General features: G+C 64.4%; 96 protein-coding genes, 1 tRNA gene and 1 riboswitch (1 of these 98 cut by a window edge). Of the genes, 37 read left to right on the top strand and 60 right to left on the bottom strand.

Going from position 1 to position 114967, the window contains the following annotated elements; translation table 11 throughout:
• Positions 1 to 696: the 5' portion of a putative peptidoglycan glycosyltransferase FtsW gene (locus ACGYLC_RS10665; protein WP_394399931.1), read on the bottom strand. The gene continues 471 nt to the left of window position 1, outside the view; the window shows 696 of its 1167 coding nt (coding positions 1–696); the start codon lies at positions 694 to 696; its stop codon lies off the left edge, out of view.
• A 174-nt stretch (positions 697 to 870) separates the two neighbouring features.
• On the bottom strand, positions 871 to 1398 hold the full coding sequence (locus ACGYLC_RS10660) for a peroxiredoxin-like family protein (RefSeq protein WP_394422931.1): 528 nt from the start codon (positions 1396 to 1398) through the stop codon (positions 871 to 873).
• Positions 1399 to 1509: 111 nt separating this feature from the next.
• Here ACGYLC_RS10660 and ACGYLC_RS10655 point away from each other — a divergent pair, with 111 nt between their 5' ends.
• Positions 1510 to 2685 (top strand): NAD(P)/FAD-dependent oxidoreductase, encoded by a 1176-nt coding sequence (locus ACGYLC_RS10655; RefSeq protein WP_394422930.1) that lies wholly within the window; start codon positions 1510 to 1512, stop codon positions 2683 to 2685.
• An 8-nt stretch (positions 2686 to 2693) separates the two neighbouring features.
• Here ACGYLC_RS10655 and murD read toward each other — a convergent pair whose 3' ends face one another.
• Positions 2694 to 4094, bottom strand: a complete 1401-nt coding sequence (gene murD, locus ACGYLC_RS10650; protein WP_394422929.1) for a UDP-N-acetylmuramoyl-L-alanine--D-glutamate ligase — start codon at positions 4092 to 4094, stop codon at positions 2694 to 2696.
• A 74-nt stretch (positions 4095 to 4168) separates the two neighbouring features.
• On the opposite strand from murD, the gene ACGYLC_RS10645 reads away from it, so the two are divergent.
• The gene (locus ACGYLC_RS10645) at positions 4169 to 5095 is read left to right on the top strand and encodes a glutaminase (RefSeq protein WP_067261778.1); all 927 of its coding nucleotides are present in this window, start codon (positions 4169 to 4171) and stop codon (positions 5093 to 5095) included.
• Position 5096: 1 nt separating this feature from the next.
• On the opposite strand, the gene ACGYLC_RS10640 is transcribed toward ACGYLC_RS10645, so the two are convergent.
• From ACGYLC_RS10640 to mraZ, 8 genes are read right to left on the bottom strand one after another with little or no spacing between them, the layout of a single operon-like run.
• Positions 5097 to 5453, bottom strand: a complete 357-nt coding sequence (locus ACGYLC_RS10640; protein ID WP_394422928.1) for a hypothetical protein — start codon at positions 5451 to 5453, stop codon at positions 5097 to 5099.
• A 1-nt stretch (position 5454) separates the two neighbouring features.
• Entirely contained in the window at positions 5455 to 6537 is a 1083-nt protein-coding gene (mraY, locus tag ACGYLC_RS10635; protein ID WP_394399941.1) for a phospho-N-acetylmuramoyl-pentapeptide-transferase, read from the bottom strand.
• A 39-nt stretch (positions 6538 to 6576) separates the two neighbouring features.
• Positions 6577 to 8010 (bottom strand): UDP-N-acetylmuramoyl-tripeptide--D-alanyl-D-alanine ligase, encoded by a 1434-nt coding sequence (gene murF, locus ACGYLC_RS10630; protein WP_394422927.1) that lies wholly within the window; start codon positions 8008 to 8010, stop codon positions 6577 to 6579.
• Positions 8007 to 9488, bottom strand: a complete 1482-nt coding sequence (locus tag ACGYLC_RS10625; protein WP_394422926.1) for a UDP-N-acetylmuramoyl-L-alanyl-D-glutamate--2,6-diaminopimelate ligase — start codon at positions 9486 to 9488, stop codon at positions 8007 to 8009. The genes murF and ACGYLC_RS10625 overlap by 4 nt, the downstream gene beginning before the upstream one ends.
• A 12-nt stretch (positions 9489 to 9500) precedes the next feature.
• A complete protein-coding gene (locus ACGYLC_RS10620) occupies positions 9501 to 11288 on the bottom strand; it encodes a peptidoglycan D,D-transpeptidase FtsI family protein (protein ID WP_394399947.1) in 1788 nt (595 codons plus the stop codon).
• Positions 11285 to 11671 carry a cell division protein FtsL gene (locus ACGYLC_RS10615; RefSeq protein WP_394399949.1) on the bottom strand — a complete coding sequence of 129 codons (387 nt, stop codon included), beginning with the start codon at positions 11669 to 11671 and terminating at the stop codon, positions 11285 to 11287. The genes ACGYLC_RS10620 and ACGYLC_RS10615 overlap by 4 nt, the downstream gene beginning before the upstream one ends.
• A gap of 3 nt (positions 11672 to 11674) precedes the next feature.
• The gene (rsmH, locus tag ACGYLC_RS10610) at positions 11675 to 12658 is read right to left on the bottom strand and encodes a 16S rRNA (cytosine(1402)-N(4))-methyltransferase RsmH (RefSeq protein WP_394422925.1); all 984 of its coding nucleotides are present in this window, start codon (positions 12656 to 12658) and stop codon (positions 11675 to 11677) included.
• Between the two features lie 4 nt (positions 12659 to 12662).
• Positions 12663 to 13154 carry a division/cell wall cluster transcriptional repressor MraZ gene (mraZ, locus tag ACGYLC_RS10605; RefSeq protein ID WP_394399953.1) on the bottom strand — a complete coding sequence of 164 codons (492 nt, stop codon included), beginning with the start codon at positions 13152 to 13154 and terminating at the stop codon, positions 12663 to 12665.
• Between the two features lie 777 nt (positions 13155 to 13931).
• Between mraZ and ACGYLC_RS10600 the strand changes: the two genes are divergently transcribed.
• A complete protein-coding gene (locus ACGYLC_RS10600) occupies positions 13932 to 14699 on the top strand; it encodes a hypothetical protein (protein WP_394422924.1) in 768 nt (255 codons plus the stop codon).
• Positions 14700 to 14717: 18 nt separating this feature from the next.
• On the opposite strand, the gene ACGYLC_RS10595 is transcribed toward ACGYLC_RS10600, so the two are convergent.
• Positions 14718 to 15782: an Mrp/NBP35 family ATP-binding protein gene (locus ACGYLC_RS10595; RefSeq protein WP_394422923.1), complete on the bottom strand. Its 1065-nt coding sequence runs from the start codon at positions 15780 to 15782 to the stop codon at positions 14718 to 14720.
• Between the two features lie 607 nt (positions 15783 to 16389).
• Between ACGYLC_RS10595 and ACGYLC_RS10590 the strand changes: the two genes are divergently transcribed.
• Positions 16390 to 16593, top strand: coding sequence for a DUF1127 domain-containing protein (locus ACGYLC_RS10590; RefSeq protein ID WP_271693367.1), 204 nt, complete (start codon positions 16390 to 16392; stop codon positions 16591 to 16593).
• A 236-nt stretch (positions 16594 to 16829) separates the two neighbouring features.
• Here the strand turns inward: ACGYLC_RS10590 and ACGYLC_RS10585 are convergent, their stop codons facing one another.
• Entirely contained in the window at positions 16830 to 19247 is a 2418-nt protein-coding gene (locus ACGYLC_RS10585) for an ATP-dependent helicase (protein ID WP_394422922.1), read from the bottom strand.
• A gap of 194 nt (positions 19248 to 19441) precedes the next feature.
• Between ACGYLC_RS10585 and ACGYLC_RS10580 the strand changes: the two genes are divergently transcribed.
• The 5 genes from ACGYLC_RS10580 (at position 19442) to ACGYLC_RS10560 (ending at position 25989) form a co-directional block, all read left to right on the top strand.
• Complete coding sequence (locus ACGYLC_RS10580; protein ID WP_394422921.1) at positions 19442 to 20215, top strand: hypothetical protein; 774 nt, start codon at positions 19442 to 19444, stop codon at positions 20213 to 20215.
• Positions 20216 to 20312: 97 nt separating this feature from the next.
• Positions 20313 to 21461, top strand: coding sequence for an alpha-hydroxy acid oxidase (locus tag ACGYLC_RS10575; protein WP_394422920.1), 1149 nt, complete (start codon positions 20313 to 20315; stop codon positions 21459 to 21461).
• Between the two features lie 101 nt (positions 21462 to 21562).
• A complete protein-coding gene (locus tag ACGYLC_RS10570; protein ID WP_394422919.1) occupies positions 21563 to 25003 on the top strand; it encodes a pyruvate carboxylase in 3441 nt (1146 codons plus the stop codon).
• Positions 25004 to 25052: 49 nt separating this feature from the next.
• Positions 25053 to 25427, top strand: coding sequence for a VOC family protein (locus tag ACGYLC_RS10565; RefSeq protein WP_394422918.1), 375 nt, complete (start codon positions 25053 to 25055; stop codon positions 25425 to 25427).
• A 79-nt stretch (positions 25428 to 25506) separates the two neighbouring features.
• A complete protein-coding gene (locus tag ACGYLC_RS10560; protein ID WP_394422917.1) occupies positions 25507 to 25989 on the top strand; it encodes a DUF2244 domain-containing protein in 483 nt (160 codons plus the stop codon).
• 55 nt (positions 25990 to 26044) lie between these two features.
• On the opposite strand, the gene ACGYLC_RS10555 is transcribed toward ACGYLC_RS10560, so the two are convergent.
• Positions 26045 to 26503 (bottom strand): GatB/YqeY domain-containing protein, encoded by a 459-nt coding sequence (locus ACGYLC_RS10555; RefSeq protein ID WP_067262660.1) that lies wholly within the window; start codon positions 26501 to 26503, stop codon positions 26045 to 26047.
• A gap of 194 nt (positions 26504 to 26697) precedes the next feature.
• Here ACGYLC_RS10555 and carA point away from each other — a divergent pair, with 194 nt between their 5' ends.
• Together carA and ACGYLC_RS10545 are read left to right on the top strand one after the other, a co-directional pair.
• Entirely contained in the window at positions 26698 to 27858 is a 1161-nt protein-coding gene (gene carA / locus ACGYLC_RS10550) for a glutamine-hydrolyzing carbamoyl-phosphate synthase small subunit (RefSeq protein WP_394422916.1), read from the top strand.
• Positions 27859 to 27951: 93 nt separating this feature from the next.
• Entirely contained in the window at positions 27952 to 29895 is a 1944-nt protein-coding gene (locus ACGYLC_RS10545) for a glycosyltransferase (RefSeq protein WP_394422915.1), read from the top strand.
• On the opposite strand, the gene ACGYLC_RS10540 is transcribed toward ACGYLC_RS10545, so the two are convergent.
• Positions 29846 to 30499 (bottom strand): GntR family transcriptional regulator, encoded by a 654-nt coding sequence (locus ACGYLC_RS10540; protein WP_394399975.1) that lies wholly within the window; start codon positions 30497 to 30499, stop codon positions 29846 to 29848. The genes ACGYLC_RS10545 and ACGYLC_RS10540 overlap by 50 nt on opposite strands.
• A gap of 101 nt (positions 30500 to 30600) precedes the next feature.
• Here ACGYLC_RS10540 and ACGYLC_RS10535 point away from each other — a divergent pair, with 101 nt between their 5' ends.
• Positions 30601 to 31248, top strand: coding sequence for a pyrimidine 5'-nucleotidase (locus tag ACGYLC_RS10535; protein WP_394400400.1), 648 nt, complete (start codon positions 30601 to 30603; stop codon positions 31246 to 31248).
• Positions 31248 to 32447, top strand: coding sequence for a UbiH/UbiF family hydroxylase (locus ACGYLC_RS10530; protein ID WP_394422914.1), 1200 nt, complete (start codon positions 31248 to 31250; stop codon positions 32445 to 32447). Before ACGYLC_RS10535 ends, ACGYLC_RS10530 begins: the two co-directional genes overlap by 1 nt.
• A gap of 18 nt (positions 32448 to 32465) precedes the next feature.
• On the opposite strand, the gene ACGYLC_RS10525 is transcribed toward ACGYLC_RS10530, so the two are convergent.
• The 3 genes from ACGYLC_RS10525 to ACGYLC_RS10515 form a co-directional block, all read right to left on the bottom strand.
• A complete protein-coding gene (locus ACGYLC_RS10525; RefSeq protein ID WP_394422913.1) occupies positions 32466 to 33590 on the bottom strand; it encodes an aminotransferase class V-fold PLP-dependent enzyme in 1125 nt (374 codons plus the stop codon).
• Between the two features lie 62 nt (positions 33591 to 33652).
• Positions 33653 to 34108 carry an Lrp/AsnC family transcriptional regulator gene (locus ACGYLC_RS10520; protein ID WP_394399981.1) on the bottom strand — a complete coding sequence of 152 codons (456 nt, stop codon included), beginning with the start codon at positions 34106 to 34108 and terminating at the stop codon, positions 33653 to 33655.
• Entirely contained in the window at positions 34105 to 34560 is a 456-nt protein-coding gene (locus tag ACGYLC_RS10515) for an Lrp/AsnC family transcriptional regulator (RefSeq protein ID WP_394399983.1), read from the bottom strand. Before ACGYLC_RS10515 ends, ACGYLC_RS10520 begins: the two co-directional genes overlap by 4 nt.
• Positions 34561 to 34694: 134 nt before the next feature.
• On the opposite strand from ACGYLC_RS10515, the gene ilvC reads away from it, so the two are divergent.
• A complete protein-coding gene (ilvC, locus tag ACGYLC_RS10510) occupies positions 34695 to 35717 on the top strand; it encodes a ketol-acid reductoisomerase (protein WP_394399985.1) in 1023 nt (340 codons plus the stop codon).
• A 77-nt stretch (positions 35718 to 35794) separates the two neighbouring features.
• Positions 35795 to 36715: a DMT family transporter gene (locus ACGYLC_RS10505; RefSeq protein WP_394422912.1), complete on the top strand. Its 921-nt coding sequence runs from the start codon at positions 35795 to 35797 to the stop codon at positions 36713 to 36715.
• 6 nt (positions 36716 to 36721) lie between these two features.
• Here the strand turns inward: ACGYLC_RS10505 and glmM are convergent, their stop codons facing one another.
• From glmM to ACGYLC_RS10460, 9 genes are all read right to left on the bottom strand, one after another.
• The gene (gene glmM, locus ACGYLC_RS10500) at positions 36722 to 38068 is read right to left on the bottom strand and encodes a phosphoglucosamine mutase (RefSeq protein ID WP_394422911.1); all 1347 of its coding nucleotides are present in this window, start codon (positions 38066 to 38068) and stop codon (positions 36722 to 36724) included.
• Entirely contained in the window at positions 38065 to 39078 is a 1014-nt protein-coding gene (gene folP, locus ACGYLC_RS10495; protein ID WP_394422910.1) for a dihydropteroate synthase, read from the bottom strand. Before folP ends, glmM begins: the two co-directional genes overlap by 4 nt.
• Entirely contained in the window at positions 39078 to 40004 is a 927-nt protein-coding gene (locus ACGYLC_RS10490; RefSeq protein WP_394422909.1) for a dihydroneopterin aldolase, read from the bottom strand. Before ACGYLC_RS10490 ends, folP begins: the two co-directional genes overlap by 1 nt.
• Positions 40005 to 40110: 106 nt before the next feature.
• Positions 40111 to 40752, bottom strand: coding sequence for a cell wall hydrolase (locus ACGYLC_RS10485; RefSeq protein ID WP_394422908.1), 642 nt, complete (start codon positions 40750 to 40752; stop codon positions 40111 to 40113).
• 129 nt (positions 40753 to 40881) lie between these two features.
• Complete coding sequence (locus tag ACGYLC_RS10480; RefSeq protein ID WP_394399997.1) at positions 40882 to 43419, bottom strand: putative PEP-binding protein; 2538 nt, start codon at positions 43417 to 43419, stop codon at positions 40882 to 40884.
• Positions 43420 to 43493: 74 nt separating this feature from the next.
• Complete coding sequence (gene glyS / locus ACGYLC_RS10475; RefSeq protein ID WP_394422907.1) at positions 43494 to 45581, bottom strand: glycine--tRNA ligase subunit beta; 2088 nt, start codon at positions 45579 to 45581, stop codon at positions 43494 to 43496.
• Between the two features lie 92 nt (positions 45582 to 45673).
• Positions 45674 to 46489, bottom strand: a complete 816-nt coding sequence (locus ACGYLC_RS10470) for a DUF1206 domain-containing protein (protein ID WP_394422906.1) — start codon at positions 46487 to 46489, stop codon at positions 45674 to 45676.
• Between the two features lie 81 nt (positions 46490 to 46570).
• A complete protein-coding gene (locus ACGYLC_RS10465; protein ID WP_394400003.1) occupies positions 46571 to 47086 on the bottom strand; it encodes a DUF6446 family protein in 516 nt (171 codons plus the stop codon).
• On the bottom strand, positions 47083 to 48030 hold the full coding sequence (locus ACGYLC_RS10460) for a glycine--tRNA ligase subunit alpha (RefSeq protein ID WP_394422905.1): 948 nt from the start codon (positions 48028 to 48030) through the stop codon (positions 47083 to 47085). Before ACGYLC_RS10460 ends, ACGYLC_RS10465 begins: the two co-directional genes overlap by 4 nt.
• Before the next feature lie 155 nt (positions 48031 to 48185).
• Here ACGYLC_RS10460 and ACGYLC_RS10455 point away from each other — a divergent pair, with 155 nt between their 5' ends.
• Positions 48186 to 50036, top strand: a complete 1851-nt coding sequence (locus ACGYLC_RS10455) for a serine protease (RefSeq protein WP_394422904.1) — start codon at positions 48186 to 48188, stop codon at positions 50034 to 50036.
• A gap of 66 nt (positions 50037 to 50102) precedes the next feature.
• Here the strand turns inward: ACGYLC_RS10455 and ACGYLC_RS10450 are convergent, their stop codons facing one another.
• The 6 genes from ACGYLC_RS10450 to ACGYLC_RS10425 all read right to left on the bottom strand — a co-directional run bounded on the left by ACGYLC_RS10450 (position 50103) and on the right by ACGYLC_RS10425 (position 56175).
• A complete protein-coding gene (locus ACGYLC_RS10450; protein WP_394400009.1) occupies positions 50103 to 51551 on the bottom strand; it encodes a TrkH family potassium uptake protein in 1449 nt (482 codons plus the stop codon).
• An 81-nt stretch (positions 51552 to 51632) separates the two neighbouring features.
• The gene (locus ACGYLC_RS10445) at positions 51633 to 51881 is read right to left on the bottom strand and encodes a hypothetical protein (protein ID WP_394400011.1); all 249 of its coding nucleotides are present in this window, start codon (positions 51879 to 51881) and stop codon (positions 51633 to 51635) included.
• A 216-nt stretch (positions 51882 to 52097) separates the two neighbouring features.
• The gene (gene folE2 / locus ACGYLC_RS10440) at positions 52098 to 53189 is read right to left on the bottom strand and encodes a GTP cyclohydrolase FolE2 (protein WP_271693344.1); all 1092 of its coding nucleotides are present in this window, start codon (positions 53187 to 53189) and stop codon (positions 52098 to 52100) included.
• Between the two features lie 77 nt (positions 53190 to 53266).
• The gene (gene metZ, locus ACGYLC_RS10435) at positions 53267 to 54457 is read right to left on the bottom strand and encodes an O-succinylhomoserine sulfhydrylase (RefSeq protein WP_394422903.1); all 1191 of its coding nucleotides are present in this window, start codon (positions 54455 to 54457) and stop codon (positions 53267 to 53269) included.
• Positions 54458 to 54521: 64 nt separating this feature from the next.
• A riboswitch (SAM riboswitch) is annotated at positions 54522 to 54598 on the bottom strand.
• 58 nt (positions 54599 to 54656) lie between these two features.
• Positions 54657 to 55262: an inner membrane-spanning protein YciB gene (locus ACGYLC_RS10430; RefSeq protein WP_394422902.1), complete on the bottom strand. Its 606-nt coding sequence runs from the start codon at positions 55260 to 55262 to the stop codon at positions 54657 to 54659.
• A gap of 10 nt (positions 55263 to 55272) precedes the next feature.
• On the bottom strand, positions 55273 to 56175 hold the full coding sequence (locus tag ACGYLC_RS10425) for a DMT family transporter (protein WP_271687782.1): 903 nt from the start codon (positions 56173 to 56175) through the stop codon (positions 55273 to 55275).
• A 63-nt stretch (positions 56176 to 56238) separates the two neighbouring features.
• Between ACGYLC_RS10425 and ACGYLC_RS10420 the strand changes: the two genes are divergently transcribed.
• The gene (locus ACGYLC_RS10420; protein WP_394400018.1) at positions 56239 to 56724 is read left to right on the top strand and encodes an MgtC/SapB family protein; all 486 of its coding nucleotides are present in this window, start codon (positions 56239 to 56241) and stop codon (positions 56722 to 56724) included.
• 33 nt (positions 56725 to 56757) lie between these two features.
• On the opposite strand, the gene ftsY is transcribed toward ACGYLC_RS10420, so the two are convergent.
• Positions 56758 to 58113, bottom strand: a complete 1356-nt coding sequence (gene ftsY, locus ACGYLC_RS10415; RefSeq protein ID WP_394422901.1) for a signal recognition particle-docking protein FtsY — start codon at positions 58111 to 58113, stop codon at positions 56758 to 56760.
• Between the two features lie 95 nt (positions 58114 to 58208).
• Complete coding sequence (locus ACGYLC_RS10410; protein ID WP_394422900.1) at positions 58209 to 59921, bottom strand: NAD(P)H-dependent oxidoreductase subunit E; 1713 nt, start codon at positions 59919 to 59921, stop codon at positions 58209 to 58211.
• Between the two features lie 159 nt (positions 59922 to 60080).
• Here ACGYLC_RS10410 and ACGYLC_RS10405 point away from each other — a divergent pair, with 159 nt between their 5' ends.
• Both ACGYLC_RS10405 and ACGYLC_RS10400 read left to right on the top strand, forming a co-directional pair.
• Positions 60081 to 61082, top strand: a complete 1002-nt coding sequence (locus tag ACGYLC_RS10405; protein ID WP_394422899.1) for an alkane 1-monooxygenase — start codon at positions 60081 to 60083, stop codon at positions 61080 to 61082.
• A 41-nt stretch (positions 61083 to 61123) separates the two neighbouring features.
• Positions 61124 to 61513 (top strand): hypothetical protein, encoded by a 390-nt coding sequence (locus ACGYLC_RS10400; RefSeq protein WP_394422898.1) that lies wholly within the window; start codon positions 61124 to 61126, stop codon positions 61511 to 61513.
• A 6-nt stretch (positions 61514 to 61519) separates the two neighbouring features.
• Here ACGYLC_RS10400 and xseA read toward each other — a convergent pair whose 3' ends face one another.
• On the bottom strand, positions 61520 to 63082 hold the full coding sequence (gene xseA / locus ACGYLC_RS10395) for an exodeoxyribonuclease VII large subunit (protein ID WP_394422897.1): 1563 nt from the start codon (positions 63080 to 63082) through the stop codon (positions 61520 to 61522).
• Positions 63083 to 63152: 70 nt separating this feature from the next.
• On the opposite strand from xseA, the gene purD reads away from it, so the two are divergent.
• Entirely contained in the window at positions 63153 to 64418 is a 1266-nt protein-coding gene (gene purD, locus ACGYLC_RS10390; RefSeq protein ID WP_394422896.1) for a phosphoribosylamine--glycine ligase, read from the top strand.
• 34 nt (positions 64419 to 64452) lie between these two features.
• On the opposite strand, the gene ACGYLC_RS10385 is transcribed toward purD, so the two are convergent.
• Together ACGYLC_RS10385 and ACGYLC_RS10380 are read right to left on the bottom strand one after the other, a co-directional pair.
• Positions 64453 to 65148 carry an FG-GAP repeat domain-containing protein gene (locus tag ACGYLC_RS10385; protein WP_394422895.1) on the bottom strand — a complete coding sequence of 232 codons (696 nt, stop codon included), beginning with the start codon at positions 65146 to 65148 and terminating at the stop codon, positions 64453 to 64455.
• Entirely contained in the window at positions 65148 to 65471 is a 324-nt protein-coding gene (locus tag ACGYLC_RS10380) for a 2Fe-2S iron-sulfur cluster-binding protein (RefSeq protein ID WP_067266186.1), read from the bottom strand. The genes ACGYLC_RS10385 and ACGYLC_RS10380 overlap by 1 nt, the downstream gene beginning before the upstream one ends.
• A gap of 164 nt (positions 65472 to 65635) precedes the next feature.
• Here ACGYLC_RS10380 and ACGYLC_RS10375 point away from each other — a divergent pair, with 164 nt between their 5' ends.
• Positions 65636 to 66187, top strand: a complete 552-nt coding sequence (locus ACGYLC_RS10375) for a peptidoglycan-binding domain-containing protein (RefSeq protein ID WP_394422894.1) — start codon at positions 65636 to 65638, stop codon at positions 66185 to 66187.
• A 54-nt stretch (positions 66188 to 66241) separates the two neighbouring features.
• Here the strand turns inward: ACGYLC_RS10375 and ACGYLC_RS10370 are convergent, their stop codons facing one another.
• The 6 genes from ACGYLC_RS10370 to rpiA form a co-directional block, all read right to left on the bottom strand.
• Complete coding sequence (locus ACGYLC_RS10370) at positions 66242 to 67675, bottom strand: Do family serine endopeptidase (RefSeq protein WP_394423026.1); 1434 nt, start codon at positions 67673 to 67675, stop codon at positions 66242 to 66244.
• A gap of 235 nt (positions 67676 to 67910) precedes the next feature.
• A complete protein-coding gene (locus tag ACGYLC_RS10365) occupies positions 67911 to 68105 on the bottom strand; it encodes a DUF2065 domain-containing protein (protein WP_394422893.1) in 195 nt (64 codons plus the stop codon).
• Entirely contained in the window at positions 68102 to 69169 is a 1068-nt protein-coding gene (gene hflC / locus ACGYLC_RS10360) for a protease modulator HflC (RefSeq protein WP_394422892.1), read from the bottom strand. Before hflC ends, ACGYLC_RS10365 begins: the two co-directional genes overlap by 4 nt.
• Positions 69169 to 70383, bottom strand: coding sequence for an FtsH protease activity modulator HflK (gene hflK / locus ACGYLC_RS10355; RefSeq protein ID WP_394422891.1), 1215 nt, complete (start codon positions 70381 to 70383; stop codon positions 69169 to 69171). Before hflK ends, hflC begins: the two co-directional genes overlap by 1 nt.
• Positions 70384 to 70451: 68 nt before the next feature.
• Positions 70452 to 71831: a glutathione-disulfide reductase gene (gene gorA / locus ACGYLC_RS10350; protein ID WP_394422890.1), complete on the bottom strand. Its 1380-nt coding sequence runs from the start codon at positions 71829 to 71831 to the stop codon at positions 70452 to 70454.
• A gap of 117 nt (positions 71832 to 71948) precedes the next feature.
• Positions 71949 to 72737 (bottom strand): ribose-5-phosphate isomerase RpiA, encoded by a 789-nt coding sequence (rpiA, locus tag ACGYLC_RS10345; protein ID WP_394400044.1) that lies wholly within the window; start codon positions 72735 to 72737, stop codon positions 71949 to 71951.
• Between the two features lie 253 nt (positions 72738 to 72990).
• Between rpiA and ACGYLC_RS10340 the strand changes: the two genes are divergently transcribed.
• Both ACGYLC_RS10340 and ACGYLC_RS10335 read left to right on the top strand, forming a co-directional pair.
• Positions 72991 to 74364: an L-serine ammonia-lyase gene (locus tag ACGYLC_RS10340; RefSeq protein ID WP_394422889.1), complete on the top strand. Its 1374-nt coding sequence runs from the start codon at positions 72991 to 72993 to the stop codon at positions 74362 to 74364.
• Positions 74365 to 74458: 94 nt separating this feature from the next.
• Positions 74459 to 75370, top strand: coding sequence for a pirin family protein (locus tag ACGYLC_RS10335; protein ID WP_394400048.1), 912 nt, complete (start codon positions 74459 to 74461; stop codon positions 75368 to 75370).
• Between the two features lie 19 nt (positions 75371 to 75389).
• Here ACGYLC_RS10335 and ACGYLC_RS10330 read toward each other — a convergent pair whose 3' ends face one another.
• Positions 75390 to 75974 (bottom strand): TetR/AcrR family transcriptional regulator, encoded by a 585-nt coding sequence (locus ACGYLC_RS10330; protein WP_394422888.1) that lies wholly within the window; start codon positions 75972 to 75974, stop codon positions 75390 to 75392.
• Positions 75975 to 76049: 75 nt separating this feature from the next.
• Between ACGYLC_RS10330 and ACGYLC_RS10325 the strand changes: the two genes are divergently transcribed.
• The 8 genes from ACGYLC_RS10325 (at position 76050) to ACGYLC_RS10290 (ending at position 84819) form a co-directional block, all read left to right on the top strand.
• The gene (locus ACGYLC_RS10325; protein ID WP_394422887.1) at positions 76050 to 76418 is read left to right on the top strand and encodes a hypothetical protein; all 369 of its coding nucleotides are present in this window, start codon (positions 76050 to 76052) and stop codon (positions 76416 to 76418) included.
• Between the two features lie 116 nt (positions 76419 to 76534).
• On the top strand, positions 76535 to 77821 hold the full coding sequence (locus tag ACGYLC_RS10320; RefSeq protein WP_394422886.1) for a homoserine dehydrogenase: 1287 nt from the start codon (positions 76535 to 76537) through the stop codon (positions 77819 to 77821).
• A gap of 310 nt (positions 77822 to 78131) precedes the next feature.
• Positions 78132 to 79094, top strand: coding sequence for a class II fructose-bisphosphatase (gene glpX, locus ACGYLC_RS10315; RefSeq protein ID WP_394400056.1), 963 nt, complete (start codon positions 78132 to 78134; stop codon positions 79092 to 79094).
• A gap of 52 nt (positions 79095 to 79146) precedes the next feature.
• Positions 79147 to 80886 (top strand): single-stranded-DNA-specific exonuclease RecJ, encoded by a 1740-nt coding sequence (gene recJ, locus ACGYLC_RS10310; protein WP_394422885.1) that lies wholly within the window; start codon positions 79147 to 79149, stop codon positions 80884 to 80886.
• 116 nt (positions 80887 to 81002) lie between these two features.
• A tRNA-Glu gene (locus tag ACGYLC_RS10305) sits at positions 81003 to 81077 on the top strand.
• A 626-nt stretch (positions 81078 to 81703) separates the two neighbouring features.
• Positions 81704 to 82420: a sugar transferase gene (locus ACGYLC_RS10300; protein WP_394423025.1), complete on the top strand. Its 717-nt coding sequence runs from the start codon at positions 81704 to 81706 to the stop codon at positions 82418 to 82420.
• Between the two features lie 71 nt (positions 82421 to 82491).
• Positions 82492 to 83403, top strand: a complete 912-nt coding sequence (locus ACGYLC_RS10295) for a CpsD/CapB family tyrosine-protein kinase (protein WP_394422884.1) — start codon at positions 82492 to 82494, stop codon at positions 83401 to 83403.
• A 114-nt stretch (positions 83404 to 83517) separates the two neighbouring features.
• Positions 83518 to 84819: a GumC family protein gene (locus tag ACGYLC_RS10290; RefSeq protein WP_394422883.1), complete on the top strand. Its 1302-nt coding sequence runs from the start codon at positions 83518 to 83520 to the stop codon at positions 84817 to 84819.
• A gap of 5 nt (positions 84820 to 84824) precedes the next feature.
• Here ACGYLC_RS10290 and ACGYLC_RS10285 read toward each other — a convergent pair whose 3' ends face one another.
• Positions 84825 to 86135: an oligosaccharide flippase family protein gene (locus ACGYLC_RS10285; protein ID WP_394423024.1), complete on the bottom strand. Its 1311-nt coding sequence runs from the start codon at positions 86133 to 86135 to the stop codon at positions 84825 to 84827.
• Between the two features lie 159 nt (positions 86136 to 86294).
• Between ACGYLC_RS10285 and ACGYLC_RS10280 the strand changes: the two genes are divergently transcribed.
• Positions 86295 to 87500: a glycosyltransferase gene (locus tag ACGYLC_RS10280; RefSeq protein WP_394422882.1), complete on the top strand. Its 1206-nt coding sequence runs from the start codon at positions 86295 to 86297 to the stop codon at positions 87498 to 87500.
• Here the strand turns inward: ACGYLC_RS10280 and ACGYLC_RS10275 are convergent.
• From ACGYLC_RS10275 to ACGYLC_RS10240, 8 genes are all read right to left on the bottom strand, one after another.
• On the bottom strand, positions 87497 to 88351 hold the full coding sequence (locus ACGYLC_RS10275; protein WP_394422881.1) for a glycosyltransferase family 2 protein: 855 nt from the start codon (positions 88349 to 88351) through the stop codon (positions 87497 to 87499). The two genes, ACGYLC_RS10280 and ACGYLC_RS10275, sit on opposite strands and share 4 nt — an antisense overlap.
• Positions 88342 to 90921 carry a hypothetical protein gene (locus tag ACGYLC_RS10270; RefSeq protein WP_394422880.1) on the bottom strand — a complete coding sequence of 860 codons (2580 nt, stop codon included), beginning with the start codon at positions 90919 to 90921 and terminating at the stop codon, positions 88342 to 88344. Before ACGYLC_RS10270 ends, ACGYLC_RS10275 begins: the two co-directional genes overlap by 10 nt.
• On the bottom strand, positions 90918 to 91862 hold the full coding sequence (locus ACGYLC_RS10265) for a hypothetical protein (protein ID WP_394422879.1): 945 nt from the start codon (positions 91860 to 91862) through the stop codon (positions 90918 to 90920). Before ACGYLC_RS10265 ends, ACGYLC_RS10270 begins: the two co-directional genes overlap by 4 nt.
• Positions 91863 to 91866: 4 nt before the next feature.
• A complete protein-coding gene (locus ACGYLC_RS10260) occupies positions 91867 to 92568 on the bottom strand; it encodes a 4'-phosphopantetheinyl transferase (protein ID WP_394422878.1) in 702 nt (233 codons plus the stop codon).
• Entirely contained in the window at positions 92549 to 97132 is a 4584-nt protein-coding gene (locus tag ACGYLC_RS10255) for a MupA/Atu3671 family FMN-dependent luciferase-like monooxygenase (protein WP_394422877.1), read from the bottom strand. Before ACGYLC_RS10255 ends, ACGYLC_RS10260 begins: the two co-directional genes overlap by 20 nt.
• A complete protein-coding gene (locus tag ACGYLC_RS10250) occupies positions 97132 to 98142 on the bottom strand; it encodes a glycosyltransferase family 2 protein (RefSeq protein ID WP_394422876.1) in 1011 nt (336 codons plus the stop codon). Before ACGYLC_RS10250 ends, ACGYLC_RS10255 begins: the two co-directional genes overlap by 1 nt.
• Positions 98139 to 104576, bottom strand: a complete 6438-nt coding sequence (locus ACGYLC_RS10245; protein ID WP_394422875.1) for a type I polyketide synthase — start codon at positions 104574 to 104576, stop codon at positions 98139 to 98141. Before ACGYLC_RS10245 ends, ACGYLC_RS10250 begins: the two co-directional genes overlap by 4 nt.
• A 169-nt stretch (positions 104577 to 104745) precedes the next feature.
• Positions 104746 to 106239 carry a hypothetical protein gene (locus ACGYLC_RS10240; protein WP_394422874.1) on the bottom strand — a complete coding sequence of 498 codons (1494 nt, stop codon included), beginning with the start codon at positions 106237 to 106239 and terminating at the stop codon, positions 104746 to 104748.
• 150 nt (positions 106240 to 106389) lie between these two features.
• Between ACGYLC_RS10240 and ACGYLC_RS10235 the strand changes: the two genes are divergently transcribed.
• Positions 106390 to 107136: a WecB/TagA/CpsF family glycosyltransferase gene (locus ACGYLC_RS10235; protein WP_394422873.1), complete on the top strand. Its 747-nt coding sequence runs from the start codon at positions 106390 to 106392 to the stop codon at positions 107134 to 107136.
• A 2-nt stretch (positions 107137 to 107138) separates the two neighbouring features.
• On the opposite strand, the gene ACGYLC_RS10230 is transcribed toward ACGYLC_RS10235, so the two are convergent.
• From ACGYLC_RS10230 to ACGYLC_RS10215, 4 genes are read right to left on the bottom strand one after another with little or no spacing between them, the layout of a single operon-like run.
• Positions 107139 to 108071 carry a glycosyltransferase gene (locus ACGYLC_RS10230; RefSeq protein WP_394422872.1) on the bottom strand — a complete coding sequence of 311 codons (933 nt, stop codon included), beginning with the start codon at positions 108069 to 108071 and terminating at the stop codon, positions 107139 to 107141.
• Positions 108068 to 109165 (bottom strand): glycosyltransferase family 2 protein, encoded by a 1098-nt coding sequence (locus ACGYLC_RS10225; protein ID WP_394422871.1) that lies wholly within the window; start codon positions 109163 to 109165, stop codon positions 108068 to 108070. The genes ACGYLC_RS10230 and ACGYLC_RS10225 overlap by 4 nt, the downstream gene beginning before the upstream one ends.
• Before the next feature lie 38 nt (positions 109166 to 109203).
• On the bottom strand, positions 109204 to 110229 hold the full coding sequence (locus ACGYLC_RS10220) for a diguanylate cyclase domain-containing protein (protein ID WP_394422870.1): 1026 nt from the start codon (positions 110227 to 110229) through the stop codon (positions 109204 to 109206).
• A complete protein-coding gene (locus tag ACGYLC_RS10215) occupies positions 110226 to 110810 on the bottom strand; it encodes a heme NO-binding domain-containing protein (RefSeq protein ID WP_394400090.1) in 585 nt (194 codons plus the stop codon). The genes ACGYLC_RS10220 and ACGYLC_RS10215 overlap by 4 nt, the downstream gene beginning before the upstream one ends.
• Positions 110811 to 111002: 192 nt before the next feature.
• Here ACGYLC_RS10215 and ACGYLC_RS10210 point away from each other — a divergent pair, with 192 nt between their 5' ends.
• Genes ACGYLC_RS10210 through ACGYLC_RS10200 form a run of 3 tightly spaced genes read left to right on the top strand, consistent with a single transcriptional unit; the run spans position 111003 to position 112360 of the window.
• Entirely contained in the window at positions 111003 to 111149 is a 147-nt protein-coding gene (locus ACGYLC_RS10210; RefSeq protein WP_394422869.1) for a hypothetical protein, read from the top strand.
• A 42-nt stretch (positions 111150 to 111191) separates the two neighbouring features.
• Positions 111192 to 111839: a DUF998 domain-containing protein gene (locus tag ACGYLC_RS10205; RefSeq protein WP_394422868.1), complete on the top strand. Its 648-nt coding sequence runs from the start codon at positions 111192 to 111194 to the stop codon at positions 111837 to 111839.
• Positions 111839 to 112360, top strand: a complete 522-nt coding sequence (locus ACGYLC_RS10200; RefSeq protein WP_394422867.1) for a DUF421 domain-containing protein — start codon at positions 111839 to 111841, stop codon at positions 112358 to 112360. Before ACGYLC_RS10205 ends, ACGYLC_RS10200 begins: the two co-directional genes overlap by 1 nt.
• A gap of 7 nt (positions 112361 to 112367) precedes the next feature.
• On the opposite strand, the gene ACGYLC_RS10195 is transcribed toward ACGYLC_RS10200, so the two are convergent.
• Together ACGYLC_RS10195 and ACGYLC_RS10190 are read right to left on the bottom strand one after the other, a co-directional pair.
• On the bottom strand, positions 112368 to 113063 hold the full coding sequence (locus tag ACGYLC_RS10195; RefSeq protein ID WP_394422866.1) for an HAD family hydrolase: 696 nt from the start codon (positions 113061 to 113063) through the stop codon (positions 112368 to 112370).
• Positions 113054 to 113338 carry a DUF3572 domain-containing protein gene (locus tag ACGYLC_RS10190; protein ID WP_271687853.1) on the bottom strand — a complete coding sequence of 95 codons (285 nt, stop codon included), beginning with the start codon at positions 113336 to 113338 and terminating at the stop codon, positions 113054 to 113056. The genes ACGYLC_RS10195 and ACGYLC_RS10190 overlap by 10 nt, the downstream gene beginning before the upstream one ends.
• Positions 113339 to 113436: 98 nt before the next feature.
• On the opposite strand from ACGYLC_RS10190, the gene ACGYLC_RS10185 reads away from it, so the two are divergent.
• Positions 113437 to 114828 carry a diguanylate cyclase gene (locus ACGYLC_RS10185; RefSeq protein ID WP_394422865.1) on the top strand — a complete coding sequence of 464 codons (1392 nt, stop codon included), beginning with the start codon at positions 113437 to 113439 and terminating at the stop codon, positions 114826 to 114828.
• Positions 114829 to 114967 lie beyond the last annotated feature (139 nt).

Genomic DNA, 114967 nt, shown 5'->3' with positions numbered 1-114967 from the left:
GCTGAGAAAGCCGTCGATCCGCCGGGCGAAATGTTCGGAATTGGAGTAGGCGAAGGTGCCCGCCAGAACGACGAGCCCCGCCATGCCGACCAGCAGCACCATCGGCGCGCCGGCCACGAAATACATCACGCCCCAGCCGAAAAGCACCAGACAGGCCTGCCCGAAGTCGGGCTGCATCGCCAGCATCAACACGATGGAGATACAAAGCGCGAAGGACCAGGTTTTGCCCGGAGGGCCGTTGATCTCGGTCGCGGCGGCCATCATCCATGCGGCGGCGACCATGAAACCGGGCTTCAGGAATTCAGAAGGCTGGAACGAAGCGAAGCCCAGCGAATACCAGCGCGTCGCCCCCTTGCCAAAATCGGTGCCGAAGAATGGCAATAGCGCCAGCGCCACGAAGGCCATCACAAAGCCCAGCACAGCCAGACGCCGCACCAGCACCGGGGACATCATCGAGGTCAGCAGCATCGCGATCAGCGCCAATCCGCCGAAGAATGCCTGCCGCTGCACATAGTGGAAAGCGTCAAAGCCGTTTTTCGCGGCCAAGGGCGGGGAAGCGGCCAGCCCCAAAAGCATGCCGACGGCAAAGAGGATCAACACGCAGGACAAGCCCCAACGGTCGACCGTGCGCCACCATTTTGGAAGGATCGGTTCACCATCCCGCACCGGGACCGCGCCATAGACCATCTCTGTCATGGGTATCTGCCTTAACTGCCTCAACGGCCCCTTTGCGGGGTCTCATCCGGGAAGAATAGCCCGAATTGTCATATGAAGCTAGTGCATTTCACCCCGCTAAGGCGGGCGGGGTCTGCGGGGCTTTGCCAAGCCCCGCTGCCGGGCGATCACCGCGCCCTTTCAGGTCGCACGCAATCAGGCGGCCTTATGGGTGCCGCGCACCGGGTAGCCCTTGTCGCGGATGAATTTGAGGCCGTTCAGCAGACCTTCCAACTCGGGCCGCGCGAAAGGCGCGTTCGAAATGTCGATGATCTGCACCTTGCCGTCACCGTTGATGACGAAGGTCGCTGGTTCGGCAAAGGGCCGGTCGGTCTCCTGCGGGCTGCGCGGGTCAGAGATGTAGAGCCCCAGTTCCGCCATCTGGTCGAGGCTCAGGTCATAGCCGATGGGCAGGGTCAGGCTGTCTTCCTCGGCCATGGCCTTGGCCTTCTCCTCGGGGTCGCCGGAGACGGCGATCACGTCGACGCCGATCTCATGGAACTGGCATTGCAGCTTTTCCAATTGCGCGAGGTATTTTTTGCAGATCGGGCAGTGCAGGCCGCGGTAGACCACCACCAATTGCCAATCCCGCCCCTCTTGCGGCTGGCCCAAGGTCAGCGTGCCGCCGCCGAGCTTGGCCACGTCCATCTTCGGAAAATCCTGTTCTGCGGTCAGTTTGGTCATTCTCTGCTCCTTTCGTCAGTTGCGTTGCACCCCAGCTATGGCGCCTTGGCAAAGCGGCAACCGGTCTCACGTCTTCTTGACCGGGGCCGCGCATTGAGGCAGAGCGCGCCCATGCAAGTCGATACAGCCATTATCGGAGCCGGTGCCGCGGGCATGATGTGCGCCGCCCATGCGGGCGGGCGGGTGCTGGTGGTGGACCATGCCAAAGCCCCGGGCGAGAAAATCCGCATCTCGGGCGGCGGGCGCTGCAACTTCACCAATATGTATTGTGAGCCGCAAGCTTTCCTCAGCCAAAACCCACATTTCGCCAAATCCGCTTTGGCCCGCTACACGCAGTGGGATTTCATCGAGTTGGTCGACCGTCACGGCATCGCTTGGCATGAGAAAACCCTCGGCCAGCTTTTCTGCGACACCAGCGCGAAAGAGATCATCGCAATGCTGCGCCGGTTGATGCAGGACGCCGGGGTCGATCTACAACTGAAAAGCAGCGCCAGCAATTTCGCGAAGGTCGATGGGCAGTTCAGCTTCGACCTGCAAACCCCTGATAGGTCGGTGAAAGTCACGGCCCGCAACCTCGTGATCGCCACCGGGGGCAAGTCGATACCCAAGATGGGCGCGACCGGGATCGCCTATGAGATCGCGCGCCAATTCGGGCTGAGCGTCACCGATACGCGGGCCGGGCTGGTGCCCTTTACTTTTGCCGAAAGCCGCTTTGCCCCTCTGGCTGGGGTGGCCACCCCGGCGCGGGTCACGGCCGGAGAGATCGCGTTTAACGAAGCACTGCTCTTTACCCATCGCGGCCTCTCTGGCCCTGCCGTCTTGCAGGCGTCCTCCTACTGGCGCGAGGGGGAGCCGATCACCGTGAACCTCGCCCCCGAAGGCACCCTTCTGGACGCGCTTCGCGACCAGCGGCAACGCGCGGGGCGGCGGAACTTCACCACCGTTCTCGCGCAGCACCTGCCCGCGCGGCTGGTGGAGCATTTGGGGCAGGCGTTCGACCTGTCGGGCAATCTGGCAGATTGGTCCGACGCGCGGCTTTCCGCATTCATTCAAGGGATCGAGAACTGGCAGCTTCACCCCGGCGGCACCGAAGGCTATCGCACGGCAGAGGTCACTTTGGGCGGGGTCGATACCGAGGGCCTATCCTCCAAGACCATGGCCGCGAAAAAGGTGCCGGGGCTTTATTTCATCGGCGAGGCCGTGGATGTGACCGGTTGGCTCGGCGGCTATAACTTTCAGTGGGCGTGGTCTTCGGGCATGGCGGCGGCACGGGCGATTGCGGGCTAGGCACCGCCCTACTCCGCCAGCACCTTCTGCACCTGCGCCACGAAATCCTCGCCGCGGCGCTCGAAACTGTCGTATTGATCGAAACTCGCCGCCGCCGGGGCCAGCAGGACGACATCGCCCTCTTCTGCCTCTGCCGCCGCCCGCGCCACGGCCTGCTCCATCGTGCCGCAGACTTCGGTCTCTGCCGTGAGTTGCATGGCGAAATGCGCCGCTTCGCGCCCGATCACATAGGCTTTGCGGACCGATCCTTGCGCCTCTGCCAGCCCCTTCAGGCCGCCCTCTTTCTCAAGCCCGCCGCAGATCCAGCGGATATTCTTGAACGCCGCCAGCGCCTTGGCCGCGCTGTCGACATTGGTGGCCTTGCTGTCATTGACATAGCGCACGCCATGCGCCTCGGCCACAGTCTGGCTGCGATGGGGCAGACCGCCGAAACTGTGGAACGCCGCCTCGATCACCCGTGGGGCGAGGCCGAGTGCCCGGCAGGCGGCATAGGCGGCGCAGGCGTTCTGGTGGTTATGCGCGCCCGGCAGCCCTTGAATGCCGCGCAGGTCGATCGCGCCGACCTGTTTGCCGCGCCGATATTCGCTCAAGAACCCTTTGCGGGCAAAGACATGCCAGCCGGGGCCGGTGAGCTTGCTCTCGGCGCTGATGCGGATCACACGGTCGTCGCTCGGCCCCTCGCTGAGTTGCCCGGCAAGGAAGCGGCCCTCGGCCTCATCCACGCCGATCACCGCGCGGTCCGGCCCGCCCTCGGCAAAGAGGCGGCGCTTCGCGGCATAGTAGCCTCCCATCCCCGCATGGCGGTCCAGATGGTCGGGGCTGAGATTGGTGAAGACCGCCACATCCGGCGTCAGCGCGCGCGCCAGTTCGGTCTGGTAGCTGCTAAGCTCCAGCACCACGACCTCCCCGTCCACGGCGGGATCAAGGTCAAGCACCCCGCGCCCGATGTTGCCCGCCAATTGGCAAGGCCGCCCGACATGCTCAAGGATGTGGTGAATCAGCGCCGACGTGGTCGATTTCCCATTCGACCCGGTCACCGCCACCACCCGCGGGGCCACGTCGTAGTGATCCCATGCCAGCGTGGCGAAGCTTTGGAAAAAGAGGCCGATGTCATTGTCCACCGGCACCCCTGCGGAAAGCGCCGCCGCCACCACCGGGTTCGGCGCGGGGTAGAGATGCGGGATGCCGGGGCTGACGATCAGCCGGGCGATCTTGTCCAAGGCACCGGGGGCGTTGAGATCGACACAGGCGAAGCCTTCCCGCTCGGCCCGCGCCCGTGCGGCGGGGTTGTCGTCCCAGCAGCTGACCTTGGCCCCGCCCGCTTGCAACGCGCGCGCCGCACTCAGGCCCGAGCGGCCCAATCCCAGCACCGCCACGCGTGCGCCTTCCAAGCCCTGTACTGGAATCATCTGCAATCCCCTGCTACCCGTTGACCCCAGAATGGGGGCATGATGCGCCCATCACAAGCCAGAGGCCGCCGAAGATGTCCAGCCCCGCCAAACCTGACCTTGACGATGTGTTGCCGCGCCTCAATGCCATGATGCGCGAGGATGACCACTGGGGTGACGTGGCGGCCTATATCCCGCAACTGGCCAAGGTGGACCCGGCGCAATTCGGCATCGCCGTGGTGACGGCGGATGGCAAATGTCATGTGGCGGGCGATACGCAGGTGCCCTTTTCGGTCCAGTCCATCACCAAGGTCTTCACATTGGCCATCGCCCTTGGCCGCTCGGGTGACCAACTGTGGCACCGCGTGGGGCGGGAGCCTTCGGGCCGGGCCTTCAACTCCATCGTGCAGTTGGAGCAGGAACAGGGCCGCCCGCGCAATCCCTTCATCAACGCGGGTGCGATTGTCACCACGGATGAAGTCTTGGGCAACCGCGAGCCGCGCGAGGCGCTGGCCGAGATCCTGCGCTTCGTGCGCGAAGCGGCGGGGACGGACGACATCCACATCAATGACACTGTCGCCGCGTCAGAGACCGATTTCGGCCACCGCAACTTTGCGCTGGCGCATTTTCTGGCGAGCTACGGGAACCTCATCAACGCGCCGGAACGGACGCTTGGCACCTATTTTCACCACTGCGCGATGGAGATGACGGTGGAGCAGCTTGCCATGGCGGGCCGTTTCTTGATCGAAGCCCCCGATGTGCCGCGACTGGTGGCCCCCAGCCGCATCCGACGGCTCAACGCGCTGATGCTGACCTGCGGGCATTACGATGGCTCAGGCGATTTCGCCTATCGCGTGGGCCTGCCGGGCAAATCCGGTGTGGGCGGCGGCATTCTCGCCATCGTGCCGGGGCGGGCCAGCATCGCGGTATGGTCCCCGGGGCTCAACCGCTATGGCAACAGCCAAAAGGGCACCGAAGCACTGGCCCTTTTGGCGCGTCATATGGATTGGTCGATCTTCTAGATTACTTTGCGACTAAGCCGTTCAGTACGCTGATTACTGTAAAAGTGCTTGCAAGAGATGCAACAACAACCGCGCCCTCCATGCTGTATTTAACTATCGCGTTTCTCTCGGTATCCTGATGAATGTGACTAACTGCTGAAGTAACCGTTCCCAAAAAATGCCAAAGACTAAAGAAACCAAGCGCGGAAATACCGAACCAGCCCAATACATATGAGGTAGGGTCAATATCCCAGCCATTCGTTGCTGTGTGTGCGTGTGCGGCCAAAACTGTAGTTGCAGCAAGCGCGTTCGACTTAAGAATGGAGTCAGCAAAAAAATCGACTACTTCAGTCAAAGTAGTTTTGTCGGGGTCTTTCAATTTAGCGCACCTTCAGCGTCGCCAGCCCCAGCAAGGCAAGGATCAGCGAGATGATCCAGAAGCGGATCACGATCTGGGGCTCGGCCCAGCCCTTTTTCTCGTAGTGGTGGTGGATCGGCGCCATCAGGAAGACCCGCTTGCCGGTGCGTTTGAAGTAGAGCACCTGTACGATGACCGAGAGCGCCTCCACCACGAAGAGCCCGCCGACCACCGCCAGCACCAATTCGTGCTTGGTGGCCACTGCGATGGCGCCCAACGCCCCGCCAAGCGCCAGCGAGCCGGTATCGCCCATGAAGACGGCAGCGGGCGGCGCGTTGTACCACAGGAACCCGAGGCCGCCACCGAAGAGACCGGCGGTGAAGATCAGGATCTCGCCCGTGCCCGGAACGTAATGCACGTCGAGATATTCGGTGAAGTCGACGCGGCCCACGGCGTAAGCGATGACGCCAAGCGCACCGGCGGCGATCATCACCGGCATGATGGCGAGGCCATCGAGCCCGTCAGTCAGGTTCACCGCATTGGCCGAGCCGACGATCACGATGATGGCGAAGGGCACGAAGAGCACCCCGAGGTTGATCAGCGTGTCTTTGAACACCGGCAGCGCCAGTTGGTACTGCAACTCTGCCGGATGGTATTGCGCTGCCCAAAAGCCCGCGATGCCCGCAATCAGAAAGCCCAGCAAAAGCCGCAGCTTACCCGGCACGCCATCGGTGTTTTGCTTGCTGACCTTGGCGTGGTCGTCGGCATAGCCGATGGCGGCGAAACTCATGGTGACGAATAGCACCAGCCAGACGAAAGGATTATCGAGCCGCGCCCAAAGCAGGGTCGAGGTCAGCAAAGCCCCCACGATCAGCAGCCCGCCCATGGTGGGTGTGCCCGCCTTGGCGAAATGCCCCTCTGGGCCGTCATCGCGGATCGGCTGGCCCTTGCCCTGCCGCTTGCGTAGCACTTCGATCAGCGGTTTGCCGAAGATAAAGCCGAACACCAATGCCGTCAGAAATGCCCCGCCCGCGCGGAAGGTGATATAGCGAAACAGGTTAAAGAAATCGCCGCCATCCGACAGCAGCGTCAACCAATAGAGCATATATCGCGTCCTAACTCATCATGTGGGGTGAATCGCCGATCAGGCGGTCGGGACCGGATGGCCCATTTTGCGGATGGCGTCAACAATACCGCCCAGCTTCATCGAAAGCGACCCTTTGATCAGCACGACATCGCCGGAATCGAGCCTTGCGCGGAGTCCTTGCAACATCTCTTCGGCGGTTTCCGTCCAATCGCCGCGCTGATGTTCGGGCAGATTGTCGTAAAAGGCTTTCATCAGCGGGCCGACGCAATGCACCACGTCGAGCGCGCGGGTGGCATCGAGTTCGGCGAGACCCGCGTGCAGCGCCACGGCCTCGGGGCCGAGTTCTTTCATATCGCCGACAAAGGCGATCCGCCGCCCTTTGCTGACGCGCCCGATGTCATGGGTCACTTCCGAGGCGGCCAATACCTCAAGCGCCGCGGCCATGGAGGTTGGGTTCGCGTTATAGCTGTCGTCGATCAATTCCAACGCCAGGTAGGTGTCCACGGGATCGAGCTGGATACGCTCGCGCACCCCGCGCCCGGCATAGGGCGACCAGCGGCCCAGCGATTGCACGGCCAGCGCCCGATCCGCGCCAAGCGCCTCGGCCACAGCCAGCGCGCCAAGCGCGTTCATCGCGAAATGCCGCCCCGGCGTGGCGATCTTGAAGATCAGCGGCGCGCCTTCGACCTCGGCCTGAGCGACGGTGGCATCGCCCTGAACCTTGACCTCGCCCAGCTTGTAGTGATGGCCCGCTCGACCAAAGGTCGTCTCGCGCAGGCCGCGCTCCAGCGCTTTATCCAAGACAATATCACTGTGCTCGTGGTCGGCGTTGATCACCGCCACGCCGCCCGGCTCCATCCCGTCGAAGATGCTGGCCTTTTCCACTGCGATGGCGGCGACATCCTTGAACGCTTCGAGGTGGACGGCGGCGACATTCGTGACCATCGCGGCGTCGGGGCGCGCCTGTCGGGCAAGGGGGGCAATCTCTCCGGGGTGGTTCATGCCGATCTCGATCACCGCGTAATCGGTATCGCGCGGCATCCGTGCTAGTGTCAGCGGCACGCCCCAATGGTTGTTGTAGCTGTCGACGCTGGCATGGGCCTTTCCCTGATCGCCAAAGATCGCCAGCAGCATTTCCTTGGTCGAGGTCTTGCCGACGCTGCCGGTCACCGCTGCCACCTTGGCCTGCGGGCCAAGCCGCGCGCGCCCTGCCCGGCCAAGCGCTTCGAGCGCCTGCTGCACGTCCTTTACGATCAGCAGCGGCGCATCCTTGGCCACGCCCTCGGGGATATGGGTCACGAGCGCAGCAGCGGCCCTTTTGTCGAGCGCTTGCGCCACGAATTCATGCCCGTCCCGCGCGGCCTTGAGTGCGACGAAGAGATCACCGGGCTGCAGGGTCCGCGTGTCGATCGAGATACCATCGCAAGCCCAATCGCCCTGCGCGCGGCCCCCCGTGGCCTCTGCCGCTTCGCTCGCTGTCCAAAGGCTCATGCCAGTCTCCCGTCCAGTGCCGCCACGGCCACGCTGGCCTGTTCCACATCGTCGAAAGGCAGCACGTCCTCGCCTACGGTCTGCCCGGTCTCATGCCCCTTGCCCGCGATCAGCAGCGCGTCGCCCGGCTCCAGCGCATCCACCCCACGCAGGATGGCTTCGGCCCGGTCGCCGACTTCCCAAGCCTCGGGCGCGCCGCCCAGCACGGCGGCCCGGATGCTCGCGGGGTCTTCGCTGCGCGGGTTGTCGTCGGTCACGATGACCATATCCGCATTCTCTGCCGCCGCCTGCCCCATCAAGGGCCGTTTGGCGCGGTCCCGATCACCGCCCGCGCCAACGATGGTGACGAGCCGCCCCATGACATGCGGGCGCATGGCGGCGAGGGCCGTGGCCACCGCATCGGGCGTATGGGCGTAATCGACGAAAACCGCCGCGCCATTGTCGCGGGTGGCGGCAAGCTGCATCCGGCCCCGCACAGTGGTGAGATGCGGCAGCGTGTCAAAAACCTCCTGCGGGTCGGCGCCGCAGGCGATGACCAGCCCTGCGGCCAGCAAGACGTTATCGCCCTGAAAACCGCCGATCAGGTTGAGCCGCTTTTGATAGGTCTTACCGCGCCAGCTAAAGCGCAGGTCTTGGCCCGTGGCATCGAACCGCTGGCCTTGCAGATGCAGATCGCCCCCGTCGCGGCCCACTGTGATCACTTCACAGCCCCGCGCGCGGGCGATGGCCGCGATGTCGACGCCTTTTTCATCGTCGATATTGACCACCGCCGTGCCGTCTTCGGGCAGGACACGGGCGAAAAGCGCGGCTTTGGCGGCGAAATAGGCCTCGAATGTCTCGTGATAGTCCAGATGGTCTTGGGTGAAGTTGGTAAAGCCCGCCGCCTTGAGCGTCACCCCATCCAGTCGCCGCTGGTCGAGCCCGTGGCTCGACGCTTCCATCGCGGCATGGGTGATGCCATTCGCCGCCGCTTCGGCCAGCGTGCGGTGCAGCGTGATCGGCTCGGGCGTGGTATGGGCCAAGGGGGCGGCCCATGCGCCCTCCACCCCGGTGGTGCCGAGGTTCACGGCAGGCAATCCCATCTCTACCCAAATCTGACGCACGAAGGTCGAGACGGAAGTTTTGCCATTGGTGCCCGTGACCGCGATCATCGTGGCGGGCTGGCCGCCGAACCATAGCGCCGCCGTGCGCGCCAGCGCCTCGCGTGGGAGGTCAGAGACCACCAGCGCGGCATCCGAGCCCGCCAGTTCCTCGGCGGCGAGTTTGGCGCCCGCCGCATCGGTCAGCACCGCCGCCGCGCCCATGCGCAGGGCGTATTGAATGAATGCCGCCCCATGCACGCGGCTGCCGGGCAGAGCCGCAAAGAGCGTGCCCTCGCGCACCTCGCGGCTGTCGACCGCGATGCCGGTGATCATGGGGTTGGCCCCCGCCCGCGCGGTCAGCCCGAGAGAGGAAAGGGGTACGGCCCGGTCGGTCATAGGAATGTCTTTTCAGTTGCTGCTGGTCAGCGTTAGCACAGCGTCGTTCATCGGTTCAACAGCGGGGCGCAGCCCCAGCAGAGGCGCGATGCGGCGCACCATCTCGGCGGCCACGGGCACGGCGGTCCACCCGGCCGTGCGGCGCGGTTTCGGGCCCGAGGTCTCGACCGGTTCGTCCAGCGTGACGATCAGCACATATTTCGGATCGTTGATTGGGAAGATACTGGCAAAAGTGTTGATCACCTTATCGTCGTAATAGCCGCCCGTGGGCTTGGGCTTGTCGGCGGTGCCGGTCTTGCCCGCGATCTGATAGCCCGGCACCTCGGCAAAGCTGGCCGTGCCATCGGTCACCACCTTGCGCAGCATCATCCGCGCCTGCGCGGCGGTCTCTTCGGACATGACCCGGGCGCCGAGTTGCGGGGCGGATTGCTTCAGCAGCGTGGGCTTTACCGCGCGCCCGCCATTGGCGATGGCGGCATAGCCCGCGGCAAGGTGCATCGGCGTGCTGGATAGCCCGTGGCCGTAGGAGATCGTCACGCTCGACAATTCGGTCCAACGGCTTGGCAAGAGCGGCTTGCCGCCCGAGGCTTCGACGATCTCAAAGGGGGTGGGCTCAAAGAAACCGAGGCTTTTCAGGAACTCCTGCTGCCGTTCGATACCGATTTCCAGCGCCATGCGGCCCGTGCCCCGGTTCGAGGAATGCACGATGATGTCGGCAACGCTCAGCTTGCCGTAGTTCTTGTTGCGGAATTCACCGATGCGGAAGCCGCCAACCTTCATCGGGCCGGAGGTGTCGATGATCGTGTCGGCGTTGAACAACCCCAGTTCCACCGCCTGTGCAGCGGCGAAAATCTTGAAAGTCGAGCCCAGTTCATAGACCCCCTGCACCGCACGGTTGAACAGCGGGCTGTCGGAGGCATCGCCTTGGGTCAAGGGCCGGGGCCGGTTGTTGGGGTCGAAGTCCGGCAGGGAGGCGACCGAGATCACCTCGCCCGTGTGCACGTCCATCAGAATGCTTGTGGCGCCCTTGGCGTTCATCAGCTTCATGCCGCCATAAAGCACCCGCTCCGCCGCGGCCTGCACGGTAAGGTCGAGCGACAGTTCCAAGGGTTTGTTGCCATTGGCCGGGTCGCGCAGGTAGTCGTCGAAATATTTCTCGGCCCCTGCCACGCCGATCACCTCGGCGGCATGGACACCTTCCTTGCCATAGCTCGCCCCGCCCAGCACATGGGCCGCAAGCGCGCCATTGGGGTAAAGACGCATGTCGCGCGGCGCGAACAAAAGCCCCGGATCGCCAATGTCATGCACCGCCTGCATCTGTTCGGGGCTTATTTTCTTCTTGATCCACAGGAACTTGCGCTTGCCTGTGAAATCCTTGATCAGACGCTCTTCTTTCAGGTCAGGAAAGATTTTGACCAGCTTTTTCGCGGCCATCTCAGGGTCGATCATGTGCCGCGGCTGCGCATAGAGCGCGTGGGTCTCGAAATTGGTGGCCAGCAGGTTGCCGTTCCGGTCCGTGATATCCGCACGCGAGGCCGAGATCACGGCCCCCGGCGCATGGCCGCGCGGCTCGGAAGGCTCGGACATCGCCAGCAGCCCCATCCGCCCGCCAATCACGGTGAAGGCACAGAGAAAGCAAACCCCCAGCACCAGAAGCCGCCCCTCGGCGCGCATCCGCGCCTTGTCGCGCATCTGCTCGTGGCGGATGCGCTTGTTCTCACGTTCGATCGCGTCGGGGTTCTCCCCTTTCTCGCGGGCGTCGAGGATACGGGCCAGCGGGCGCAGCGGGGTGCGGATCATTCGAAGTCCTCCTCGGACTCATCCGCGCCGGTGAGCGCGTCGTAATTCATCGTCGAGACTTCCACAGGATCGGTGATCGGCAGCAGCTCGGAGGGCGGCTGCGGATAGGCGACCTGATCGACCTGACCGAACTGGCCGGGATGCAGGGGCAGCAGGCCCAGACGGTCAAAGTTCAGATCGGCCAGATCGCGCAGCCGGTCCGGGCGGTTCTGGAAGGCCCATTCGGCGCGCAGCACAGCCAGACGGGCATGGGTGGCGCGGATATTGGCATGCAGCCTGTCGGCATCGCTCAGTGCCTGCTGGGTCGCGTAATTCTCGCGGTAGGCCCAGAAGGCCAATCCAACCACGGCAATGGTGGTGAGGATATACATCACCGTGCGCATCACTCAGATCCCCCTGACCATCGGCATGCCGATGGTTTTCGCGTCAATCTCACCACTGGGCGCATCGGTGCGCGTGGCCACCCGCAGCTTGGCCGACCGGCTGCGCGGGTTCTCTTCCAATTCCTGCGCATCGGGGCCGATCGCCTTGCGGGATTTCAGCGTGAACTGCGGCGGCGCCTGCTCAAGCGCGGGAGCGAAACGGTTGGCATTGCCCCCGGCCCCGGCCCGCGCGGTGAGGAAGCGTTTGACCATCCGGTCCTCGACCGAATGGAAGGTCACCACCGCCAGTTTCCCGCCCGGCTTCAACGCCCGTTCAGCGGCCATAAGCCCCTGAAAAAGTTCGCCATATTCATTGTTCACCGCAATTCGCAGCGCTTGGAAACTGCGGGTTGCCGGGTGGCTCTGGCCGGGCTTGGCGCGCGGCAGGCAGCCTTCGACCAATTTCGCCAATTCCAGCGTGGTGGTGATCGGCGCCTCTTCGCGGGCGCGGACAATCGCCTTGGCGATCCGGCGCGAGGCGCGCTCTTCACCGTATTGAAAGAGGATATTGGCGATCACCTCTTCCTCGGCCTCATTGACCAGATCGGCAGCCGAGGGGCCATCTTGGCTCATCCGCATGTCGAGCGGGCCATCTTTCATGAAGGAAAAGCCACGCTCCGCCTGATCGAGTTGCATGGAGGAGACACCGAGGTCCAGCACCACACCATCGAGGTCTTGGGCATATTCATCCATGCGCGAGAAGACGCCCTGCTGCATGGTGATCCGATCGCCGTAGCCCCCGGCCCATGCCGCCGCCATTTCAAAGGCCAGCGGATCGCGGTCGACGGCCACCACACGCGCGGCACCGGCCTCTAGCAAGCCACGGGTGTAGCCGCCCGCGCCAAAGGTGCCATCGAGCCAGACCCCTTCCACGGGCGCCACGGCAGATAGGATCGGGCGCAGCAGAACGGGGGTGTGAGGGGCAGATGGATCAGAGGCAGCAACCATTCCCTCAGATCTCCATATCACCATCGAGGAACGAGAGCGGATCGACATCGTCGGGCAGTTCCTGCTGCCAGGCCTCTTCCTCGGTCTCGTAGGTTTCGGGCTTCCAGATCTGGAAGGTGTCACCGGCGGCGATAAAGAACGCCTCGCCATTGAGTTCGATCTTGTTGCGCAGCTTGGCGGGCAACACCAAACGACCAGTCTCATCTACCGTGGTCGGGAAAGACTGGCCGTGGAACAGACGCTGAAGCGCCTTGCGCTGCATGGAGCCGCGCGGCATGCGGTCGATCTTGGCGTCGACCTCTTCGATGGCTTCCATGGTGTAGCATTCAAGGTAGTTGCGGCGCTGATCGCCATAGACGATGACCAGCTCGGGATTGTCGCCGTTCTTCCAGTTCGGGTCGCCCGCCTCCAACACACGCCGAAAAGAGGCTGGGATAGACACCCGCCCCTTCGTATCGACCTTGTGGTGGCTTTCGCCTCTGAACCTGCGGCTCACTTGTTGTCCCTGCCTCTTGCGCCTTTGCGCTTAAACTCGTTATTCGCCTCGCTCCCCTGCCTTGGAAATGGAAACGGCGGGTTGATCTGCTGCCACTGATCAACCCGCCGCCCACGTCCCGCAGCTTGGCGGGGGAAGTCCGACTGCGCGCGCCACCTGGGGGGATGTCTGCTCGCTCGCGCGCCGGATCTCTTTGGTCTGATGAAAGCGAGGTGCCTGTATGAAACCTGCTAGGTTTTGATTTATTTTGGGGTCGTTTGCTGCCCCGTGTCCCGTTCTCATCCGATGCATTAGGGATGCCATGGGAATTGATGGGCGTCTACATTTTTTTTGGATTTCCGCCCAATATTTTGTTTTGCACAGGCTGTGAGAACAACATCTGGTATAACTTTCTCGGCGGAAAATGGCTCAATTTGAGTTCTATCCGCCTCCCAACACTATATCTTGTTAACGAATTGCGACCTGCACAATATCCCACAGTTTCCCACTAAAATTTGCTCACATAGTTATCCACAGGACGTGTTCGTTGCCTGTTCCGCCGATTGCGCGAAGTGCTCCCCATTTGCGCCCCATTTCCCATAGCTGCGAATCGGCCAAGACCCCCAAGAGAGCAAGGGGCGCCCATGATTTCCCAGACTTCCCATGCATTCCCGCGACTTTTCCCATGCCCTCCCAGCGGCCCATGCTTTCCCAGAGGCTGGAACCCTTCTGTCAGCGATATCTTGTCCTTTCGGGCCACGCAGGCCATGTATTGGCGCGAAACGGAGGGAGTGCATCATGATCCAAGCCACGGCTCTATTTACCCACGCGCTGAACATGCTGTTTCACGCGCCTTCAACCACGCTGCGGGTGATCCTGCCCGCGGTGCTTTGGGTAATGGGCGCCGCTGCAGCGGCGGGCCTGCTGGCGGGGGATGCGCTAGGGGCGATGGATCAGGTGATCGAGAACGCCGCCCCGCCGCCTGCGGGTCAACTTCTGATCCTGATCGCCTGCGGGCTGACCGGCATCCTTGGCTATGCGCTGATGGCCATCCTTTGGCACCGCTATGTCCTGCTGGATCATGACGAGGATGACCTACGTCCGGGCCTGGGGCTGTTCTGGGCCTATGTCTGGCGGGCCATCGTTTTGGGCTTCGTGCAGTTTCTCGCGGCCCTTCCCATCGGCCTTGCCATGCTGCTCTTGGGCGGGCTGACCGGGTCGAGCCCGGCGGCGCTGATGTTGATTGGATTGGTGGCGGGGGTGGCTTTCCTTTGGCTGGCGCTGCGGCTTAGCCTCGTGCTGCCCGCCGCCGCTTTGGGCCACGTCATGTCGGTGCGCGACAGCTGGCGCGCGACCGAGCCTTTGGCCGGCACGCTTTGGGCGCTGGCCGTCTTGCTGGCGGTGGTGAACACACTGCTCGGCGTGATCGCCAGCATGTTGCTGCCTGCCGACCCCGGCCTGCGGCTGATGCTGGATTCCCTGCTCTATCTTATAGAGGGGCTGGTTTTTGTCTCGATGCTGACAACGCTTTATGGCCACCTGATCGAAGGGCGCGAGCTGGGCTAACCGCCCGCGCCGCCCCCGTCAGGCCATGCCACCGTCGACCAAGCCCTTCGCGAGCCGGGCATAGGCATCGGCCATCGGCCCCTCGCCCGCGGCGACCGGCGTGCCGCTGTCCCCGGCCAAACGGGTATCGAGATCAATCGGCAGACTGCCCAAAAGCGGCACACCCATCTTCTCGGCCTCCGCCGCCACACCACCATGGCCGAAGATCTCATGCTGCGAACCGCAGTCCGGGCAGACGAACATCGACATGTTTTCGATCAGGCCCAGCACCGGGGTCTTCAAGGTGGCGAACATGTCGAGCGCCTTGCGCGCGTCGATCAGCGCCACGTCCTGCGGCGTGCTGACCACGATGGCGCCCGAAAGCTCGGACTTGGTGCAGAGCGTCAGTTGCACGTCCCCGGTCCCGGGCGGCAAGTCGACGAGGAGCACGTCAAGCTCGCCCCATTCCACCTGCCCCAGCATCTGCTGCAGCGCGCCCATCAGCATCGGCCCGCGCCAGACCACGGCCTTGCCCTCTTCCAGCATGAAGCCGATCGACATCAGGGTCACGCCATGGGCTTGCAGGGGGATGATCGTCTTGCCGTCAGGACTGGCGGGGCGCTTGTTGACCCCCATCATGCGCGGCTGGCTGGGGCCGTAGATATCGGCGTCGAGCAGCCCCACCTTGCGGCCCGCGCGCGCCAGCGCCACGGCGAGGTTGGAACTAACGGTGGATTTACCCACACCGCCCTTGCCCGAGCCGATGGCCAGGATGCGCTTCACGCCCGAGGGTTTCATCGGCCCCTCTTGCGGCTTGGGATGCCCGCCGATCTTGAGACTGGGCGCTTTCGGTGCGGGGCCATGCGCGGTCAGCGCGACCGACACACCACCCACCCCCGGCAGATCGCGGACCACCTGCTCTGCCGCGTCGCGCAAGGGCGCCATTTGGCGTGCGACATCGGCATTGGGCGCTTCGATGACGAATCGCACCTTATCGCCTTCGACCACCAGCGCGCGGACCAGATCATGGGAAAGCAGGCTTTTGCCATCGGGCAGTTGCACCCGCGCCAGCGCCGCTTCGACTTCTGCTTTGGTCACAGACATGCGCAAATTCTCCTCTATTAGGGCTTCTGAAATGGCAGGTTCTGCGCCAAGCGCAAGGGGACGGCCCTTTTTGCATAGGGAACAGGCGCAATGCCCAAGGATTACGCAGGGGTACCATGTTTTTGCCGCATAGCAGCATTGCAAAAAGAAATATTGTGCACCCGCAGCAATTAGCGCTAACTTAGGGTCATAGGCAGGGCCAAGCGCCCCGCTTTCGGAAAGACCAGACACATTCCTCCTCCTCCCGAATGTGTCTGATTTTACCAAGACTTGGATGCATCCACTCCTCCTCCCGGATGCAGCCGAGTTTGGAAAGACCAGACGCCTCCATCCTCCTCCCGGATGTGTCTGTTATTGGCGGCGACATCTACCTCCTCCCAGATGTCGTCGCCCCTTTCCCCTCCCCTTATATGACAGTTTTATGACCCTTCGCCATCTTGCCGCGCGGGCAAAACCGTTTTTTAACAACAAGTTGCGCCACTCATAACCTATGCGCTTTCTGCATAGCGGCATTGACTTTATGCCCGTTGTGCAAATGCAGAAAGGGCGTAAATAGCGGGCAACGAGATGATCAACAGATGAAAAAAGAGGCGCCGAAATGGCTTACATGAACACAACGACCGCAAACACAACTTCCGTCTTCGCCCGTATCGGCGGCGCATTCGAAGCACTGGCAACCCGCTACAAACAGCACCGTCTGTACCGTGAAACTTTCGACGGTCTGAGCGCGTTGAGCAACCGTGAGCTGGCCGACCTTGGTCTGAGCCGTTCCGAACTGCGCCGTGTGGCATGGGAATCTTCCCGCGGCTAAGCAGAGATAGAGATCGGACGCCAGAACCCCTCCCTGTTCTGTCGTCTGAAAGCCGGGGTGCGCGTCACCTTCCTCCTCCCTGAATGAGGCGGACCCCGCAAGGAGACCCGAAGCCGACCCTCCCTCGACACTTCGGGCCGACATAGAAACGGCGGCACCTTCCTCCCAAGGTGTCGTCGTTTTTGTTTGTAAGGCCTTGTTAGGCAGGCTTTTGACAACCCACCGCAGGATTTAATTTAGAACGGTACGTCTTTCCCGCCGGTCAAGAACCGCGAGACGACCTTCTTGGTCCCGGCTTTTTCGAAAGCGACTTCCATCTTGTCGCCTTCGATGCCGATCACTTCGCCATAGCCGAATTTATCGTGAAAAACGCGCTCACCCATCTCAAAGGCGGCGACCGCTTGCATGTCGATCGTGACATTGCGGCTTTCGCGCGGCTGGCTGGTGCCCCGCGCCCCACTGCGCGATTGCAGGCGTTTCCAACCCGGTGAATTATAGACATTTGCGCTTGCCGCACGGTCATGCAGGTCCGATTGCGGCATGGCCGCGCCAAAGCCACCGCCGTAAAGCCCCGGCGGGGTCAGCACATCCACATGTTCTTCGGGCAGTTCATCAATGAAACGCGACGGCATCGCATTTTGCCATTGGCCAAAGACCCGGCGATTGGCGGCGAAAGAGATCGTGCAAATCCGCTCTGCCCGGGTGATGCCGACATAGGCCAGCCGCCGCTCCTCTTCGAGCCCTTTCAGCCCGCTTTCATCCATCGAACGCTGCGAAGGGAACAGCCCATCTTCCCAGCCCGGCAGGAAAACCATGGGGAATTCCAATCCCTTGGCCGCGTGCAGCGTCATGATCGAGACCTTCTCGCCATCGCCCTCCTGCTCATTATCCATGATCAGGCTAACATGTTCGAGGAAGCCCTGCAGATTTTCGAAGCCTTCTAAGGCTTTGACCAGCTCCTTGAGGTTTTCCAGCCGCCCCGGCGCCTCGGGCGTTTTGTCATTCTGCCACATGCCGGTGTAGCCGCTTTCGTCGAGAATCATCTCGGCCAGTTCGACATGGGACACCTCGGGCGGGCCGTAATCCACCCGAAGCGGCGCGACGCCATCGTCAAGCACCGCGTCGTCTTCGCTGATTTCGATCCGCGGACCTTGCAGCATGGACGACCAACGGTCGATCCCGTCGATCAAAAGCCGCAGTTGCGCCGCCCCTTTGCCGCTGATCCCGCCATGCGCCAAAAGGATTCGCGCGCCTTCGACGAGGTTCACCCCGTGATCCCGCGCCGTGCGCTGAATTTTCTGCTGTGCCTTTTCGCCCAGACCGCGCTTGGGCGTGTTCACGATCCGCTCGAACGCCAGATCATCGTCAGGGCTGGTAACCACGCGGAAATAGGCCATCGCGTCGCGGATTTCCAAACGCTCGTAGAACCGCGGGCCGCCGATCACCTTATAAGGCAGGCCAATGGTCAAAAACCGGTCTTCAAAGGCGCGCATCTGGTGGCTTGCGCGGACCAGAATCGCCATATCGTCAAGCGAAAAAGGGTCGAGCCCCCTTGTGCCGCGCTGCGCGGATTCGATCTCATCCCCGATCCAGCGCGCCTCTTCCTCGCCATCCCAATGGCCGATCAGACGGACCTTTTCGCCCTCGGTCTCTTCGGTCCAGAGGGTCTTGCCCAAGCGCCCCTCGTTGCCCGCGATCACGCCCGAGGCAGCGGCGAGGATATGCGGGGTCGAGCGGTAATTCTGCTCTAGCTTGACCACATGGGCGCCGGGGAAATCCGTTTCAAACCGCAGGATGTTGCCCACTTCAGCCCCGCGCCAGCCATAGATCGACTGGTCATCGTCCCCCACGCAGCAGATGTTCTTATGCCCCTGCGCCAAGAGCCGCAGCCACAGGTATTGGGCCACGTTGGTATCCTGATATTCGTCGACGAGGATATATTTGAACCAGCGCTGATACTGCGCGAGCACATCCGGGTGCGCTTGAAAAATCGTCACCATATGCAGCAGCAGATCGCCGAAATCGGTCGCGTTCAGTTCGATCAGACGGCGTTGATATTGCGCGTAGATTTCCGGCCCGCGATGATTGTACGCCCCGGCATCCGCGCTCGGAATCTTGTCCGGGGTCAGTGCGCGGTTCTTCCAGCCGTCGATGATCCCCGCCAGCATCCGCGCGGGCCAGCGCTTGTCGTCGATCCCTTCGGCGGCGACCAATTGTTTGAGCAGGCGCAGCTGGTCATCCGTATCGAGAATCGTGAAATTGCTTTTCAGCCCCACCAATTCCGCATGCCGCCGCAGCAGCTTGACGCAGATCGCGTGGAAGGTGCCGAGCCATGGCATCCCCTCGACCTGCTGGCCGAGCATCTGGCCCACGCGTGTCTTCATCTCGCGCGCGGCCTTATTGGTGAAGGTGACCGCCAAAACCTCATGCGGGCGCGCGCGCCCGGTGTTGAGCAGATGCACGATTCGCGCCGTCAACGCCCGCGTTTTGCCGGTGCCCGCCCCGGCAAGCATCAGCACGGGGCCATCCAACGTCTCTACCGCGGCCCGTTGGGCGGGGTTCAACCCCTCTAGATAGGGCTGCGGACGCGCGGCCATGGCGCGGGCGGAGAGAGAGGCGCCCTCAAAGGCGTCCATTTCGTCAAAATCACTCATGCCCGCAATCTAGCGCGTCCGGGATACGAGATAAAGAGACGTTCCTCAAATGTTCCTTCGAAAGATATTCAAGTCCCGATTTGGCACGGCTGCGGGCAAAACCGGCTGAATTTAAAATGCGTGGGAAATCTTTACCCGTTGATAAGGCTTTGGCGGCAATGTGCTGCCATAACGATAAACGAGAGGAACCGCTCATGTTCAGAAACGATGATACTTCGGTACTGCGCCGAGAGATTGACCGGTTCAAGCTGCCGATGTTCATTGCCGAATTGAACGCGGACAGCGGGCATTTCGAACTTTTGGCCCTCAACACCGCCCATGAGGCGCATAGCGGCATGGTGATGAGCGAGGTGATAAACCGCCCCCTGCACAGTTTCATGCCCCATGAGGAGGCCGAGGCGGTCAATGAACGCTATGCGCGCTGCGTCTCGAATGTGGGGCAAATCCGCTATCGCGAGATGCTGCATATGCCGCGCGGGCCGCTGATTTGGGATACCACGCTGCATCATGTGCAATCTTACCGCGGCCTCGACCGGGTGGTGGGCAGCGCCATCGTTGTAGAGCGGGTGCAGCGGGACAACCGCGATACCCTCGCTTTTGAGGATGTGCGCTATTTCGCGGCGACATCTTCGTTCAAACTCGAACAAATCTCGACGGTGCTGGATGCCGCCGAAAAGGGGCTGATCGATCCGGCGAAGCTCACCGGGTCGGCGGGGATGCTGGCCGGGCTCTGCCGCGCCATCGACAGCACCATGCAAGAGCTACGCTCGATCGCGCAGGAACGGCTGGACGCCGAGGCCAATCCGACCGTTCACCTGATCGACATGGAAGGCACCGCCGCCAGCGAAGGCGACGAAATCGAAGCAGCCATCGCGGCGCTTGTGGATATGGCGGACAACCTACCCACACCGCCGGGCCGCAAGGTAAGCGAGGCCGCACCCCTCGCCCGCTCGGCGTTCCGTCAGTAGGGCTCCGGCGCCCGACCAAGACGGCAGCACTCTCAACCTATTTCCGACGCAGCCGCACCATCTGGACAAACCGCAACCCTTTGGCGCAAATGCCGCCATGGACCTACATGCAACCTACCCCGCCCTTTCGGACCTTCGCAGCCGCGCGCAGTCGCGCCTGCCTAAATTCGTTTGGGAATACCTTGATTCCGCCACCGGGACGGAGGCCACAAAACACCGCAACCGCGCGGCCCTAGACCGCGTCGGGCTGATGCCTTCGGTGTTGCACGGCGAATTCACCCCTGACCTCAGCGTCGATCTGATGGGACAAAGGCTTCCCCTGCCCTTCGGCATGTCCCCCTTGGGCATGTCCGGCCTGATCTGGCCCGATGCCGAAGCCCATCTTGCCCGCGCGGCGGATCGCGCCGGCATCCCCTTTGGCCTGTCCACCGTGGCCGCGACCTGCCCGGAAGATGTCGCACCCCATTTGGGCGCGCATGGTTGGTTCCAACTCTACCCGCCGCGTGACCCGGAAATTCGAACCGATATGCTGGCGCGGGCCAAGGCTGCGGGTTTCTCCACTTTGGTCCTGACCGTCGACGTTCCGGTCGCCTCGCGCCGTGAGCGGCAGACCCGTTCTGGCCTGACCAGCCCGCCCAAACTGACCCCACGGCTGATGGCGCAGGTCGCGATGCGCCCAGCTTGGGCGATGGGCATGGCGCGCCGGGGTCTGCCGCATATGAAAATGCTCGACAAATACACCGAAGGCACGGCCACCGCGAACCTGCCGCCCACCGCGCATGTGGGCTATCTGCTGCGCACCGCGCCCGATTGGGATTATCTGCATTGGCTGCGCGAACATTGGGAAGGGCCGCTGGTGATCAAGGGCGTGCTGCGCCCCGAAGACGCCACGAAGATGGAAAAGGCCGGGGCCGATGCGATCTGGGTCTCGAACCACGCAGGCCGCCAGTTCGACGCGGCCCCCGCCAGCGCCGAGGCGCTGCCCGCCATTCGCGCCGCCACGAGATTGCCCGTCATCTTTGACAGCGGCGTTGAATCGGGTCTCGACATTCTGCGCGCCTTCGCGCTCGGCGCGGATTTCGTCATGCTGGGCCGGGCCTTCCACTTTGCCCTCGCCGCCCTTGGGCCGCGCGGGGTCGATCACCTGATCGATGTGCTTGCCCGTGACTTGACCGCCAATATGGGACAGTTGGGCGCGCGGAACCTGCGCGACCTCCCCGCCCCCTTTGATCTCTCGCCGCTCTGATCGGAAAGCTTTCAGAAATGTGTCAAAGACGGTCACAGCCCTCTTGCGCTGCACCGCAGCATCCCTAAGCTGCCTTTAAAACCAGCAGGGGAGACCAGCCAGTGACCGATTTCAAAAAAATCCTGATCGCGAACCGTGGTGAGATCGCGATCCGCATCATGCGCGCCGCCAATGAGATGGGCAAGAAAACGGTTGCGGTCTACGCCGAAGAGGACAAGCTGGGGCTGCACCGTTTCAAAGCGGATGAGGCCTATCGCATCGGTGAGGGGCTCGGCCCCGTCGCGGCCTATCTCAGCATCGACGAGATGATCCGCGTGGCCAAGGCGGCGGGCGCCGATGCCATCCACCCGGGCTATGGCCTGCTGTCGGAAAACCCGGAATTCGTCGATGCCTGTGAGAAAAACGGCATCACCTTCATCGGCCCGCGGGCCGAGACGATGCGCGCCTTGGGGGACAAAGCCTCAGCCCGCCGCGTCGCCATGGCGGCGGGTGTGCCGGTCATCCCCGCCACCGAAGTGCTGGGCGAAGACATGGACGCGATCCGCGCCGAAGCAGCCGAGGTCGGCTACCCCCTGATGCTCAAAGCCTCTTGGGGTGGCGGCGGGCGCGGAATGCGGCCGATCATGTCCGAAAAGGAACTGGAAGAGAAAGTCCGCGAAGGGCGCCGCGAGGCCGAAGCCGCTTTCGGCAATGGCGAAGGCTATCTGGAGAAGATGATCCTGCGCGCCCGCCATGTCGAAGTGCAGATCCTCGGTGACAAACAGGGCGACATTTACCACCTGTATGAACGCGACTGCTCGGTCCAGCGCCGCAATCAAAAGGTGGTTGAGCGCGCCCCCGCCCCCTATCTGAGCGAGGAGCAACGCGCCGAAATCTGTGAGCTTGGCCGCCGCATCTGCGCCCATGTGAATTACGAATGCGCGGGCACCGTCGAGTTCCTGATGGATATGGAAACCGGCAATTTCTACTTCATCGAGGTGAACCCCCGCGTGCAGGTCGAACATACCGTCACCGAAGAGGTCACGGGCATCGACATCGTCCGCGCCCAGATCCTCATCGCCGAGGGCAAGCCACTGGCCGAGGCGACGGGCAAGGCACGACAAGAGGACATCACCCTCACCGGCCACGCGCTGCAAACCCGCGTCACCACCGAAGACCCGCAGAACAATTTCATCCCCGACTATGGCCGCATCACCGCCTACCGCTCGGCCACCGGCATGGGCATCCGGCTCGATGGCGGCACGGCCTATGCGGGCGGGGTCATCACGCGCTATTACGACAGCCTGCTGACCAAGGTGACGGCCAAGGCGCCGACGCCCGAGATGGCCATCGCCCGCATGGACCGCGCCCTGCGCGAGTTCCGGGTGCGCGGGGTCAGCACCAACATCGCCTTCGTCGAGAACCTGCTGAAACACCCGACGTTTCTGAACAACGAATACACCACCAAATTCATCGACGAGACGCCCGAACTGTTCCAGTTCGAGCAGCGCCGCGACCGCGCGACCAAGGTGCTGACCTATATCGCCGACATCACCGTAAACGGCCATCCAGAGACCAAGGGCCACGCCCTGCCCGCCGCCCATGTGCGTGACCCGAAGCCGCCCGTGCTGCGCGGCGAGCCGCAGATGGGCACTCGTAACCTCTTGGAACAAAAGGGCCCCGAGGCGGTGGCCGAGTGGATGGGCCAGCAGCGCCAACTGCTTATCACCGACACCACCATGCGCGATGCGCATCAATCGCTCTTGGCCACGCGGATGCGCAGCCTCGATATGATCAAGGTGGCCCCCGCCTATGCCGCCAATCTGCCGCAGCTTTTCTCGGTCGAATGCTGGGGCGGGGCGACTTTTGACGTGGCCTATCGCTTCTTGCAGGAATGCCCGTGGCAGCGCCTGCGCGACCTGCGCGCGGCCCTGCCCAATGTGATGACCCAGATGCTGCTGCGCGCCTCTAACGGGGTGGGCTATACCAACTACCCCGACAATGTGGTGCAAAAATTCGTGGCCACGGCGGCCAATACCGGCGTCGACGTGTTCCGCGTGTTCGACAGTCTCAACTGGGTTGAGAACATGCGCGTGGCGATGGATGCGGTCGTAGAATCCGGCAAGATTTGCGAGGGCACGATCTGCTACACGGGCGACATCTTTGACCCGGACCGTGCGAAGTACGACCTTCAGTATTACGTCAATATGGGCAAGGATCTGAAAGCCGCCGGCGCGCATGTGCTGGGGCTGAAAGACATGGCAGGCCTGTTGAAACCGGCCCAGGCCCGCGCACTGGTCAAGGCGTTGAAATCCGAGGTCGGTCTGCCGATCCATTTCCACACCCATGACACGGCGGGCAGTGCCACGGCCACCATCCTCGCGGCCTCTGAGGCGGGCGTCGATGCGGTCGACTGCGCGATGGATGCGCTTTCGGGCAACACCTCTCAGGCGACGCTCGGCACCGTGGTTTCGGCCCTGCAACATACCGACCGCGACACCGGGATCGACATGAAGGCCGTGCGCGAAATCTCGGATTACTGGGAGGAAGTGCGCGGCCATTATGCGGCCTTTGAGACCGGGATGCAGGCGCCCTCCTCCGAGGTTTACCTGCACGAAATGCCCGGCGGCCAGTTCACGAACCTCAAGGCGCAGGCCGCCTCCATGGGGCTGGAAGACCGCTGGCCCGAGGTGGCGCGCACCTATGCGGATGTGAACCAGATGTTCGGCGATATCGTAAAGGTCACGCCTTCGTCCAAAGTGGTGGGCGACATGGCGTTGATGATGGTCTCCCAAGGGCTGACCCGGGCGCAGGTCGAAGACCCGAATGTCGATGTCTCCTTCCCCGACAGCGTGATCGACATGATGCGCGGCAACCTCGGCCAGCCGCCGAATGGCTTCCCGGCGGGCATTGTCAAGAAGGTGCTGAAAGGCGAGACGCCGAACACCGAACGCCCCGGCAAACATCTGGCCCCTGTCGATCTTGAGGCCGTGCGCAAGGAACTGTCCGAGCAGTTGGACGGCATGCAGATCGACGACGAAGACCTCTGCGGCTACCTGATGTATCCCAAGGTTTTCCTCGACTACATGGGCCGCCACCGCGTCTATGGCCCGGTGCGCACCCTGCCCACGCATACCTTCTTTTATGGCATGGAACCGGGGGCAGAAATTTCGGCCGAGATCGACCCCGGCAAAACCTTGGAAATCCGTCTTCAGGCCGAATCTGAGGCCGGAGAGGATGGCGAGGTGAAGGTCTTCTTTGAACTCAACGGCCAGCCGCGAATGATCCGCGTGGCGAACCGGCTGGTCAAGGATGCCACCGTGCAGCGCCCCAAGGCCGAGGCAGGCAATCCCGATCACATCGGCGCGCCGATGCCGGGGGTCGTGGCTTCCGTCGGGGTGAAAGCGGGGCAGCAGGTCAAGGCGGGCGACCTGATCTTGACCATCGAAGCGATGAAGATGGAGACGGGCCTCCACGCGGAACGCGATGCGGTGGTAAAGGCCGTGCATGTGCAGGCCGGTGGCCAGATCGATGCGAAAGACCTGCTCGTCGAGTTAGAGTAAATCACCCCCTGGCGCGGCCCCCTGCCGCGCCCCCACAAGGAGCGAGCCGATGCACCTTTCTGCGATAACCCTGATCGTCCCCGACTATGACGCCGGCATCGCCTTTTACTGCGGCGTCATGGGGTTCGAACTGACCGAGGACGTCGACCAAGGCCGCAAACGCTGGGTCCGCGTCACCCCGCCCGGCGCCGAGACGGGGTTCGTCCTGGCCCGGGCGGACGGAGAGGCGCAGCGCGCCGCCATCGGCAATCAGGGTGCGGGCCGTGTTTGGTTGTTCTTGAAGGTTAAGGATTTCGCGGCGGAATTTGATCGGCTGACCGCTGCGGGCGTGACCTTCGAAGAAGAACCGCGTCATGAGCCCTATGGCAAAGTGGCCGTTTTTCGCGACCCTTTCGGAAACCGCTGGGATTTGCTGGGCGGTTGACCCCTCCCGCGGCTCCGCGCCGCATTGCCATTACCCGGCCGGCCGCTATCTTGGCTCTTGACTGAGCCTGAGCGATCCCATGCCCTACGAATGGACAACCCCGCCCCGTGCCAACCCGCAGCAGATGCGCCTTTGGCCGCATCAATCCCTGCCCGCGCGCGGCTTTGCGGCCTTCATGCTGGCCAGCTTTACGCTGGCGATGATTCCGCTTTTCGCCATGCTCGGCACCGCCCTGCTTTGGGGGCTGCTGCCCTTCGTGCTTTTGGCTTTGGGGGCGGTCTATTGGGCTTTGCAGCACAATCACCGCACCCGCCAGATCGAAGAGGTGCTGACCCTCGACGACACCACGGCGCGGCTGGTGCACACCACCGCCAAGGGCGAGGTCAAGGATTGGGACTGTAACCGCTACTGGACCCAGGTGAAGAAGTACGACGATGACGGCCCCGTGCCGCATTACGTCACCCTACGCGGCGAGGGCCGCGAGGTTGAGATCGGTGCCTTTCTCAGCGAAGAAGAGCGCATCGCGCTCTACGACGATCTGGCGCGTCACCTGCGGAACTGAAAAGGGCCAGACCTTGCGGCCCAGCCCTCTGTTTTTTTTTCAACTCAATCGCGGCTCAGCTCAAGCGGTCTTTGATGACCGGGCCCACCGCGCCGAAATCCATCTGGCCGGTATACCGCTCTTTCAACAGCCCCATGACCTTGCCCATGTCGCGGATCGAGGTCGCGCCGACATCGGCCACGGCCTTGTCCACGGCGGCGGCGGTTTCGGTGACGCTGAGCTGCCTTGGCAGGAACTCTTCGATCACCTCGACCTCCTCGCGCTCGCGCTCCGCCAAGTCCAGCCGCCCGCCCTCTTCATAGGCGCGCGCCGATTCCTGACGCTGTTTGGCCATTTTGCTGAGGATGCCCAACACCTCGGCATCCGACACGCCCTCATCCTTGCCATTGGCCCGGGCGGCGATGTCCTTGTCCTTGATCGCGGCATTGATCAGCCGCAGCGTCGAAAGCCGGTCCGCCGCCTTGTCTTTCATGGCCTGTTTCAAAGCATCCGAGATGCGCATCCGCAATGACATGGTGGTTTCCTGTGTTTCGCTAAATCCAAGGGTCGCAGCTTACCTGCTCTCTCCGCGCGGAGCAATGGGGGGCGACCATAGGTAACCCCCTGTTCTGAAACGATATCTCATTTCCCTCCCCCTATTGACCCCGCGCCCGCGCGGGATTAGGTTGCCACCCGTTTACCCGCCCCTTTCTGCCCGGAGACTGCCCCATGTCCGCGCCCGCTCGCCCACGCCCAACCGCCTGCCTTGCCCTTGCGGATGGATCGATTTTCTACGGCATGGGGTTTGGCGCGACCGGCCAGACCGTGGCGGAGTTGTGCTTCAACACCGCGATGACCGGCTACCAAGAGATCATGACCGACCCGTCCTATGCGGGCCAGATCGTGACCTTCACCTTCCCGCATATCGGCAATGTCGGCACCAACCCCGAAGATGATGAGACGGGCGATCCGGTCACCGCGGGCATGGTCGTCAAATGGATGCCCACCACGCCCAGCAGCTGGCGCAACATTCAGCCGCTGTCGGATTGGCTGGCGTCGCGCGGGCGCATCGCCATCGGCGGTGTCGACACCCGCCGCCTGACCCGCGCGATCCGCCAGCAAGGCGCGCCGCACGCCGCCCTCGCCCATGACCCGGATGGAAACTTCGACATCGAAGCGCTGGTCGCCGCCGCGCGCGATTTTGCCGGGCTCGAAGGGATGGATCTGGCCAAGGACGTGACCTGCGCCCAGACCTATCGCTGGAACGAGATGCGGTGGGCATGGCCCGACGGCTACGCGCCCCAGACCGAAGCCAAGCACAAGGTGGTCGCCGTGGACTATGGCGCGAAACGCAACATCCTGCGCTGCCTCGCCTCTGCGGGCTGCGATGTCACCGTGCTGCCCGCCACTGCGACCTATGAAGACATCATGGCCCATGAGCCCGATGGCGTCTTCCTCTCCAACGGTCCGGGCGATCCGGCGGCGACGGGCGCCTATGCCGTGCCGATGATCCGCGAGGTTCTGGACAAAACCGATCTGCCCGTCTTTGGCATTTGCCTTGGCCACCAGATGCTTGCACTGGCGCTTGGTGCGACCACGGTCAAGATGAGCCACGGCCACCACGGCGCCAACCATCCGGTCAAGGATTACGACACCGGCAAGGTCGAGATCACCTCGATGAACCACGGTTTCGCGGTCGACGGCCAGTCCCTGCCCGAGGGCGTGCGCGAGACGCATGTCTCGCTCTTTGACGGGTCGAACTGTGGCATCCGCGTCGATGGCCGCCCGATCTGGTCGGTCCAGCACCACCCCGAAGCCAGCCCCGGCCCGCAAGACAGCTATTACCTGTTCGAGCGGTTCAGCGAGGCGATGGCCGAGCGCAGCGCGTAAAATTTTCTACATGCACTGATTGCACAGGCGACTTTTAACACTCGATTAACGGTCGCCTGCCAGTCTCATTCCGGAACCTCGACGGGGCACGGAATGAGCAACCTTCGCCTGAAACTCTCAGCGCCGCGGATGGCCACCGCGCCCGCCCGCCGGATGCGGTTGGGCGAGCATTTGATCGCCGCAGGGGTCATTGGCCCGCGCGATCTGCTGCACGGGCTTGACCTGCAGCGCCGCATAGACGCCCCTCTGGGCGAAGTTTTGGCCACCGAAGGCTTGATCGCCCCCGATGACATCGTCAAAGCGCTCGCCCGCCAACATGGCGCCCAGCCGGTCGACCTCGACCGCAGCCCCTGCGATCATCGGCTTGCCGCTCGGATACCCGCGCATTTGTGCCTGCAATTCGAGGCCGTGCCATGGCTGGAACTGGGGGACCGGCTTTTCGTGGCCAGCGGTCGCCCCGCTGAATTCACTCAGCTTTGCGATGCCTTGGGGCAGCGGGGGAAGACTCTGGTACTGGTCGTCGCCGATGCCAGACAGGTACGAACCCAGATCGGCAGGCTCTATGCTGCCGAACTGGCGGAACGTGCCGTCACCCGCGTGGCGGATGCGGAAAGCTGTCGAAACTGGGGGCTACGCAGCCTCAAGCGGCGGTTTGCCTTGCGGGGTGTTTTGCTGTCGCTCCTCGGCCTGTTGGTGCTTTTCCCCTCCGCGGTCCTTGCCATTGCGCTCCTCTGGGGCGCGCTTACCCTGCTGCTGACCAGCGGGCTCAAGGCCACGGCCCTGTGGGCCGCTCTCGCCCGGCCCAAGCCCCCCCGGTCACCGCCGCATTTGCAAGAGAGTAAGCGATTCCGCCTGCCCCAAGTCTCGGTCCTCGTGCCCCTGCTGCATGAGGAAGAGATCGCGCAGGCGCTGATCGCGCGGCTTTCGCGGCTCACCTACCCGAAATCGCTGTTGGAGGTGGTTCTGGTCCTCGAAGCGAGTGACAAACTCACCCGTGCGACCATCGCCCGCACCCCCCTGCCGCCATGGATCAGCGTGATCGAAGTGCCCGACGCCGGGGCGCTCAAGACCAAACCCCGCGCGCTGAACTACGCGCTTGATTTCTGCCGCGGCAGCATCATCGGCGTTTGGGATGCCGAGGACGCGCCGGAGCCGGACCAGATCGAACAGATTGTCACCCGCTTTCACAACGCACCCGAAAATGTCTCTTGTTTGCAGGGGGTTCTGGATTTCTACAACAGCCGCGGCAATTGGATGGCCCGCTGCTTTTCGATCGAATATGCGACGTGGTGGCGGGTGATCCTACCAGGCGTGGCCCGGCTGGGGCTGGTTGTCCCGCTGGGCGGCACCACGTTGTTTTTCCGGCGCGACATCCTCGAACGGCTCGGCGCTTGGGACGCCCATAACGTGACCGAGGATGCCGATCTGGGTCTCCGGCTGGCGCGGCGCGGCTATGTGACCGAACTGATGCGCACCACCACCTATGAAGAGGCCAATTGTCGCCCGTGGCCTTGGGTGCGGCAACGATCCCGATGGCTGAAGGGCTACCTCATCACTTGGGCGGTCCATATGCAAAGGCCGCGTGCCCTGCTGAATGACCTCGGGCTGCGGCGGTTCATCGGCGTGCAGGCGATCTTTCTCGCCACGGTCTCGCAATTCGCCCTCGCGCCCCTTCTCTGGTCGCTGTGGCTGAGTTTTTTCGGGCTGTACCACCCGGTTACGCACTGGCTTGCCCCGCCAGTCCTGAGAGTGATCTTCGCCCTCTTCATTCTATCGGAATTACTGAACTTCTGCGCCGCCACCATCGCGGTCTCAGGCCGGGGTCAGCGGCATTTGCTGCCTTGGGTCATCACCTGCCCGCTCTATTTTGCATTGGGAGCCTTGGCCGCCGCCAAAGCGCTGTTTGAGCTCTATCGCAGCCCACATTTCTGGGACAAAACCGCCCATGGCCACACTCTGCCGCGCTATGTGAGACCGCGCAGGAAGATCAAAAATCATCCTCGCGCCGGACCGCTTCCTGCTTCAAGCGGGTCATGAAGGCGACGGAGATATGCGTGCGCAGCGCCTCATCCGCGCCATCCTCATCGCGGGCTTCGATCATCTGCACGATGCGGTCATGTTCGGCCTGCGCAATCTCCCCACGCCCCTCCACCGCGAGGGATGAGGTCGCCATCAAGGCCATGGAGCGGTGCACGAGGTCGAGCTGCTGCACCAAATAGCGGTTGTGCGATGCCAGATGGATTTGCTTGTGAAACCGTTTGTTCGCCCGCGCCAGCGCATTGGGATTGCCTGCCAGCGCGTTGTCGGCATCCACCATCTCGCGCAGCACGCGCACCTCCTCGGCGGTGGCATGGCGCGCGGCCAGTCGCGCGGCCAGCCCCTCCAACTCGCCCCGGACGACGTAAAGCTCGGCCATCTGGTTGTGATCCAGCGAGGCCACGATCAGGCTGCGCCCATCGCGCATCAGCAAGGATTGCGTCTCAAGCCGTTGTAATGCCTCACGGATCGGCGTGCGCGACACGCCGAAACGCTCGGCCAATTCGCTCTCCACCAAGCGGTCACCGGGGCGATAGGTGCCAATGTCGATGGCCTCCAGAATCATCGAATAGGCGTCGGTCGGGCCGGTCTTGGGGTCGGGCATCAGCTATCAGTCCTTGAAAGTTGTGCCACCTTACTCACCGCGACCATTTGCGCAACCCGGCAGGGCTTGCGCGGGCGCGCGTCTCGGCCTACCTCTGCGCCATGCCGCGCGATGCTTTTTCTCATGTCACCACTTGGGTCTTCGACCTCGATCAGACGCTTTACCCGCCCGAAGCGCGGCTTTTCGACCTGATCGAAGCGCGTATGGTCGATTGGGTGATGCGCGCGATCAAGGTCGACCGGGCCGAGGCAAACCACCTGCGCCAGCATTATTGGCAGACATACGGCACCACCCTGGCCGGCTTGATGCGCGAACACGGTGTCGACCCCGGCCCCTACCTGACCGAGGTGCATGACATCCCGATGGACCGGCTCACCCCCGACCCGCTGCTCGCTCAGGCCATTCGCGTGCTGCCGGGGCGGTGTATCGTCTATACCAACGGCTGCGCGCCCTATGCCGAACGGGTGCTCGAGGCCCGCGGTCTTTCGGGGCTTTTCGACGCGATCTATGGTGTGGAACACGCCGATTTCCTACCCAAACCCGAAGCCGCCGCCTATGACAAGGTCTTTGGCATCGACGGGTTCCAAACCGCATCCGCCGCCATGTTCGAGGATGATCCGCGCAACCTCGCCGCGCCCCATGCTTTGGGGATGCGCACGGTACATGTGGCCCCGGAACGTGGCGAAGGCGATCACATCCACTACCATACGCAAGATCTTTGCGAATTCTTAACACGGGTGGCCGGCTGATGACCTTCGATTGCGATATTCTGATTTCCGGCGGCGGCATCGCCGGGTTGACCGCGGCGGCGGCCTTTGGCGCGGCGGGCTTCGATGTGATCTGCGTCGACCCCACCCCGCCCGTCACCGATGGCGCCGCCAAGGGGGCCGACATGCGCTCCACCGCGCTGCTGCAACCGGCGCGGCCGCTGCTGGAAGACGCCGGTCTATGGGACCGTCTTGCCCCCCATGCCGCCGCGCTGCAAATCATGCGCATCGTCGATGCGGGCGGCGAAGACCCGAGCCCCCGCGTCACCCGCGCGTTCGACGCCGCCGATATCTCTGACGCACCCTTCGGCTGGAACTTTCCCAACTGGCTGCTGCGGCGCGAAATTCTGTCCCGGCTGAATGAGCTGCCCAACGTCGATTTCCGCCCCGGCACCGGCACCACCACGCTTTTTACCCGTCAAAGCGAAGCGCGTGTCGGGCTGAGCGATGGCAGCCGGATCAGAACCCGGCTCGTGATCGCCGCTGACGGGCGCAACAGCCCAATGCGCGAGGCCGCCGGGATCGAGGTCACCACCCGCCGCTACGGGCAAAAGGCACTGGCCTTTTGCGTGACCCACCCGATCCCGCATGAGAATGTCTCGACCGAAGTACACCGTTCGGGCGGGCCTTTCACCCTCGTGCCCCTGCCGGACCGCGATGGCATGCCCTGTTCCGCCGTGGTCTGGATGGACGATGGCCCCGCAACCCAAGCCCGCGCCACGCTCGACCCTGCCGCTTTCGAGGCCGAAGCGACCGCGCGGTCGGCCAATCTCTTCGGCCCGCTCACCCTCGCCAGCCCCCGCGCCCTCTGGCCCATCATCAGCCAAGAGGCAAAACGTCTTTCCGCCGAACGGCTGGCCCTAGTGGCGGAAGCCGCCCATGTGCTGCCCCCCATCGGCGCGCAGGGGTTGAACATGTCGCTGACCGATATGGCGACGCTGCTGGATCTGGCCCGCGCCGCGCCCGAACGCCTCGGCGATGCGGAGATGCTGGAGACCTATCACAAGGCCCGCCACGCCGATATCGCGCTCAGGGTCCGGGGCATCGACCTGCTGAACCGCGCCAGCCAAGCCAGCAGCCCGCTCGCCCGAGACGCGCGCGCGGCGGGGCTCAACGCCCTCTACGCCCTGCCCCCGGTGCGCAAGATGTTGATGCAAATGGGGCTGGGCCTGCGCCGCTGAATTGCGGCGCAGAGGGCCTTACAGAACCTCGTCCAACACCGCCGTCAGCCGCGCCACGGTCGCGTCGACATCATAGAGCTTGTCCAATCCGAACAGCCCCAGACGGAAGGTGCGAAAATCGTCCGGCTCCCCCACCTGCAACGGCACCCCGGCGGCGATCTGCATGCCATGGGCGGCGAAAGCCTTGCCGTTTTGCACATCGGGATCGGCGGTATAGCACACGACCACCCCCGGCGCGGCAAACCCCTCTGCGGCGACCGAAGTCACGCCGCGGGCGGCCAGTGCCTGACGCACCGCCTCGCCCAAACGCCACTGCGCCTCCTTTAGCCGGTCGAACCCATAGTCCCGCGTCTCTTTCACCGTATCGCGGAAAGCGCGCAGCGCGTCCGTCGGCATGGTGGCGTGATAGGCGTGCCCTCCGGCCTCATAGGCTTTCATGATGTCGCGCCATTTGCGCAGGTCGATGGCGAAACTGTCCGACGTGGTCTCGTTCAGCCGCGCCTCGGCCCGGGCCGACATCATCACCAAACCGGCCGAGGGCGCGGCACTCCACCCCTTCTGCGGGGCCGAGATCAGCACATCGACGCCGAGCGCCTTCATATCCACCCAGACACAGCCCGAGGCAATGCAATCGAGCACCATCAGCGCGCCCACCTCATGGGCCGCCGTGGCCATGTCCTTGATATAGTCATCCGGCAGGATCATGCCCGAGCTTGTCTCGACATGCGGCGCAAACACCACCTGCGGCTTCTGCGCGCGGATCGCGGCGGTGACCTCGTCGATCGGAGCGGGCGCAAAGGGCGCGGGGCTGGCATTGCCCTGCATCCGCGCCTTCATCACCTCGGCGCTCTTGGTCAGATCGCCATTCTCGATGATCTGGCTCCAGCGGTAAGAGAACCAGCCGTTGCGCACCACGAGCACATCCTGCCCCCGCGCGAACTGCCGCGCCACGGCCTCCATCGCATAGGTGCCGCCACCGGGCACCAGCGCCACGGCATCGGCGTTATACACCTCGCCTAGCCAGCCCGAGAGGTCACGCATGACCTGCTGAAACTCCGCCGACATGTGGTTGAGCGACCGGTCGGTAAAGACCACGCTGAATTCATCAAGCCCCGAAGGGTCTACCGTGTCGAGCAATGCCATCGTTCTTCCTCCATCATTCGAAGCAAAGGGATATGGCCCGCCGCGGCAAAAGGCAAATGCGGCTATAGCGGCCCCGGCAGGCGTTCTTCGCTCAACAGCACATTGGCCTCCACCTCCCCCGCGCCCGGCAGGGTCATGATCCGCCGCCTGAGCACACGCTCGAAGTCCGGCAAGTCTCGCGCCACGACCCGCAGACGATAGTCGAACAGCCCCAAAACATGCTCAACCGTCTGCACCTCGGGAATGGCCGAAACCGCCCGCTCGAAGTCCTCCAAACTCACCCGCCCGCGCGTGGCCAGCTTGATGCCCAGAAACACCGTCACGCCAAAGCCCAAGGCCTCGGCATTTAAACGCAACCGCCGCCCGGCAATCGCGCCCCCCTCCTCCAGCCGCTTGATCCGCCGCCATGTGGCAGGCTGCGACAGGCCAAAACGGCGCCCCAAGGCACTGGCACTTTGATTGGCGTCCCGCGCCAGCGCCCGCAGCAAGGCCCGGTCAATGTCATCAAGATCGATCACAGCGGCAGCCCCTCCTGCGTCTTGATCCGCGCCACATGCATCAACGCCTCGATCTCGGCGATATGCGGCAGGGTCAGGATGCGACTGCGGTAAATCTGCTGATAATGCCCCATGTCCCGCGCAATGATCGACAGCCGCAGATCGACCCGCCCCAAAAAGGTCTGCAACTCGATCACCTCAGGCACCTGCCGCGCCTCTGCCATGAAGACATCAAAAGCATTCGCCTGCGTCTTGTCCAAAGTCACCCGCAAGGACACTTCCAAAGCATAACCAAGCGCCGCCCAATCGATCACCACCCCGCTGCCCTGCACGATCCCCTGATCTTGCAGACGCGCAATCCGCCGCGCCGCCTTGCCGGAGGTGACATTGCACCGCTCCGCCAATTCCCCGGGGCTGAGACTCGGCTCCGCCTGCCAGTAGCGCAGAATACGGCGATCCAGATCATCAAGCATGATTTTTCCGTTCTTGAGCATTATCACGAATAACTATCTTCATCCTTTCACAAATACCTCTGCGATGACAATGGCTACTGGGCGCAACTCCGCTATGGTGAGACCCAGAACGAGACAAACCAAAGGACAAGATCATGCGCGTTTACTACGACCGCGACTGCGACGTGAACCTCATCAAGGACAAGAAGGTGGCGATCCTCGGCTACGGCTCCCAAGGCCATGCCCACGCGCTGAACCTGCGCGATTCCGGTGCCAAGAACCTCGTCGTCGCCCTGCGCGAAGGCTCCAAATCCGCCGCCAAAGCCGAGGGCGAAGGCCTCAAGGTCATGGGCATCGCCGAAGCCGCCGCTTGGGCCGACTTGATCATGTTCACCATGCCCGATGAACTTCAGGCTGAAACTTACAAGAAATACGTGCATGACAACATCCGCGAGGGTGCCGCCATTGCCTTCGCCCACGGTCTGAACGTGCACTTCGGCCTGATTGAGCCCAAGGAAGGCGTCGATGTCATCATGATGGCCCCCAAGGGCCCCGGCCATACCGTGCGCGGCGAATACACCAAGGGCGGCGGCGTGCCCTGCCTCGTGGCCGTCGACAAAGACGCCTCCGGCAAAGCGCTGGAAATCGGCCTCTCCTATTGCTCCGCCATCGGCGGCGGCCGCTCCGGCATCATCGAGACCAACTTCCGCGAGGAATGCGAAACCGACCTCTTCGGCGAGCAGGCCGTGCTCTGTGGCGGCCTTGTCGAACTGATCCGCATGGGCTTTGAGACGCTGGTCGAAGCGGGCTACGCCCCCGAGATGGCCTATTTCGAGTGCCTGCACGAAGTGAAACTGATCGTGGACCTGATCTACGAAGGCGGCATCGCCAACATGAACTACTCGATCTCGAACACTGCGGAATACGGCGAATACGTCTCCGGCCCGCGCATCCTGCCCTACGACGAGACCAAGAAGCGCATGAAAGACGTGCTGACGGACATTCAAAACGGCAAGTTCGTACGTGACTTCATGCAAGAGAACGCCGTGGGCCAGCCTTCGTTTAAAGCGACCCGTCGCATCAACGACGAGCACCGCATCGAACAGGTTGGCGAAAAGCTGCGCGAGATGATGCCGTGGATTTCCGCAGGCAAGATGGTGGACAAGGCCAAGAACTGAGCCAAGTCTCCCCAAAGATAAGACGACATCGACCCCGGCCTCGCGCCGGGGTCTTTGCCTTTACACCCGGAGCCCCGATGAACACCACGCCTCAAATCACGCTGACAAGCTGGCTTTTGATCGCCCTTTTGGGGTTTGTCTGGGGGGGCACCTTTCTCTTTACCGAAGTGGCGCTCACCGGGATCACGCCCTTCTGGCTCGCGGCTTCGCGGATCGGTTTGGCGGCGGTGGTGATGCTAGCACTTTGGGCCACGCGGGGGTTCGCGCTTTTCACCGCGCGCCCCTCTGGCTCCGACATCCTCGTGCTGGTGACCATCGGCATCATCAGCTCAGCCCTGCCCTTTTCGCTGCTCGCATGGGGGCAGCAATATGTGACCTCGGGCTTTGCCGGGGTGACAATGGCCTCCGTGGCACTGATCGTCCTCCCCATGGCCCATTTCCTGCTGCCGGGAGAGCGCATGACCCCGCGCAAGGTCGGCGGCTTTGTTATCGGTTTTGTCGGCGTCATCGTGCTGATCGGCGGGCAAGCCTTTGAAAGCACCGGCGCCGCGATGGAGACGGCGGGGCGGATGGCCTGCGTCGCCGCGGCCTCTTGCTATGCGGTCAGCTCGATCCTCATGCGGCGGCTGCCTGCGGTCGATCCGATTGGGCTGGGGACAGTGTTGATGCTGATCGGCGCTGCGGTCATGTTGCCCGCCGCCGTCCTCAGCGAGGGCCCGCCGCCCCTGCCCGCGCCCAAGATACTGGCCGTACTGGTCTTTCTCGGCCTGATCCCCACCGCGGGCGCGGCGTTTTTGCGGGTCTATGTGGTGCGCACCGCGGGGCCGGTCTTCATGTCACTGGTGAATTACCAAGTGCCGGTTTGGTCGGTCCTACTGGGCGCGCTGGTGCTGTCAGAGCCGCTGCCGATGTCGCTGCTCTACGCGATGGCGCTGATCCTTGCAGGGGTTGGGCTTAGCCAATACGGCGCGCTGAAACGGCTGTTCCAGCGCGGGTAGAACAGCTTAGCTGCCCACCGCCGTATTCACCGCCTCGACCACGCTGTCGACGGCACGCTCCATCAGCGCCGCGTCCTCATGTTCGGCCATGACGCGCACCAAGGGTTCCGTGCCCGATTTGCGGATCAACAGCCGCCCGCCCTGCGCCAAATCGGCTTCGGCCTGCGCAATGGCGGCTTTGACCTGCGCGTCTTCCAGCGGGGTCTGGCCGGCGGAAAAGCGCACGTTTTTCAGCAGCTGGGGCACTGGGTCGAATTGATAAAGCAGTTCCGAGGCAGGCTTGCCCGAGCGGACCATTTCGGCCAGAAACTGCATCCCGGCCATCAGCCCGTCGCCCGTGGTCGCATAGTCGGTCATCACGATATGGCCCGACTGCTCCCCCCCGAGGTTAAAGCCCCCTTCGCGCATCCGCTCCACCACATAGCGGTCGCCGACGGCGGTGCGTTCCAACTGCACGCCGCGGTCGTTGAGGAATCGCTCCAGCCCGAGGTTGCTCATCACCGTGGCGACCAGCGCGTTGCCCTTCAAGCGCTGCTCGCTCGACCAGCGCGCGGCCATCAGCGCCATGAACTGGTCGCCGTCGCCGATGCGCCCGTTCTCGTCGATCAGGATCACCCGGTCGGCGTCGCCATCAAGGCAGATGCCCACATCGGCGCCATTGGCCACCACGGCCTCCGCCGCCGATTGCGGCTGGGTGGAACCGCAGCCGTCGTTGATGTTGAACCCGTCCGGGTCAACACCCACGGGGATCACATTCGCGCCCAATTCCCACAGCGCCATCGGTGCCACATGGTAGGCCGCCCCATGGGCGCAGTCGATCACCACCTTCAGCCCATCAAGGCGCATCTGACGCGGGAAAGAGGATTTGACCCGCTCGATATAGCGAAAGCGGCTGTCGTCGATCCGCTTGGCCCGGCCAATCTGATCCGGTGCCGATGGCTCGACCCCCTCGGCGACCAGCGCTTCGATTTCCTGTTCGACCTGATCGGAAAGTTTGAAGCCATCCGGGCCGAAGAACTTAATGCCATTGTCGCTGGCCGGGTTGTGACTGGCCGAGATCATCACCCCCAGATCGGCCCGCATGGAGCGCGTCAAAAGCCCCACCGCCGGTGTTGGCACCGGCCCTAGAAGCAGCACGTTCATGCCAGTGCTGGTAAGCCCTGCGGTCAGCGCGTTTTCGAACATATAGCCCGAGAGCCGCGTGTCTTTCCCGATAACGACACGGTGCACGCCGCTTTTCTCACGCCGGAAATAGCGCCCTACAGCGGCCCCGATGCGCAGCGCCATATCGGCGGTCATCGGGTGAATATTGGCGGTGCCCCGCACGCCGTCTGTACCAAAGAGCTTTGTCATATCTGTTTACCTGCCAGTGCCGAACGATAAAGTAAAATGGATTGAAGGGTTTGCGCCACATCGTGGACGCGCAAGACTTGGACCCCGTGGTTCAGCGCCGCGAGGGCCACCGCGATGGAGCCGGGCGCGCGTTCTTCCCCCGCCGCACCGCCGCCGATCGTGCCGATGAAACGTTTACGCGACGCGCCGAGCAAAATCGGCACCCCGAGGCTGTGGAACAGGCTGAGGCGTGCAAGCAGCGCGAGGTTATGATCCAGCGTCTTGCCAAAGCCGATGCCCGGATCGGCGATGATATTTTCGCGCGGGATGCCCTGCGCTTCAAGCGCCGCGATCCGCTCGGCCAGATAGTCACAGACATCAAGCAGCACGTCACCATAGCGCGGATCGCGCTGCATCGTTGCCGGGTCGCCTTGGGCGTGCATCACACAGACCGGCACCCCCCGCGCCGCGCAGAAGGGCGCAAGCGCCGGGTCGAAGGTCAGCCCCGCCACGTCATTGACCAGATCCGCCCCCGCCGCCACGGCGGCTTCGGCCACGGCGGCCTTGCGGGTGTCGATGCTGATCGCCCCTCCCCCGGCGGCCCGCAGCCCTTCGATCACTGGCCGGACACGCGCAATTTCTTCGTCCTGCGGCACGGTATGCGCGCCCGGGCGGGTCGATTCCCCGCCGATGTCGAGCATATCGACCCCCGCCGCCCGCATCGCCACCCCTGCGGCGACTGCGACCTGCGGATCGGCATGACGCCCCCCGTCGGAGAAACTGTCAGGCGTGGCATTGAGGATGCCCATCACGCGGGGGCGGTCGAAACTCAAGCCAGCGATGGCCGGGCGCGGCGCGGTCAGGGCATCGCGCGCGGCGAAGGGGAGCGCCTCTGCCGGGATCACGCGCGGCGTCTGCCCTCGCGACAGGACTTCGACATGGGTGAACCAGCCCCAACCGCCCGCGAGGGTCAGCGCAGCTTCGGGCCGTGCGGGGCCGATCTGAACCAAGGGGCGGTGGTAGTCGGTCATCAGACGATCTCCGCAGTTTCGACGTCAAGCACGCGGATGGGCAGCGCCGTGCCCCTAGGCCGCTCCGCGCCGATCAGGACCAATTCGCAGGCCGATGAACTTTCGGCGAACCACGCGGCTAGGGCGGGTGCTGCGCTTGGCAGGGCCGTGGGGCCGTCCACCGCGTCGAGCACGATCCGCGCAGGCGCCCAGATGCTGATCTGGCCGTTTTTCATCGCCCAGTCCAATTCCGTCCGGCTGCCGACAACCGCGCCGCGCGGATCGCGGGCCGAGAGCATCCAAGCGTTCTGTTCGATGGCTAAGAGGTCGATGTGGCGCTGCGCTTTCTCATCCTCGGCCTGTGGCAAAGGGGTGTCGGAGGGGCCAACACAGAGGATTACCGGCTCCGCAGCGGCTTTCAATTGGTCTAGCCATCCCGGCAACCGCGCTGAAGCAATCGCTGCGTTGGAGAGATAAACCACGCGCGGCTGCGGAGCCTCTGGGCCCGCGTCCTGCGAAGCGGCCTCTTCCCGCGCGCGCACGATCTCAACGCCAAGGGCCCCGGGGCCACGGTCGAGCTTTTCGATCCGCACGAAGACCCGCACCGCTTGCGGCTCGATCAGGATACGGTCAGCTACCCGTTCGGCAAGCGTTTCCAAAAGATTGAGCCGTTCGGCGCCAAGCTCGGCGGCGATGGCTTCGGTCACGCGGTCGTAAGACAGGATGCGGTCGACATCATCATCCACCACCCCGGTCAGGGGGGCCACCTCGACCACGACGTTGAAACAGACCCGTTGGGTGACGTCCCGCTCGGCCTGAAAGGCGCCGATCTCGACCTCAACGATATGATCGCGCAGGGAAATACGGTCGCGCGGCTCGGGGCCGGCCATCGTCTCTGCCCGCTCGGAAGGGTGGGCAAAGGCAAGTCGAATTTCGTCGTCGGACATCGGCAGCGCCTATCGGATCAGGGTAATGGCCCCACCGGGGGCGCTTCGATGCACATTTAGCAGGCCCACCGGCGGCAGACCAGCACCCGAAGGCATATCCCGCCCCTCAGTTCGAGGCGGTCTTCCATGTATGGCGATAGAAGAGATGCTGACCGATCCGGGCGGTCTTGGTATAGACCCGCGCCCAATTGGGGTTCACAGCGGTGGTGTGATAGTGGGTAGCCCCATTGGTCAGCTTCGGCGCACTGCCGTCGATGATCGCACGCGCGACTTTCGTGACACGGGCAAAGGCGCGCGGCTCATTGATGACTTCTTTGTGGCCGTCGCAGGTGTAGGTGAACTGGCACTGATACTTGCGCCCCGTCCCTTGGTTGATCACGCCACAAAGGGTGCCGGGGAAACGGGCGGATTTCACGCGGTTCATGATTACTTCTGCTACGGCGAACTGGCCTTTGACCGTCTCGCCCCGCGCCTCGAAGTAAAGCGCTTCGGCAAGGCACTGCAACTCGGCGTTGCCTTCGGCCTTGGGCTGGCTGTCGATCCACGCCGTGGAGAATTTCACGTCCGTCGCGTTGGCCGACACGGGCTGTGCGACCATCTCCTGAAGCCGCGCCGCACCGGCGGACTTCAGACCTTGAATTTCAATCTGCGCAAGATCGCTTGCGCTTTCAGAGCTGGCTTGAACCGCCAGAGGACTGCTGCACAGCGCCACGGAAAGAGCAAAAGAGATCGACCGGATAAAACGCATTATGCGCCTCGCATCATTGTTAGGGCTGCGGGGCGGATAGCCAAAAGGTTCCCGGCGGTAAACCCAACCAGACGTTATGTGCAGAAACTCGCCGAATTATGGTATAAATTGGGCCGGAGCCCGCCGTCCCTACCCGATCTTGTGGGCAATGGCGAGCTGGGCAGCGGCCAAACGTGCAACTGGTACGCGAAATGGCGAGCAGGAAACATAATCGAATCCCGATTCGCGGCAAAAGGCGATGGATTCGGGGTTGCCGCCATGTTCACCACAGATGGAAAGGGTGATTCCGGGCTGCGCCCTGCGCCCTCTTTCCGCCCCAAGTTGCAGCAATTCGCCGACCCCATCGGTGTCAAGCACATGGAACGGATCCTCCGGGTAGACCCCCTGTTGCACGTAGTTCGACATGAAGCGCCCCGCATCGTCGCGCGAAAGCCCGTAGGTCATCTGCGTCAGGTCGTTGGTCCCGAAGCTGAGGAAGGCGCAATGCGGCGCGATGTCGGCGGCACGCAGACAAGCGCGCGGGGTCTCGACCATGACGCCGAGGCGGTAGGTAAAGCTCGCGTCACGCTCGCTGCGTACGGCGGCGGCCACGGCATCAACGCTGGCTTTGACCAGTTCAACCTCGCGCCGGGCGCTGACCAGCGGGATCATGATCTCGGGCACCACCGGCTCGCCATCGCGGCTGGCCTCGATCGTGGCCTCGAAAATGGCGCGGGCCTGCATCTCATAGATTTCGGGCACGGTGACCCCGAGCCGCACGCCGCGCAGGCCAAGCATCGGGTTATACTCTGTCATCGCCGCCACGCGGCGGGTCACATCGGACATCTGAAGGCCAAGCGCCTCGGCCAATTCGCGCTGCCCGGCCTTGTCGGAGGGCAGGAATTCATGCAGCGGCGGGTCGAACAGACGGATGCAGACCGGCTGGCCCTGCATGATGCGGAAAAGCTGGGTGAAATCCTCGCGCTGCATGGGCAGCAGACGTTCCAGCACGGCGCGGCGGTCCTCGCCGCTTTCGGCAAAGATCATCTCGCGCATCACCGTCAGGCGCCCGGGCTCGAAGAACATATGCTCAGTCCGGCACAGGCCGATGCCATGGGCGTTGAAGTTGCGCGCGGTCTGGGCGTCGGTCGGCGTGTCGGCATTGGCGCGAATGCCGATGTCGGCCACGTCCTCGGCCCAGCCCATCAGCCGGTTGAAGGTATCGTCGAGCGCGGCCTCCTGCATCTTGGCCGCCCCCGCCAGCACCTGCCCGGTAGAGCCATCGACGGTGACCTGATCGCCTTCGACAAAGACCCGCCCGTCGGGGGCAATGATCTGCCGTTGGGTCACCACAAAGCGCATGTTCGAGGCACCGACCACGCAAGGCAGCCCCATGCCGCGGCCGATCACCGCCGCATGGCTGGTGATGCCGCCGCGTTCGGTCAAGACGGCGGCAGCGGCATGCATGCCGCGAATGTCCTCGGGGGACGTCTCACGCCGGACGAGGATACAAGGCTCCCCGCGTGCGGCGCTGGCCTGCGCGTCACTGGCGGAAAAGACGATCCGCCCGGTCGCCGCGCCGGGGCTGGCGGCGATGCCGCGCCCGATCACGTCCCGCTTGGCGCTTGGGTCAACTTGGCGGTGCAGCAGTTCCGAGAGCGTGCGCGGTTGCACCCGCATGAGCGCCTCCTCGCGGCTGATGATCCCCTCATCGGCCAGCGCCACGGCGATGCGCACAGCAGCCCGAGAGGAACGCGCGACCTTCACACCGTCCAGGATATGCAGCTTGCCCTGATCGATCACGAATTCGACCTGCATCTCGGCCCGCAGCCGTTTGCGCATCAGCGCCGCGTGATCCTTCAACTCCGCAAAGGCTTCGGGCACCAATTCTTCAAGCGATGGCCCGCGCGGATCGCGGGTGAGATACATCGCCGCCGCATCGCCTTCGAGCGCGTCGCGGCCTTGGCTCTGGCTCAGATAGCGCCCGGTGATCTGCGGCAGGCCGGTGTCGCTGTCGACCAGTTGCAACACGCCCGAGCCGCATTGCCCCTGCCCCACGCCAAAGGCCATCTCCTGCACCACCAGCCCAAGCCCCGCATCCGCGGGCGCGCCCTTGGCCTGCCTGAGCAGCCGCGCCGAGGTGCCGTTCCACGCCCGCGCCATGGAGCGCAGTACCGCCGCCAGTTGCGTCGCCGGGTCTTGGGGGAAACGCTCTTCGGTCTCGGCCTCATAGGCGCGCAGGGATTCCATCAGCGCCGCGCGGCCATCGCCATTCACATCGTCGAACATATCCGGGTCGAGACGGGCCACATTGACCGCGTAGGACTGCACGAAACGCGAATAAAGCGCCGCCGCTGGCCCTTCGCCAATGGTGCCCGCATAGCTTTCGAAGAGCGCGTCATTGATCCCGATGTTCAGCACCGCCCCCGGCCCGCCCCAATCGGGGTCTTGGCTGGAGGGCCGCACGCAAAGCAGCGCGCCTTTGGGAAACTGATCGACCACTGCCTGCACGTCGGGCATCTGCCCCCGCGCGATCTGCTGCACCGCGTCAAAAGACAACGCAATGGTGCGCGGCACCGGCAGGTCGAGCCGCACAAGACGTTGCAGACATTTGGCCCGCCCGCCGTGGGTGGTATTGGCAATCGGCGCGGTGGGGGTCACCAGCGTGGTATGGGGATCGTTCTGCACTGCGGCACCTTAATCGTTCGGGTGCAGCATAGGGGCTGAGGCAGAAGGGGCAAGGGATCTTGCCCCCTCCGGGGTCAGCCGTCCAGTTTGGTCAAATCCGCCACGGCGCTACAGATCGTGCGGATGCGGCTCAGCAGATTAAGCCGGTTGCGCCGCACCGTGGGGTTCTCGGCATTGACCTGCACCGCCTCGAAAAACGCATCAATCGGCCCGCGCAATTCAGCCATCGCCGCCATCGCGGTCGAGAAATCCTGCGCGGCCATCGCCGGGGTGATCTTGGCCTCGGCCTTGTCGAGCGCGGCGAAGAGGTCTTTCTCGGCTTCGGTTTCCGCAAACTTCGGATCGGCGCCAAAGGAGTATTCCACGCCATCGGCCTCTTCGGCTTGGCTAAGGATGTTGTTGGCGCGTTTGAAGCCTTGGATCAGGTTCTCGCCATCGTCGGTTTTGAGCGTCTCCGACAGGGCGCGGGCGCGTTTGACCAGCAGGGTGAGGTCGTCGCTGCCGTCCATGGCGATACAGGCGTCGATGACGTCGTGACGGATGCCTTGGTCGCGGAGGTAGACTTTGAGGCGGTCGTGGATGAAGCCCAAAATGTCCGCGGTATCGGCCCGACCCGCGTCGCGCTTGCCGACGATCTCGGCGCTTTGCGCCAGCACGTCGTTTAGCGATAGAGACACATCATTCTCCACCAAAATCCGGATCACGCCCAAGGCCGCGCGGCGCAGCGCGAAAGGATCCTTGCTCCCGGTCGGCTTCTCATCAATCGCCCAGAACCCGGTCAACTTGTCGATCTTCTCGGCCAGTGCCACGGCGATGGAGACCGGCGCCGTCGGCACATCATCGGACGGCCCGAGCGGCGCGTAGTGGTCCTTGGCCGCATCCGCCACCGCGTCCGACATCCCCGCGCGGCGCGCGTAATAGCTGCCCATCAGGCCCTGCAACTCGGGGAATTCATAAACCATCTCGGAACTGAGGTCGGCCTTGGCGACGCGGGCGGCCTTCTCGGCTTCATCGGCATCGGCACCGACCAGCGGCGCCAACTCGCGCGAGAGGGTTGCCATGCGGTCGATCAACTCGGCTTGCGTGCCCAGCTTGTTGTGGAAAGTGACGTTCTCCAACGCCTTGACCCATGTTTCCATCCCTGCGCCGGTGGTGACGCTGCGCAGGTCGTTGTCCCAGAAGAATTTCGCATCCGACAGCCGCGCGCCGAGCACTTTTTCGTTGCCCGCAAGGATCGTCGCACCCTCATCGGCGGTGGTGCGGTTGGCGACGGTGATGAAGCGCTCGATCTGCCCCGACTTTGGGTTGCGGACCGAGAAGAATTTCTGGTGCTCCTTCATCGAGGTCTGCAGCACCTCGGGCGGCAGGCCGAGAAAATCCTCGCCGATCCGACCCATCAGGACCACGGGATATTCCACAAGACCCGCGACCTCGGCCAGCAGCCCCGCGTCCTCGACCACTTCGAGACCGGCGGCAAAGGCGAGGTTGGTGGCGTCATGCCAGATCGTATCGGCGCGCGCGGCGGGGTCGAGCACGACAAAGGCGCGGGCGAGCTTGTCTTGATAATCCTCAAACCCCGAGACTTCGATCTCATCGGGCGCGAGGAACCGATGGCCGCGCGTGGTATTTCCGGCGGTGATCCCGTCGATGGTCAGCGGCACGACCTCGGCCCCGGCCTCGTCGCTGATGACGCAGAGGATGGAATGCAGCGGGCGGACCCATTTCAGGCTGCCGCTGCCCCACCGCATCGACTTGGGCCAGGGGAAGTTGCGAATGGTCTGTTCCAGCACCTCGGCCACGATCTCGGCCGCGGGACGGCCCGGCTTTTCGATCTTGGCAAAGAGGATCTTGCCCTTGGGCGTGTCGCGCTCCTCAAGCTGGTCGCGGGTCAGGCCTGCGCCGCGCAGGAAACCTTCGATCGCCTTTTCTGGTGCATCGGCCTTCGGGCCTTTTCGCTCCTCGACCTGCCGGGGGCTGGCGGCGAGCATGTCGCCAAGCGCCAGCGTCAACCGGCGCGGGGTGGTGAAGACGGCGGCGGAGCCATAGGTCAGACCGGCCTCGACCAAACCATTGGTCACCAGCTTTTGCAGGTCTTCGCCCGCGCGTTTCTGCATCCGCGCAGGAATTTCTTCGGAAAACAGTTCAATCAGCAGATCTGGCACGGGCGGCCCCCAATTCTTGCCGCGACGGCGGCGTCTCATCGGGGGCTTGGATAACGAGTGCTAGGCGGAGGGTCTAGCCCCCCGCCCCGCGTTTAATCCAACAAGGTGCGGATATCGGGGTCAGAGAATTTCGGCACCACGCGATAGCCCGCTTCGACGAAGTTATAGACCGCGAAGCCGATCAACCCCAGCCCGGCCCCGCCCAGAAGGAAGCGCCCAAAGGCCATGCCGCGCAGGTCTTGCAGCGCCTCGCCTAGACCGCCCGCCTGTTCGGGATTGGCGGTCAACGCCGCATAGCCCAGCGAAAAGGCGACCAGCGCGAGAATGCCGCCATAGACGACAAGGCCAATTTTTACGATGGGGTCGATGCTTTCGGTGAAATGGGTGCGCGCCAGATGGCCCTTATACTTCCCACTCAGCCCTTTGTAGGCGTAGTAAATCCCCGCGCCCAAAAGGATCAGCGCGCCGGCAGCCACGATATAGCGCCCGGCAGGCATGGCCATCAGCTTTTGCGTCCAGTCTTGCGCGGAATTGCCGCCGGAGTTCTTGCCGCTCATCGCCAGAGCGAGAACCGAAACGCCGATACCGCCGTGGATCAGCCCGGTCGTGACCTGCCCCAGCCGCGCGATCAGCCCCTTGGCGTCGGTGCCGTGGTCTTCGACATCTTTCACGCCCGCGGCCACACGCCAGACCAGATAGGCAAGCAGCCCGATGCCGATGGCAAATAGCGCGGGGATGCCATAGGGCTCATCCCGCAGCGCCGCGAGGGCGTCTTTCGTCCCCGAGGCTTGGGTGCTTTTGAGCGCGGCCAAAAGCGCCAGCGCGCCGACGATCGTATAGATCACCCCGCGCGCGCCATAGCCCGCGCGCATCACCCATTTCAGCCCCTCATGTGTTTTCTCTGACATTTTCGCCCCCGATCTATGTGGGGACAAGCGTTCAGCAGCGCCAAAAAGTTCCGCCGAAAGGGGCCGCGGGCGGCGATAAGATCAGTCGGCGGGGCGTTCGGGGCAGGCTTCACCCACCACGGTGCCGTCATAGGACTTCTCACCGCAGTCATTCAGCTCATGCCAGATATAGCCGCGCCCGTCGTCGGTCAGCGCCACGATCCGGTCGACGCCGTAGTGCACGTTCTTGCCGCCGAGGAAGGTCAGCGCGCTGCCCGCCGCGATCTCGGCCCCGATGGCGGGGGCGTCGAAACAATCGAACCAGCCCGGCGCGTTGCGCGGATCGGTATGATCGGTCATCTCATAGGTCTCGGTCGCCATGGCAAGGCTGATGTCATGCTCGAAACAGGCGCGGAATCGGATCGGGGAACTGTCGGCGTCGATGGCCTGTAGCTTCGCCGCCGCGATCTCCTCCGGCTCCTGCGTCGTCAGAGAGACGAGTTCAACCTTGGCCTCGGGCACATCGTGGTAAAAGCCGTAGATCTGAAGGTAATAAAGCGCCGCACCGGCGATCACTGCGGAGACGAGGATCACGATGCCAACAATCTTTCCGCTCATGTCGCGCTGTCCGCCTCGGGCGTCCAGCCGCCGGCGCGGGTCTGCACGAAGGCATCCGCGCATTGTTTGGCCAAGCTGCGCACCCGCCCGATGTAAGCCTGCCGCTCGGTGACCGAGATCACGCCACGCGCGTCGAGCAGGTTAAAGATATGGCTGGCCTTGATGCATTGGTCGTAGGCCGGATGCGCCATGACGATGCGCTTGCCGGTCTTGGGGTCTTCGGCGGGCTGTTCGAGGATGAATTTGCAATGGGCCTCGGCCTCGTTGAACTGATCAAGCAGCACCTCGGTATTGGCCGTGTCGAAGTTCCAGCGCGCGAATTCCTCTTCGGTCTGTTTGAACACATCGCCATAGGTCAGCGGGATCGGCGCGTCGGGGCTGTTGAATGGCATGTCCATGACGTGATCGACGCCCAGCACATACATCGCCAGCCGCTCCAGCCCGTAGGTCAACTCGCCCGAGACAGGGTGACAGTCATGGCCGCCGACCTGCTGGAAATAGGTGAACTGCGAGACTTCCATGCCGTCACACCAGACCTCCCAACCAAGTCCCCAAGCGCCGAGCGTCGGGCTTTCCCAATCGTCCTCGACAAAGCGGATGTCATGCAGCGCCATGTCGATGCCGATGGCTTCGAGCGAGCCGAGGTAGAGGTCTTGCAGATTGGGGGGGCTTGGTTTGATCAGCACTTGATACTGGTAATAATGCTGCAAACGGTTCGGGTTCTCGCCGTAGCGCCCATCCGTGGGGCGGCGCGAGGGCTGGACATAGGCCGCGGCCCAAGGCTGGGTGCCCAAGCTGCGCAGCGTGGTGGCCGGGTGGAAGGTGCCCGCGCCCACTTCCATGTCGTAGGGTTGCAGCACCGCGCAGCCCTGCCGCGCCCAATAGCTTTGCAAAGCAAGGATGATCTCTTGGAAAGAGCGTGGTTTCTGCGCTGCGTCAGACATGGTGATTGCCCCTTAATGATGCGCGCCTTTCCTACGTCTGCAAACCATGGGGGTCAATCACAGCTTTATCAGAATTTCGCCCCCTTTTGCATGGCATTCGCGCCGCTTTCCGGCGTAGTCTGGCTCGGATTTGGTTTTGCGAGAGTTGAGTGACGATGAAGCGAATTCTACCTGCCCCCGTGGCGATCTTCTTGGCCCTGAGCCTGATCTGGGCTGGCCTTGCGCGGGCGCAATCGGCAGAGGATGTCGTTTGGGTTCAGATCGAAGCGCAGCCTTCCTTGGCCGAGGCCACGGACCGGGCCCGCGCCTATGAGACCCTGTTGGATGACGTGAATGGCTTTGCCTTGGGCGGCGGCTGGTACGGCATCGCCGTGGGCCCCTACCGGCGCGAAGACGCGGAACTGGTGCTGCGCAGCTATGTGCGCGACGGTCTGGTGCCGCGCGACAGCTTCATCCAGCAATCCAGCCGTTTCCAGCAGCAATTCTGGCCCGTCGGCGACAACGTTCTGGAGACCGGCGTGATCGACGCGCCCGTGGGCGTAGATGGCAATGCGCCAGAGGAAGCCGCCGCAGCCAGCACTACCCCCGATGTCACGACAACCCCGCTTGATCCCGCAGGGACGGAGGGTGAAACCGAAGCCGCAGAGGCCGAGAGCGCCCCGGCCCCCACCCCGCCCGAACCGGATGAGACCCCGGCAGAAGCGCGCCGTTCGGAACGCGCCCTTTCGGCGCAGGAGCGCAAGGATTTACAAATCGCCCTGCAATGGGCGGGCTTTTACGATGCCGCGATTGACGGTGCCTTTGGCCGGGGCACCCGTGCCTCCATGCGCGCGTGGCAAGGGGCCAACAGCTATGAGCCGACCGGCGTGCTGACCACCCGCCAGCGCGCCGCGCTGATGGCGCAGTATAATGCCGTGCTCGACGGGCTGGGCCTGCAACTGGTGCGCGACGAGAAGGCCGGGATCGAGATCATGATGCCCACCGCCGAAGTCAACTTCGCCCGCTACGAGCCGCCCTTTGCCCATTACGACAGCAGTGGCAACATCGGCGCGCGGGTGTTGTTGATCAGCCAGCCGGGCAATCAAGATACGCTCTACGGCCTCTACGACATCATGCAAACGCTTGAGATCGTCCCCTTGGATGGCCCGCGCGAACGCAAGCGCAATTCCTTTGAACTGATCGGCGAGAACGGCAGCATCATCAGCCAGACTCAGGTCTCGCTTGAGAATGGTCGGATCAAGGGCTTCACCCTGATCTGGCCCGCCGGGGACGAAGACCGCCGCCGCCGCGTGGTGGCCGAGATGTCGAAAAGCCTCACGCGCCTGCCCGGCGTGCTCGACGCCGCCGCTGGCAACAACGATACGCAGGCGATCGATCTGGTTGCCGGTCTGCAAATCCGCCAACCCAAGATCGCCCGCAGCGGCTTTTTCATTGATGGCAATGGCGCGGTCGTCACAACCAGCGAAGTCGTGGCCTCCTGCGGGCGGGTGACGCTGGACGCCGATACCGATGCCACGGTGGTCGCCACCGATGAGGCGCGCGGCCTTGCCCTGCTCAAACCCGAGAGCCGCCTCGCCCCGCTGGCCGTGGCCGAGTTCAGCACCGAAGCCCCGCGCCTGAAATCGGAAATCTCCGTCGCGGGCTACTCCTACGAAGGGGTGCTGAGCGCCGCGACCCTGACCTTTGGCGCCCTGTCGGACCTCAAGGGGCTGGACGGGGATGAGACCCTCAAGCGCCTGTCGGTCAAGGCCCAGCCGGGTGATGCCGGAGGGCCGGTGTTCGACGAGAATGGCCATGTCGTGGGCATGCTGCTTCCCCAAAGCGATGCCGACCGCAAACTCCCCGAAGACGTAAGCTTTGCCCTTGATGGCGATGTGATCCTCAAGGCCGCGCAAGACGCAGGTCTGGGCAGCACACAGGCGCAAGGGGCCACAGGCCCGATCGCGCCGCGCGACCTCACCCTGCGCGCGCAGGGCATGACCGTCTTGGTCAGCTGTTGGGAATAACGCTGCGGGCTCAGCCCCAAGCGACAAGGACAAAGGGCGGTGCCATCGGCGCCGCCCTTTCACGTTTCAGGCGCGCCAGAACTTGGCGGTGAACATGACGTAGACCGCCATTAGCTCCAGCCGCCCGATCCACATGGCGATGATCAAAATCCATTTCGCCGTGTCATTGAGGCTGCTGAAATTCCCGGCGGGGCCGATGATCTCTCCTAACCCCGGACCGATGTTCGCCAGCGCCGCCGCCGCCCCTGAAACGGAGGTGACGAAGTCCAATCCCGTCAGGCTCAACGCGACCGAGATCAGGCCGAGCGATACGACGAAGAACATGAAGAAGGCCATCACCGAGCTTAGCACGTCCGCCCCCACCGGGCGGCCATCGTAGCGTGGGGTAAACACGCCATGGGGCGAGCGGATCCGCCGGAGTTGCGCGCGGATCGACGCAAAAAGCAGTTGATAGCGGAAGATCTTGATCGAACAGGTCGTCGAGCCCGCGCAGCCGCCGATCAGACCGATGAAAAAGAACAGCGCCACCGCAAAGCTGCCCCATTGCATATAGTCCGCCGAAGCATAGCCGGTGCCCGAGATGATCGAGGTGATGTTGAACAATGCTTCGCGCACAACCCGCTCGGAATCATAGGTCGTGGCGCTGCGCAGAACGAAAAAGACGATCACCACCAGAAAAGTCATCGTCATGAAAAAGCCGCGCACCTGCGGGTCGCGGTGCAGGGCCACGGGGTTGCCGTTGATCAGCTGCACATAGCGCACGAAGGGCAGCGCGGCGAGGATCATGAAAATCACGGCAACATATTCGGCAGCGCCGGAAAAGGTGCTGAATGAGGCGTCGTAATTGGAAAAACCACCCGTGGAGACCGTGGTCAGCGCATGAACCGTCGCGTCAAAGGTGGTCATCCCAAGGGCCAGATAGCTCAGCATGCAGGCCAGCGTGAGCCACAGGTAGATCACCGAGATCTGCGTCGCGATCTGCCCTGCGCGGGGCAAAATTTTCCCAAAGGTGTCAAAGGATTCGGATTTGAAGATCTGCATACCACCGACCCGCAACTCAGGCAGGAAGACCATGGCGACGACAACGATACCGATGCCGCCCAGCCATTGCAGGATCCCGCGCCAGATCAGCAGCCCTTTGGGCAGGTCTTCCAACCCGGTCAGCACCGTGGCCCCGGTCGTCGTCAGCCCCGACATCGCCTCGAACATCGCGTCGGTCACGCTGGCCTCGGTCGCGCCCAGCACGAAAGGCAGCGCCCCGAAGAGCGGCAGCATCAACCAGACGCTGGTGGTCAGCATGAATGTCTGTTGAATGGTGAGCCCTTCACGGACCCCATTGGCGCTAGCGAGGGCGATCATCCCGCCACCCAGCGTCGTGATCAAGGCGCTTTCGACGAAAACCCACCAATGGCCCCGGCCCTCGGCCAGATCGACCAAGATCGGAATGATCATGGCAAGGCCAAGCACGGCCACCAAAAGGCCCACGACATATCCGACAGGTCGTATATCCAACATGCGCGCAGCGTTGGCTTGGCCGCTCGTCGCTGTCAAGCCGAGACGGGACCGGGGCGTGATTTGGCCCCGGTCCGTGTCGTCTTAGATGTAGTAGAGGTCTTTGAAAACGTGGTGAACGATGTCGTCACGCTTGATGCCCATGGCGGCCAGTTCTTCGTCGCTTTTCGCTTGCAGGGCTTGGACCTGCTCAAAACGGCGTTGGGCGGTGGAGCCCATCATGATGCCATGGCCGATCCCCGCGAAAAAGCGGCGCAGACCGGCGCCGGCGCGCCGCAGCCCTTCGAGGGGAGAGACGGAGTGGGCGGGGTGAGCAGTGCTCTGGTAGGTCATCTGATTGCCTTTGCAATTTCCAGTATTTCGATGACCGCTAGATAGGCAATGCTGCGCCGCAGCAGAACCGACGTTTTCGCATAGCCGCTGGTCGGGCTTTGCAGGGCTGGCAGGGGAACATTCGCCATTTCTGCGCTAAGACAGGCGGAATGCCCCCCAAAGGGGCGCAGCGCGAGACGCGGACAACCTACGCGCGATTGTCGGGCCCGTGCCGGATCAGCCGACGTGAAAGAGCGTGTTGAAAAGCTTGGGGTCGATGCTCTGCGCTGCAAAGGTCTCACCTTGGGTCAGCACGCTGATCGCATCGTGGCTGTGCAGGCTTTCCTGATGGCTGGCGACGATGCGGAAATCGCCCACCCGGCCATCGGCCAAGAGTTGCTCGCAAAAGAGCCGCGCGGCATCCTCGACAAAGATCGGATTGGCGGCGTTCAGCTCGGCGAAGGCCTGTTCGTCTTCGCGTTTGACCATGACCTGCGTCTCGGTCGGCACGGCGCGGCGGCAAATCTCGATCAGGTCTTCGAACCACAGGCAATCGCCCTCGTCCCGCGTCTCGACCGATATCCGCGCGACGGAGCGCTGCGAATGCGGCGTCGCCAACTGCCCGCGGGTCTGGCGCGCGTGTTCGCTCAGTTCCAGCGAACAGGGGCAGGTGCTGGAATAGACATAGTCGAGATGCACGATCTTCTTGCGCTCGCCGTTCTGTTCGACCAGCTCAAGCGCGATGTCGTAATACTGATAACCCGTGAGGCCCGAGCGCAGGCTGCCAATCTTCATCGGAAAGGAAAAGCGCATCTGAATCCGGGCGTCCAGGCTCTCCAAATCGGCTTTGTAATCATCCAGCGCCGCTTCGATCACCTCAAAGCTGAAGGTGGCTTCGGCATGGCGGTAGAAGCTGCGCATGATGCGGGACATGTTGATGCCCTTCTTTTCCGCATCGAGCGAGACGGTGCCGGTGACCGAAGTCTCAAGCCGCAGATCCCCGCCCTCGCGGCTGCGGTAGCGGATCGGCAGGCGGAAGTTCGAGATGCCGACATGCTGGATCAACTGCTGCGCGCCGCGGATCAGGCTGGAGGGGCCGTTTTGCAGGTCCGGCAGGCTGGCGCGGTAGTTGTCGCCCGCGGTGAAATCTTCGGGATAGGCGCGGCTGAGGGCGGGATATTCGGCGGGGGCCAGCATCCGGGCCATGGCCGGGTCCAGCGCCGCAATCTCAGCCGGGGTGGCCGTTTCGGCCCAAGCGCGCAGCGTGGCGAGCGCGGATTGCGCCGCCTCCCGGTCCGGTGTCTCGGACATTTCAGTCACGATGTTCATTGCGCGGCCCTCCGGTCTGTCGCTCTCAATGTATGATGCGCGGGGCCAAAATGCCACCGCGCCCGCGACACATCAGGTCAGGCTTGCGCCGCCGCGTCCAAGGCCTGCAGCAGATCGGCCTTGAGATCGCCGCTATATTCCAGCCCCACGCTGATCCGCACCAGCCCCGGCGTGATGCCCAAAAGGTCTTTGGTTTCCTGCGGCAGACGCTGGTGGGTGGTGGTGGCCGGATGGGTGACGATGGTCTTGGCATCGCCAAGGTTGTTTGAGATCACGCCCACCTTCAGCGCGTTCAGGAAAGCGAAAGCCGCCGCCTTGCCGCCCTTGAGGTCGATGGACAGCACCGTGCCCCCTGCCCCCATCTGGCGCATCGCCAGCGCGTTCTGCGCATGGCCCGCAAGGCCCGGGTAGAGCACCCGCGCCAAGGCTGTGTGACCGCTCAGCGCTTCGGCCAGTTCCTGTGCGCTGGCCGCCTGCGCCCGCACCCGCAGGTCGATGGTCTCCAACCCTTTAAGCATGATCCAAGCTGTGAAGGGGCTCATCGAGCCGCCGGTATGTTTCATGTAAGGCTCAAGCGTGCCACGAATGAAATCGCGGCTGCCGAGCACCACACCGCCAAGCGCACGGCCCTGCCCGTCGATATGTTTGGTCGCGGAATAGACGACCACATCCGCCCCTTGCGAGATCGCGCGCGAAAAGACCGGCGTGGCAAAAACATTGTCGACCACCACCAGCGCGCCCTTGGCATGGGCGAGCTTGGACACGGCTTCGATGTCGATCACCTCGAGCGTGGGGTTGGCCACGGATTCAAAGAACACCGCGCGGGTGTCCTCGCGGATCGCGGCCTCCCAAGCAGAGAGATCGCTGCCGTCGACGAAAGTGACCTCCACCCCGTAGCGGCCAAGGATCTCTTCCAGCACATAGATACAAGACCCGAACAGCGCCCGGGCCGAGACGACATGATCGCCCGCCTTCAGCATCGAGATCAGCGCGCCCGACACCGCCGCCATGCCGCTGGCGGTGGCAAAGGCATCCTCGGCCCCTTCCAAAGTGGCGATACGGTCCTCGAACATGGCGACCGTGGGGTTGCCGTAGCGGGCATAGATGAACTCATCCGGGCCAATCTCTTCGAAACGCGCTTCGGCCTGTTCGGCGCTGTCATAGACGAAACCTTGGGTCAGGTAGATCGCTTCGCTCACCTCGCCATATTGGCTGCGGCGGGTGCCTGCGTGGATCGCTTGGGTGCGCGGGTGACGGTCGTTGCTCATCTCTCTCATCCTTCCGGCCCGACCTCGCGGGCATAAAAAAACCCCAGACGCGGCCAAGCGAAAGGGGTCTTTCATCCTGACCTTTTAGCGGCATGTTTAACGTGGCCCACAATCCGGTAACAAATCGCCACGCGGGGTGGATTACGCCGCGCGACGCTACAGGTCAACAGTTTCGCGCGGGGCGCTCGTTAAATTCGGGTCAGCCTTGGTCTTTCTTCTCGCCGTAGGCTTCGAACAGCTTGCCCTGCGCCATGAAGAAAACGAAAATCGCCACCGTCAGGCCGAAGGTCTTGAAATAGACCCATGTGTCGGTCGAAAAGAACCGCCAGATCACCTCATTCGCCAGCGCCAGACCAAAGAAGAAATACATCAGCCGTTTGGTCAGCAGCATCCACCCTTCATCGCGCAGGGGCATCATCTCTTCCATGACGTATTTCAGGTAGGATTGTCCGCGCAGCAGGCCGACCGCCAGAAGGCCGCCGAAAAGCACATAGATCAGCGTCGGCTTCATCTTGAAGAAGCGGTCGTCGTTCAGCCAGACCGACAGCCCGCCAAAGATCACCACCAGCACCACGGTAGCGACCTGCATCCGGCTGAGCTTGCCCGTCAGCGCCCAGAGCGCGCCGGTTGAGAGCACGAGCAGCGGCACGAACATCGCGGTGACGACGATAAAGCCGTCATACGCCGTCCCGCCGAAGGTATAGGTGTTATCCTTGAGCCATAGATAGGCTACGAGGAAGGCCAAGACCGGCCCGTATTCCAAGCCCGCCCGCAGCATTGGGTTGATCTCTCTTGGTTCTGACATGCCTGTTCCTTCAGCCGCCCATTTCAACAATCACCGCCCCGGCTGCGATCAGCGCCATCAGCGCGATGCGGCGCGGGCCGACGGTTTCTTTCAGCACCAGCACCCCGATCAGCGCGGCAAAGACGGTCGAAGTCTCGCGCAGCACCGCGGCCTCGCCCACCTTATCAAGCCGGGTGGCCAGCATGACCGACCCGAAACTCGCGAATGCGATAATCCCGCCGATAAAGCCGCGCAGCATCAGCGGCGCCACTTCGGGCGGGTTCTCCATCCTATGCCAGCGCCGCCATGCGATCACCGGCATCACCAGCCCGTCGATCATGAAAAACCATGCGAGGAAGGTGAAGGGATCCGCCGTGGCGCGGATGCCATATGCGTCATATGTGGTGTAAAGCGCCACGAACAAGCCCGTAAGCACTGCAAGGCCCAAGGCCGCGTGCAGCGTATCCCGCGCCGCGACCAGATTGCGCAGGTTATAAAGGGCAAGGCCGAAGATACCGCTCAAGAGCACCGCCACGCCCAGCCATTGCACCGCATTGAACCGCTCGCCAAAGATCAGATAGGCGCCGACCACGGCAAAGAGCGGCCCCGTGCCACGCACCACCGGGTAGACCACCGTATAGGCGCCCTTGGTATAGGCCCATGCCTGCAACAGCTTGTAGATCACATGGATCACGAAAGCGCCGAGGAAGATCACCCACATATGCGGCTCGGGCCATGGCACGACGAACAGGGCGAAGGGGGCGGCCATCACGCCATAAGAGACGTCGATCGCCCCGCGCGTGAGCCACGGATCATGCCGCCCCTTTTGCAATGCGCCGAAAACCGCATGCAGGAAGGCGGCGGAAAGCGCGAGCCACAGGGCCGCGGTATGGCCCGCGGGGGTGCCTTCGATCGACAGGATCCAATCGGTCATCGCGGAACTCCCCCCTGAGCGAGAGGTTTATATTTCAAAGTCTTTAGCACCAACGGAATTTCCATGTTCGAAAGCCTGATCTCGGATCTCACCAACAGTTTTTCAAAAGTGCCGGTCACTGTTGCTGCCGCGCGGCTGCTGATGGCGGCCTTTCTGGCGGGCATCGTCGGATATGAGCGTGAGCGGCGCGACAAGCCTGCGGGGCTGCGGACCCATATCATGGTGGCCATCGCCGCCTGTCTGTTCATCATCATCGGGCAAGAGCTTGGCAGTCTGCAATTTGGCGAAGGCGACCAGATGCGTTTCGATCCGCTGCGCCTGATCGAAGCGGTGACCGCGGGCGTGGCCTTCCTTGCGGCCGGGATCATCTTCACCTCGAACGGTGAGGTGCGCAACATCACCACCGGCGCGTCGATGTGGCTGGCCGGGGCCATCGGCCTGTCCTGCGGCGCGGGGCAAATTCTGCTGGCCTGTCTGACCGCAGGGATTGTGGTGCTGGTTCTGACCGTTCTGCGCTGGATCGAACGAAAGCTTGGCACCCATGATTGAGCAGGGCCACCGCGCGCGGCGACCGAGGTGACGTTAGCCATCCGTGCCTACCAAGGCGGCGGCGAATTCATCGGGGTCAAACGGCGACAGATCGTCGATCTGCTCGCCCACGCCCACGGCATGGATGGGCAGGCCAAAGCGATCCGCCAGCGCCACCAGCACGCCGCCCTTGGCGGTGCCGTCGAGCTTGGTCATCACCAGACCGCTGACATCGGAAATCTCTTGGAAGACTTTCACCTGATTGACCGCGTTCTGCCCCGTCGTCGCATCCAGCACCAATAGGGTGTTATGCGGCGCGGTTTCGTCCTTCTTGCGGATAACGCGGACGATCTTGGCCAATTCCTCCATCAGGTCGCCCCGGTTCTGCAAACGGCCCGCCGTGTCGATCAGAAGCAGGTCCGCCCCCTCTTCCTGCGCGCGGCCCATCGCGTCAAACGCAAGGCTCGCCGGGTCGCTGCCCTCGGGCGCGGTCAGCACCGGCACGTTCGCGCGTTCGCCCCAGACCTGCAATTGCTCCACCGCCGCGGCGCGGAAGGTATCCCCCGCGGCGATCACGACCTTCTTGCCCGCCGCACGGAATTGCGAGGCCAATTTGCCGATGGTAGTCGTCTTGCCCGAGCCGTTCACGCCGACCACCAGCACCACCTGCGGGGTCTTGGGATAGAGCGGCAGGGGCTGAGCCACAGGCTCCATGATGCGGCTGACTTCGCTGGCGAGCAGTTGCTTGATCTCTGCCACCGAGAGCTTCTTGCCAAAGCGCCCCTCGGCCATATTTGCGGTGACCCGCAGCGCCGTGTCGACGCCCATGTCGGCGCTGATCAACAGCTCTTCGAGCTGTTCGAGCATTTCGTCATCCAGTGTCCGGCGCAGCACGGGTTGTGCGGCGCCGCGCCCCATGAGGCGGCCCAGGATGCCCGTTTTGGCGGGGGTGGCCTCGGCTGCGGTTTCGTCCAGCACCGGGGCGACGGGGGTCATCGCTTCGCGCAGGTCGGTCGCCGCGGGAACTTCTTCCGGTGCCGGGACAGGCTCAGGGTCAGCGGCAGGGGGTTCCTGCGCGGGCGTGGGCTCCTGCTGACGCTCAGACGGTTCGGGATGCGGTTCGGGCGCAGGCTGCGGCTCGGGTTCTGGAAGCGGCTCGGGCTCCGGGGCGGGTTCGGGCGCGGGGGTCGGCTCTTCCGCCCTCTTCCCCTCTGCCGCCAACATCGGGCCGCTGTCCTCTTGCCCATCGGGCATCACGTCAGAAGCCGCGCCGGGCTGGTCCATCACCGCATCCACGGGGGCCGCTTCGGCCTCCGCCTCGCCGCCATCGCTGACGATTGCCTCCAACCCCTCATCGAGTTTGGACGAGGATTTGAACAAGCGGTCCTTGAGCTTCGTGAAGAAGGCCATCGGCGTCTCCCATGCAGTTTCGTCTTGATCTATAGGCTTGCCCGCGCAGATGGAAGGGCGCCCGGGCAGATCAAGCCCGCCGGGAGGGGGCGGGGTCAGATTTCATCGGGGAAATGCTTCATCACCAGCCGGATCGGATTCGGCGCCGCCTGACCCAGCCCGCAGATCGAGGCATCGACCATGGCGGTCGACAACTCCTCCAGTAGGGCTTGGTCCCAGCGGTCCTCCTGCATCAGCTTCACCGCCTTTTCACAGCCGACCCGGCAGGGCGTGCACTGGCCACAGCTCTCATCCTCGAAAAACCGCAGCATGTTGAGGGCGGCGGCCCGCGCGCTGTCATGCTCCGACAGGACAACCACCGCCGCCGAGCCGATAAACGACCCGTGCGGTTGCAGCGTGTCGAAGTCGAGCGGCAGGTCATCCATCGAGGCCGGCAACAGGCCAGAGGACGGCCCACCCGGTTGATAGGCTTTGAACAGATGCCCCTTCATCATGCCCCCCGCCGCCGCGATGATGTCGGTGATGGTTGACCCCGCAGGCAGCAGATACATCCCCGGGCGCGCCACGCGGCCCGAAACGGAATAGCTGCGCAGCCCCTTGCGGCCATTCTTTTCCACACCGTTCAACACCTGCGGCCCTTCGCGACAGATGCGGGCAATCCAATGCAGGGTCTCTATGTTATGCACCAAGGTCGGGCGGCCAAAGACCCCCACCTGCGCCACATAGGGCGGGCGATGACGCGGCAAGCCGCGCTTGCCTTCGATGCTTTCGATCATGGCGCTTTCCTCGCCGCAGATATAGGCGCCCGCCCCGCGGCGCAGATCGACATAGCCGGGCGCGATAAGGCCCGCACCTTCCAGAGCCGCGATCTCGCGGCGCAGAATCTCCAGCACCGCCGGGTATTCGTCGCGCATGTAAAGAAAGACCTTCTCGGCCTCCACCGCCCAAGCGGCGATCAACATCCCTTCGAGGAAGAGATGCGGGCGGCGTTCGAGATACCAGCGGTCCTTGAAGGTGCCCGGCTCGCCCTCATCGCCATTCACCGCCAAATAACGCGGGCCGGGGTTGCCGCGCACGAAGCCCCATTTCTTGCCCGAGGGGAAACCCGCCCCGCCAAGACCGCGCAGCCCAGCCTCCAGCAGTCGCTCTTGCACCGCTTCCCAATCGCCCCCCTGACGCAGGTTCAACAGCGTGTCATAACCCCCTGAGGCGGCGTAGGTTTCATAAGCCTCACGGTCAGGTAGACGGGCATGGGTATCCCCAGCCTCAATCGCCAAGCGCACCTTGTCGGGCGTCGCATGGTCGATATGGTTATGCCCCAGCTCCAGCACCGGTGCCGTGTCGCAGCGCCCCATGCAGGGCGAGCGCAGGACGCGCACTTCGGTCGGGTCCAGCCCCTCCTCCAACGCGGCTTTCAAGGCCTGCGCCCCGGCCAGTTCACAAGACAGCGAATCGCAGACACGGATGGTCAGCGCGGGCGGCGGGGTCTCGCCCTCTTTCACCACGTCGAAATGCGCGTAGAAACTGGCAACCTCATAGACCTCGGCCATCGACAGGCGCATCTCTTCGGCCAAGGCCCGCAGATGCGCGGCCGACAGGTGGCCAAAGCGGTCTTGGATCAGATGCAGAAACTCGATCAGCAGATCGCGGGCGCGCGGGCGGTCGCCCAACAGCGCGCGGACCTCCGCCCAAGCCGTATCCTGCAACTGCCGCCCCTTGGGGTGATGCCGCCCCTTGCCCTTGCCGGATTTCCAAACGCCCTTTCGCGGCCCCCCCGCCGATGCATTGCCGTGATCGTCCAGCGCCATATCTCTCCCCCGCCTTGCTTTCCGCCTTGGTAGCAAATCCAAAGGCCGAGGCGCGATCAAAAAGCGACAATCGCGCGGGTGTTTGCGTTGTGCACAGCCCCTGCGGCGGGCAGAATGCGGGGGTTGAGCCGATTGGCGCGGGGTCGCAGGGGAAAACGCATGCTGTGGTATGTGATCGCAAGTTTGACACCGGCGGTGCTGATTGCCGCCGCCGCCCTCTGGGGTGGGGTCTGGCCCGTGCTGGCGCTGTTGTCGATCACGGTGCATGTGGCCCTCATGGACCGGTTGGGCCGCGCGCTGCGCCTGTCCGACAACTCGGGCCGCGCCCTGACGCTGACCTTGGCCGCCGCGCATTTCCTGCTGCTGCCGCTCGGGGTCTGGGCGATTGGCACGGCCCCGCATCTGGCGGGGGTGGACCGCGCGGTGATCTTTGCCGCGCTTGGCCTGTTTCTGGGTCAGATCAGCAATTCCAACGCCCATGAGTTGATCCATGCCAGCCGCCGCCTGCCCCGGCGGATTGGCACGGCGGTCTATATCTCGCTGCTGCACGGGCATCACGTCTCGGCCCATCTGCGAGTGCATCATCCCGCCGCCGCCACCCCGGCTGATCCCAACTCCGCACCCAAGGGCATGGGGTTCTGGCGGTTTCTGCTGAGCGCAAGCTGGGGGGAGTTTCGCGCCGGGTGGCAGGCCGACAGCGCGCAGCGCGCGCGCAAGACGGGGGCGCGGGGGCTGCACCCCTATGCGCTCTACCTCGGTGGCGCGGCGCTGACGCTGCTCACGGCGCTGCTGCTCGGCGGGGTCGCCGGGCTGCTCACCTATGTCGGGCTGGCGGCCTATGCGCAGATGCAACTGCTGCTGTCGGACTATGTGCAGCACTATGGGCTACGGCGAGAGCAACGCCCCGATGGCCGCTTCGAGCCGATGGGCCCGCAGCACAGTTGGAACGCGCCGAAATGGTACTCTGCCGCGATGATGCTGAATGCCCCGCGCCATTCGGACCACCACATGCGCCCCGCCCGCGCCTTTCCGGCGCTGGAGGTGACGCCAGAGATGCCCAAACTGCCCTATTCCCTGCCCGTGATGGCGGTGATCGCCCTTGTCCCCCCGCTTTGGCGGCGCGTGATGGACCGCCGCGTGGCCCGGTGGGGCCGCGGCTGATCCCACTGGCGCGGGGCGCGGGCTTCTGGCAGGCTCGTGGTATGAGACTTGCCCTCGCCCTGATCTGCACTCTCCTTCCCCTGCCTGCCTTGGCCGAGATGTCGGCGGCGGAGTTCGAAGCCTATACCCAAGGCAAGACGCTCTATTTCGGCCAGTCCGGCGCGCCCTATGGGGCGGAAATCTATCACGAGAACCGGCGCGTGCAGTGGTCCTTTCTGGATGGCCATTGCAAAGAGGGGCGCTGGTATGAGGCCGAAGGGCTGATCTGCTTTGTCTACGAAGACGACCCCGCCCCGCAATGCTGGAGCTTTACCGAAAGCCCGACCGGGCTGGTCGCGCGGTTCGAGAATGACCCGACCGAAACCGCGCTTTATGAGGCGCGGGAGATGACCGAGCCTCTGCTGTGCCTTGGGCCGCAGGTCGGGGTCTAGGCCAGTTCAGCCCTCGCCTTTGACCGGCAAGCGACCGTCGGCGAATTCGATCTCCAGATGCGCCGCCTTCTTGGCAGCCTCCGCACTGGTCACCACATCACCATCGCCCCGCACCACGGCGAAACCACGGGCCAGCGTTTCGCGATAGCCGAGCGTGCTAAGCGTGCGGCCCATCGCGTCGATCTGGCGGCGGCGGCGGTCCTGATCGGCGCGGCCTGCGCGCGCCAGCCGGGCCAGCACCTCTTGCAACCGCTGGTCTTGACGCGACAGGTCGCGGCGCAAAACCTCGGGGCGGAAGGTTTGGGTGCGATCGACCAACCGCTCGCGCCGGCGGAGGATTTGGCGGTGCAGCACCTCGGGGTGGAACCGGTCAATCCGCGCGGCCAGCCGCTCGCGCTGCCCGGCCAAATTGCGCTGCCACGCAGGGTCGAGCCGTGCCGAGAGCTGCGCCAGACGTTGGCGATCCGCCTCCAGCTGGCGGCGCAGGGTGCCGGGGCGCAGCGCGCCGGACATATCGGCCAGCTTGACGCGGCGGCCTTGGACGCCTGCGATCAGCGCGGGGGCCAGTTTCTCCCCCCCGCGATCAAGGCGCTGGCGCGGCCCCTCCAGCAGCGTGTCGGCCCCGGGCAAGGCCCGCGCCAGATCCCGCATCCGCTGGCCGCGCCGGGTCAGCCCTTGGCTCAGCGCCTGACGCATCCTCGCGCCCTGCCCCTCCAGCCATGCCGCCAATTCATGCCGCACCGGCACGGCAAGCTCCGCCGCCGCCGTGGGCGTGGGCGCGCGTTTGTCCGAGACGAAGTCGATCAGCGTCGTATCCGTCTCATGCCCCACGGCAGAGATCAGCGGGATCTCCGAGGCTGCCGCCGCGCGCGCGACGCTTTCCTCGTTAAAGCCCCAAAGGTCTTCGACCGAGCCACCGCCACGGGCCACGATGATCAACTCGGGCCGGGGCAACGCGCCACCGGGGGTGAGCCGGTTGAACCCTTGGATGGCGCGCACCACCTCGGGCGCGCATTTCGCGCCCTGAACGGCGACCGGCCAGACCAGCACCTTGCGCGGAAAACGATCCCGCAGCCGGTGCAGAATGTCGCGGATCACGGCCCCCGAGGGCGAAGTTACCACGCCGATGATCTCAGGCAGGTAGGGCAGCGGGCGCTTGCGCTCGGGGGCGAACAGCCCCTCCGCCGCCAGCGCCGCCTTTCGTTTCTCCAACAGCGCCATCAGCGCGCCCATGCCCGCCGGTTTGATATCCTCGATGACGATCTGATATTTCGACTGCCCGCCAAAGGTGGTGATGCGCCCGGTGGCGATCACCTCCATTCCCTCTTCGGGCTGGGTTTCAAGCCGCGCGGTCACGCCCTTCCAGATCACGCCCGAGATGACCGAGCGGTCATCCTTGAGGTCGAGATAGACATGCCCCGAGCGCGGGCGGCTGACGCGGCCCACTTCACCGCGAATCCGGACATGGCCGAACTCTCCCTCGATCACCCGTTTGATCGCGCCCGAAAGCTCGGTCACCGTGAATTCGGGGCTGTTGCCACCGGGGGCGGGGTCGTCGAACAGATCCATCTGGGCACCTTGTGTCTGTGGCCCCCCCAGCTTAGAACGCGGAGCAACGAAGTCCAAGGGAGTGCGCGGCATGAATATCCTGATCCTCGGCAGCGGTGGCCGCGAACATTCACTTGCTTGGGCGGTCATGCAGAACCCCAAATGCGACAAGCTGATCGTGGCACCGGGCAACGCGGGCATCGCCGCCATCGCGCAATGCGCCAAGCTCGACATCATGGATGGCGCGGCGGTTGTGGCCTTCTGCGAGGGCAATAACATCGATTTCGTCATCATCGGCCCCGAAGCGCCCCTCGCCGCGGGTGTGGGCGACGATCTGCGCGCGGCGGGTTTCGATGTCTTTGGCCCCTCCAAAGCAGCGGCGGCGCTGGAAGCTTCCAAAGCCTTCACCAAGGAAATCTGCGACGCCTGCGTGGCGCCCACGGCGGGCTATGGCCATTTCACCGATGCCGCCAGCGCCCGCGCCTATGTCGAAAAGCAAGGCGCGCCCATCGTGATCAAGGCCGACGGCCTGGCGGCGGGCAAGGGCGTCATCATCGCCATGACCGATGCCGAAGCCCTCGCCGCCGTGGATGAGATGTTTGACGGCGCCTTTGGCGAGGCGGGCGCGGAAGTGGTGATCGAAGAGTTCATGGAAGGCGAAGAGGCGTCCTTTTTCGTGCTCTGCGACGGGGAGACGGTGCTGCCCATCGGCACGGCCCAAGACCACAAACGGGTCGGCGAAGGCGACAGTGGCCCCAATACCGGCGGCATGGGCGCCTATTCCCCCGCCCCGGTGCTGAGCGACGAGATCGCCGAACGCGCGCTGGATGAGATCATCCGCCCCTGTATGGCCGAGATGGCGAAACGCGGGATGCCCTATCAGGGCGTGCTCTACGCGGGTTTGATGATCAAGGACGGCCAGCCGCGGCTGGTGGAATACAACGTCCGTTTCGGCGACCCGGAGTGCCAAGTGCTGATGATGCGCCTCGGCGCGCAGGCCTTCGACCTGATGCAGGCCACGGCCAAGGGCACGTTGGCCGATATGCAGGTGAACTGGGCCGAGGATCACGCGCTGACCGTGGTGATGGCCGCCAAAGGCTACCCCGGTGACTATGAAAAGGGCAGTGAGATCAAAGGTCTCTGCGCCCTGCCCGAGGATAGTGCCAATATGGTGTTCCACGCGGGCACCAAGGCGCAGGACGGGGCGATCTTGGCCAATGGCGGGCGGGTGCTGAATGTCACCGCACGCGGGGCCAGCTTGGCCGAGGCGCAAGAGCGTGCCTATGCAATGGTCGATGGGATCGATTGGCCCGAAGGGTTCTGCCGCCGCGACATCGGCTGGCGCGCGCTGAGCTGATGGGTAGCGGCTCTACCAAAGCCGCAGCCGCCCCTTATTCACAAGCCAGCGCCTTGGCAAAGCTCTCGGCCCCCGCGAAGGGGCCGATATCGCGCCGCGCAAGCTGTCCGTCCTTCAGGCGCACCCCCACCACACGCTGCCAATCGGCATCCGCCAGCATCATTTCCGGCCCCGCACCGCAATCGCGCAGACCGCCCGAGATATGCCGCTCTCCGATGCGGTGATTGGTCAGCCCCGTCATTTGCGCGACTTCGCTGAGATGCCCATCGGCAAAGCGCCAGACCCGCAGCACCCGCGCGAGATGCGGCCGGTCGACATAGGCGATCTCGACCGCGCCGTCGCCATCCAGATCGGCGGCGCCTATGGGGGCGAGCCACCGGTTGCTCTGACCGATATGTGGGGTCTCAGCAACCTTGCCCTCAAGGCCGTAGACCGCCAGCGCCGCACCGCGATTGACGTCCGTCTCAACCACCAGAACCTCGGGCGCGCCATCGCCGGTCACATCCACGAGCCGGGGGGCGATATCTTCGAAAACATGGTCGCGCGGCAGAGGGAAACGCCGCGCGCCGCCATCCGCCAGAGAGACCTGCAAGCCGCCCCATTCCAGCGCGTCGCCAAGAATGCCGTGGGCGTAGCGCCCGGTGGGCGCGATGTAATGCGCGGCGGTGATGGTCTCCGCCGCCGCATCTGTTGCGATCAGCGCCAGCAGTGCCGCGCCGATCGCCCGCATCAGATTTGCTTTTCCGGCATCTGGACGCGCAGACCGTCCAGCGCGTCGGTGACCTTGATCTGGCAGGTCAGACGCGAGCGCGCGGGATCAGGCTCAAAGGCGAAGTCGAGCATGTCTTCTTCCATGTCGTCCATCGGCGGCAGTTTCTCGGCCCAAGCCGGATCGACATAGACATGGCAGGTGGAGCAGGCGCAGGCGCCGCCGCAGTCGGCTTCGATGCCGGGAATGTTATTGTCCCGCGCGCCTTCCATGACGGTGAGACCATTGGCCACCTCGACCACATGTTCGGTGCCGGAGTGTTCGACATAGGTGATTTTGGCCATGATGATGCCCTTTCGTCCTAAAAGTTCGGCCTTGTTTAACGGGCTATGGCAGCCGGTTCCAGCCCCCTTTTCGCAAGGTCACGGCGCGCCCGACATTGCGGTGGGCAAGGCCCACGCATCCGGCTAGTCTGCCCGCGAACAACAGGCGAGCCCGAGAGACCGGCATGACACAGCCCCTCCCCCCCAGAACCACGCGGCGCTGCGCCGCTTTGCTGCTGACCGTCGCGGCCTTGGCGGGTTGCGAGACAACGGCACCGGCCACGCCTCGCCCTGAGCCGGGGGTGTTGGAGGCTACCCGCAACGGCCCCGCGGGCGCGCCGGAGGGAAGCTGCTGGGGCCGCACGGTCAGCCCCGCGGTAATCGAGACGGTGACCGAACAGGTCGAAGTGACTCCGGCCAAGATGAACCCCGATGGCAGCATCGCCAATCCGCCCGTCTACAAGACCGAGACCCGGCAAGAGATCGTGCGCGCGCGGGTCGACAACTGGTTCGAAACCCCCTGCCCCGACGTGCTGACGCCCGAGTTCAACAGCAGCCTGCAACGGGCACTCGAGGCGCGGGGGTTTTACGCCGGGCCAATCACTGGCGAGATGGACAAAGCGACACGGGCGGCGGTTCGACGCTATCAGGCTCAGCAGGGGCCGAACAGCGAGGTTCTGTCGCTGAGCACGGCACGGGCGCTTGGACTGGTGGCGGTGCCTCGACAAGACGGCTGACCCTGTAACGCAAAAAGGCGCCCGCAGGCGCCCTTTCCCAACCGTTCCGGCAGCTCACTCCGCCAAAGACAGCGCCACGAAACGTGGGTCGCCACCCCGGCGTACCAGCAACAGGAGAGAGCGGCGGCCCGCCTCTTTCGCCGCGGCGATCCGGGCTTCAAGATCGGCGATGCTCGACACCTGCTCCTGCCCCGCTTCGGTGATGATATCGCCCATGCGCAGGCCCTTCTCGAAGGCCTCAGATGTTTGATCCACATCCGTCACGGCAAGGCCGGTCATATCGTCATCGGCCCCGAGTTCCGCGCGCAGATCATCCGTAAGCGGCATCAGGGTCAGGCCCATCAGCATGGTCGACTGCGGCTCGGCTTCGGTGCCGTCATCGGCGTTTTCGTCCATATCGGCAGGCACAGCGCCATCGGCCTCTTCGCGGCGGCCCAGCACGACCTTGATGGTCTGGGTCTTGCCATCACGCAGCACGGTCACGCGCACCGTCGCGCCCACGGGGCTATTGCCCACCTGACGGACCAGACCACGGGTATCGACCACTTCGACACCGTCGAAGGATTTGATCACGTCGCCGGTCTTGAGCCCCGCCTCACGCGCAGGCCCTTCGGGCACATCGGTGATCAAGGCGCCGACGGCTTTCTTGAGGCCCATGGCATCGGCCACATCGTCGGTCACGTCCTGAATGCGCACGCCCAGCCAGCCACGGCGGGTCTCGCCGTATTCCTGCAACTGGTCAATCACGCGGGTGACGACATTCGACGCCATCGAAAAACCGATGCCGATGGAGCCGCCGTTGGGCGACAGGATCGCGGTGTTCACGCCGATCACCTCGCCATCCATGTTGAACAGCGGCCCGCCCGAGTTGCCCCGGTTGATCGCGGCGTCGGTCTGGATGTAGTCGTCATAGGTGCCCGACAGCGCCCGGTTGCGCGCCGAAACGATGCCCGCCGAGACCGAGAAGCCCTGCCCCAGCGGATTGCCCATCGCGATGACCCAATCGCCCACACGCGCGGCGTTGCTGTCGCCGAAAGAGACGAAGGGCAGCGGCTGTTTGGCTTCGACCTTCAAAAGCGCGATGTCGGTCTTGGGGTCGGTGCCGATGACCTTGGCGACCAGCTCTTCGCCCGAGAAGAATTCGATGGTGATCTCATCTGCGCTTTCGATGACGTGGTTGTTGGTCACCACATAGCCGTCTTCGGAAATCACGAAACCCGAGCCAAGCGCCGAGGAACGGCGGGGCCGGTTGCCTTCGCCATTGTTGCGGTCCTGAAACTCGCGAAAGAAGTCTTCGAAGGGCGAGCCCTCGGGGACGATGCCCTGCGGCCCGGTGCGGCCCTCAACCGTGGTTGAGGTGGTGATATTGACCACCGAAGGGCTGATTTTTTCGGCCAGCGGGGCAAGGCTTTCGGGTTTGGCCAGCGCCATGCTGGCTTGCAGGATCAGGAGGGTCAGCGCCATCACCCCCATTGCCATCGCTCGCATCCATTGGGTGTGTTGTGCTGTTGTGGACAGGGAAACCGCCTTGGCCTGCATTCATCGTCTCCTGATTGTTCCTGTTGTTGCCAACGTGGGCAGAGTGCATTCCGAAAGGACGCGCTGCAACAGCAAAGATGGGGCCGATCACGGGCATTTCAACGGGTAGGCGCGTGAGGATTTGCGCCCTCGGCCCGAGAGGGCAAGGGCAAAACGGACGCTCATCCACCCCGCCTGCGCGGCGTCAAAGCCCCAGTTGAAAGGCCAGCCAGACCAAGATCAACCCGGCCACCACCGCCAGCGCGCCAAGCTGGCGCAGCGCCGCCTCAGGGATGCGGCGGAGGATTTCGAGCATCTGTTCCAAAAACGAAGGGGCCAGTGCGTACACCAGCCCCTCGAATATCAGAACCGACCCGAGAGCCAGTAAAACCAGCGTCATTCTTGCGCTGCCGCTGGCTGATCCGTCTCAGCCTCCGGTGCGGCGGGCGCTGGCGTGACGGGCGCCGCGGGGGCGACTTCTTCCTGCGTGTCCTCTGCCGCATCAGCGCGATCCGCCTCGGGCGCAGGCTCCGCCGCGGGCGCATCGGCAGCGGAGGGCTGCGGCGGTGCAGACGCATCGACCGAGGTCGTGGCGCTGCGATCCGAACGCAGGTAGTTAAAGAACTCGCTATCCGGCGACATCACCATGGTCGAGTTCTGCCCCTGCAAAGCCTGCTCATAGGCGCTGAGCGAGCGGTAGAATTCAAAGAATTCCTGATCCTTGCCATAGGCCTGTGCGAAGATGTTGTTCCGCTGAGCGTCCGCCTCACCTTCGATGATCCGCGCGTCACGACGGGCTTCCGAGAGGATCTCTTCGTAGGTCCGGTCGGCAAGGGCGATGACGCGCTGCGCGGCTTCGCGGCCACGGGCGCGCTCATCGGTCGCTTCACGCTCCCGCTCGGCGATCATCCGTTGCAGGGTCGCGTCAAAGTTCTGCTCGGGCAGGTTTGTCTGGCGCAGGCGCACGTCCACCACCTTGAGGCCAAGCGCCTCTGCGCGGGCATCGGCGCGAACACGGATCTGCTCCATCAGGTCCGACCGCTCGGGCGACAGGATGGTGTTGGAGGTCACCCCCTGCGAGCCGAGCACGGCACGGATTTGGCTTTCCATGATGCCGCCCATCTCACTTTCGGCCTGACGTTCGCCGCCTGCACCCAAAGCCTGACGGTACTGCACCATATCGTCGATGCGGTAGAGCACGAAGGCGTCGATCTCAAGGCGCCGGTCGTCGGCGGGGGTGACTTCGATCACCGGGGTTTCCAGCGACAGGATGCGGTCTTCGTAGCGCACGACCTCATCCAAAAGCGGGACTTTGAACCCGATGCCCGGCTCGTTGCGAACCTGTTTGATCTGGCCAAAGCGTAGCACCAGCGCCTTCTCGCGCTCATCCACCACAAAGACAGCCGACAGGATACCCACGATGGCGATCACCACGATGGGGATGATAAGACTTGTTTTCCGCATCAGTTCGACCCTCCGCCGCGCCGCAATTCATTGAGTGGCAGATAGGGAACGACGCCCTGCCCACCTTGGCCGCTGCCGTTTTCGAGGATGACCTTATCCACGTCGCCCAGCACCTTTTCCATGGTCTCAAGATACAGACGTTTGCGCGTCACATCCGGCGCGTTGCGGTATTCTTCCAACACCGCTTCAAAGCGGCTGGCCTCACCCACCGCGTCGTTCACGACGCGGGCACGGTAGCCTTCGGCGGCTTCCAGAAGCTGCGCGGATTCACCGCGTGCCTCGGCGGTGCGGCGGTTGGCATAGGCGTCGGCCTGACGCTCGACCCGGTCACGCTCCTGCTCGGCGGCCTGCACGTCGCGGAAGGCATCGACGACCGACTGTGTGGTGGTATTGCCATTGGCATCGGTGACCTGCACGGTCTGGCTGGGCGGGTCGACCTTGTTCACGTTGACACGCAGCACGTTGATGCCGGTCTTGCGGTTGTCGAGCGTGGTCTGGATCAGTTCCTTCACCCGATCCGCCACCGCGCCACGGTCCCGGTTGAGGATCGGCGCCAGTTCGGACTGTGCGATGACTTCGCGCATGGCGGATTCCGAGATCGCCCGGACCGAGGCTTCGGGGTCGCGCAGCGAGAATTTGAAATCACGCGCGTTCTTGATGTTCCAGACCACCTGAAAGTCGATATCGACGATGTTTTCATCGGTGGTCAGCATCAAGCCCTCGTTGCCCCCCGTGCCGCGCCGCACGCCCAACTCCTCGGTGCGGTTGGTGGTGACGTCGAAAACCTCTGCCGTGACCAGCGGCCATGGGGCAAAGTTCAGACCCTCGGTGCCGATGCCGGAAAATTCACCCAGGAACAGTTCGATCGACTGCTGTTCGGGCCGCACGGTGTAGAAGCTGGCAAATCCCCAAAGCGCCACACCGGCCAGAAGCGCGATTCCAAGGGTCGAGCGTGTCACGCCCGGCCCGCCAGAGCCACGACCGCCGCCGCCGGTGCCATTGCCCCGGTCGCCGCCACGGCCGCCCATCAAGACGCGCAGCTGCTCTTGCCCCTTGCGCACCAGATCGTCGATCTCGGGCATCTGGGGGCGGTCACCGCCCTGCCCGCGTGGACCCTGCGGCCCGTCGTTGCGACCCCCGTTGCCCCGGTCTCCGCCGTTGCCCCGGTTGCCGCCTCCGCCGCCCCCCCAGGGGCCTTGCGAATTTCCTGCCATTGATATGTTCCCCTCTGGGCCGCCCATGCGGCCTATCGTTCCAAAAATTGTACGCTTTCGCGTGATATTCAAGCCGTGCGGGTCGGATTACGCATCGTCACCAGTTCTTCGGACATGGTCGGGTGCACCGCGCAGGTGGCGTCGAACTGCTCTTTCGTGGCGCCCATCTTGACCGCGATGCCGACCATCTGGATCAACTCGCCCGCATTGGGTGCGACGATATGACAGCCCAGCACAACCCGCGTCTCGGCGCAGACGATGAGCTTCATCAGCACCCGGTCCGCCTTGCCCGCAAAGGCGCCCTGCATCGGTTTGAAGGAGGTCGCATAGACCTCGATCGGCCCCGCCTCCCGCGCGGCCTCCTCGCTCAGCCCCACGGTGCCCATCTCGGGCTGCGTGAAGATGGCCGAGGGCACCAGATCGTGATCCACCGGCGTCGGGTTGCCGCCAAAGACGGTTTCGACAAAGGCCATGCCTTCGCGGATCGCCACGGGGGTAAGGTTGATGCGGTTGGTCACGTCGCCGATGGCATAGACGGAAGGCACCGCCGTCTGGCTGTATTCATCTACTTCGATCTCACCGCTGCGGCCCAGCTTCACCCCCAGTTCTTCCAGCCCCATGTCATCGCTGTTTGGGCGGCGGCCTGTGGCAAAGAGCACTTGGTCGAACATCTTTTCGGTGCCGTTGGTCGGCTTGACCTTCATCGGGCCGCTGCCGTCTTCGTGGCTGGGCGACATTTCCAGAATATTGGTGCCCAGATGCAGGTCGATCCCCTTTTCCTGCATCATCTCGGCCACCATGCCGCGGGCTTCGTCGTCAAAGCCGCGCAGGATCTGCGCGCCGCGGTAGTATTGCGTCACCTCGACACCCAAACCATTGAGGATACAGGCGAATTCACAGGCGATATAGCCGCCGCCGATGATGAGGATCGACTTGGGCAGTTTTTCCAGATGGAACAGATCGTCAGAGACCAGCCCCAATTCCGCATTCTCGATCTCGGGGCGCACGGGGCGGCCACCGCTGGCGATGAGGATGTGTTTCGCGGTCTTCTCGGTGCCGTCGGACAGGGCCACGGTATGGGGGTCTTTGATCCGCGCGCGGGTGTCGAATGTGTCGACGCCGGAGTTCTTCAAAAGCTTGCGATAGACACCTTCGAGGCGGTCCAACTCAGTGTTCAGACGGCCCTTGAAGTCATGCCAGTCAAACGGCCCGGCCTTGAGATCCCAGCCAAAGCATTTCGCCTCATCCACCACGTCGGCATAGCCCGAGGCAAAGACCATCAGCTTTTTCGGCACGCAGCCCCGGATCACGCAGGTGCCGCCATAGCGGTCTTCCTCGGCCAGTCCGACCTTGGCGTCATGTTCGCCCGCCGCGACACGCGCCGCGCGCACACCGCCCGAGCCGCCACCGATGACAAACAGGTCGTAGTCGAATTCATTCTTGGCCATTGGGCGCCTCTCTCAGTCGTTTTGGGTCTCGCGCGGGATCGCGCATATTTCGGTCTTGCGCGGGATCGCGCATGTTTCGGTGTTGCGCGGGATCGCGCGTGTCTCACTCTGGGTGCGTTAATCGCTCAGGTCGGAAAACAGATTGTCGGTCTCGACGAATTCCAAGCGGTCGGTCGCCACGGTGCCTTCATTTATGTCGCGCACCTCGACCCTGCCATCCCCGTAGCCGATCACAACCGCGTCACAGATATCTATGAACAGACCGTTTTCCACCACGCCGGGCATCTGATTCAGCACCAGCGCCAATTGCCGTGCGTTGCCGATGCGCCCCAGCCGCAGGTCCAGAATGTAGTTCCCCTCGTCCGTGATGAAAGGCACCTCGCCGTTCATCCGCAGGGTCGAGCTTTGGCCCAGCACATCCATCGAGATCAATGTCTCTTCGACCAGCGCCTGCGTGGTCTGCCAGCCAAAGGGAATCACTTCGATCGGCAGGGGGAATGCGCCCAGATGATGCACCTCCTTGCCTATATCGGCGATCACCACCATCTGGTCGCTGGCCGTCGCCACGATCTTTTCTTGCAGCAGGGCCCCACCGCCGCCCTTGATCAGGTTCAGGTCACCGTCGAATTCATCCGCCCCGTCAATCGTCAGGTCGAGCCATTTCGCCTCATCGAGCGAGATCACCTCGATCCCCACATCCCGCGCCAGTTGCGCCGTGCGCGAGGAGGTCGGCACCCCTTTGATCCGCAGCCCATCGTCGCGTACCATCTCGCCCAGACAGCGCACCAGCCACGCCGCCGTCGATCCGGTGCCAAGCCCCACGCGCATCCCGTCTTCCACGAAGTCGCACGCCCGTTTCGCAGCCACGAATTTGGCCTTGTCGATCGGTGATAGGTCTCCGGACATCGGGTGCTCCCTTGCAGGCGTTTGCCGCGTTATAGGGCGAATTGGCATAGGGTGCGAGGGGCAAGTCGGCGGTTTTTGCCGGTGCCGCAGGCCGACAGGACGGGCAGAGCGCACGGCCTGTCGCTTTCGGCGCGCCGCAGGACGGCGGGAAATGGTTGGATCGGGCCCAGGCCGCTTGCAATGCGCCAAAGGTCTGGGCGATACCCGTCTCACCGCGCCCGCCACCCGCAACCATAAAAGGGTCCGCCACCTGATGTTTCTTTCGGTCTTCGACATGTTCAAAGTGGGCATCGGCCCCTCGTCTTCGCATACCATGGGGCCGATGGTGGCGGCCGGGCGCTTCCTTGACCAGATGCGCGCATCGCCCTTTCAATTCGCCGGGCTGCGCGCCTCGCTGCATGGCAGTCTGGCCTTCACCGGCGTGGGCCATGCCACCGACCGCGCCACGATCCTCGGCCTCGCCGGGTTCACGCCCGAGGACTATGACGCCGAAGCCGCCGAGAGGGTGTTGGAAGAGATCAAACAGACCCGCCGCATCAGCGTCGACGGCCTGCCCGAACTGCGCTTTGACCCTGAGCGCGACATGATCTTTGACTATGACACCAAGCTTACAGGCCATGCCAACGGCATGATGCTGATGGCCACCGATGCCCAAGGCGACGTTGCCCTGCGCGAGACCTATTATTCCATCGGCGGCGGCTTCGTGATGACCGAAAAGGAACTGGCCGCGGGAAAGGACACGGATGAGGGCGCGCCGGTGCCCTTCCCCTTCAAGTCCGCCGCGGAGATGCTTGAGATGTCGGCCAAATCCGGTAAAACCATCGCGGGCATGAAACGCGCCAATGAAGAGGCCCGTGGCGGGGCCGAGAACCTGCGCGCCGGCAGCAAACGGCTGTGGCAGGTCATGCGTGACTGCATCGACCGGGGGCTGACCTCCGAGGGCACCCTGCCCGGCGGGCTCAATGTGAAACGCCGTGCCAAGGGCATTTACGACGCGCTGATGGCGGAGCGCGGACAGAACCAATCCGCGCCGCATACGATCAACGATTGGATGAGCGTCTATGCCATGGCCGTCAACGAGGAGAACGCCGCTGGCGGGCAGGTCGTGACCGCGCCGACCAACGGCGCCGCAGGTGTGATGCCCGCCACCCTGCGCTATTACCTCGACCACGTCCCCGGCGCGTCAGAGGCGCATATCGAAGACTTCCTGCTGACCGCCGCCGCGATTGGCGGGCTGGTGAAATACAACGCCTCGATCTCAGGCGCCGAGGCGGGCTGTCAGGCCGAAGTCGGCAGCGCCGCCGCCATGTCCGCCGCCGGGCTCTGCGCCGTGATGGGCGGCACCCCGCAGCAGATCGAAAACGCCGCCGAAATCGCGCTGGAGCATCACCTCGGCATGACCTGCGACCCGGTCAAAGGGCTGGTGCAGGTGCCTTGTATCGAGCGCAACGGCTTGGGCGCGATCAAGGCGGTCTCGGCGGCCTCTCTAGCGCTGCGCGGCGACGGCACGCATCTTGTGCCGCTCGATGCCTGTATTGAAACCATGCGCCAAACGGGCGCGGACATGAGCGAGAAGTACAAGGAAACCTCCCTCGGCGGGCTGGCGGTGAATGTGCCGAATTGCTGAAGCTGCGCAAATTTGCACAGCCTCCGTTCGCCGGGGCCAATTGTTGAGGTGACCGCCACCGCCTATCTTCTAAGCAACCGCAAAGGAGAGCATCATGTCCCTCAGACCCACATTGGAAACCCGTCGCGCCACGCCCACGATGGAAGGCGCCGGGGTGAAACTGCACCGCGCTTTCGGCTTCCACGATCCGTCGGAGCTTGACCCCTTTCTGCTGTTCGACGACTTTCGCAACGAGCACCCGCGCGACTTCGAAAAGGGCTTCCCTTGGCACCCGCACCGCGGGATCGAGACGATCACCTATGTGCTCGAAGGCACCGTGGCCCATGCGGATTCGCTCGGCAATACCGGCGATCTCAACGCGGGCGACGTGCAGTGGATGACCGCCGGATCGGGCATCCTGCACCAAGAAATGCCACGCGGGAACGACAAGGGGCAGATGCACGGCTTCCAGCTTTGGGGCAACCTGCCCTCGGCCCAGAAGATGACCGCACCGCGTTATCAGGATATGAAATCCGCCGATATCCCGGTGGTGACCGATGACGACGGCACGAGGGTCAAGATCATCACCGGCGAGTTCTGGGGCAAACGCGGCCCCGTCGACGGCATCGCCGCCGATCCGCAGTATCTGGATGTCTTCGTGCCTGCGGGCGTGAAAAAGACCTTTCGCATCGACACCTACCGCCGGGCCTTTGCCTATGTCTTCCAAGGCGCGGGCGCTTTCGCCGATGCCTCCGCCCCTTCGGGCGTGCTGCTTGAGAAAGAGGTCGCCGGCGAAGAGGTCAACATCCGCGACATGTCGGGCGATCGGACGCTGATCCGCTTTGGCACCGGCGATGAGGTCACGGTGCAGGCCGGTGAGGAAGGGGTGCGTTTCCTGCTGATCTCGGGCGCGCCGATTGAAGAGCCGGTGGCGTGGCACGGGCCGATCGTGATGAACACCCGCGCCGAGATACAACAGGCAATGCGGGATCTGAACAACGGGACTTTCATCCGCCCCGCCCATTGACCCAAAGGGCCGTGGCCGCTCAGGCGGTCACGGCTTTGCGCACCATATCCCAATATTGTGCTACGACCTCGTCCAGCGACAGCCGTCCGCCCGCGCGATACCAAGTATTCACCCCCGTCAGCATCGCGATGATCGCCAGCGTCACGATCTTGGTATCGGCGACGGCGCAATCGCCACTGGCCACCCCGGCGCGCAGGATCGCTTCAAGGCGGTCCTCATAGTCGCGGCGCAGCCGCTCGATCACGGCAAAATTCTCCTCCGTGAGGTTGCGCAGCTCCATATAGGCGATGAAAACCTCATCGGGCCGATCCGCGTGAAACCGGATGTGGAAGGCCACGAAATCCTGCAACTGCTGCATGGCGGGGCGGCTGGGGTCATGGGGTGTTTCGGCCAGCAGATCGGTCATATGCGCCTGCATCAGGTCGAACAACAGACTCTGCTTGTCGGGCGTGTAGTTATAGAGCGCCCCGGCCTGCACGCCGACTTCGGCGGCGATGGCACGCATGGACACGGCGGCATAGCCGCCCCGTGCGAAAAGCCGCAGCGCGGCTGCGCGGACACGCGGGCCGGTGATATCGGAGTGGGAGCCTGTGGTTCTTGCCATGGCGGCAATTTAATGAACAAGCGTTCAAAAGCAAACCCCGCTTGCGCGAAGATCACGGCTGGGGCAGAACGAGGCATGACCCAAGCGCGCCTCCCCCGCCCCCTTTCAACCATCGCCCTGTTTCTGGGCGTCTCGCTGCTGGCGGGCTGCACGCAGTTTCCCGCGCTCGACCGCACGATCACGCCTGAACTGGAGGCCGCCCCCTACCCCGATCTGGTCCCGATCGACCCGCTTTTGGCCAAGGCCACCGCCGGGCGGATTGACCCGGCGCGGACCGAGGCGGCGCTCACGGGGCGCGCGGCCAATCTCGAAGCCCGCGCGGCGCGGCTGAGCCGCACGAGCACCCAATCCGCCACTGCCGCACGGGTGGCGCGGCTCAGAGCGCGTGCCGCCGAGCTACGGCGCGCACGCCAAGCCGCCGAGACCAGCGAAAGCGCTGAATAAACGGGCATCCCCGTGATGCGTATGCGCGTTGCACGCAGGCGCCGAACCCGCTACATCGCGGCTATGCCCGGCCCCGCCTGCCGGGCCTTTCGGATCAGACCAGAAGGACCACCGCCATGTTTAAGCCGCTTCGCCTCGGGATTGCCGGATTGGGAACCGTGGGCGTGGGTGTGCTGCGCATTCTGCGCCAGCAGGCCGCCCTGTTAGAGGCCCGCACCGGCTGCGCGATGACGGTCTCGGCGGTTTCTGCCCGCACTCGGAACAAGGATCGCGGGCTGTCGCTGTCTTCCTATGATTGGGAGGATGACCCCGTCAAATTGGCGACCCGCGACGACGTGGACGTTTTCGTGGAACTCATGGGCGGCGCGGATGGCCCCGCCAAGGCCGCGACCGAAGCCGCGCTGGCGGCGGGCAAACATGTGGTCACCGCGAACAAGGCGATGCTGGCAATGCACGGCCAAGCGCTGGCCGAACAGGCCGAAGGCGCAGGCGTGGCGCTGCGCTATGAGGCCGCCGTGGCGGGCGGCATTCCGGTCATCAAGACGCTGATGGAGGGGCTGGCCGGGAATGAGATCACCCGGATCATGGGTGTGATGAACGGCTCGTGCAACTACATCCTCACGCGGATGGAGGATTCGGGCAAAACCTATCAAGAGATCTTCGCCGAGGCCGATGGGCTGGGCTATCTCGAAGCCGACCCGCAATTAGATGTGGGCGGCATCGACGCGGCGCATAAGCTGGCGATCCTGTCCTCTATCGCCTTCGGCACCAAGATCGACTTTGACGGCATCCAGCTTGAGGGGATCGAGCGGGTCGCCATCGAAGACATCCGCGCCGCCGCCGATATGGGCTATAAGATCAAATTGCTGGGCGTGACCCAGAAAACCGGGCGCGGGCTGGAACAGCGGATGATGCCCTGCCTTGTGCCGCAGACCTCGCCCTTGGGGCAACTTGACGGCGGCACCAATATGGTGGTGATCGAAGGCGATGCCGTGGGCCAGATCGTGCTGCGCGGTGCAGGCGCGGGCGAAGGGCCGACGGCCAGCGCCGTGATGGCCGATGTCTGCGACATCGCGCGCGGGTTGCGCGGGCCGGTCTTTGGCCAACCTGCCGAAACGCTTGAGCAAACCACCCCCGCCAGCAGCCAGCGCCCTGCCCCCTACTACCTGCGCATGGCGCTGGTCGACAAACCCGGTGCATTGGCGAAGATCGCCACAGTGCTAGGCGAAGCGGGTGTGAGCATCTACCGGATGCGCCAGTATGAACATGCCGATGTCTCGGCCCCCGTGCTGATCGTGACCCACAAGACCAGCCGCGACGCGCTGCTGGAAGCGCTGGCGAATATGGACAAAACCGGCGTGCTGGCCGGTGAACCGGTGGCGCTGCGCATCGAAGAGGTCTGAACGGAGAGGGCCATCGCCCGCCCGCGGGTGGGCGATCCAACTGCGCTACCTGCCACTCTATGGCTCAGCCATGGTGTGCGCCCGAGGGAACCACAAAATCGCCTATCCGGTCGTGTCCGAGGTGCGCCGTAAATGACGGCACGCCTTCGGCGTGACGGGGCGGGCAGGCGATGGCCCGGCGGCCGCGGCTTGATTCCGGGCCGGGGTGGCAGTTTCGACCGAAGTGGCAGCCGCTCTCCCAACCCAAAACTTGCCCCGAGGCCCGCGCGAGGGTACAGGACAGAAAACACATTGCACCCAAGGACACTCCATGACCGCTTCCGCCGAATTCCAAGACCGTATGCTCTCTCTGGGCCTCGCCCGCGTATCCGAAGCCGCCGCGCTGGCCTCGGCCAAGCTGATCGGCAAGGGTGACGAGAAAGCCGCCGACCAAGCCGCCGTGAACGCCATGCGCGAACAGCTCAACATGCTCGATATCGCAGGCGTCGTGGTCATCGGCGAAGGTGAGCGGGACGAGGCCCCGATGCTCTATATCGGCGAAGAGGTCGGCACCGGCAACGGCCCCGGCGTGGACATCGCGCTCGACCCGCTGGAAGGCACCACGCTGACCGCCAAGGACATGCCCAACGCGCTGACCGTGATCGCCATGGGCCCGCGCGGCTCCATGCTGCACGCGCCGGACACCTATATGGACAAGCTGGCGATCGGCCCGGGCTTCGAGACCGATGTCGTCACCCTCGACATGAGCCCCGGTGAACGTGTCGAAGCGCTGGCCCGCGCCAAGGGCTGCGCGGCGTCCGACATCACCGTTTGCATCCTCGAACGCCCCCGCCACGCCGATATGATCGCCGAGGTCCGCGCCACCGGTGCGGCCATCCGTCTGATCACCGATGGGGACGTGGCGGGCGTGATGCATTGCGCCGACCCCGAAACCGGCATCGACATGTATATGGGCCAAGGCGGCGCGCCCGAGGGCGTCTTGGCCGCCGCGGCGCTGAAATGCATGGGCGGGCAGATGTACGGCCGCCTGCTGTTCCGCAACGAAGACGAAAAGGGCCGCGCCGCCAAGGCCGGGATCACCGAGTTCGACCGCATCTATTCGCGCGACGAGATGGTCACCCAAGACGTGATCTTTGCCGCGACAGGCGTCACCGGCGGCAACATCCTGCCGGGCGTGAAACGCGAGCCGGGCTGGCTGACCACCGAGACGCTGATCATGCGCTCGCGCACCGGCTCGGTCCGTCGCATCAACTACCGCACCCCGGCGGAGTGAGGGCCAGACTGGCCCTCCCCACCCCCTTCCATAACGGCCAAATGAGGTCCGCATGAGCTTTCTCGGTGTCGAAACATCTTTGACCGGGCGGCGCTGGATCGGTCCTGACGTGGAACTGACCCGCGCGGCGGAACTGCTGGTGCAGCGCGCGGGCCTGCCCGACCCGGTGTGCCAAGTGCTGGCGCTCCGCGGCGTGGTCGATGCCCAAGCGGCGGGCTTTCTGGCCCCCGCCCTGCGCGACCTGCTGCCCGATCCCCGCTCCCTGCGCGATATGGAGCCGGCGGCGACGCGGTTTCTTTCGGCCCTGCAAAACCGCGAGCGCATCGCGATTTTCGCGGATTATGACGTGGACGGCGGCTCTTCCGCCGCGCTGCTGCTGGTCTGGCTGCGCGACATGGGCCACCGTGCAACCCTCTATATCCCCGACCGTATCGACGAGGGCTATGGCCCGAATGACGAGGCGATGTCCGCCCTCGCCGCCGAGCACGACCTGATCGTCTGTGTCGACTGCGGCACGCTGTCCCATGGCCCCATCGCCGCCGCCAAGGGCGCGGATGTCATCGTGCTTGACCACCACTTGGGCGGCGAAACGCTGCCCGATGCGCTGGCCGTGGTGAACCCCAACAGACAGGACGAAGACGGCACGCTGGCGCATCTCTGCGCCGCTGCAGTCGTGTTCTTGATGCTCGTCGAAGTGGGGCGGCAACTGCGCGAAGCGGGGCGCAAGGGGCCGGACCTGCTGGCGATGCTCGATCTGGTGGCGCTGGCCACCGTCGCCGATGTGGCCCCGCTCACCGGCGTCAACCGCGCCTTCGTGCGTCAGGGGCTCAAGGTCATGGCCCGGCGCGCCCGGCCCGGTCTTGCCGCCCTTTCAGATGTAGCGCGGATGGACACCGCCCCCACGGCCTATCACCTCGGCTTTCTGCTCGGCCCCCGCATCAACGCGGGCGGGCGCATCGGGCAGGCCGACCTTGGCGCGCGGCTTTTGGCCACTGCCGATCCGCATGAGGCCGCGGCCCTCGCCGAACGGCTCGACCAGCTCAACACCGACCGCCGCGAGGTTGAGGCCGCCGTGCGCGCCAGCGCCATGGCACAGGCCGAAGAACGCGGCTTTGACGGGCCGCTGGCATGGGCCGCTGGCCCCGGCTGGCACCCCGGCGTGGTGGGCATCGTCGCCTCACGCCTGAAAGAAGCCGCCAACCGCCCCTCTATCGTCATCGGCATCGAAGACGGCATCGGCAAGGGCTCGGGCCGCTCGATCAGCGGCATCGACCTCGGCGCGCCGATCCAACGCCTTGCCGCCGAAGGGCTGCTGATCAAGGGCGGCGGGCACAAGATGGCAGCAGGGCTGACCGTGGCGGAAGACAAAATCGAAGCGGCGATGGCGCGCTTGGGCGAATTGCTCACCAAACAGGGCGCGCATTTGGCCGGACCTGCTGACCTTAACCTCTGCGGTATGATGATGCCCGGCGCGGCCACCGTGGAACTGGCCGAGATGGTCGACCAAGCCGGCCCCTTCGGCGCCGGCGCCCCTGCCCCGCGCTATGCCTTTGCGGACATGCAAATCCGCTTTGCCAAACGGGTGGGCGAGAACCACCTGAAAGTGAGCTTTGGCGACGGGCTGGGCGCGAACCTCGAGGCGATTTCCTTTGGCGCCTATGATGGCCCTCTCGGGCCCGCGCTGGAAAACCACGGCGGCGCGCGTTTCCACCTCGCAGGCCGTCTCGACATTAACAATTTCCGCGGTCGGCGGACCGTTCAACTGCGTTTGGAAGACGCCGCACGGGCCTGAAAACTTTTTCTGAAGAAACTTCATTTTTCCGCTTGCAGCCCCCCGCAGTATTACTTAAACGTCCGCTCACAGACAGAGCAGCACACACCAAACGCTGCACTGACCTGACAAAGAGTGGCCCGTTCGTCTATCGGTTAGGACGCCAGGTTTTCAACCTGGAAAGAGGGGTTCGATTCCCCTACGGGCTGCCACTTTTATCCCCCTCCAAAAGCAGAGATTAGCCCCAGAGGCCTCGAAGAATCCCCTCGGAATCGCGCCGTCGGTCTGGGGCTTTTCGCAGACGCCAATCCGCTGTCCGCGCCCAACTGTCGCCCATTTATCGCGCTGACATTATTGTGAGAATTGCGCGTTGGGCGGCGGTTTGCGCCTCGGTCTTCACCTCGTCCAAACGCGCATAGGCTGGCGGAAATCTTGCTGCTGAAGGAACCGATGTACCCGCTCCCTGAAGTCCGGGAATCCATAAATATTATCCATATCAATTACTTAACAACCTAGTTCCGCCGCAAATGCGTTCTACAGCATCGCAGGCCGCATGCTCCTCCCGCCCCATGAACCTCCCACAACGCCCCCAAATCGCTGGAAATTCCCCACCAACCCGCCGCCCCGCGAAACAATCTGTTTCCCAGAAAAAGGATCGAATAAGGCGAAAAGGTGGTAACAAATCATACATATCCTACCTGAACGTATAGGCCGGATAGGCTGTTGAGTTGGAACGGTGTGAAAGCGCCGTGGACCGGATCGGTCCGAATGAATGCGATGGAACCCCGGGGGGTTTGGAATGAAGTACTTTGACGCACACAGCCATGCCTATGGCTCGATGGAAGTGATCGCCGGTCCGGTGCTGGGCCGCGCGCAGCCTGCCGTGGCGGGGGCTGCCGTTTTGCCCACGCCGCGCGCGCTGGCGGCCCTTCGTCTGCGTCCGACCGGCCTTTATGGCCGCTACGCGAAACCGCTGCTCGACCGGCTGCTGATCCTCGCGTCCCTGCCCATCGCTCTGCCGATCATCGCGCTTTGCGCGCTGGCGTTGTGGATCGAAAGCGGTCAGCCCTTTTATACGCAAAAGCGCCTTGGCCGGGGGGGCAAAGGCTTCTCCATCCTGAAGCTGCGCACCATGGTGCGCGATGCCGACGCGGTCCTGGAAGGCTACCTCGCCGCGAACCCGGCGATGCGCGCCGAATGGGATGAGATGCAAAAGCTGAAAGACGATCCGCGCATCACGCGGGTGGGCGCTTTCCTGCGGGCAACCTCGCTGGATGAGCTGCCGCAGCTTTGGAACGTGCTGAAAGGCGACATGAGCCTGATCGGCCCGCGCCCCATGATGCCCGACCAGCTTGAAATGTACGGCGATGCGAAAGCCTATTTCGCACTGCGCCCCGGCATCACCGGTTTGTGGCAGGTCTCGGCGCGCAACAACAGCCGTTTCACCTACCGCAATGAGGTCGACGCCGCCTATCGCCGCAACCTGTCGCTGCCGATGGACTTGACCATTCTGCTGAAAACCGTTGGCGTCGTCTTGCGCCGGACCGGGTGCTGAGCGATGCTCGCCGCGCCCGGCAATAGTGAGAAATTCAGCGCCTTATGTTCAAAAAATCGAAAGGGAAGACGATGAGAGACCTCTACGCATCCGATGCCCTCGGCGCGGACAACAGCGATGTGACGGCGCAATTCGGCGGCCCGGGGATGCGCCACAGCATCCGCCCGCGCCGCACCGTGATCGACCATGAGGATGAGTTCGACGGCGATTTCACCGAAGGCGATCTGACTTTCGAAGACAGCCTGCCCGCCGCCCCTGCCGTGTCCCGCTACATCGGGGACGCGCGCGCACCGCGCTGGCAAGACCTGCCCATCGCCACCCCCGGCCCCGGCGGCGACATGCCACTGGTCGATGATCACCGCAACAGCGCCGCCGCGCGGGCCTTTGACCTGCTGCGCACGCGCCTGCGTCAAACCACGTTAGAACATCGCTGGGTCAATATCGCCGTCACCGCCCCCACCTCGGGCTGCGGCAACAGCTTTTCGGCGACCAATTTGGCGCTGAGCCTTTCGCGGGTGCCGGGTTCGCGCACCGTGTTGATGGACATGAACATGCGCAGCCCCGGTCTGGCCCGCGCCTTTGACATGCACGCCCCCGGCGCGATGAGCGATCTGCTCAGTGGCCGTGCCGACCTCGGCAAGGGGATGTTGCGGGTGAGCGACACGCTGGCCCTCGGCCTGAACGACCGGGCCGAAGTGAACGCCGCCGAAATCCTGCAAGACAGCGCCACGGCGGAAACCCTGCTGCGCCTGCGCGCCTCGCTCCAGCCTGAAATCGTCCTCTACGACATGCCGCCGATGTTGGAGCATGACGATCTCTCGGCCTTCTTGCCGCAATTGGACGGTGTTTTGCTGATCTCCGACGGCAGCCAGACCATGGCGCGTCACCTGCGCGAATGCGAACGGATGCTCGAAGGTCAGGTGCCGCTTCTGGGCATCGTGCTGAACCGGGCGCGGGCCTCCAGCCTGCCGAAATATGCCTGACACCCCCTGTCGCCGTCCTTGCTTGCGCCCTATTATCGCCCAAGTCATCTGATCTAGGCAGGGAAACTCCGCCGGGCAACGGTCGGGGGCTTTGAGCAGGTTGGAAAGAGGCACATGGGACCGATCTATACATTCGATGACATCATCGACATGATCCGCCGCCGCGCGGGTGTGATCATTTTGATCACACTTATGGGCTGCATCGCCTCGGTCTATTGGGCGCTTTCGACGCCGCATGTCTACCAATCTTCCGAAGTTATCCAGATCGAGCAGCCAAAAATCGCCAATGATCTGGCCCCCTCCACGGTCGAAGGCTCTTCGGCGCGCCGTTTGCAATTGATCGAACAGCAGTTGATGGCGCGCGGCACCTTGGTCGATATCATTCAACGCTTTGATCTTTATGGCGATCTGACCGCATTGCGCATGTCGGAAAAGGTTGATCTGCTGCGCCGTTCGGTCACCATCACCGGCGTGGCCGCCCCGCGCGAGGGCTTTGCCGATGACGGCACCATCTCGGTCATGACCTTCACCGCCGAGATGGACAACCCCGCCGATGCGCAGGCCGTGGCCCGCGAATTCGCTGACCGCACGCGCCAGATGTCCGCCGCCCGACGTCAAAGCCAGACGCAAGAAACCTTGGAGTTTTTCCAGCGCCAAGAGCAGAACCTGATCCGCGACATTTCGGAGCTTGAGGCCGAATTGGCGGATTATCGCACCGAAAACGACCTCTCGCTCGAAGGCAGTCTTGAGTTTCGCCGCGGCGAGATCAGCAGTCTCAATGACGCCATTCTTGAACTTGACCGTGAAATCATCGCCACGCGGCTGGCGCGCGACCGGGTCAACCCCGATGCCCGCGCCGCCACCATCGCCCGCGAACAGGCCGAGCTGGATGCCACGCTGGAAAGCCTGACCACGCAGCGCGACCTGCTGCAAGAACAGCGCGAAGCCCTGACCGCCAGCCTGCAAACCTCGCCCGAGGTTGAGCGGGAGCTGGCCCGGTTCGACCGCCGCCTGACCCAGTTGCAAGATCAGTTGGAGGTGATCACCGCCCGCCGGAACGAGGCAGAGGTAGGCTTTTCGCTCGAATCCGATCAAAGGGGCGAGAAGCTGATCACGTTGGAGCAGGCCGAATTGCCCGATTACCCCGTATCGCTCAGCCGCAAGAAACGCGCGGCGGTGGGCGGGATGGCCAGCGTGGCGCTGGCGCTGATCGTGGCCTTCCTGCTGGAACTGCGCCGCCCGGTGATCCGCTCGGCCCGGCAGATGACACGCGAGACGGGGTTGATCCCTGTCGTCTCGATCCCCGATCTTAGCCCGCGCGAAAAGCGCCGCACCTTGGGCAAAGTCTGGCAGGAGCGTTTGAAGGCTGGCAAAGAAGGCCGCGCCGCGCGGATGGCCCGCAAGCAAAAGAGCTGAACCCCTTAGACCGTGGCGCTCAGCCCCAACACCCGGTCCCAATGCAACCAAAGCGCCAGCGCGCCGAGCGCCAGCCCCGAGAGGGTAAAGAACAGATCATGCCGCGCGTCCCAGACGCCATGCGCCCGTGCGAGCCAGATCAGCACCAGATGCGACAGCACCATCGCGGCCCCCAAGCCTATGAGCGCCCCCGGCAAACCGGCAGTGATCACCCCCAGCAGCAGCAGCCCCACCTGCAGGCTGGCCCTTGACGCCGAAGAGATGAAGAACCGCCGCGAATCCCCCGCGGCAAGGGCCGCTTGATCATAGGTCATCCCGATCACCTGTGGCATCAGCGCCAGCGCCAGCAGCACCAGAATCGCGCCGCTTTGCAGGTAGCGCGGGTCATAGAGGACCGAGACCAGCCACGGCCCCGCAAGCGCCATGACCACCAAAAGCGCCAGCAGCCCGCCGCTCAACCCATAGCGCATCCGCTTGAGCTTGGGATGGTCGCCGCCCCCCGCCTCTCGGTAGATCGGGATCATCACCCGCCCGGTGACATTCTGGCCCAGCAGCAGCGGAAAGCTGGCCAGAAAATAGCCGATATTGTAGATGCCCAACCCTTCGAGCGAGAGGAACTTGCCCAAGATCGCCTTGTCCCCCTGGCTGGCAAAGAACCAGAACATGGTCGACAGGAAGATCCATTTGCCGAAATGCACCAACTCGCGCACCGCCGGACGCTCCCAGCGAAAACGGTTGCCCGGCCCCGGCAGGAAGGCATGGGTCAGCGCCAGTTTCGCCAAGGCGCTTACCACGCCGCCGACCACCAGCGCCGCCACCGATTGATAGAGCGCCGCGCCCAGGATCATCACCACAATGCCGATCACCTGCGATGTCAGGTCCAGCAGCGTGAGCCGCCCCATTTGCAGATGCCGATGCGCCGTTTCGATCCGCGTTGGGTTGAACCCGGCGACAATCAGGCTCAGCGCCGCGATGGGGAGATAGGTCAGCAGCAAAGGCTCATCGTAAAATGCCGCCACCGGCCATGCCAGCGCCGTGGCGGCAAGCCACAGACCGCCCCCCCGGATTGCTTGGATTGTCCAAGCGGTATCGAGAAAATCCCGATCATCGCCACGCTTGCTCTGCGCGATGGAGGGGGCGATGCCCACGTCCGAGAACAGCGTCAGCCCGACGATCACCACCTGTATCAGCGCCATCAGGCCAAAGGCTTCGGGAAAGAGCAGCCGCGTCAGGATCAGGTTCGACGCCAGCCGGATCGCCTGCGACCCGCCATAGCCCAAGACGATCCAAGAGGTCGAGCGCAGCGCCCGTGCCATCAGGCGATTGCCCGTTACCGCTTGGGAAAGCTTGGAAAACACCCGTTGCTGCGCCTTTGTTAGTTCTTTGCGAAAGCCTAAAGCCTTGCCCGCCCTTGTGCCAGTGGCAAGCGGGCGGGTAACTAGGTTTATCAGCCCCAAGCCAAGGCCGCACCGCCCGTGAAGATCGCCTATATCCTCAACACCTATCCGCAGCCCTCGCATTCCTTCATCCGGCGCGAGATCGCGGCGCTAGAGGCGGCGGGCCATGAGGTGGACCGTTTCGCCATGCGCGGCCCCGATGTCCCTTTGGTCGATCCGCAGGACAAGGCCGAGGCGGCAGCGACCCATTATGTGCTGGCCGCCGGTGGCAGCGCCCTCGCCCGTGCCAGTCTGCGCATGATGCTGCGCGCGCCGCGGCGGTTCGGCCAAGCACTGCGCGATGTCTGGCAAGCCGCCCGACGGGCCGAGACGGGGCTGGCCCGCCATCTGATCTATCTCGCCGAAGCCTGTTATCTGCGCACCCGGCTTGAGGGCAGTGACACCCAGCATCTGCACGCCCATTTCGGCACCAACGCCGCGATGGTGGCGATGCTTTGCCATAGGCTGGGCGGGCCGCGCTATAGTTTCACCACCCATGGGCCCGAGGAATTTGACAGCCCGCGCGCCCTTTCGCTCGGTCCGAAAACCCACCACGCGGCCTTCGCCGTGGCGATCAGCCAGTTCGGGCGCAGCCAGCTGTGCCGTTGGGCGGACCCGGCGGATTGGCCGCGCATCAAGGTCGTGCATTGCGGCATCGAGCCCGCCAAATTCCCGGCCCCCGCCCCCCTCTCCGATGGCCCGCGCCGCCTTGTCTCTATCGGCCGGCTTGTAGAGCAGAAAGGCCAGCTTGCTCTGATCGACGCCATGGCCCGGCTCCGCGAGAGCCACCCCGATCTGCATCTGACCCTGATCGGCGACGGCCCCCTGCGCGGCCCGATCGAGGCCGAGGTCGCCCGCCACGGCCTGCAAGAACGCGTCACCCTGACCGGCTGGGTCGATGAAGCCCGCGTGACGGCGGAACTCGGCGTCGCCCATGCGCTTGTGATGCCCAGTTTCGCCGAAGGTCTGCCCATGGTGGTGATGGAGGCGATGGCCGCCGCCCGACCCGTGATCGCCACCTATATCGCAGGCACGCCGGAATTGGTGCAGCCGGGAGAGACCGGATGGCTCGTGCCCGCAGGCGACGTGGCAGCCTTGGCCAAGGCGATGGCCGCCCTGCACGACGCCCCCCTCACCGCGTTAGAGGAAATGGGCACAAAAGCCCGCACGCGGGTGTTTGCACGCCATGATGTCGCCCGAGAGGCCGCGAAACTCGCCCAGCACATGCAAGAGGCCGCCCGCTAGCGCCCCCGCACCCAACGGTTCGCACTGCGCAGGACCGGCGCATGGATCGTGAGGCGCACGGCCACAAAGACCAGCGCGCCCAAGGGATCGGCCAACGCGCGCTGCCAAAAGGGGCGCAGTCGGTCATGGGGATCGTCGTTGCGCATCAATTCAGGGAACAGCCGCGCCACTTCGGCCACGCCTGCATCCTGTCGCCGTCGCACCCGCACCAGTGGCGCGAAACCTTCGATCATCGGCCAGTCATAGCGGGCGGGCACGGCGATGCGCTCTTCGGGGCGAAAGTTCAGCCGCGCGAAAGTGTCGTCCGAGATGATATCGGGCCACGCCCCCCACCGCGCCCGCCCGGCGCGGTTCATCGCAAAGACGCCAAAGCCCGGCACGCCATGGGTCATGAACCCGGTCGTGCGCCAAAACCGCGTGTAATGGCGCGTCACCCAATCGCCCGAGGTCGTCACCCGCGGCACCCCGCTACCATAGCGCGGCGCCTCCCCCGCCAGCGCCTTTTCCAGTTGGCTCAGCAAGGGCGGTGAAACCAGCACATCGGCGTCGAGATAGACCAGCACCGCCCCCCGCGCCGCCGCCTCGCCCGCGTTCCATGCACCAAGCTTGCTGCCTTGGGCCAGTTCCAACACCCGCAACCCCCAGCCCCGCGCCTCGAACGACGGGATCGCCGCGCGGGCGCGTTCGGCGGTATCGTCCGAGCAGCCATTGGCCACGACAATCACCTCCACCGGCCCCGCCAGCGGTGCGGAGGCGCTGAGCGCGTCGAGGCAGGCGGGCAGCCAGTCGGCCTCATCATGGGCGGGGATCATCACGCTCACCCCGTGGAACGCGCCGCTGGTCATTTCCATGCGGCCAAAGCGTCCCACCGCGGATTGTCATCCGCCAGATAGCGCAGCGCCCCCCAAGAGCCCCATTTCGTCGGCGCATAGACATCGGCGTAATGGGTGAAAAGCTGCCCGCCCACGGCCAGCCAGCCCGCCATCAGATCGGCATAGAGCGCGCCCATCTCGGGGGTGTAGTTCAGATGGTGGAAGAAGGCGGTCAGCGCTTCGTCATTCACCTGCGCGCCGAGGCCAACCACATGGCTGCCGCCTTCGTACATCACCAGATCGAGGTCGTGCGCCCGGGCCACGGCAGCGTGATGGGGCCAAACGCGGCCAATGAGATCGGCCAGCGTGTCAGTTTTCAGCCCACTGCGGAGCGCCTCCGCCGCGCGGGCCGTGGCCGCGTCAAAGCGGTGAGCCGCGATATAATCAGCCAAAGCCGCGCCGCTCAGCCCCCGTGCCTCCCCTTCGGCGCGGGCCTTGGCAAGGCTATCGGCCAGCCAGCCGCTGACCATTTCGGCATTCTCCTCCAACCCTAGCACGCCGCCGAAATACCCGGTGATCGCATAGGCATCGAAGGCGGTGGCGGGGGCGCTGTTGCCTGCCTGCTCAGCCACGTAGAGCGGCGCTTCCAAGGCTTCGCGCTCAAGCCCCAGCCACCCGGTTTGGCTCGCGATCACATTGCGCAGCCGTGCCTTGGCCTCTCCGCCAAAGACATCCGTCCAGATGCGCGCCACGTCGGCGGCCCGCAGACCGTAGAACTGCATTCCCTTCTCGGCCTCATCCCAGCGGGCCTGCGCCATCTCATCGGCCCATTGGGTCTGGGCGAATTGCCAGTTCCACACCTCGTTCGAGAACTCCACATAGGCTTTGCGTTCGCCCGCCAACGCCTCTTCGACATAGGTCGCGAAAGCGGTCACATAGCCATCATCCGCCAGATGCGGCATGTTGAACCACGGGTCGATCCCCAGTTCATTGGCCAACGCGACCATCACCTCCACCGGGACACCGCGCAGGGCATAGGTCACGTCCTCGGGCCGCGGGCGGTCCTCCCAGGTGGCGATGGGGCTGTCGTTGGTGGCCATCCAATCCATGAAGCGCAGCACCTTCATCCCCGTCAGATGCTGCGTCCAATCGGGGTTGAACCGCGCGCCAACGTCGTAATCGGCCACGCGGTCTTCGCGGACCACGGTGATCTCGCGCGGCGGGTTGTTCCGGTGCATACGCTGGATGCGAATGTCGACACTGCCCGGCCCCGGCGCATAGTCGAACCGCACCTCGTTGCCGCCATAGCGCACATTCTCGGCGCGGCCCGTCACCTCGATCACGCCCTTCCCTTTGAAGCGGAGCAAATAGCGACCCTTCAGCGTCATTGCCTGCGCTGGCATGTCGGTGAGGATCAGCGTGCCGATGCTGCCAAGTTCACGCGGCATCTTCACCGGCCAGCCCTCGGCGTCGAGATAGCCGCCTTCGACCAGCTGCGCATATTCCATACCGCCAAAGCGCCCGGCCACATGCCCAAGCCACGGGCGGGCGGTTTTCATCAGGTCGAGGAATGGGGCCTGCACGCTCCAATCCGCAATGGCGGCGAGGCCGATGCCCATGTCACGGGTGCCGGCGACGGCCGCTTCGGGGGCCGTGATTTCAAAAGGGGCTGACGGATCGAGAGGTTTTGCCGCCTCGGGCGCATCGCTGGCCGGGCTGGGCGCGGGCGGGCCGGTCGGGGCAATCGGCGCGGTCTGGGCGTTGTCCTTGGCCACGGGCCGCGTCGCGGGGGGCACCGGCATCACGGCACCGCCCTGATAGTCGCGCACCGCCTCCCAGGCCACCCGCTGTAGGGCGCGGGCAAGATCGGGCTCCGGCGTGTCGAAAGCCTTGCCCCAGCGGTCATTGAAATCCGTCGGCAGACCCAGCGGGTCTGTGCCTGTGAGCGTGGCATATTGCACCATTGCGACGAAGTAATGGCCGAGGTCGTTCAGGTGAATGTCATCGGCAAAGAGCGCGTCGATCCCGGTCAGCTCGGGGAGGTTATCGGCGGCGATTTCATCATAGAGCCGGGCCATCGCTTGCCCGGCTGGGATCACCTCGATCGAGGCTTTCTCCGAACTGCGCCCGGCGCGCACCGCCGATACGATCCCCTCCCAGGCGGGCAGATCGCTGTCCAACCTTTCGCGCCACGGGATATGGGCGTGATCGTCATAGGCTACCGCCTCCCCGCTGCCGCTTTTCAGCGAATGCCAAGTCTCTTGGAGATAGACTTTCACTTCCGGATTGGCCGCTGCAGCAAGCCCCAAAAAGGCCTGCGCATAGACTTCGGTGTCCGACCAGCGGGTATGATTGGCCAGCGGGATCGCCTCGGTCAGGATGAGATGGGTGACGTCCCCCTCGGGCAGCAGCGCGCGGGCATCGACACCCTCGGCCCGGTCCGATTCATCCCAATTGTAGCGCAGAGGCGCGCCGTTGATGATCTGCGCGCGCACCTCGCCTTGGCCCACCCCGGCGCGCAGCGCCTCTTGCAGCATATCCGGCCCATCGGCCCCGAAAAGACTGTGCCCCACCATCAGGACCGAGAACAGCCCGCCCAGACCGCTCATGCCGCGACCCCGCTGTCGGGATGGGCGCGGACCACGTCCCAGACCACCCGCTGCATCAGCCGCGCGGCCTCCGCGCTTGGGGCCTGCGCCGCGGTGCCGTCGGCGCGCAGCAATTCGTGCGGCAATCCTGCCGGGTCGCGGTGATAGAGGGTCGCGTAATGGGTCAGCGCCACGAGGTAAGCCCCCTGATCGTTGAAGTGGATCGTATCGGGGCGGCCATTCTCATCGCGCGAAAAGAGGTCATGCAGGCTGATGATACCGCCCACCCCGCCAGCGGCGCCGACCGCACGGACAAAGGCCGCCATGACCTGCCCCGCGGGGATCAGATGAATGGGCACCTCCGTTTGCTGCAAGGCGGGATAGATCACCTGCCGCCGCCAGTATTTCTCCAAGTCCCGGTCGATGCGGTTCAGCCAGCCGTGACCGTCATCCGTATGGTGCCAAGTCTCATAAAGGTAGACGCGGGTGTCGGGCCGGGCTGCATGGGCCAGCCGCGCCCAATGGGCAAGGTAATCGGGGCTGTCGTGATAGCGGATGGCATCGGCAATCTCGACCATTTCGGTCAGCACCACCGCGTCGTAATCGCCCGAGCCAATGGCCGCCCGGGCGGGCCGGTGCCGCGCGTGATCGTTGGACCGCTCGAACCCGTTCACAGGCACATCCGGCGCCCAATGGTCGCGCAGCGAACTGCCCCAGCCGGTCTGGCTGTGATAGCCATGCCCCGCCCCCGCCAACTGCGCCAGCATCGCGGGCATGTCCCGACCCACCAGCGAATGCCCCAGATGATAGACCTGCATCGGACCCGAAGGCGCGCTCAGCGGCGTGGCATAGAGTTCCTCCGCCCGGTCCTGCAACTGCGCCCGGCGAAAGACCCAAGACCCGCCGCCGAGGCTAGCAAGCGCGGCGCCCCCCAGAAAGAGACGGCGTGAGAGTGCGACCATGAGATCAAGCTCCTTTGCGATCAATCTGCCCAATTGCCACCCCGCTGACAAGGTGGCCCGCCACCGACGCAATCCGCCCCGGCAGCTTATCGCCGCGGCTAAAGCACTCAGTATCTTGAGTAAATCGCGCGTCGAAGGTGGTGTTTTGGGCAGATAGCGTGACCTCGAGCCGATCAAAGCCAAAGAGCGCCTGGGTCGCCGGGTACTGCGCCTTATAGGCCGCCTCCTTGGCGCAGAAGATGCGTTTTGCAGCGGCAAGGTCCGCACCGCCGAGGCGGGTGATTTCCGCCGGAAGGCAGATGTCGGTGAGCAGGTCTGCGGGCAGCGGGCTGTCGTCTTCGATATCGACGCCGAGGGTCTCCACCTCTGCACTGCGCGCCAGAACCGCGATGCACCAATCGGCACAGTGGCTGATGGAGCCGGTCAGACCCGGCGGCCAAATCGGCGCGCGGTCGGGGCTGGCCAGCACCGGCGCGGGCGAGTGGCCAAGCGCCTGCATCGCCGCCCGCGCGGCATGGCGTCCGGCGGTGAATTCGGCGACCCGTTTGGGCCGTGCCCGCGCGATGAGGGCGGCTTCGCCCGCCAGCAAGGGCGGATATGCCCTGCCGGGGCGGGTCACGGCGACGGCGACCGGCAGATCGAAGAGCGCCTGAACAGCCGCCCTGAGCTCGCCCTCCGCCGTCACCTCAGCCCCGCCCGCGGCCACGCGCGGCCCGCATGAGGCGGCGTTTCGACATGGTTTCCGACCGCGCGGGTGTCTCGGCAGCAGAGGGCGTCTCGGCCGGTGCGGCGGGCTTGCCCCCCAGCCCGTCGATATGTGCCGCCAGTCCGGCAAGGCTGGGGAAACGGAAGATATCGGTGATCGACAGGGCGCTGACGCCCAAAGCCGCCTTGATGTCGCGATGCGCCTGTACCGCCAGCAGCGAATGGCCGCCAAGGGCAAAGAAGTTATCCGCGCCGCGAATCTCCCCAACCCCCAGAAGCGCGTTCCAGACCTGCGCGATCGCCGCTTGGCTGCCGCCCGCGGGCGCCTCGGCCTGCGGGGCGGCATTCATCGGCGCGCTTTGTCGGGTCGGGGCGGGCAGCGCCTTGCGGTCGATTTTCTTGTTCGGCGTCAGTGGCATGGCAGAGAGGGTGACGATGGCCTGCGGCACCATGATATCAGGCAGATGCGCAGCCAATTGCCGCCGCGCGGCCTCGCTGTCCACCGTCTTTTCCGCGACCACATAGCCGATCAACTGCGCGCCGCCCTGCCCGGCATCCTCGCGCAGCAAGGCCACGGCTTGGCGCACGCCCGGCAGTTCGGCGAGATGCGCCTCGACCTCGCCCAGCTCAATCCGGTGGCCGCGGATCTTGACCTGCGCATCGGCGCGGCCCTCGAAATGCAACACGCCCTCGGGGTCCATCCGCACCAGATCGCCCGTGCCGTAAAGGTGGCCCCTGCCGGTGAACGGATCGTCAATGAAACGCGCCGCCGTCATCTCGGCCCTTTGCCAATAGCCCTGCGTGACGCCATCGCCCCCGATCCAAAGCTCCCCCGGTGCGCCGATGGGCAGCGGCTGCCGCGCGGGGTCGAGGATATGGACCTGCGTATTGGCGATCGGCCTGCCGATGGGCGCGGTGGTGGCCCCTGCACTGCCGAGCATATGGGTCGTGGACCAGATCGTCGTTTCGGTCGGGCCATACATGTTCTGGATCTGCGCCGAGGTCGCCGTGCGCAGGGCGCGCAGCAGGGTGCCGGGCAGCGCCTCCCCCCCGATCATCAGCGATTTGATCCGCGCCAAAGCGCCGCGCGCCTCGTCGTTCATCACCATCATCTGCGCCATCGAAGGCGTGCATTGCAGATGGGTCACCCCGTGGCGGATGATCTGCGCGGCGATGGAGTGGTCATCTGCCGCCGGTTGCCCGCCCGCATTGGCGCGGTGCAACACCTCGGCCAAGGGGGCAAGCCCCGCCATCACCTTATCAGTCGGAATGCCATAGTCGATCAGACAGGCGATTTCATCCACGCCGATCCGCTTGAGTTGCTCGGCCCGCGCCAGACCATCGGCCACGGTGCCAAACATGCCGCTGTCGTTGAAATAGCGCTGAAAGGCAAACTCAAGGATCGCATCCATTTCCTCGGGCGAGAGACCTTCGAGGTCGATCTCAAACGGATTCGTCGTGCCCGCCGGTTTCTTGAAGGCTGGGAAGGCCCAAGCGTATTGCTTGATCAACCCCGCCGCCGAGCGCAGGTAGTCCTTCATCGGCCCGCGCGCCGTCTCTTCGGCCTCGGCGCGGGTCTCGGCGAGATAGCTGTGCAGCATGACGGTGATCTTGTGGTCCGCCGGATCATGGCCTGCCGCGCGCAGGGCGTCGTGGTAGATCTTGATCTTCTCGGCAACCTCTTCCACGGACTGACCCAGCAGGTGGGTCAGCACATTGGCCCCGATCTCCCCCGCTTCCTTCCACGTCTGCGGATTGCCCGCCGTGGTCACCCAAATCGGCAGTTTGTCAGAGACGGGGCGCGGCTGGGTCACCACCGCTTGGGGCGTGCCGTCGGCGCGGGGGAACTCTACCGGCTCCCCGGCCCAGAGCCTGCGCAACTGGTCGATGGCGTCATACATCGCGGGCTTGTTTTCGGGCGGCGTGTTTTCCGGGCGCAGCACGAAATCATCGGGCTGCCAACCGCTGGCAATGGCGAGACCGACGCGCCCATTGGTCAGGTTGTCGATCACCGCCCATTCCTCGGCGATCCGCGCGGGATGGTGCAACGGCGCCACGCAAGACCCGGCCCGTACGTCGAGGTTCTGCGTCACCGCCGCCACCGCCGCACCGGTGACGGAGGGGTTCGGGTAAGGGCCGCCGAAGGCATGAAAGTGCCGCTCGGGTGTCCAGACCGCATTGAACCCATGGGCATCGGCGAATTTCGCCCCTTTGAGGAGCAGTTCGTATTTCTTCGGCCCGACGCCATCGTCATTGCCCCAATAGAACAGGTTAAAGTCGATCCTGCGGTCGCTCGTGGCAATCGGCCCGTTTGACATGAGCGCCCGGCTGTCATCCCCCGCCAGCACCAGTTTGAACCCCCGCGCGAGGGTCCAAAACAGTTCCAACACCGAAATATCGAAGCTGAGGCTTGTCACGGCGAGCCATACCGCCCCCGCCTCATGGTCGATCCGGTCGTCCATCCCGGCAAAGAAATTCGCCACATTCCCATGGCTGACCATCACCCCCTTGGGCGTCCCGGTCGAGCCGGAGGTGTAGATCAGATAGGCGAGGTCATCCGGCCCGGCGCTGGCGGCGGGGTTCGCCGCCGGTGCCGTGGCGATGCGCGGGTCGCGGTCAAGCTCAACCACCTGCGCGTCATGCGCGGGCAGGCTGGCGGTGAGGGCCGATTGCGTGACCACGATAGATGCGCCGCTGTCCGAGAGGTAATGCGCCAGACGGTCCGCCGGATAGGCCGGATCAAGCGGCACATAGGCGGCCCCGGCTTTCAGAATGCCAAGCGTGCCGACCAGCAGGTCCACCCCCCGTGCGACGCAAAGCGCCACCGGCATCCCCGGTCCCGCCCCCATGTCACGCAGCAGATGTGCCAATTGGTTGGCGCGGGCGTTCAATGCGGCGTAGCTCAGCGTCTTATCCTCGAAGACCAGCGCGGGCGCGTCGGGGGTGCGCTCCACCTGCGCCTCGAAAGCGGCGTGGATGGTCTGGGGGTCGTGGTCGCGTGCCGTCGCGTTGACGCGGGCCAAGATCCGCGCCTCGGTCTCGGGAAGCGTCCAGACCGCGCCGCAATCCGTGGCCGCGGTAATCTTGGCAAGGGCCGCCTCGAAGCGCGCGGCGAGGAGGTCGACCGCGGCGTCGGACAGCCGGGCGCTATCGGAACGAAGCCGCGCGCCCTCTGGGGTGAGGCAGAGGGTCAGTGCCGCCCCCGCAAGCGGTTCATCGTCAAAGGAGATCGCGAACTCCGGAGTGGCAGCCACATCAATCGCCGGATCGCGCAGCGGCAGGTCGCGGGCGAAACCGACGGCCCCCTTTGCGCGGCTGAGTTGGGGGTCCAGCTGAGCCAGCAACGCCGCCACCGGCGTTTCCGCCTCTGCCGTGATGGAGATCGGCAGCCAATCGGCGATAAGCGACGCGGGTGCGTCCTCACGCCGCAAGGCGATGCCGCCTTCAGTGGCCCCGGCGCTGCGCAGCGCGACGAGGGCGGCGGCGGCGACTTGGTGCAGCGGGTCGCTCCCCTGCGGCAAGGTGATCTCCCGCGCCACCCATGTGCCCGGCGTTTCGGCTACGGTGGCCAAGGGGACCGGCAGCGCGTCAAAGCCGGTCAGAGCGCGCCGCCAATATGCCTCTTCAGCCGGTGCCGGGAGCGGGCCAGCCGTTTGGGTCACCATATCCCCGAGGGCAAAAAACTGCGCGGGAGCAACGCTTTCGCCCGCCATATCGCGCAGGTCGTGAAGCGCGATATGCGCGTCCTGCGCCGCCACGATCACCCGCGCCTCATCGACCTCGACAACCGCGCCGGGCGTGCCGCCCCGCCCCTCCGCGCGTTCCACGCGGGACACGGACAGCACCGCGCCATCCGCGCCTTGAATTTTCGCCGTGGTCAGCGGGTTCCAATAGCTGCCGAAATCAAGGCCACGGACCAGCGCGCCGATCTCCTCCGCCGTCTTGCTAAAATCAATAAGCCCGCCGTTCTCGGGCCGTTTGTCTTTCGCGAAATAGCTGCGCTGGCTCAGGTCTTGGGCGGTGCCTTGCGGGCTGCCGCTTTCCAACTGGGCCAGAACCTCGCCAAAGCTCTCCATCCCGGCGGCGTAGCATTTGGAGTTGAGGCTGAAGGCCGTCTCATCGGCGGCGATTTCGACCTCTCGCTGCGCCAGCAGGTCGCCGGTATCGACGCCGGGGTCGATCAGATGCCAACTGACCCCATGCCGCGATTCGCCATTGATGATTGCCCAAGCGGGTGTGTTGAGCCCGGCATAGCGCGGCAGCGGCCCGTCGTGAAAGTTGACCGCCCCGCGTTTGGGCAGCGCCAGAACCGCCTCGGGGATCAGCCGCAGGTTGGCGATGCTCAACAGCCAGTCGGCGGCCAACCCCATCGGCAAGAGTTCCTCGGCATCGCGGCAAAGCGCCAGCCCCTGCCCCTCGGCCCAAGCACGCACCGCGGCGTCGCGGGTGATCACGACAGCGATGCGGTGCCCGCCCGCCAGCAGCATGTCACCGCAGGCGATGGTGAGGGATTCGTCGCCCATCAAGAAGGCGGTGAACGGGTCTGTCTTGAAGCTGACGGTCATCAACGGTCCTCCGTGGCGGGGCTACGGCTTGGGTCTTGAACGGCGGGGGCCGCGCGCCGCGCGGTGAGCGCATGGGCCGCAAGGTCGCGATAGAAACCCGGCGCGTCTTCCGGGCGGCGCCCGGTGAGCAGGCTGCGCAGATGGTGCAAGCCGCCCCCGGTAAGCCGCGCGAGGGTGGCCAGTGCGGCATAGGCGCGGCCATGGTTCTTGGCGAAATAGCGGTGGCGGCTGTCAAACCAATAGCGCGGCATCCGCCGCCATTCCTTCATCCCGGTCGAGACCGAGCCGACATGCACGCAGCGCGCCTGCGGCACATACCAGCAATCCCAGCCCGCCCGCGCGGCCCGCAGGCAAAGGTCAGTTTCTTCGTAATAGAGGAAATAGGCTTCGTCGAAGAGGCCGATCTCAGCCAGCATGTCCCACCGCATCATGACACTGGCCCCGGCCACCCAATCGACCTGCGCCGCCTGTGCGGGCAAGGGTGGCGCCACGACCGAGGCAGAGAGCAGCTGCGTCAGCGGGCCAAAGCGCGCGGCGGCCTCCAACTCTCCGGCGGCTGAGGGGAAACGAAAGGCCGTGGCATGGGGCATGTCATCCTCCCCGCGCACATGGCTTCCGGCCAATCCGGCGCGGGGGTGGTTTTGCAGATGATCCAGCAGCGCCCCGATACAGCCGCGGTCGAGAAAGGCATCCGAGTTCACCACATGCACGAAATCCGGCGCGGCCCCGTCGGACATCCCCGCCCGCATGGCAAGGTTGTTGCCCGCGCCAAAGCCGCCGTTGCGGGGCGATGCGATCAGCCGCACCCGGTTGCCCGCATCCCAGCCCCGCGCGGCGATCTCCTGCGCCAGAAGCGCGGCAGAGCCGTCGCCGCTATCGTTATCGACGATCACCAATTCGGCCCCCGCATCGGGCATATCGGCCAAAGCGGCCTCGGCCGCGCGCAGGGTCATCTCTGCGGTGCGGTAATTGAGGATGACGACGAGAAGGCGGGGCGGTCGCTGCATCATTCCGCCGCCGTGGCTTGGGTGCTGTCGTGGCCTGCGCCTGCGGGCAGGGCCGCCGCGATCACCTCGGCCAGTTCTTGGGCCAGCACGGTCACATTCGGGGCCAGCACCATGCTGACATGATCGCCCGGCACTTCGATCACCTGCAGGCGCGGCGCGTATTGCCGCCACTGGTTGTCCTCATAGACATATTCCTTTTCCGCGGTGACATACTGCCCGTCAGACACCGCCCAATGCCGATCCAGCGGCGGGCGGAAGAGGGTCATCGGCCCGTCCCATTGCGGCGTTTCATACTGCCCCACCGCGCGGAGGAACGCCGCCTGAATGCGCAAACTGTTGAAGGACACCCCCTCGCCCTCGCCGCCGGTGTCTTGCGGCGCCCGGCGCCGCGCACGCTCCCAAGCCCAGCGGTTGCGCGCCCATTCCAGCAGATAGGCCGGGCCTTTGCGCCGCAGTTCAGCCAGTTTGATATGTGCCTTGTCGATCTTGCTGAGCGACGGGCGCACGGGCAACGGCGTGTCGAGCATCGCCAGGACGGCCACCTCCTGCCCCGCCGCCTTCAACTGCTGCGCCATCTCATAGGCGGTGATCCCACCGCCGGAGTATCCGGCCAGCAGATAGGGCCCTTGGGGCTGCAACGCGCGGATTTCGGCGATGTAATCCGCCGCGGCGGCTTGCACCTCTTCATGGGGGGCCGCGTCCCCGATCAGCCCACGGGCCTGCACCCCATAGACCGGGCGCTCACTGCTGAACGGCAAGGCAAGGTGGCGCAGGTTCAACACATTGCCAAACATCCCCGCGACCACGAAGAGCGGTGTCGCGTCTTGCGAGGATTGGTTGAGCGGCACGAGGTAGTCAAAGCGTTGCTGAGGGGTGGCCGCCGCCGTCTGAGCCGCCTCCGCCTGCGCCAAATCCCCCCGCTCCGCCGCGATCAGCGCCGCGCATTTGGCGATGGTCGGTGCCTCAAAGAGGACGGAGATCGGGAACTCCACCTTGAACTCCCGTTTGACCGCCGCGAAGAGGCGCACCGCGATCAGGGAATGGCCGCCGAGATCAAAGAAACTGTCCTCTCCCCCCACGGGGCTGACGCCCAAAAGGTTCGACCAAATCTCGGCCAACCGCTCTTCAATCCCATTGCGCGGCGCCACGAAGGAGCCGTCGAGATCGGGCCGCTCAAAGCTCTGCCCTTGGGCTGTGCCATCGGTCAGCGGCGCATCGGCCTGCGCAATCAGCCCTTGCAGAGGCAGCGAGGAAACCATGACCTGCGGTGCCTCCAGCGCCAGCGCACGGCGCAGGGCCTCTGGCCCCTCCTGCGCGCGGATGCCTTGGCGCACCAGACGGGCCAGACGCTCCTCGGCGGGGCTGAGGCTTTCGCTGCTGTCGGCATCCTCAAAGATCACTTCGCGGGCGTCGGGCGGAGGCACCTCGGCAAAGGCCCCTTCGAGCCGCTTCATCGCGAAATCGCGGACCTCGACCAGAACAATGCCCTGCGGATCGGTGATCGTGATGTCGAAACGGGCCAAACCCTCGGCCCCCGTGCCCTCGGCCAGCCGGACATGCGAGCGGACCTCGGCTGGCAGCGGGGCGTGCAGCGTGATCTGCCCATAAGACAGCGGCACCCAGAGGTGGCGCGCGGCATAGCCGGGGATCAGCGCCATGGCCCAGCCGGTGGCGATGTCCATCAGACCGGGGTGCATCAGGTAGCCGTGGGTCAGATCGTCCTGCGCGGCCGCGGGCAGGTGCAATGTGGCGATGCCCTCACCCGGCCCGAGGGCGGTGCGTTGCAGCACATGCCAGCGCGGGCCGAATTTCAAATGCGCCTCTTGAACGGCAGGCAGATGGCTCCCGGCGGCGGCCTCGGCCACCTCCTCGCAACGGGCGGCGATGGCCGCGAGGTCAAGCGGTTCGGCCCTGCCGCCCGCCGGAGACAGCCGCGCTTGGACATGCAACTGCCACGCGGGCTTGCCGTCCACCACACAGGCGCTGCGCAACTCGGCGGCGAAACCTTTGCCCTCCGGGGTCAGGGTAATCTTGATCCTGCGCCGCGCCCCATCGGCCAGCGGCAGGGGGCGCAGGAAGTAGAGGTCTTGCAGGGTAAAGCCGTCCAGCCCCTGCGCCGCCGCTGCTTCGGCCAAAAGCTCAATATAGCCCGTGCCGGGCATGATCGCGCGGCCATCCAAGGTGCGGTGTTGGTCGAGCAGCCAATGTGAGGCTGCAATCTCGGTCGTGAATTCGGGCGCACCGCTATGGCCTGAACCGGCGGTTTCCAAGAGCGCCGCCTTGATCGGGCGGGCGGGCAGCGCCACGGCACCGCCACCTCCGCCAAGGCTCTCTGCTGCCATGCCGACATCGGCCCAAGCGCCCCAGTTCACCGCCACCACGCGGGTCTTCCCGCCGCGCCGCGATTGCGCAAAGGCATTGAGCCAGGCATTGGCCGCGACATAATCCACCTGCCCCGCCGCGCGGGTCGCGGTAGAGGTCGAGGAAAAGAGCACCATGAGGTCGAGCGTGCCATCGGGCAGCAATTGATCCAAGACCTGCAGCCCCTGCACCTTGGGCGCAAGCACGGCGTCGATATCCGCATCCGTCTTGGCCAAAAGCGGCGCGTCGTCCAGCACCCCCGCGGCATGGATCACCCCCGTCAGCCCGCCATGGCGGGCGCTCAGGTCGTCGACCACCCGGCGCATCTGCGCAAGGTTGGCGACATCCGCGCGGGCCACCTCGACCGCCCCGCCCGATTGCGCCGCCTTGGCCTCAAGCCGCAAGACAGCCCGCAGGCGGCGGGCCGTGGCATCCGCCGGGCCATGGCTGGCAAGGTAGCCGTCCCATTCATGGCGCATCGGGAGGGCCGCGCGGCTTAGCAGGATCACGCAGGTGCCGGGCGTCTCCAGAATATCCGCCGCAAGGGTCAGGCCGATGCCGCCGAAACCGCCGGTGATCAGGTAGCTCCCCTGCGGTTTCCAGCCCGGCAGATCGGTCTCGGGCAGCGCGGCGGCGCGGTAGCCCAGCTCATAGCGGCGGCCAGCACGGTGAGCGACTTGGAGGTTGGCAGGGGCCGCCAAAAGCTCTTCGATGAGGTCCGCAGGGTCGATCACCGGCGCGGGCGCCGCCGGTTTCGCGAACCATCCCGAAGGGGCCGCAGGCGCGGCCTCTGGCAGGTCGATCTGAGCCGCCGTCAGCCCCGGCACCTCGCGCGCCATGACCCCGACGGGGCCGGAAATCAGCGCTTTTTCTGGATAGGCCAGCCGCTCCTCTGCCAGCTGCGCCGCGCCGGTGGTGAAGACGCTGAGGTGCAGAGGCGCGGGGTTCTCGGCCTCGGCCAAGGATTGGGCGAGCCATGTCAGGCTCCAAAACCCCTGTTCGACATTGCGGTCAAATCGGCTGGAGCCGGGGCGCGGGGCGGCCTGATCATCGGTCAGCCAGAAATGCGCGATCCGGTCGGGCCTCTGCCCATCGGCCTCAAACGCTGCGATCAACTGATCATAGCCCGACCGCCCCTGTTCGGCGGCAAGCGTGAAATGATCGGCACTGACGCGGTCAAAGGTATCCCCCGCCGTGACCTCCACCACCCGGTGCCCTTCGGCCCGCAACCGTGCCGCGGCTTCGGCCCCCAGGCCCGCCGTATCGGCAAAGACAAGCCAGTTCAGCGGGCCGGAGAGGTCCAAATCCCGTTCGGCATAGCGCGGCTGCCAATGCGGCAGCGCGCCCCAGTCGCCGATATCCTCCAGCCGCTGGAGCGGTTGTTCGGCAGGGCGCGCCGCCGCCTCACCCGGCTCGATGAAATAGCGCGCGCGTTGGAATTGATAGGTCGGCAGCACCACGCGGTTGCGCCGTGCCTCGCCCCAGATCTGCGCCCAATCGGCCTCGACCCCGCAGGCCCAGAGCCGCCCGATCACCCCGAGGAAATAGGCATCATCCGCGATCTCTTGCTCGGGGTGGCGCAGCGAAGACATCACCTGCCCCGGGGCCACATCCGCGTGCATCTGCGCCAAGGCGGAAAGCGCCTTGCCCGGCCCGACCTCAAGGAAAACCCGCGGCGCATCGCGGCTCAGAGTGTTGATGCAATCGACGAAATTCACCGTGTGGCGCAGCTGGTCGACCCAATAGTCGGGGTCCGTCGCCATCTGCGCCGTGATCACCTCGCCACTGCGGTTCGACAAGAAAGGCATCTGCGGCGCGCGCAGATCGAGCTTACCGAGAAAGGCGCGGTAACGGTCGAGGATCGGATCCAACATCCGGCTGTGCGCGGCGATGTCGATGGCGATGCGCTGATGGTCGAGACCCGCGGCGCCGAGCCGCTTTTGCAGCGCCTCTAGCGCGTCTTCGGGGCCGGAGACGGCGATCAGTTCCGGCCCGTTCACACTGGCGATATCAAGCCCCTCGCCCAAAAGCGGCGTGATCCGGTCCAGCGGCGCGGCGATGCTGATCATCCCGCCCGATGGCACCTCGTCAAACAACTGCCCGCGCAGCAGAACAAGGTCGATACAGTCTTCGAAACCCATCACCCCGGCAAGACAGGCGGCGACATTCTCGCCCATGGAATGCCCGACCATCGCGGCGGGTTTCACGCCCCAAGACAGCCAAAGCTGCGCCAGCGCATATTCGACGATCATGATCAGCGGCAATTGGACCGAAGGGCGCTTCAGCTTGGCTTCGGCTGCCGCGCGGTCCTCAGGCTCCGGCAGCCAGACCGCGCGAATGTCGTAGTCGAGTTGCGGGGCCAGATGGGCCAGCCCCCGGTCCATCCATTCGGCAAAGACCGGCTCGGTCTCGTAAAGATCGCGGGCCATATCGGCATATTGCGCGCCGCCGCCCGGGAACATGAAGACAACCTCGGGGTCGGGGCCGAGGTGGTCATGGGTAAAGACACGGCGGCTGTCGCCCGCCTCCAGCAGAGCCGCGGCCTCCGCATGGCTTTCGGCCACCAAGACACGGCGTTTGTCGAAGCCGCGACGGCCCTCTTTCAGGGTGAATGCCACGTCGGCCAAGGGCTGTTCGGGATGGGCGCGCAGATGTGCCGCAAGCGCGGCGCTATTGGCGTCCAAGGCCGCTTTGCTGCGCCCCGAGAGGCAGAGCACATGGAAAGGGAAATCGCTGTCTTCCGAGGCCGCGCGGGCGGGGGCCTCTTCCAAGATCATATGCGCATTGGTGCCGCCCACGCCAAGCGCATTGACAGCAGCGCGGCGGGGGGTGCTTTGGCCGGGCCAGTCGTAGAGCCGGTCATTGACGCGGAAGGGCGAGCCATCAAAAGGGATCGCGGGGTTCGGTGCCTCATAGCCCAGCGAGGGCGGGATCTGCTGGTGGTGCAGCGACAGCGCCGCCTTGGCCAGCCCCGCGACCCCCGCCGCGGTGTCGAGATGGCCGATGTTTGTCTTGACCGACCCGATGCGGCAGAAGTCCTGTGCCTGCGTCTCGGCGCGGTAGGCCTGGGTCAGCGCCGCCACCTCGATCGGGTCGCCCAGATAGGTACCGGTGCCGTGGCATTCGACCATGCCGATGCTCTGCGCCGCGACGCCCGCATCATCCAGCGCGCGGGCGATGGCGGCGGTCTGCCCGTCCACCGAAGGTGCCAGATAGCCCGCCTTTGCCGCACCGTCGTTGTTCACCGCCGAACCTTTGATCACCGCCCAGATGTGGTCGCCATCCGCGACAGCATCCTCCAACCGCCGCAGCGCAACGGCGCCTGCGCCGGAGCCAAAGACGGTGCCCTGCGCGCGGTGGTCGAAGGCATGGCATTCGCCATCGGGCGAGAGGATCTCGTTTTCCTTGAACTCATAGCCGCGCCCCTGCGGCAGTTCGATCGTCACCCCGCCCGCCAGCGCCATGTCGATCTCCCCCGCGCGCAGCGCTTGGGCCGCGTAGTGGATCGCCACCAGCGAGGTCGAACAGGCGGTTTGCAGGTTGATCGACGGGCCTTTGAGGTCAAGCACATGGCTCACCCGGGTCGACAGGAAATCCTTGTCGTTCCCGGTATGGCGCAGCAGGAACATGCCCACATCGTCGACGAGGTCCGGGTTCGAGCAGATGTTGAAATAGAAATAGCTCCCCATGCCGCAGCCAGCATAGACGCCCACCGGGCCGGAGAGGCTATCGGGCATATGCCCCGCCTGCTCCATCGCCTCCCATGCGACCTCAAGAAACTTGCGGTGCTGCGGGTCAAGGATGGCGGCGTCTTTTGGCGAAAAGCCAAAGAACTCCGCATCGAACATGTCAAAGCCGGGCATATCGGCGGTGACGGGCACATAGTTTGGCCGGGCCATCCGCTCGGCGCTCTCTCCGGCGGCGCGCAGCTCTGCCGCGTCGCGGCGCTTGAGCGCGCTCACCCCCTCGCGCAGGTTCGCCCAATAGGCATCGATCCCTTCGGCGCCGGGCACCGTCACCGACATGCCGACGATGGCGATGTCACCGCGCGAAAGAGTGTTGTCCGTGCTATTCATTGCGACACATGTCCCACCGCCCGCTTGGCCATTGTGCGGCGCCTTCGAGGTTCAATTTAAGCTTCGGGTGAAGCATACAACAGGCAAATCTGGCGAAAATGAGCCGAGAAAGTGCCCCGAGGATACTTTCCCGCTAAATCGCTTCACAGCGCCGTGAACGGGACGCGGTTTAGAAAACCGTCCGCTTTGCGTTCAACGCGGGGGCGTCCATCCTGTTCCGCCCCTTGCGCGCCGCCGCCAACCCTTCGGCATGGCCAAGGATCGCCCCAGCCGTGAGCCAAGTAAGCGGCGTCAGCGTGGCATTGAGCAACATGTCCATCATGGTAATCCCAAGGATCAAAAGGAGTGGTGGAAGCCATGGGGATAGGCTCGCATCGCCCATCCGGTAGAGATGCAGCCCCACGAGGAAAATCGGCAGCGCCAGAAGGCCCATTTCGCATAGGTAGCCCAGCCAGCCGAACGTGCCGAAAACGATGATCCAGCGGCCATCGGGAATCGACAGGATATTGCCGTTCGTCGCATCGCGGATCAGGTTGCGCCCCCATCCGCCCCAGCCGAACCACGGTTTCTCGGCGGCCCGCGCCAGCAGTTGCTCTTCGTTCATGAAGCGGTAGCCAAGCGATTGCGCCCGGTCCGCGCTGATCGCCTCGGCCTGAGCGAGGATCGCGTCGAGCGGCACCAGACCGGCGTTGCGCAGCATCGGATAGATCACCGCCACGACGGCAAAGACCACCGCCAGACGAATTTGCCACCGCGCCGGGGCCAGCAGAACCATCGGCACCAGAAGCAGCGCATAGGCCTGCGAGGCAAGGCTCTTGCACAGCAGCAGAACCACGGCGAGATAGCCCGCCAGCAAGAGCATTTTCCAACGGTCGATCACCGGGGTCTGCCGCGCCAGCGCCACCGCCGACAGCAGCGCGATACAGATGAACAGCGCCAGCCACAGCGCATGGGGCAAAAACACGATGGGGCGAAAGCCGCCATCGCGCATCATCTGCTCGAAGGAGTGTTGGAAGAACCCGTAAATCCATGTGTTGAGCTGCGGTGAAAAACGGATCTCGAACAGCGATGGCACAGAGTAGATCAGCCCGCCCAGCATGAAGGCCAAGAGCAATTCCCGAAGCCCCTTTTCATCCGCAAGGAACTGCCGCGCCAGCAGGAAGGGCACCAGCATCAGCACTTGCCCGATCAGCACCGACCCGATGTCACGGATCGAAAGCCCCGGCAGCGTGTCGATGGGGAAAAGGATCGGCTCAAAGCCGCGGATCGACTGAAACAGGATCGGATCGCCATTGGTCAGCACCGTGGGCACCGCCGAAAAGACCAGCCCCAGCACCAAAAGCCCGGCCAGACGCGAGGCGGGCCAAAGCTGTAATTTCTCCTGCGTGCCCAGCCAGATGATCAGCAAGACGCTCAGGTTCGGGATCGACACTTTATCGAGACCCGGCACCAGCGGCAGGTTGAACTCCGCCAGCGGGGGCAGGAACAGATAGCCGCCAAGGATCGACCAGATCAGCGCCCGCTGAAGCGGCAGGTTGCGAAACAGGGCCAGGCAGACGAAGGGCCAGATCAGCAACATCAGATAGGCGATGGGATTTGGCATGACGTCCTTCGCGAAAGCCGCCTCGGGGCGCGGCAGGATGGGGCCGGGCGAAAATACCATCTGGCCCCAGCCCTGTCATCCCGCTAGTTTTGCGGCAGGTTCACTCTGGCGCGGGCGTGATTGGTAGATGGCACAGGATATCAATGGTATAGCGCACGAAGCTTATGTTCCCTCGCCTGCCATCCCCGGCGTGACGGCGGAGGGCGCGGCATGAAGTATGGCACCGGCCCCGCCGCCGTGGAGGTCAATGTGGCGACGCGGGCCGCATTGTTTCAGGCGCTGCGCGCGCGCTTTGCCACGGGTCAGGGATTCGCCCTTGCCACGCTCAACCTCGACCATCTGACCAAATTGCCCCGCGATGCGGGCTTCGCCGGCGCCTATCGCGCGCAGGATTTCATCGTGGCCGATGGCCGCCCCGTGGTCTGGCTCTCGCAACTCGCCAACCGGCCGGTCGAACTGATGCCCGGCTCCGATCTGATCCTGCCGCTTTGCGAATTGGCCGCCGCGCAGTCGCTGCCTGTGGCCTTTTTCGGCAGCGACGAAGACGCGCTGCAAGGGGCCGCAGTGGCCCTGCGGACCCGCCTGCCGGGGCTGAAGATATGCCATATCGCCGCCCCGCCCATGGGCTTTAACCCCGAAAGTGCCGAGGCGGATACCGCCCTGCGGGAGATCGCCCAAAGCGGCGCGCGCCTGTGTTTCCTGGCCCTTGGCGCGCCCAAGCAGGAGATCCTTGCCGCTCGCGCGCGCAACATTGCGCCGGGGGTGGGTTTCGCCTCGATCGGAGCGGGGTTGGACTTCCTCGCCGGGCGGCAGCGCCGCGCGCCGAAATGGATGCGGATGCTGGCTTTGGAATGGCTTTGGCGGGCCTTGCAGAACCCGCAGCGGATGGTGCCACGCTATGCCCGTTGTTTCGCGATCCTGCCACGGCTGACACTCGCGGCATGGCGGGCGCGCTAGGCTCACCGGTATTCGATGATCCGCCCGTCGCGGCGCATGTGGTATTTGAGCAGGCCCAAGGCTTCGGGGAATTTGCCCAGAAGGGTGAAAAAACCCCAAGCCGCCCCGCCCCGCCGCATCAACCGCAGCAGCTGCAACGGATAGATCAGAGCCAACCCAAGCCCGGCCCAAGGGAGCACCAGCGCCACGAGCAGGATCACGGCGGGCAGAAGCGCCCCCCAAAGCAGCGCGCGGCGCGTCTCGGCCACCCAATGCCGGTCCGGCCCGTGGCCATGCAGCGCGGCCCCTTCGGCAAAGGCATGGCCCGCGCGCAGGCTGCGCCGCCACCACTGGCCCACCTTTGTGATCTGCGCGTCATGCCATGTCATCTCGGCGTCGAGCCGCCATATTTGCCAGCCTGCCCGGCGCAGCCTTTGGCAAAGCTCCGGCTCTTCCCCGGCGATCATCTCGGCCCGGTAGCCGCCCACGGCCCGCAGCGCGTTCAACCGCATCAGCGCGTCACCGCCACAGGCCCGCGCCTCGCCCACGGGCGTTTCCCATTCGCGGTCGATCAGCCTGTTGTAGACAGAAGCCTCGGGGTTTTCCTCGCGCCGTCTGCCGCAGACCACGGCGACCTGCGGATGAGCGCTCAGATGGGCCTCTGCCACCGCCAGCCAACCGTCTCGCAGGATGCAATCCCCGTCGAGAAACTGCACCAGCGTGATCCCCTCACCCAATGCCGCCATGCCCGCATTGCGCGCCCGCGCGGCGGTGAAGGGCTGCTGCATGTCAAGCTCGACCACCTCGGCCCCCAGCCCCCGCGCCATGGCGACCGAGCCATCGGTCGAGCCGCTATCGACATAGACGATCTGCGCCACCTGCCCCGCCAGTCCTTGCAAGGACCGCTCTAGCCGCGCGCCTTCATTCCGGCCGATGACGACGGCACCGATGCTCATGCGGCATGCTCTTCACGCCAAGCGGCGACATGGGCGCTATAGGCCTCTGACGGCACCAGAAAGCCCGCGCGATAGAGAAGTTCGACCCGGTTCCAGCGCCGCGCATCCAGTGAGAAGAGCGACACATCAGGGTTCTGCCCGATCACCGCCATGCGCCGCGCGTCTTCGCCATGGGACAGGTTGCCCGCGCCCAGCGTCTCGGCATCCCGCGCGGCGGCGTCATTGGCGAATTTATAGTGTTTGATCACCGCCGTCATATCCGCCACCCGCACCCCCGAAGAGAGATGCGGATGCGGCGCGGGGGTGACCTCTGGCCCGTTGAAGATCAGCGGATGTTTCGTCAGGCAGCAGTTCTCACCAAACACCTTGCCGCGCACGCCGCCGAAGGCGAATTTCACCGCCTCGTTGGATAGCGCATTGTCGGCCAGCAGGGCGGCAAACGGAATCTCCGGACTGTGGTAATCAATTTTGCGCACCGCGCTGATGTCGTAGTAGAGGAAGGATTGCAGCGCCTGTTTGTAAGGCATCCCCGCCGCCGCCGCGAGGCTGGTTTTGGGAAACATCTCAAGCATTTGCGCGGCCAAGGCGGTATAGCCCTGCCGGTCGAGATAGGCGGTCAGCCCCTTGATGCCGATCTGACTGCGCCCTTCGAAATCGAAAATCTCGTCCATATCGACATAGAGACACCAGCGGTCCTTGCCATAGGTCTGCGCGGGGTATTGGCGGATCAGGTCTTCGTAGTCGGACAACGGCAGGGTGCAACGGTCGATCACGGTGCCCTTCTGCGCCTTGATCCGGGCAATGGTGTCATCGCGCGAGCCGTTGTCGATAAAGACGAAATGCTGCACGCCCATCGCGCGGTAATGGCGAAAGAAAGCATCGAGGTAATAGCTGCCGTCGCGCACCAAGGCGATCAGCACCACCTCGTCCGGAGCGGTGTCGAGTTTGCTCGGCCCATGCAGATGCTGCAAGGAGGCGGCAAAGCGCGCGCGGCGGCGGGCGTTGTGCAGGCGTTGGCGCAGGCGGCGGAGCAGATGTAGAGGCGATTTCATGCCCTTGTGATACGCCAGCCGATCTGCGCGGTCCACTGCCACCGTGCCCTTCCGTCCCGCCCCGCAGCGCCCCCGAGCGATTAGCCGCCGCCCTTTTCGACCGGCACGGCGCCCCTCCCGCCCCCCGGACGCAGGGCGTGGTCAAAGAAGGTATGCCGCGCCCGGCCTGCGTGTTTCGAGGCATAGAGCGCCGCATCGGCATTGGCCAAGACCACGTCGCGCGATCGCCGGTCCCCCCGCTTTATCCAAACCGTGCCGATGCTGGCCGAGACCTTGCAGACCTCCCCCTTGAAAGGGATGGGCTCTTCCAGCCGGTCGATGATCCGCTGTCCGATCCCGCGCAGGATGCCCTCGCTGCGCACATCGGGCAGAACCACGGTGAACTCATCCCCGCCCAAACGCACCACCATGTCAGAGCGGCGCGTCTCTTGCTGCATGATCCGGGCGACGACTTGCAGCACATGATCGCCCGCCGCATGACCCAAGCGGTCGTTCACCGCTTTGAAGTGGTCGAGATCGACCTGCATCACGGCAAACCCCTCACCAGCAGAGATCAACCGCGCCAGCACCGCGTTCAATGCGCGCCGGTTTTTCAGCCCTGTGAGCGTATCGGTAAAGGCCTGTTCCTCCGCCGCGATCCGTGCTTCTTGCAAGCGCAGGTTCAAGCGGCGCGAGGCTTCCATCGCGGCAGATTTCGCCTCCATCAGGTAGAGCATTTCGATCGCCAGATCGGTGGCGGCGAAATCGGCATTGGTCAGCGCATAGTCCTGCACCCCGTCGAAGATCGAAATCCCGAAAGAGAGGTTTACGATCAAACGCCGATCCCCCAGCGGCACCAGCAGGCCCTTCAACTCGGTCCGCGGGGCATCGCGAAAGGCGAGGTGCAGCTTGACCCCAGCAGCCCGGCGCAGGTCTTCCATCCCCGCTATGCCACGGGGCCGTTTGACGGTGACCGTATCGAGAAACCGCCGCCCTGCCAGCGGCGCCTGTGGGCGCAGTTTCTGGATCGTGGGCCCGGCGTGGCGGATCCTGCCGTTGGCCGAGAGCAGCAGATGCATCGGGCAGAGCTTATCGAGAACCGCCGGATCATCGCCTGCGCCACTCATGCCCGCGCCCCAAGCTCGAACCGGCGCCCTTCTGCGAATTCGGCCTCGACCAAAACGATCTTCACCGCCTCGACGCCTTCTGATCGCCCGCAATGTTCCAACAGCACCAGCGCGCCATAGTCATCAGCCATGGCGCGCAGAACCCCCATCATCAGATAGCCGTAGCCCACGAGCGGTGCCTCACAAATCAGGGAATACTGGCCATCGGGGTCTTCGCGCAGTTCGACCGGCGGCAGGTGCAGTTCCGACAGGGCAAGGCGGGTCCGATCCGGCAGATCATCAAGCGATTGCAGGAAATCGCTGAAGCTGACCCCGCCGAACCGCAGCAGGCGCCGCACGGCATCATAGCCCGGCTGCGCCACGAGGAAGGTGCCGACATCCTCCATCACCTCGGCCCGGGGCCGGTCCAGCACGGCACAGACCGCTTCGAGCACCGCCGGGGTGACGTGATCAGGATAGGTCAGCATCGCCTCGAATTCGGTGAAATCCAGCCCGGCCCGCGCGGCCACATCGGCCCAGAGCCTCTGCCCGTAATTGGCACAAAAGTAGTTTTGGATGCTGCGGTTGATAAGCCCGTGCATGATTGCCTCATTCCCATTTTCCCAACCCCAGATTGCGGGGGCAGTGGTTAAGATTGGCCTGATGAATACAGTTGTCGGGAAATTGTCTTGGGCGCGCCCCCTGCTGCAGGCGGAACCGCCGCCATATGCCGCGCGTTTGACAGAGGAAGGTGAGGCGATGCCCCGCCTCTCCCCAGCCCGAGGAGATGTACCATGAGCGATGATCCCAGACACCCCAAGGACGAGAATAAGACACCGCCCCAGAAACCTCAGGAAGACCTGCATCGGCCCGAGGCCACATTGGACGAAGCCCCCGCAGGCAGCCCCAACGCCGAAGAACGCTCGCGGCTTTCGGATTGATGCATTGGGTCCGACCGAGGCGGCCAAGAAGGGTTACGCACCATGCACAATGACGTCACAGCACCCCGGCAGCACAGCGCGCCGGGGTTTATGGTTTGTCTGGGCTGGGTGGCCATCCTTGGCTGTGTGATCTTCGCCGTATCGATCCTGATCGCGGATTTCGTGGTGCCGGATCACGACTGGATCGCCGACACGATCAGCGATCTGGGCGCGGGCCGTTATGAGTTCATCGTCGACATCGGCATCTATGCTTTCTCCGCCGCGCTCATCGCCTGCGCCTTGCTTTGCACCCATGTTCATTTTGGCGACCGGTGGTGGAGCATCGCCACCATCGGGCTCGCGATGCTGGGGCTCATTGTCTTTCTCATCGGCGCGCGCAACGAATACGGAGACCGCGATTCCGACGGCGTGGTGATCCATATCTACTTGGTCTACGCGCTCGGCCTGATCATGCTCGCCGTGCCTTGGCTGCTGTCGCGTGGGTTCGCCGATATATCAACTTTCCTTGCCAAATCGCTCAAGGTCATTTCGATTTTGTGGCTCGTCTCCGCCCCGCCCTTCTTCTTTCTGCCGACCGGAATCGATGGCATTTATGAACGTTATCTAGGTCTGATCGCCATGGCGATGGTGGTGCTGTTGGGGCGGTTCTTTATCCAGCGTGGCAGGGCCCTCAACGGGGGGCATGGCTGATGTTCTTTGATCACCTCCCTCTGGATATCCTTGCCCGGGCACTCATGCTTTCGGCCATCGCGCTAACTTGGGTGATCATCGTGGTCCGGGTCATCGGGCTGCGCACCTTCTCAAAGATGACCGCTTTCGATTTTGTCGCCACGGTCGCCACCGGCTCACTGCTTGCGGGGGCTTGTCAGGCCAGCACATGGCCGGAGTTCGCGCAGCCGACCTTGGCCATCTCTGCACTCCTCGGCGCGCAATTCGTCATCGCAAAGATACGGCAGGCTTCGGACAGCTTCGAGCAAGCCGTGCAGAACGAACCCGTGATCCTGATGCGGGAGGGTGAGGTTTTCGATGCCGCCCTCCGAGAGACCCGCGTCGCGCGCGCCGATCTGATCGCCAAGTTGCGCGAGGCCAATGCCCTGCGCTTTTCGGATGTGCGCGCCGTGGTGTTGGAGACCACGGGCGATATCTCTGTCCTGCATGGCGATACCTTCGAAGAGGGGCTCCTTGAAGGCGCGCGCATGGTCAAAGAATAAAGCGCTTTTAGGCTAAGCGCTGCGCCAGATGGCCGATATCTGGCAAAACCAGATCGGCATATGGGGCGAGGTCTTCCGCTGTGGCGGGGCCGGTCAGCACCGCGACCCGCAGCATCCCCGCCCGCCGCGCGGCCTCCAGATCGTGAACGCTGTCCCCGATCATCGCGACAGAGGCGGCGGGCAGCCCCACATGCGTGGCAAAGGCGTGCAACTGCCCCGGCGACGGCTTGCCCCCATGGCCGCTGTCAAAACCTGCAATAAAGTCGAACATATCGACCACCCCCGCCGCCCGCAAATGGGCGCGCGCAGGGTGTTCGGCATCGTTCGTCGCCACGCCAAGGCGCAGGCCCCGGTCGCGAAGCCCTTGCAGAAACGGCCTCAGCGGCACCGCCTCGCGCTGTGGCGCGGCGCTGGCTTCGGCATTGATGATGTCCAACAGATCCAAAGGCAGCCGCTCTGGGAAATGCGGGGCCAAGGCATCGACCACCTGCTGCGGCGTGCCCGCGATGGCGATACTGTCCGGGGCGAAACGGCGCGTGGCGAGGTCGAAGCCGATGCCTGCGCCCACCCGTGCGGCCAGCCCGCGATCGCCCTCGCAAACCCGCAGCAAGAAGGCTTCGGCCCAAGGCTCCCAAGTCGCGGCGAAGTCGAAAAGCGTGCCATCCTTGTCGAACAGCAGCGCTTTAACATTTCTTAAGTCCAATGCACCTGCTCCCCCCCGGGCAGCGCCGCGCGGGCTTGCATTATCCGCTCATAGGGGATCGCGAGATGATCGCAAAACCCGATCACCCAAGCATCGTCCATCATCAGGAAATCCAGCACGGCGCCCAGAAAAATAGGGTCGCTGGCCTGTGTTTTGAGGTCCGCCTCGGAGGCGCCGGTGCTGCCCAGAAACACCGGCAACAGATCATCATTCGCCGCCAGCCAACCCAGCGCCTGAAGCGCCAAAGTCTCAGCGGTGTCTTGGGTATAGGACATTGGAAAACCGTCTTTTGCTGGAGGTTGGAAACCCTTTGTTAACCATTAGGGGGCAAAGACTCTCGCATCAAACTGATTTGTACGGTGAAGGAGCTGTCGTGCAAGGGACCATCCTTATTGCAGATGCGATCGCGACCAATCGCATCGCCCTCAAGGTCAAGCTTTGTGCGGCATACTATCACGTCGTTCAGGCCGAAGACATGGAAGAGGCTTTGGCCTGCCTGCGGGAAAACCCGCCGGATCTGGTGATTTGCGCCCTGACGCTGCCGGGTGGCGGCGCGGCGGACCTGTGCCGCGCGCTCAAAGCCTCTCCCGATACCGCGCAGCTGCCGGTCTTGGCCATCGGTAATAGCGATCAGGCCGTGGACCGCTTTACCGCGCTCGAAGCGGGGGCGAGCGATGTGCTGCTGAAACCGCTCGATTGCACGCTGCTGTTGGGCCGGGCCCGCAGCCTCATCCGCGCCCGCAATGCGGCGGACGAATGGGAAATGCGCGAGGATACGACCCGCGCGCTCGGGCTGGCGGAGCCTGCGGCGGAATTCACCGCCCGCAGCCACTGTGTGATCATCCATTCCGACAGCGCGGTGAGCGTGAATTGGGCGAACCGCCTCCGCCCCCAGTTGCGCGCGCGCCTTACCCTCGCCACTCCGGAGGAGGCCATTCGCGCCGCCGCCAATGGGCCGCCTGACGCTTACGTTTTGGTCCTGCCCAATGACCCCGTGCCCGCCACGGCGGCCTTGCGCTTGATTTCGACCCTGCTGGCCAACGCCCAGACCCGCCACACCGGGCTGCTGGTGGTGCAACTGGCCCCCGATGCGGCGCTTGCCGCCACTGCCCTTGATCTGGGCGCGGATGATTTGATGACCGAAGGTTTCAACCCGGCTGAAATGGCGCTGCGCCTGCATGCGATCTTGCGCCGCAAGCGGATGACGGACCAACTGCGCGACACGGTGCGCACGGGGCTGAAAGCCGCCGTTTTCGACCCGCTGACAGGGCTGCATAACCGCCGCTATGCCCTGCCCCATCTGGACCATATCGCGGAACATGCCGTCGAAACCGCCCGCCCCTTTTCGGTAATGGTCGCCGATCTGGACCACTTCAAAGGGATCAACGACCGCTATGGCCATGCTGCGGGGGATTCCGTGCTGGTACAAACGGCGGAACGGCTGCGCAACAACCTGCGCGGCATGGATCTTGTCGCCCGGATCGGGGGGGAGGAGTTCTTGATCGTCATGCCCGGCACCGGCCTTAAGGATGCCGAAAAAACGGCGGCGGCCATCTGTGCCGATATCGGCAATCGCGGCTTTGTCGTTCCCGGCACACCCCAGCCGATCCATGTGACCATCAGCATCGGCCTTTCCGTCGGCCCTATGGAAGAGGACGGCCACCCGCTGTCGGCAGAAGCCTTGATGGCACGGGCGGATCGGGCGCTCTTTACGGCGAAAACCCATGGCCGGAACCGGGTGAATCTGAGCCGCCCCGCCGCCTGAGCTTTGGACTGACAAAATCGGCTGCTGCTGGGCGGCGGGAGACCCTCACTACGTTTGCGACGGCCTCTGCCTCTGCCTCTGCCTCTGCCTCTGCCTCTGCCTCTGCCTCTGCCTCTGCCTCTGCCTCTGCCTCTGCCTC

The sequence above is a fragment of the Sulfitobacter sp. 1A12157 genome, assembly GCF_043557345.1.
Lineage (GTDB): Bacteria > Pseudomonadota > Alphaproteobacteria > Rhodobacterales > Rhodobacteraceae > Sulfitobacter.
Note: the sequence above shows the minus strand (reverse complement) of the source record. Positions and strands in the feature narration are given on the sequence as shown.

Excerpts from the sequence above, each read along its gene's own strand:
- ACGYLC_RS10205 (WP_394422868.1), top strand. The coding sequence starts at position 111,192 with ATGCACAATGACGTCACAGCACCCCGGCAGCACAGCGCGCCGGGGTTT.
- ACGYLC_RS10585 (WP_394422922.1), bottom strand. The coding sequence starts at position 19,247 with ATGAGTGATTTTGACGAAATGGACGCCTTTGAGGGCGCCTCTCTCTCC.
- ACGYLC_RS10615 (WP_394399949.1), bottom strand. The coding sequence starts at position 11,671 with ATGCGCACGGTGATGTATATCCTCACCACCATTGCCGTGGTTGGATTG.
- ACGYLC_RS10410 (WP_394422900.1), bottom strand. The coding sequence starts at position 59,921 with ATGGCGCTGGACGATCACGGCAATGCATCGGCGGGGGGGCCGCGAAAG.
- rpiA (WP_394400044.1), bottom strand. The coding sequence starts at position 72,737 with ATGTCCGGAGACCTATCACCGATCGACAAGGCCAAATTCGTGGCTGCG.
- ACGYLC_RS10460 (WP_394422905.1), bottom strand. The coding sequence starts at position 48,030 with ATGTCTGACGCAGCGCAGAAACCACGCTCTTTCCAAGAGATCATCCTT.
- ACGYLC_RS10325 (WP_394422887.1), top strand. The coding sequence starts at position 76,050 with ATGACCCAAGCGCGCCTCCCCCGCCCCCTTTCAACCATCGCCCTGTTT.
- ACGYLC_RS10535 (WP_394400400.1), top strand. The coding sequence starts at position 30,601 with ATGCCGCGCGATGCTTTTTCTCATGTCACCACTTGGGTCTTCGACCTC.
- ACGYLC_RS10245 (WP_394422875.1), bottom strand. The coding sequence starts at position 104,576 with ATGAATAGCACGGACAACACTCTTTCGCGCGGTGACATCGCCATCGTC.
- ACGYLC_RS10455 (WP_394422904.1), top strand. The coding sequence starts at position 48,186 with ATGAAGCGAATTCTACCTGCCCCCGTGGCGATCTTCTTGGCCCTGAGC.
- ACGYLC_RS10505 (WP_394422912.1), top strand. The coding sequence starts at position 35,795 with ATGAACACCACGCCTCAAATCACGCTGACAAGCTGGCTTTTGATCGCC.
- ACGYLC_RS10210 (WP_394422869.1), top strand. The coding sequence starts at position 111,003 with ATGAGCGATGATCCCAGACACCCCAAGGACGAGAATAAGACACCGCCC.
- mraY (WP_394399941.1), bottom strand. The coding sequence starts at position 6,537 with ATGCTCTATTGGTTGACGCTGCTGTCGGATGGCGGCGATTTCTTTAAC.
- ACGYLC_RS10200 (WP_394422867.1), top strand. The coding sequence starts at position 111,839 with ATGTTCTTTGATCACCTCCCTCTGGATATCCTTGCCCGGGCACTCATG.
- rsmH (WP_394422925.1), bottom strand. The coding sequence starts at position 12,658 with ATGGTTGCTGCCTCTGATCCATCTGCCCCTCACACCCCCGTTCTGCTG.
- ACGYLC_RS10555 (WP_067262660.1), bottom strand. The coding sequence starts at position 26,503 with ATGTCATTGCGGATGCGCATCTCGGATGCTTTGAAACAGGCCATGAAA.
- ACGYLC_RS10215 (WP_394400090.1), bottom strand. The coding sequence starts at position 110,810 with ATGCACGGGCTTATCAACCGCAGCATCCAAAACTACTTTTGTGCCAAT.
- ACGYLC_RS10340 (WP_394422889.1), top strand. The coding sequence starts at position 72,991 with ATGTTTCTTTCGGTCTTCGACATGTTCAAAGTGGGCATCGGCCCCTCG.
- ACGYLC_RS10255 (WP_394422877.1), bottom strand. The coding sequence starts at position 97,132 with ATGACCGTCAGCTTCAAGACAGACCCGTTCACCGCCTTCTTGATGGGC.
- ACGYLC_RS10540 (WP_394399975.1), bottom strand. The coding sequence starts at position 30,499 with ATGCCCGACCCCAAGACCGGCCCGACCGACGCCTATTCGATGATTCTG.
- murD (WP_394422929.1), bottom strand. The coding sequence starts at position 4,094 with ATGATTCCAGTACAGGGCTTGGAAGGCGCACGCGTGGCGGTGCTGGGA.
- ACGYLC_RS10470 (WP_394422906.1), bottom strand. The coding sequence starts at position 46,489 with ATGTCAGAGAAAACACATGAGGGGCTGAAATGGGTGATGCGCGCGGGC.
- ACGYLC_RS10230 (WP_394422872.1), bottom strand. The coding sequence starts at position 108,071 with ATGAGCATCGGTGCCGTCGTCATCGGCCGGAATGAAGGCGCGCGGCTA.
- ACGYLC_RS10335 (WP_394400048.1), top strand. The coding sequence starts at position 74,459 with ATGTCCCTCAGACCCACATTGGAAACCCGTCGCGCCACGCCCACGATG.
- ftsY (WP_394422901.1), bottom strand. The coding sequence starts at position 58,113 with ATGGCCTTCTTCACGAAGCTCAAGGACCGCTTGTTCAAATCCTCGTCC.
- ACGYLC_RS10300 (WP_394423025.1), top strand. The coding sequence starts at position 81,704 with ATGGAAGTGATCGCCGGTCCGGTGCTGGGCCGCGCGCAGCCTGCCGTG.
- ACGYLC_RS10405 (WP_394422899.1), top strand. The coding sequence starts at position 60,081 with ATGCTGTGGTATGTGATCGCAAGTTTGACACCGGCGGTGCTGATTGCC.
- ACGYLC_RS10265 (WP_394422879.1), bottom strand. The coding sequence starts at position 91,862 with ATGGTCGCACTCTCACGCCGTCTCTTTCTGGGGGGCGCCGCGCTTGCT.
- ACGYLC_RS10285 (WP_394423024.1), bottom strand. The coding sequence starts at position 86,135 with ATGGCACGGGCGCTGCGCTCGACCTCTTGGATCGTCTTGGGCTATGGC.
- ACGYLC_RS10450 (WP_394400009.1), bottom strand. The coding sequence starts at position 51,551 with ATGTTGGATATACGACCTGTCGGATATGTCGTGGGCCTTTTGGTGGCC.
- ACGYLC_RS10620 (WP_394399947.1), bottom strand. The coding sequence starts at position 11,288 with ATGATCCGCACCCCGCTGCGCCCGCTGGCCCGTATCCTCGACGCCCGC.
- ACGYLC_RS10575 (WP_394422920.1), top strand. The coding sequence starts at position 20,313 with ATGGACCTACATGCAACCTACCCCGCCCTTTCGGACCTTCGCAGCCGC.
- ACGYLC_RS10490 (WP_394422909.1), bottom strand. The coding sequence starts at position 40,004 with ATGTCCGACGACGAAATTCGACTTGCCTTTGCCCACCCTTCCGAGCGG.
- ACGYLC_RS10320 (WP_394422886.1), top strand. The coding sequence starts at position 76,535 with ATGTTTAAGCCGCTTCGCCTCGGGATTGCCGGATTGGGAACCGTGGGC.
- ACGYLC_RS10220 (WP_394422870.1), bottom strand. The coding sequence starts at position 110,229 with ATGAGTGGCGCAGGCGATGATCCGGCGGTTCTCGATAAGCTCTGCCCG.
- ACGYLC_RS10330 (WP_394422888.1), bottom strand. The coding sequence starts at position 75,974 with ATGGCAAGAACCACAGGCTCCCACTCCGATATCACCGGCCCGCGTGTC.
- ACGYLC_RS10655 (WP_394422930.1), top strand. The coding sequence starts at position 1,510 with ATGCAAGTCGATACAGCCATTATCGGAGCCGGTGCCGCGGGCATGATG.
- hflC (WP_394422892.1), bottom strand. The coding sequence starts at position 69,169 with ATGCGGAAAACAAGTCTTATCATCCCCATCGTGGTGATCGCCATCGTG.
- ACGYLC_RS10660 (WP_394422931.1), bottom strand. The coding sequence starts at position 1,398 with ATGACCAAACTGACCGCAGAACAGGATTTTCCGAAGATGGACGTGGCC.
- ACGYLC_RS10270 (WP_394422880.1), bottom strand. The coding sequence starts at position 90,921 with ATGAGCGGTCTGGGCGGGCTGTTCTCGGTCCTGATGGTGGGGCACAGT.
- ACGYLC_RS10560 (WP_394422917.1), top strand. The coding sequence starts at position 25,507 with ATGCCCTACGAATGGACAACCCCGCCCCGTGCCAACCCGCAGCAGATG.
- ACGYLC_RS10600 (WP_394422924.1), top strand. The coding sequence starts at position 13,932 with ATGATCCAAGCCACGGCTCTATTTACCCACGCGCTGAACATGCTGTTT.
- ACGYLC_RS10565 (WP_394422918.1), top strand. The coding sequence starts at position 25,053 with ATGCACCTTTCTGCGATAACCCTGATCGTCCCCGACTATGACGCCGGC.
- ACGYLC_RS10290 (WP_394422883.1), top strand. The coding sequence starts at position 83,518 with ATGGGACCGATCTATACATTCGATGACATCATCGACATGATCCGCCGC.
- ACGYLC_RS10590 (WP_271693367.1), top strand. The coding sequence starts at position 16,390 with ATGAACACAACGACCGCAAACACAACTTCCGTCTTCGCCCGTATCGGC.
- ilvC (WP_394399985.1), top strand. The coding sequence starts at position 34,695 with ATGCGCGTTTACTACGACCGCGACTGCGACGTGAACCTCATCAAGGAC.
- folP (WP_394422910.1), bottom strand. The coding sequence starts at position 39,078 with ATGACCGACTACCACCGCCCCTTGGTTCAGATCGGCCCCGCACGGCCC.
- gorA (WP_394422890.1), bottom strand. The coding sequence starts at position 71,831 with ATGGCCAAGAATGAATTCGACTACGACCTGTTTGTCATCGGTGGCGGC.
- ACGYLC_RS10425 (WP_271687782.1), bottom strand. The coding sequence starts at position 56,175 with ATGACCGATTGGATCCTGTCGATCGAAGGCACCCCCGCGGGCCATACC.
- carA (WP_394422916.1), top strand. The coding sequence starts at position 26,698 with ATGTCCGCGCCCGCTCGCCCACGCCCAACCGCCTGCCTTGCCCTTGCG.
- murF (WP_394422927.1), bottom strand. The coding sequence starts at position 8,010 with ATGAGCCTTTGGACAGCGAGCGAAGCGGCAGAGGCCACGGGGGGCCGC.
- ACGYLC_RS10420 (WP_394400018.1), top strand. The coding sequence starts at position 56,239 with ATGTTCGAAAGCCTGATCTCGGATCTCACCAACAGTTTTTCAAAAGTG.
- ACGYLC_RS10275 (WP_394422881.1), bottom strand. The coding sequence starts at position 88,351 with ATGGAAATGACCAGCGGCGCGTTCCACGGGGTGAGCGTGATGATCCCC.
- ACGYLC_RS10400 (WP_394422898.1), top strand. The coding sequence starts at position 61,124 with ATGAGACTTGCCCTCGCCCTGATCTGCACTCTCCTTCCCCTGCCTGCC.
- metZ (WP_394422903.1), bottom strand. The coding sequence starts at position 54,457 with ATGAGCAACGACCGTCACCCGCGCACCCAAGCGATCCACGCAGGCACC.
- ACGYLC_RS10530 (WP_394422914.1), top strand. The coding sequence starts at position 31,248 with ATGACCTTCGATTGCGATATTCTGATTTCCGGCGGCGGCATCGCCGGG.
- ACGYLC_RS10545 (WP_394422915.1), top strand. The coding sequence starts at position 27,952 with ATGAGCAACCTTCGCCTGAAACTCTCAGCGCCGCGGATGGCCACCGCG.
- ACGYLC_RS10380 (WP_067266186.1), bottom strand. The coding sequence starts at position 65,471 with ATGGCCAAAATCACCTATGTCGAACACTCCGGCACCGAACATGTGGTC.
- ACGYLC_RS10625 (WP_394422926.1), bottom strand. The coding sequence starts at position 9,488 with ATGACCGACCGGGCCGTACCCCTTTCCTCTCTCGGGCTGACCGCGCGG.
- ACGYLC_RS10370 (WP_394423026.1), bottom strand. The coding sequence starts at position 67,675 with ATGCGAGCGATGGCAATGGGGGTGATGGCGCTGACCCTCCTGATCCTG.
- ACGYLC_RS10445 (WP_394400011.1), bottom strand. The coding sequence starts at position 51,881 with ATGACCTACCAGAGCACTGCTCACCCCGCCCACTCCGTCTCTCCCCTC.
- glpX (WP_394400056.1), top strand. The coding sequence starts at position 78,132 with ATGACCGCTTCCGCCGAATTCCAAGACCGTATGCTCTCTCTGGGCCTC.
- ACGYLC_RS10375 (WP_394422894.1), top strand. The coding sequence starts at position 65,636 with ATGACACAGCCCCTCCCCCCCAGAACCACGCGGCGCTGCGCCGCTTTG.
- ACGYLC_RS10250 (WP_394422876.1), bottom strand. The coding sequence starts at position 98,142 with ATGATGCAGCGACCGCCCCGCCTTCTCGTCGTCATCCTCAATTACCGC.
- purD (WP_394422896.1), top strand. The coding sequence starts at position 63,153 with ATGAATATCCTGATCCTCGGCAGCGGTGGCCGCGAACATTCACTTGCT.
- xseA (WP_394422897.1), bottom strand. The coding sequence starts at position 63,082 with ATGGATCTGTTCGACGACCCCGCCCCCGGTGGCAACAGCCCCGAATTC.
- ACGYLC_RS10240 (WP_394422874.1), bottom strand. The coding sequence starts at position 106,239 with ATGGTATTTTCGCCCGGCCCCATCCTGCCGCGCCCCGAGGCGGCTTTC.
- ACGYLC_RS10525 (WP_394422913.1), bottom strand. The coding sequence starts at position 33,590 with ATGGCATTGCTCGACACGGTAGACCCTTCGGGGCTTGATGAATTCAGC.
- ACGYLC_RS10235 (WP_394422873.1), top strand. The coding sequence starts at position 106,390 with ATGAAGTATGGCACCGGCCCCGCCGCCGTGGAGGTCAATGTGGCGACG.
- hflK (WP_394422891.1), bottom strand. The coding sequence starts at position 70,383 with ATGGCAGGAAATTCGCAAGGCCCCTGGGGGGGCGGCGGAGGCGGCAAC.
- ACGYLC_RS10190 (WP_271687853.1), bottom strand. The coding sequence starts at position 113,338 with ATGTCCTATACCCAAGACACCGCTGAGACTTTGGCGCTTCAGGCGCTG.
- ACGYLC_RS10365 (WP_394422893.1), bottom strand. The coding sequence starts at position 68,105 with ATGACGCTGGTTTTACTGGCTCTCGGGTCGGTTCTGATATTCGAGGGG.
- recJ (WP_394422885.1), top strand. The coding sequence starts at position 79,147 with ATGAGCTTTCTCGGTGTCGAAACATCTTTGACCGGGCGGCGCTGGATC.
- ACGYLC_RS10385 (WP_394422895.1), bottom strand. The coding sequence starts at position 65,148 with ATGCGGGCGATCGGCGCGGCACTGCTGGCGCTGATCGCAACAGATGCG.
- ACGYLC_RS10295 (WP_394422884.1), top strand. The coding sequence starts at position 82,492 with ATGAGAGACCTCTACGCATCCGATGCCCTCGGCGCGGACAACAGCGAT.
- ACGYLC_RS10485 (WP_394422908.1), bottom strand. The coding sequence starts at position 40,752 with ATGCGTTTTATCCGGTCGATCTCTTTTGCTCTTTCCGTGGCGCTGTGC.
- glmM (WP_394422911.1), bottom strand. The coding sequence starts at position 38,068 with ATGACAAAGCTCTTTGGTACAGACGGCGTGCGGGGCACCGCCAATATT.
- ACGYLC_RS10595 (WP_394422923.1), bottom strand. The coding sequence starts at position 15,782 with ATGTCTGTGACCAAAGCAGAAGTCGAAGCGGCGCTGGCGCGGGTGCAA.
- ACGYLC_RS10465 (WP_394400003.1), bottom strand. The coding sequence starts at position 47,086 with ATGAGCGGAAAGATTGTTGGCATCGTGATCCTCGTCTCCGCAGTGATC.
- ACGYLC_RS10580 (WP_394422921.1), top strand. The coding sequence starts at position 19,442 with ATGTTCAGAAACGATGATACTTCGGTACTGCGCCGAGAGATTGACCGG.
- ACGYLC_RS10645 (WP_067261778.1), top strand. The coding sequence starts at position 4,169 with ATGTCCAGCCCCGCCAAACCTGACCTTGACGATGTGTTGCCGCGCCTC.
- folE2 (WP_271693344.1), bottom strand. The coding sequence starts at position 53,189 with ATGAACATCGTGACTGAAATGTCCGAGACACCGGACCGGGAGGCGGCG.
- ACGYLC_RS10430 (WP_394422902.1), bottom strand. The coding sequence starts at position 55,262 with ATGTCAGAACCAAGAGAGATCAACCCAATGCTGCGGGCGGGCTTGGAA.
- ACGYLC_RS10515 (WP_394399983.1), bottom strand. The coding sequence starts at position 34,560 with ATGCTTGATGATCTGGATCGCCGTATTCTGCGCTACTGGCAGGCGGAG.